At 30.4% G+C, this 83,235-nt stretch carries 81 protein-coding genes and 3 pseudogenes (1 of these 84 only partly in view); 35 read left to right on the forward strand and 49 right to left on the reverse strand.

Annotated elements, in window-relative coordinates; translation table 11 throughout:
* Positions 1–684, forward strand: the 3' portion of a protein-coding gene (locus FBF10_RS06220; RefSeq protein WP_002867484.1) for a hypothetical protein. 258 nt of this gene lie to the left of the window's left edge; only the last 684 of its 942 coding nucleotides appear in the window; the start codon falls outside the window, past its left edge; its stop codon occupies positions 682–684.
* On the opposite strand, the gene FBF10_RS06225 is transcribed toward FBF10_RS06220, so the two are convergent.
* A complete protein-coding gene (locus FBF10_RS06225) occupies positions 676–1,128 on the reverse strand; it encodes a methylated-DNA--[protein]-cysteine S-methyltransferase (RefSeq protein WP_002888637.1) in 453 nt (150 codons plus the stop codon). The two genes, FBF10_RS06220 and FBF10_RS06225, sit on opposite strands and share 9 nt — an antisense overlap.
* 54 nt (positions 1,129–1,182) lie before the next feature.
* Between FBF10_RS06225 and FBF10_RS06230 the strand changes: the two genes are divergently transcribed.
* The 5 genes from FBF10_RS06230 to trmA are packed head-to-tail and all read left to right on the forward strand — an operon-like array spanning position 1,183 to position 8,570.
* Entirely contained in the window at positions 1,183–3,729 is a 2,547-nt protein-coding gene (locus tag FBF10_RS06230) for a bifunctional aconitate hydratase 2/2-methylisocitrate dehydratase (protein ID WP_002888633.1), read from the forward strand.
* 59 nt (positions 3,730–3,788) lie between these two features.
* Complete coding sequence (locus FBF10_RS06235) at positions 3,789–5,027, forward strand: ankyrin repeat domain-containing protein (RefSeq protein WP_002888630.1); 1,239 nt, start codon at positions 3,789–3,791, stop codon at positions 5,025–5,027.
* Entirely contained in the window at positions 5,024–5,773 is a 750-nt protein-coding gene (locus FBF10_RS06240; RefSeq protein WP_002860500.1) for an SDR family NAD(P)-dependent oxidoreductase, read from the forward strand. Before FBF10_RS06235 ends, FBF10_RS06240 begins: the two co-directional genes overlap by 4 nt.
* Positions 5,770–7,503, forward strand: coding sequence for a Na+/H+ antiporter NhaC family protein (locus tag FBF10_RS06245; protein ID WP_002888626.1), 1,734 nt, complete (start codon positions 5,770–5,772; stop codon positions 7,501–7,503). Before FBF10_RS06240 ends, FBF10_RS06245 begins: the two co-directional genes overlap by 4 nt.
* Positions 7,500–8,570 carry a tRNA (uridine(54)-C5)-methyltransferase TrmA gene (gene trmA, locus FBF10_RS06250; RefSeq protein WP_002870017.1) on the forward strand — a complete coding sequence of 357 codons (1,071 nt, stop codon included), beginning with the start codon at positions 7,500–7,502 and terminating at the stop codon, positions 8,568–8,570. Before FBF10_RS06245 ends, trmA begins: the two co-directional genes overlap by 4 nt.
* On the opposite strand, the gene FBF10_RS06255 is transcribed toward trmA, so the two are convergent.
* Positions 8,557–8,973: a membrane protein gene (locus FBF10_RS06255; protein WP_002852650.1), complete on the reverse strand. Its 417-nt coding sequence runs from the start codon at positions 8,971–8,973 to the stop codon at positions 8,557–8,559. The two genes, trmA and FBF10_RS06255, sit on opposite strands and share 14 nt — an antisense overlap.
* Before the next feature lie 118 nt (positions 8,974–9,091).
* Between FBF10_RS06255 and FBF10_RS06260 the strand changes: the two genes are divergently transcribed.
* Both FBF10_RS06260 and ilvA read left to right on the forward strand, forming a co-directional pair.
* A complete protein-coding gene (locus FBF10_RS06260; protein ID WP_002859511.1) occupies positions 9,092–9,505 on the forward strand; it encodes a CoA-binding protein in 414 nt (137 codons plus the stop codon).
* The gene (gene ilvA, locus FBF10_RS06265; protein WP_002888616.1) at positions 9,505–10,716 is read left to right on the forward strand and encodes a threonine ammonia-lyase; all 1,212 of its coding nucleotides are present in this window, start codon (positions 9,505–9,507) and stop codon (positions 10,714–10,716) included. The genes FBF10_RS06260 and ilvA overlap by 1 nt, the downstream gene beginning before the upstream one ends.
* Here the strand turns inward: ilvA and truA are convergent.
* Genes truA through glmU form a run of 7 tightly spaced genes read right to left on the reverse strand, consistent with a single transcriptional unit; the run spans position 10,713 to position 16,959 of the window.
* Positions 10,713–11,438, reverse strand: a complete 726-nt coding sequence (truA, locus tag FBF10_RS06270; RefSeq protein ID WP_074471096.1) for a tRNA pseudouridine(38-40) synthase TruA — start codon at positions 11,436–11,438, stop codon at positions 10,713–10,715. The genes ilvA and truA overlap by 4 nt on opposite strands.
* Positions 11,435–12,460 carry an LptF/LptG family permease gene (locus FBF10_RS06275; RefSeq protein ID WP_002856798.1) on the reverse strand — a complete coding sequence of 342 codons (1,026 nt, stop codon included), beginning with the start codon at positions 12,458–12,460 and terminating at the stop codon, positions 11,435–11,437. The genes truA and FBF10_RS06275 overlap by 4 nt, the downstream gene beginning before the upstream one ends.
* Positions 12,460–13,236, reverse strand: coding sequence for an A24 family peptidase (locus FBF10_RS06280; RefSeq protein WP_165433905.1), 777 nt, complete (start codon positions 13,234–13,236; stop codon positions 12,460–12,462). Before FBF10_RS06280 ends, FBF10_RS06275 begins: the two co-directional genes overlap by 1 nt.
* Positions 13,233–13,901, reverse strand: a complete 669-nt coding sequence (gene uppS, locus FBF10_RS06285; RefSeq protein ID WP_002852565.1) for a polyprenyl diphosphate synthase — start codon at positions 13,899–13,901, stop codon at positions 13,233–13,235. The genes FBF10_RS06280 and uppS overlap by 4 nt, the downstream gene beginning before the upstream one ends.
* Before the next feature lie 3 nt (positions 13,902–13,904).
* On the reverse strand, positions 13,905–14,522 hold the full coding sequence (locus FBF10_RS06290; RefSeq protein WP_002888613.1) for a hypothetical protein: 618 nt from the start codon (positions 14,520–14,522) through the stop codon (positions 13,905–13,907).
* On the reverse strand, positions 14,519–15,673 hold the full coding sequence (gene coaBC, locus FBF10_RS06295) for a bifunctional phosphopantothenoylcysteine decarboxylase/phosphopantothenate--cysteine ligase CoaBC (protein ID WP_002888612.1): 1,155 nt from the start codon (positions 15,671–15,673) through the stop codon (positions 14,519–14,521). The genes FBF10_RS06290 and coaBC overlap by 4 nt, the downstream gene beginning before the upstream one ends.
* The gene (gene glmU / locus FBF10_RS06300) at positions 15,670–16,959 is read right to left on the reverse strand and encodes a bifunctional UDP-N-acetylglucosamine diphosphorylase/glucosamine-1-phosphate N-acetyltransferase GlmU (RefSeq protein WP_165433906.1); all 1,290 of its coding nucleotides are present in this window, start codon (positions 16,957–16,959) and stop codon (positions 15,670–15,672) included. The genes coaBC and glmU overlap by 4 nt, the downstream gene beginning before the upstream one ends.
* 142 nt (positions 16,960–17,101) lie before the next feature.
* Here glmU and fliP point away from each other — a divergent pair, with 142 nt between their 5' ends.
* Positions 17,102–17,836 carry a flagellar type III secretion system pore protein FliP gene (gene fliP / locus FBF10_RS06305; protein ID WP_002852529.1) on the forward strand — a complete coding sequence of 245 codons (735 nt, stop codon included), beginning with the start codon at positions 17,102–17,104 and terminating at the stop codon, positions 17,834–17,836.
* Between the two features lie 15 nt (positions 17,837–17,851).
* On the opposite strand, the gene FBF10_RS06310 is transcribed toward fliP, so the two are convergent.
* The 6 genes from FBF10_RS06310 to FBF10_RS06335 form a co-directional block, all read right to left on the reverse strand.
* Positions 17,852–18,622 (reverse strand): transporter substrate-binding domain-containing protein, encoded by a 771-nt coding sequence (locus tag FBF10_RS06310; RefSeq protein ID WP_002888610.1) that lies wholly within the window; start codon positions 18,620–18,622, stop codon positions 17,852–17,854.
* A 94-nt stretch (positions 18,623–18,716) separates the two neighbouring features.
* Positions 18,717–19,991: a hypothetical protein gene (locus FBF10_RS06315; protein WP_052789844.1), complete on the reverse strand. Its 1,275-nt coding sequence runs from the start codon at positions 19,989–19,991 to the stop codon at positions 18,717–18,719.
* An 86-nt stretch (positions 19,992–20,077) separates the two neighbouring features.
* Complete coding sequence (gene kdsB, locus FBF10_RS06320) at positions 20,078–20,797, reverse strand: 3-deoxy-manno-octulosonate cytidylyltransferase (RefSeq protein WP_002860776.1); 720 nt, start codon at positions 20,795–20,797, stop codon at positions 20,078–20,080.
* Complete coding sequence (gene thrC / locus FBF10_RS06325; protein ID WP_002889129.1) at positions 20,794–22,206, reverse strand: threonine synthase; 1,413 nt, start codon at positions 22,204–22,206, stop codon at positions 20,794–20,796. Before thrC ends, kdsB begins: the two co-directional genes overlap by 4 nt.
* On the reverse strand, positions 22,203–23,129 hold the full coding sequence (locus FBF10_RS06330) for a tetraacyldisaccharide 4'-kinase (protein WP_002860774.1): 927 nt from the start codon (positions 23,127–23,129) through the stop codon (positions 22,203–22,205). The genes thrC and FBF10_RS06330 overlap by 4 nt, the downstream gene beginning before the upstream one ends.
* Positions 23,130–23,132: 3 nt before the next feature.
* Entirely contained in the window at positions 23,133–23,873 is a 741-nt protein-coding gene (locus FBF10_RS06335) for an NAD+ synthase (RefSeq protein WP_002857155.1), read from the reverse strand.
* 73 nt (positions 23,874–23,946) lie between these two features.
* Between FBF10_RS06335 and FBF10_RS06340 the strand changes: the two genes are divergently transcribed.
* Positions 23,947–24,543: an MBL fold metallo-hydrolase gene (locus FBF10_RS06340; protein ID WP_002873848.1), complete on the forward strand. Its 597-nt coding sequence runs from the start codon at positions 23,947–23,949 to the stop codon at positions 24,541–24,543.
* An 11-nt stretch (positions 24,544–24,554) separates the two neighbouring features.
* Positions 24,555–24,860, forward strand: a complete 306-nt coding sequence (locus FBF10_RS06345) for a hypothetical protein (protein ID WP_002867958.1) — start codon at positions 24,555–24,557, stop codon at positions 24,858–24,860.
* Between the two features lie 40 nt (positions 24,861–24,900).
* On the opposite strand, the gene FBF10_RS06350 is transcribed toward FBF10_RS06345, so the two are convergent.
* From FBF10_RS06350 to murJ, 7 genes are read right to left on the reverse strand one after another with little or no spacing between them, the layout of a single operon-like run.
* On the reverse strand, positions 24,901–25,680 hold the full coding sequence (locus FBF10_RS06350; RefSeq protein ID WP_002852476.1) for an enoyl-ACP reductase: 780 nt from the start codon (positions 25,678–25,680) through the stop codon (positions 24,901–24,903).
* Positions 25,680–26,576: a 4-hydroxy-tetrahydrodipicolinate synthase gene (gene dapA / locus FBF10_RS06355; RefSeq protein WP_002852574.1), complete on the reverse strand. Its 897-nt coding sequence runs from the start codon at positions 26,574–26,576 to the stop codon at positions 25,680–25,682. Before dapA ends, FBF10_RS06350 begins: the two co-directional genes overlap by 1 nt.
* Positions 26,569–27,819: a pitrilysin family protein gene (locus FBF10_RS06360; RefSeq protein WP_002889128.1), complete on the reverse strand. Its 1,251-nt coding sequence runs from the start codon at positions 27,817–27,819 to the stop codon at positions 26,569–26,571. Before FBF10_RS06360 ends, dapA begins: the two co-directional genes overlap by 8 nt.
* Positions 27,816–28,874, reverse strand: a complete 1,059-nt coding sequence (locus FBF10_RS06365) for a quinone-dependent dihydroorotate dehydrogenase (protein WP_002889127.1) — start codon at positions 28,872–28,874, stop codon at positions 27,816–27,818. The genes FBF10_RS06360 and FBF10_RS06365 overlap by 4 nt, the downstream gene beginning before the upstream one ends.
* 31 nt (positions 28,875–28,905) lie before the next feature.
* Positions 28,906–30,648: an ABC transporter ATP-binding protein gene (locus FBF10_RS06370; RefSeq protein ID WP_002889121.1), complete on the reverse strand. Its 1,743-nt coding sequence runs from the start codon at positions 30,646–30,648 to the stop codon at positions 28,906–28,908.
* The gene (gene cysS, locus FBF10_RS06375) at positions 30,641–32,029 is read right to left on the reverse strand and encodes a cysteine--tRNA ligase (protein WP_052789846.1); all 1,389 of its coding nucleotides are present in this window, start codon (positions 32,027–32,029) and stop codon (positions 30,641–30,643) included. Before cysS ends, FBF10_RS06370 begins: the two co-directional genes overlap by 8 nt.
* Positions 32,029–33,480 carry a murein biosynthesis integral membrane protein MurJ gene (murJ, locus tag FBF10_RS06380; protein ID WP_002872969.1) on the reverse strand — a complete coding sequence of 484 codons (1,452 nt, stop codon included), beginning with the start codon at positions 33,478–33,480 and terminating at the stop codon, positions 32,029–32,031. The genes cysS and murJ overlap by 1 nt, the downstream gene beginning before the upstream one ends.
* 103 nt (positions 33,481–33,583) lie before the next feature.
* On the opposite strand from murJ, the gene FBF10_RS06385 reads away from it, so the two are divergent.
* Genes FBF10_RS06385 through murF form a run of 6 tightly spaced genes read left to right on the forward strand, consistent with a single transcriptional unit; the run spans position 33,584 to position 39,444 of the window.
* Positions 33,584–35,443 (forward strand): flagellar assembly protein A, encoded by a 1,860-nt coding sequence (locus FBF10_RS06385; RefSeq protein WP_002888191.1) that lies wholly within the window; start codon positions 33,584–33,586, stop codon positions 35,441–35,443.
* Positions 35,419–35,970, forward strand: coding sequence for a Holliday junction branch migration protein RuvA (gene ruvA / locus FBF10_RS06390; protein WP_002888193.1), 552 nt, complete (start codon positions 35,419–35,421; stop codon positions 35,968–35,970). Before FBF10_RS06385 ends, ruvA begins: the two co-directional genes overlap by 25 nt.
* Positions 35,971–35,979: 9 nt before the next feature.
* A complete protein-coding gene (locus tag FBF10_RS06395) occupies positions 35,980–37,020 on the forward strand; it encodes a D-alanine--D-alanine ligase (protein WP_002869413.1) in 1,041 nt (346 codons plus the stop codon).
* Positions 37,021–37,079: 59 nt separating this feature from the next.
* Positions 37,080–37,295 carry a type II toxin-antitoxin system Phd/YefM family antitoxin gene (locus tag FBF10_RS06400; RefSeq protein WP_002852622.1) on the forward strand — a complete coding sequence of 72 codons (216 nt, stop codon included), beginning with the start codon at positions 37,080–37,082 and terminating at the stop codon, positions 37,293–37,295.
* Between the two features lies 1 nt (position 37,296).
* Positions 37,297–38,016 carry an alpha/beta hydrolase gene (locus FBF10_RS06405; RefSeq protein ID WP_002867950.1) on the forward strand — a complete coding sequence of 240 codons (720 nt, stop codon included), beginning with the start codon at positions 37,297–37,299 and terminating at the stop codon, positions 38,014–38,016.
* Positions 38,017–39,444, forward strand: coding sequence for a UDP-N-acetylmuramoyl-tripeptide--D-alanyl-D-alanine ligase (gene murF / locus FBF10_RS06410; protein ID WP_002869923.1), 1,428 nt, complete (start codon positions 38,017–38,019; stop codon positions 39,442–39,444).
* A gap of 57 nt (positions 39,445–39,501) precedes the next feature.
* Here the strand turns inward: murF and FBF10_RS06415 are convergent, their stop codons facing one another.
* From FBF10_RS06415 to FBF10_RS06425, 4 genes and pseudogenes are all read right to left on the reverse strand, one after another.
* Positions 39,502–40,470: a hypothetical protein gene (locus tag FBF10_RS06415; RefSeq protein ID WP_240367364.1), complete on the reverse strand. Its 969-nt coding sequence runs from the start codon at positions 40,468–40,470 to the stop codon at positions 39,502–39,504.
* Positions 40,459–40,790, reverse strand: a pseudogene (locus FBF10_RS08820) (hypothetical protein); the annotation flags it as partial. The pseudogene FBF10_RS08820 and the gene FBF10_RS06415, both read right to left, overlap by 12 nt.
* A 140-nt stretch (positions 40,791–40,930) precedes the next feature.
* Entirely contained in the window at positions 40,931–41,950 is a 1,020-nt protein-coding gene (gene flgS, locus FBF10_RS06420; RefSeq protein ID WP_002852488.1) for a fla regulon two-component system sensor histidine kinase FlgS, read from the reverse strand.
* A gap of 3 nt (positions 41,951–41,953) precedes the next feature.
* Positions 41,954–42,832: a DUF234 domain-containing protein gene (locus FBF10_RS06425; RefSeq protein WP_079263633.1), complete on the reverse strand. Its 879-nt coding sequence runs from the start codon at positions 42,830–42,832 to the stop codon at positions 41,954–41,956.
* 35 nt (positions 42,833–42,867) lie between these two features.
* Between FBF10_RS06425 and FBF10_RS06430 the strand changes: the two genes are divergently transcribed.
* The gene (locus FBF10_RS06430; protein ID WP_002860760.1) at positions 42,868–44,142 is read left to right on the forward strand and encodes an aminotransferase class V-fold PLP-dependent enzyme; all 1,275 of its coding nucleotides are present in this window, start codon (positions 42,868–42,870) and stop codon (positions 44,140–44,142) included.
* Here FBF10_RS06430 and purU read toward each other — a convergent pair.
* From purU to FBF10_RS06500, 14 genes are all read right to left on the reverse strand, one after another.
* Positions 44,139–44,963 (reverse strand): formyltetrahydrofolate deformylase, encoded by an 825-nt coding sequence (gene purU / locus FBF10_RS06435; RefSeq protein ID WP_002859821.1) that lies wholly within the window; start codon positions 44,961–44,963, stop codon positions 44,139–44,141. The genes FBF10_RS06430 and purU overlap by 4 nt on opposite strands.
* On the reverse strand, positions 44,960–46,078 hold the full coding sequence (locus FBF10_RS06440; protein ID WP_020246962.1) for a CCA tRNA nucleotidyltransferase: 1,119 nt from the start codon (positions 46,076–46,078) through the stop codon (positions 44,960–44,962). Before FBF10_RS06440 ends, purU begins: the two co-directional genes overlap by 4 nt.
* Positions 46,047–46,538: a hypothetical protein gene (locus FBF10_RS06445; RefSeq protein ID WP_002867966.1), complete on the reverse strand. Its 492-nt coding sequence runs from the start codon at positions 46,536–46,538 to the stop codon at positions 46,047–46,049. The genes FBF10_RS06440 and FBF10_RS06445 overlap by 32 nt, the downstream gene beginning before the upstream one ends.
* Complete coding sequence (locus tag FBF10_RS06450; protein WP_002859818.1) at positions 46,535–46,783, reverse strand: tetratricopeptide repeat protein; 249 nt, start codon at positions 46,781–46,783, stop codon at positions 46,535–46,537. The genes FBF10_RS06445 and FBF10_RS06450 overlap by 4 nt, the downstream gene beginning before the upstream one ends.
* 78 nt (positions 46,784–46,861) lie before the next feature.
* Positions 46,862–47,035, reverse strand: a complete 174-nt coding sequence (tatA2, locus tag FBF10_RS06455; protein ID WP_002888942.1) for a Sec-independent protein translocase subunit TatA2 — start codon at positions 47,033–47,035, stop codon at positions 46,862–46,864.
* A gap of 12 nt (positions 47,036–47,047) precedes the next feature.
* Positions 47,048–47,386: a chaperone NapD gene (locus FBF10_RS06460; protein WP_002867967.1), complete on the reverse strand. Its 339-nt coding sequence runs from the start codon at positions 47,384–47,386 to the stop codon at positions 47,048–47,050.
* Positions 47,379–48,293, reverse strand: coding sequence for a WD40 repeat domain-containing protein (locus tag FBF10_RS06465; protein ID WP_002873491.1), 915 nt, complete (start codon positions 48,291–48,293; stop codon positions 47,379–47,381). The genes FBF10_RS06460 and FBF10_RS06465 overlap by 8 nt, the downstream gene beginning before the upstream one ends.
* Before the next feature lie 4 nt (positions 48,294–48,297).
* A complete protein-coding gene (locus tag FBF10_RS06470) occupies positions 48,298–48,822 on the reverse strand; it encodes a nitrate reductase cytochrome c-type subunit (RefSeq protein ID WP_010891887.1) in 525 nt (174 codons plus the stop codon).
* Positions 48,819–49,601 carry a quinol dehydrogenase ferredoxin subunit NapH gene (gene napH, locus FBF10_RS06475; RefSeq protein ID WP_010891886.1) on the reverse strand — a complete coding sequence of 261 codons (783 nt, stop codon included), beginning with the start codon at positions 49,599–49,601 and terminating at the stop codon, positions 48,819–48,821. The genes FBF10_RS06470 and napH overlap by 4 nt, the downstream gene beginning before the upstream one ends.
* Positions 49,598–50,338: a ferredoxin-type protein NapG gene (gene napG, locus FBF10_RS06480; protein WP_002888939.1), complete on the reverse strand. Its 741-nt coding sequence runs from the start codon at positions 50,336–50,338 to the stop codon at positions 49,598–49,600. The genes napH and napG overlap by 4 nt, the downstream gene beginning before the upstream one ends.
* A gap of 17 nt (positions 50,339–50,355) precedes the next feature.
* On the reverse strand, positions 50,356–53,130 hold the full coding sequence (napA, locus tag FBF10_RS06485) for a periplasmic nitrate reductase subunit alpha (RefSeq protein WP_002852404.1): 2,775 nt from the start codon (positions 53,128–53,130) through the stop codon (positions 50,356–50,358).
* 246 nt (positions 53,131–53,376) lie between these two features.
* Positions 53,377–53,904: a thiol peroxidase gene (gene tpx / locus FBF10_RS06490; protein WP_002856712.1), complete on the reverse strand. Its 528-nt coding sequence runs from the start codon at positions 53,902–53,904 to the stop codon at positions 53,377–53,379.
* 98 nt (positions 53,905–54,002) lie between these two features.
* Positions 54,003–54,743 (reverse strand): AcfC family adhesin PEB2, encoded by a 741-nt coding sequence (peb2, locus tag FBF10_RS06495; RefSeq protein WP_002856943.1) that lies wholly within the window; start codon positions 54,741–54,743, stop codon positions 54,003–54,005.
* A 40-nt stretch (positions 54,744–54,783) separates the two neighbouring features.
* On the reverse strand, positions 54,784–56,814 hold the full coding sequence (locus FBF10_RS06500; protein ID WP_002857005.1) for an ATP-dependent helicase: 2,031 nt from the start codon (positions 56,812–56,814) through the stop codon (positions 54,784–54,786).
* 128 nt (positions 56,815–56,942) lie between these two features.
* Between FBF10_RS06500 and FBF10_RS06505 the strand changes: the two genes are divergently transcribed.
* From FBF10_RS06505 to FBF10_RS06575, 15 genes and pseudogenes are all read left to right on the forward strand, one after another.
* Positions 56,943–57,962 carry a hypothetical protein gene (locus FBF10_RS06505; RefSeq protein WP_002888937.1) on the forward strand — a complete coding sequence of 340 codons (1,020 nt, stop codon included), beginning with the start codon at positions 56,943–56,945 and terminating at the stop codon, positions 57,960–57,962.
* A 22-nt stretch (positions 57,963–57,984) separates the two neighbouring features.
* Positions 57,985–60,597: a valine--tRNA ligase gene (locus FBF10_RS06510; protein WP_002888935.1), complete on the forward strand. Its 2,613-nt coding sequence runs from the start codon at positions 57,985–57,987 to the stop codon at positions 60,595–60,597.
* A gap of 4 nt (positions 60,598–60,601) precedes the next feature.
* The gene (locus FBF10_RS06515) at positions 60,602–61,612 is read left to right on the forward strand and encodes a methionine ABC transporter ATP-binding protein (protein ID WP_002852619.1); all 1,011 of its coding nucleotides are present in this window, start codon (positions 60,602–60,604) and stop codon (positions 61,610–61,612) included.
* Positions 61,609–62,520 (forward strand): methionine ABC transporter permease, encoded by a 912-nt coding sequence (locus tag FBF10_RS06520; RefSeq protein WP_002861419.1) that lies wholly within the window; start codon positions 61,609–61,611, stop codon positions 62,518–62,520. Before FBF10_RS06515 ends, FBF10_RS06520 begins: the two co-directional genes overlap by 4 nt.
* A 191-nt stretch (positions 62,521–62,711) precedes the next feature.
* Positions 62,712–63,485: a MetQ/NlpA family ABC transporter substrate-binding protein gene (locus FBF10_RS06525; protein ID WP_002859806.1), complete on the forward strand. Its 774-nt coding sequence runs from the start codon at positions 62,712–62,714 to the stop codon at positions 63,483–63,485.
* Positions 63,486–63,533: 48 nt separating this feature from the next.
* The gene (locus FBF10_RS06530) at positions 63,534–64,304 is read left to right on the forward strand and encodes a MetQ/NlpA family ABC transporter substrate-binding protein (RefSeq protein WP_020246959.1); all 771 of its coding nucleotides are present in this window, start codon (positions 63,534–63,536) and stop codon (positions 64,302–64,304) included.
* 9 nt (positions 64,305–64,313) lie between these two features.
* Positions 64,314–65,090 (forward strand): MetQ/NlpA family ABC transporter substrate-binding protein, encoded by a 777-nt coding sequence (locus FBF10_RS06535; protein ID WP_002852406.1) that lies wholly within the window; start codon positions 64,314–64,316, stop codon positions 65,088–65,090.
* 83 nt (positions 65,091–65,173) lie between these two features.
* Complete coding sequence (gene flgA / locus FBF10_RS06540; protein ID WP_002876101.1) at positions 65,174–65,836, forward strand: flagellar basal body P-ring formation chaperone FlgA; 663 nt, start codon at positions 65,174–65,176, stop codon at positions 65,834–65,836.
* Positions 65,833–66,396 (forward strand): UbiX family flavin prenyltransferase, encoded by a 564-nt coding sequence (locus FBF10_RS06545; protein ID WP_002860748.1) that lies wholly within the window; start codon positions 65,833–65,835, stop codon positions 66,394–66,396. The genes flgA and FBF10_RS06545 overlap by 4 nt, the downstream gene beginning before the upstream one ends.
* A gap of 39 nt (positions 66,397–66,435) precedes the next feature.
* Entirely contained in the window at positions 66,436–66,912 is a 477-nt protein-coding gene (gene coaD / locus FBF10_RS06550) for a pantetheine-phosphate adenylyltransferase (RefSeq protein WP_002852633.1), read from the forward strand.
* A complete protein-coding gene (gene tmk, locus FBF10_RS06555; RefSeq protein ID WP_002852526.1) occupies positions 66,903–67,481 on the forward strand; it encodes a dTMP kinase in 579 nt (192 codons plus the stop codon). The genes coaD and tmk overlap by 10 nt, the downstream gene beginning before the upstream one ends.
* Entirely contained in the window at positions 67,478–68,704 is a 1,227-nt protein-coding gene (hisS, locus tag FBF10_RS06560; RefSeq protein ID WP_020246958.1) for a histidine--tRNA ligase, read from the forward strand. Before tmk ends, hisS begins: the two co-directional genes overlap by 4 nt.
* Complete coding sequence (speA, locus tag FBF10_RS06565; RefSeq protein ID WP_010891885.1) at positions 68,701–70,536, forward strand: biosynthetic arginine decarboxylase; 1,836 nt, start codon at positions 68,701–68,703, stop codon at positions 70,534–70,536. Before hisS ends, speA begins: the two co-directional genes overlap by 4 nt.
* Positions 70,537–71,174 (forward strand): annotated as a pseudogene (cysE, locus tag FBF10_RS06570) (serine O-acetyltransferase).
* A 171-nt stretch (positions 71,175–71,345) separates the two neighbouring features.
* Positions 71,346–72,512: a pyridoxal phosphate-dependent aminotransferase gene (locus FBF10_RS06575; protein WP_002888781.1), complete on the forward strand. Its 1,167-nt coding sequence runs from the start codon at positions 71,346–71,348 to the stop codon at positions 72,510–72,512.
* A 22-nt stretch (positions 72,513–72,534) separates the two neighbouring features.
* Here the strand turns inward: FBF10_RS06575 and FBF10_RS06580 are convergent, their stop codons facing one another.
* Positions 72,535–72,876 (reverse strand): cupin domain-containing protein, encoded by a 342-nt coding sequence (locus FBF10_RS06580; RefSeq protein WP_002859799.1) that lies wholly within the window; start codon positions 72,874–72,876, stop codon positions 72,535–72,537.
* A 69-nt stretch (positions 72,877–72,945) separates the two neighbouring features.
* Entirely contained in the window at positions 72,946–73,968 is a 1,023-nt protein-coding gene (locus FBF10_RS06585) for an MBL fold metallo-hydrolase (protein ID WP_002888783.1), read from the reverse strand.
* Positions 73,969–74,072: 104 nt separating this feature from the next.
* On the opposite strand from FBF10_RS06585, the pseudogene FBF10_RS08970 reads away from it, so the two are divergent.
* Positions 74,073–74,182, forward strand: a pseudogene (locus FBF10_RS08970) (flagellar basal body protein FliL); the annotation flags it as partial.
* A gap of 45 nt (positions 74,183–74,227) precedes the next feature.
* On the opposite strand, the gene dnaK reads toward FBF10_RS08970, so the two are convergent.
* The 4 genes from dnaK to cfrA form a co-directional block, all read right to left on the reverse strand.
* Positions 74,228–76,099 carry a molecular chaperone DnaK gene (dnaK, locus tag FBF10_RS06595; protein WP_002826316.1) on the reverse strand — a complete coding sequence of 624 codons (1,872 nt, stop codon included), beginning with the start codon at positions 76,097–76,099 and terminating at the stop codon, positions 74,228–74,230.
* A gap of 21 nt (positions 76,100–76,120) precedes the next feature.
* Positions 76,121–76,648 carry a nucleotide exchange factor GrpE gene (grpE, locus tag FBF10_RS06600; protein ID WP_002867979.1) on the reverse strand — a complete coding sequence of 176 codons (528 nt, stop codon included), beginning with the start codon at positions 76,646–76,648 and terminating at the stop codon, positions 76,121–76,123.
* A complete protein-coding gene (locus FBF10_RS06605; protein WP_011049776.1) occupies positions 76,645–77,439 on the reverse strand; it encodes an HrcA family transcriptional regulator in 795 nt (264 codons plus the stop codon). Before FBF10_RS06605 ends, grpE begins: the two co-directional genes overlap by 4 nt.
* A gap of 300 nt (positions 77,440–77,739) precedes the next feature.
* Entirely contained in the window at positions 77,740–79,830 is a 2,091-nt protein-coding gene (gene cfrA / locus FBF10_RS06610) for a TonB-dependent ferric enterobactin receptor CfrA (RefSeq protein ID WP_002888786.1), read from the reverse strand.
* 324 nt (positions 79,831–80,154) lie between these two features.
* Between cfrA and FBF10_RS06615 the strand changes: the two genes are divergently transcribed.
* On the forward strand, positions 80,155–80,838 hold the full coding sequence (locus FBF10_RS06615; protein WP_002859789.1) for an energy transducer TonB: 684 nt from the start codon (positions 80,155–80,157) through the stop codon (positions 80,836–80,838).
* A gap of 91 nt (positions 80,839–80,929) precedes the next feature.
* Here FBF10_RS06615 and FBF10_RS06620 read toward each other — a convergent pair whose 3' ends face one another.
* From FBF10_RS06620 to FBF10_RS06630, 3 genes are all read right to left on the reverse strand, one after another.
* Positions 80,930–81,484: an RNA-guided endonuclease TnpB family protein gene (locus FBF10_RS06620; protein WP_002780048.1), complete on the reverse strand. Its 555-nt coding sequence runs from the start codon at positions 81,482–81,484 to the stop codon at positions 80,930–80,932.
* A gap of 4 nt (positions 81,485–81,488) precedes the next feature.
* On the reverse strand, positions 81,489–81,752 hold the full coding sequence (locus FBF10_RS08825; RefSeq protein ID WP_002780047.1) for a hypothetical protein: 264 nt from the start codon (positions 81,750–81,752) through the stop codon (positions 81,489–81,491).
* A 429-nt stretch (positions 81,753–82,181) separates the two neighbouring features.
* Positions 82,182–82,274, reverse strand: a complete 93-nt coding sequence (locus FBF10_RS06630; RefSeq protein ID WP_002776614.1) for a hypothetical protein — start codon at positions 82,272–82,274, stop codon at positions 82,182–82,184.
* Between the last annotated feature and the right edge of the window lie 961 nt (positions 82,275–83,235).

The following is an 83,235-nucleotide window of genomic DNA, read 5'->3' on the forward strand; positions in this document are numbered from 1 at the left end:
TTACGCTTTTTTTGCGAAGATAAAGAATGTGAATTTTTGCTTTTTAAATCTTACGAACTAAGTCTTTGCAAGGCTTTTTATTTTAACATTTTAAAAGGAAATATTTTTGCTGATTTTGAAAAACTAATCAAAGCAAAAAAGGGTGAAATTTTTTGCTACTGTGAAGAAAATTACTTAAATAAACTTTGTGCCTATTCTCATAGTCTAAAAGATGCTAATTTTACCTTATTATCGCGATCTAGCTTCTTTTTTACAACTTTGATTTGTGAAAATTTATATTTTAAAAATCTTAATTTGCCTTTTTTTTACGCAAATAGTTTTGCAAAAATTATTTCTTTTTTAAAAGAAAAAAATCAAAAAATAATATTTGACTTTAATAAGATTGATGATTTTAAAATTTATTTTATTGATGATAAATTTGAAATCACTCCTTTTGGTTCAAGCTCTCAAGCGTTTATTGTAAGCAACAACCAAAATACCTTTGAATTCTGGAAAGAAAAATTTAAAAACATAAAAGACTTTAAAATTGCTTCTAAAAATTCTTTATTTTGCGATTTTTCCTATAATCAGCTTTCAGATTTAAGAAAATTAAAAAATTTTAAATATTGTTTAATTCTTGAAAATTATGATATTTTTGAACAAGAATTTGAAAACAAAGAAAATCAAACCCCAAGCTTATTTTAAATTCACTCCTTCATTTTCAAGCAAAAATCTTTTTATTTCAAGCCCTCCATTATATCCTCCTATACCATTGCTTGCAATAACTCTATGACAAGGTATAAAAATAGGAATTTGATTTTTAGAATTTGCATTTCCAACAGCTCTAAAAGCTTTTGGATAATTAATTTTTTCTGCTATATCTTTATAAGTAGCTATTTTGCCATAAGGAATTTCCATTAAAGCCTTATAAACCTTTGATTCAAAATCCGTACCTTGTATCAAAACAGGAATGCTAAATTTTCTAAGCTTATGAGTAAAATATAAATCAAGTTCATATTTTGCTAAGTCAAGCAAACTACAATTTTTTTCTGATCTTTTATTATCACAAAAATCGACTCTAGTTAAAAATTTTCCATCACTATGTAAAGATAGGTAACATAAAGGCATTTTATAATAAACTTTAAACATTTTTTATCCTTCAAAGAGCTACAATTATAATAAAAAATATTTAAGGAGTAGAAAATGTCTTTTATACAAGAATACAATAAACTTGTTGAAGAAAGAGCCGCTTTGGGTATACCACCCCTTCCTTTAAATGCAAATCAAACTAGAGAACTTTGTAAATTACTTGAAAATGAAAATAATGAAGAGCTTGCAAATCTTTTAGAAAATAGAGTAAATCCTGGTGTTGATGATGCAGCTTTAGTAAAATGTGAATTTTTAGATTCCATACTTAAAGGCAAAATCAGTGCTCCAAATATAGACAAAAAAAGAGCCTTAAGAATGCTTGGAACTATGCTAGGCGGATATAATGTTAAAGTTTTAATCGATGCCTTAAAAGATGAAAACATAGCCAAAGATGCTGCAGAAGTGTTGAAAAATATTATTTTTGTACATGATAATTTCCATACCATAGCTGAACTTAGCAAAAACAATCCACACGCTAAGGAAGTTTTACAAAGCTGGGCAAATGCGGACTGGTTTAATAAAAAAGAAAAACTACCACAAGTGATTAAATGTATAGTTTTTAAAGTAGCAGGGGAAACAAATACCGATGATCTAAGCCCTGCAGGAGATGCTTTTACAAGAAGCGATATTCCTTTACATGCAAATGCCATGCTAAAGGTAAGACAAACAGGATCCTTAGAAAAAATCAAAGAGCTTAAAAAAAGCGGTCGCGAAGTGGTTTATGTAGGTGATGTTGTAGGAACAGGTTCAAGTAGAAAATCGGCAATAAATTCCATACAATGGCACTTAGGAAAAGAAATAGAAGGTGTGCCAAACAAGCACAGCGGTGGTATAGTAATGGGTTCAACCATAGCACCGATTTTCTTTAACACTGCTCAAGATAGCGGGGCTTTACCTATCATCTGTGATGTAACAAACTTAGAAATGGGCGATGAGTTTGAAATTCATCCTTATGATGGAAAAATCATAAAAAATGGCTCTGCAATCGCAGAATTTACACTCAGTCCAAACACTCTCTTAGATGAAGTTAGAGCAGGAGGAAGAATCCCACTTATCATAGGTCGTGGGCTTTGTACTAAGGCTAGAGAATTTTTAGGAATGGAAAGCGAAAATATCTTTACCAAACCTGAACAACCTAAATCTTCAAGCGGTGGTTATACCTTGGCTCAAAAAATGCTAGGTCGTGCCTGTGGAGTTGAAGGTGTGCGTCCAGGTATGTATATAGAACCTATAACTTTAACCGTAGGCTCTCAAGATACCACAGGTCCTATGACTAGAGATGAAATTAAAGAACTTGCAAGCCTAGGTTTTAATGCAGACTTTGTTATGCAAAGCTTTTGCCATACAGCTGCGTATCCAAAAGTAAGCGATTCAAATTTACATAAAACCTTGCCCAATTTCATGACAAGTCGTGGTGGGGTAAGTTTAAAACCAGGTGATGGAGTTATCCACTCTTGGCTTAATCGTTTTGTATTGCCAGATACCGTAGGAACGGGTGGGGATTCTCACACACGCTTTCCTATAGGAATTTCTTTCCCTGCAGGAAGCGGACTTGTAGCTTTTGCTGCAGTTACTGGTTCTATGCCTTTAAATGTCCCTGAAAGTGTTTTAGTACGTTTTAGTGGAGAATTACAAGCCGGAGTTACCCTAAGAGATTTGGTTAATGCTATACCTTATTATGCAATCAAACAAGGACAACTTACCGTTGAAAAGAAAAATAAGAAAAATATTTTTGCAGGAAAAATTTTAGAAATAGAAGGCTTGCCAAACTTAAAAGTCGAACAAGCTTTTGAACTTAGTGATGCAAGTGCTGAAAGATCTGCAGCTGCTTGTAGTGTAGATTTAAGCATAGAAAGTGTAAGCGAATATATCAAATCCAATATTTCTTTAATTGAAGCTATGATAGAAGCAGGATATGAGAATAAAGCTACCCTTGCTAGAAGGGCTGAAAAAATGAGAGAATGGCTTAAAAACCCTACTCTTTTAAGAGCAGATAAAGATGCAAAATACGCTTATATTATAGATATTAATCTTAATGACATTAAAGAGCCAATCCTAGCTTGTCCAAATGACCCTGATGATGTGGCAACCTTAAGCGAAATTTTAGCCGATAATAAGCGTCCAAAAAATATAGATGAAGTTTTTGTAGGTTCTTGTATGACAAACATAGGACATTATAGAGCTTTGGGAGAAATTTTAAAAGATAAAGGCATACTTAAAACCAGACTTTGGGTAGTGCCTCCAACAAAAATGGATAAAGCACAACTTATTAATGAAGGTTATTACAGCATCTTTGGCGCAGCAGGTGCTAGAATAGAAGTTCCTGGTTGTTCTTTGTGTATGGGTAATCAAGCTAGAGTAAATGATGGAGCTGTAGTTTTCTCAACTTCTACAAGAAATTTTGACAACCGTATGGGAATGGGTGCTAAAGTATATTTAGGCAGTGCAGAACTTGCGGCAGTTTGTGCGATTTTGGGTAAAATTCCAAGCAAGGAAGAATACTTACAAATTGTTAGCGAAAAACTAAGTGATGAGCATAAGGCAAATATCTATAGATATTTAAATTTTAATGAGATTGAAAATTTCAAACTTGAAAATTAATTCAAATTTAATACTTATTTGGATTAAATAACAAAATTAAAATTTTCAAAGGAAAAATATTGAAGTTATTATTCGCTTCCTTTTGTTGTTTTGCAAGTTTAATGGCTAGTGATGCCATTAACTGCGACAACATTAAAAATAATAAAACATTGCTAAATGAAAGTTCAAATTTAGATTATTTAAATATAGCTTCAAGCTGTAAAGAATCTTTAAAAAATCAAGATTTTACAAAAAAACTCTATGCAATTTCCAATGAAATTCGCGGAAGCAATAGCTCTTGTAATGGTGTGGCTTATTTGCCAAAATTACAACAATTTGATTTTTTATTATTAAAAATAGCTATCGATCCCATCGCTTATCAAAAAACTTTAGATACACCCGAAAATTTAGAAAAAAAATATGATATTTTAAAATCTTATTTTAGATATTGGGCATATCAAAGTATAGGAAATTTTAGACTTTACAAAGCTTTTTGGAAAGAATACAATAACGCTATAGAACCTTTAGAAAAGTATTTTGAAAGTAATTTTAATTTTGATAAAGGTAGTAATATTTACTATACTAGCAATGCCTTAAACGAATTTTTAAATTGGGCTGTTGGTGAAACAAAAATTTACAAAGACATTAGTCCTTTAGCAAAAATCATGTCAAATAAAAATTATTCGGTATCTTATATACAAGATTTTATTTTTTCAAATAATCCAAGCCAAGATGATCTTACTATAGCCTTGCAAGCAGCGCTTCTAAATCAAAGAGAAAAAGAAATTTTAGAACTTTTGATTCGTTTTGGTGCTAGGATTGACGAAGGTTATGAAAGTGCTATTTTTTACGCATTGGAAAATTATGAAAATACAAACTTTTTAATCCAAAATGGAGCAAATGTTAATCAAGCCAATGCCTTTGGTAAAACCCCGCTTTTTTATGCCATAGAGTTTAATCGTCTTGATATCATAAAACTACTTCTTGATAATGGAGCAAATGTTAATCAAAAATATATTAATAACAATGAAAAATTAGCATTAAGTGCGAACATAGGTTCAAATACGCCTTATTTTATTACATTTTGCGCTCTAGAGCACACTTCAAAAAATGTTTTAATGCATGCTGCAGCCTATGGAAATGTTGAAATTTTAAAACTTCTTATTTCAAAAGGAGCAAATTTTAACGCTGTTGATGATCTTGGTTTTAATGCACTTGACTTTGCGCTAGCAGCAGGTAAAAAAGAAAATGCTGATTATCTAAAAAGCTTGGGTTTAAAAGCAAACGAAAATCTATTTTACGAAGGTAGTTTAGAATGAAAACCGCATTTATTACAGGAGCTAGTTCAGGTTTTGGTAGAGCTTGCGTTGAAGCTTTTATACAAGAAGGCTACAAAGTAATCGCCCTTGCTAGACGCAAAGAGCGTCTAGAAGAGCTAAAAAATGCTTACAAAGATAAGATTTACACCCTTTGCATAGATGTAAGAAATCAAAAAGAAATCTTTGAAGCTATTGAAAATTTACCTAAAGAATTTCAAGAAATTGATGTGCTTTTTAATAATGCAGGCTTGGCTTTAGGAGTAGATGAATTTGATAAATTAAACCTTGAAGATATTAACACTATGGTAGATACAAACATCAAAGGATTTTTATATGTTGCAAAAGCTGTTATTCCTATACTTCGCAAACAAAAAAATGCTTATATTTTTAACTTAGGTTCGGTTGCGGGACGCAATCCTTATTTTGGAGGCAATGTGTATTGTGGAACCAAAGCCTTTGTAGGACAATTTTCATTGGCCTTAAGAAATGATCTTAGAGGAAGCAATATCAAAGTAACAAACATTGCTCCAGGACTTTGCAAAACTGAATTTAGTGAAGTGCGTTTTAAAGGAGATATCCAAAAAGCTGATGCAGTGTATGAAAATACGCAATTTATCAGTGCTAATGATATTGCCAAAGTGGTAATGTCTATCATTAACCTACCAAGCCATATTAATGTTAATGAAATCGAGCTTATGCCGGTAACACAAACTTGGAATGGATTTTATATAGAAAGAGATGAATGAATAAATTTTTAGTTTCATTGTTTTTACCTTTAGTTGCATTTGCAAACTCCTCAGAAGCAGCTGCAAATGCTAATTTATTTGGAGCTTTTACGCTTATACCACCTTTAGTTGCTATTGCTTTAGCCTTTATCACAAAAGATGTTATTTTATCGCTCTTTACTGGAGTTTTAAGTGGAACTTTTCTACTTAGCCTTTCTGCAAATATTTTTAAAGCACAACATTTAACTTTTGTAAATTATTACAATACTACAGTAGAATCTTTTTCAAAAATTATTTCCTATATCTTAGGTTCAACTTCAGATCCAGTAAATGCAGGAATCATTTTACAAATTCTTTGTATAGGTGGTCTTGTGGCACTTATCACAAAAATGGGAGGTGCAAAAGCTGTAGCATTAAAATTTGCCAAAAGAGCCAAATCAGCTGTATCAGCTCAAGTTAACACTTGGTTTTTAGGGCTTTTAATATTTTTTGATGACTATGCTAATTTACTAATCGTAGGTCCAATTATGCGTCCTTTGGCAGATAAATTTAAAATTTCTCGTGAAAAATTTGCCTTTATTATCGACTCTACCGCAGCTCCTGTGGCAGGAATAGCTGTAATTTCTACTTGGATAGGCTTAGAAGTTTCTTTAATTAAAACCGCTTATGAACACATAGGCATTAGCAATATTAGTGCTTTTGGAATTTTTGTTGAAACCATACCTTATCGTTTTTATAATATCTTCATGCTTTTTTTTGTAGTCATGACTGCAATCATGGGGCGTGAGTTTGGTTCTATGTACAAGGCTGAAGTGCGTGCAAGAACCACAGGACAAATTGCTCCTCTACCTAAATCAGGCACACTAGATACTACTGAATTAGAAGATCAGTTTTTAGCACCAAAAGAAGGTATTAAAATTCGTGCTTTTGATGCTATTGTTCCTATTTTTACTTTAATCATTTTAGCTATATTAGGATTTTATTTTAATGGACTTAGCACTTTAGAAGGCGAAGAACTTGCAAAAGCAAGTGCCAATCCTTTGTCTTTTGAAACTTTTAGGGCTGCTTTTGGAAATGCTGATTCTTCTGTGGTGTTATTCCAAGCTGCTTTGTTTGCTGCTATTGTAGCGATTTTTATCGGGGTGCGTCGTAAAATTTTCAATCTTAAAGAAGCGGTAGAAACTTGGATATATGGCTGGAAAACCATGATTTTTACCATAGTATTGCTTTTATTTGCTTGGTCGCTTTCAAGTATAGTAAAAGATCTAGGAACTTCTTTATTTATCACTAGTTTGCTTGCAGATAAATTGCCTGAGTTTATTTTGCCTGCTACTATTTTTGCTTTTGCTTCAGCCATTTCTTTTGCCATAGGAACAAGCTATGGAACTATGGGGATTTTAATGCCTTTGGCTGTGCCTTTAGCTCATGAAATCGCCAAAATCAATGGTATGGATGCAAATGCTATGCATCATTATATGGTTATTAATATAAGCTGCGTTTTAACAGGTGCGATTTTTGGAAACCATTGCTCACCAATTTCAGATAATGTAATCCTTTCATCTATGAGTGCAAAATGCGATCATATGGAGCATGTAAGAACACAAATTCCTTATGCTTTATTTATCTGTGGCATTTCTTTAATCGCTGGATATATTCCTGTATCTTTAGGACTTAGCGTTTGGTTTGTCTTGCCTTTAAATTTCATACTTATTGCACTTTTACTAAGACTCATCGGAAAGAAAGTTCCATGAGTCTTGAAAATTTTGGAAATTTTCTTACTTTAGATGAAAAGCATTCTTTCATAAAAAAATATTTTAAAGAATTTTATACAAAAGATTTTAAACTTTTTGCTTCAAAAGATAAGCATTATCGTACAAGAGCTGAACTTTCATTTTATCATGACGATACGCTTTTTTATGCGATGTTTGATCCAAAAAACAAAAAAAAGTACATTATAGAATATTTAGATTTTGCTGATGAAAAAATTTGTACTTTTATGCCAAAACTTCTAGAATACTTGCGTCAAGATAATAAATTAAAAGAAAAACTTTTTGGCGTGGAGTTTTTAACCACAAAGCAAGAACTTAGCGTAACTTTACTCTATCATAAAAATATAGAAGATATAAAGTCAAATTTAGAAAATTTAAGCAATATTCTTCATATCAACCTTATAGCAAGAAGTAAAGGCAAAAAGCTTATTTTTAAAACAGAAAATCTAAGACAAACTTTAAATATTCAAGGTAGAAAAATATTTTATGAATTTAACAACGATTGTTTTATTCAACCTAACACTACTATAAATGAAAAAATGATTACTTGGGTGTGTGAAATTTTAAACACTCAAAAAAGAATGGATTTACTTGAGCTTTACTGTGGATATGGAAATTTTACTTTAGCTTTAGCACCATTCTTTTTTAAAGTTTTAGCCACTGAAATTTCAAAAAGCAATATTAATTTTGCTTTAAAAAATTGCGAGCTTAACAATACAACAAATATCCACTTTGCAAGACTTTCAAGCGAAGAATTAAGTCTTGCTATCAAAAAAGAAAGAGAATTTTTTCGTTTAAAAGATATTCGATTAGATGATTTTAATTTCTCTCATGTTTTAGTTGATCCACCCCGTGCAGGACTTGATAAAAGCGTAATTGACTTAATAAAAAAATATGAAAATATTATTTATATTTCTTGCAATCCTATCACTTTAAAAGAAAATTTAAAAGAATTAAGCCTAACACATAGAGTGGAAGAGTTTGCTCTGTTTGATCAATTTGTCAATACTCCACATCTTGAATGTGGAGTATTTCTTAGCAAGGTATAAAAAAATAATTCATTAATTTAGCCAGTATTACTATCGCGATACAAAGCACAAATACAAAAGGGTGGATAAAAACACCGAGTGGATTTTTCTTCTTTAATATAAAATGACAAAATAAAGAAAAAACAACTAAAGATAAAATTCCAAAAGCCAAAATAATTTTTACAGCAAAAAGTAAATTTAAAGGTTTAAAATGAAAACCTGCCAAAGCACCTCCGCTTAAAAAAAGCAAAAGAACCACAAAAGGCATTATTTTAACCCCAGTAGCACTAAAAAGACTTTTGTCAAAATTAGGATTTTTCTTTTTAACTACACCCAAAACAAATACATCAACAAACAAATAACCTATAAACAAAATAGCACAAAGAAGATGGATTGTTAAAGTATATGGATAAAATTCTTCCATTTTTCCCTCCTTATTAAACTTCGGAATTTGCTATATTATAACACTTTTTTCATTTTTTAAATTCACTTTAGTTAATTTTTTAATCATTTAAGATAAAATACCAAAACAAAGGTTAACAATGAATGAAAAAGAAACTATCTCTTATATTATAAATACAAGTAAAAATATTGCCATATTTGCTTTAAGTCCAGATAAGACAAAAGCTTCTTATAGGGTAGCAGAATTTTTACAAAGAAAAAATTATAAAATTTTTCCTATTTATCCTAAAGAAGAGTTTATTTTAAATGAAAAAGTTTATAGAAATTTAGATCAAATAGAAGAAAAAATCGATACACTTATACTTTTTAGAAAAGGCGAAGTGGCACTAGAAATTCTTCCTAAGCTTGTTGAAAAAAATATTAAAAACCTATGGCTTCAACTTGGTATTAGTAATGAAACAGCCAAAGAAGAATGTAAAAAATTAGATATAAATTTTATACAAAATCGTTGCATTATGCTAGAATATCCGTATTTTAAAACAAAGGAAAAATAGTGTTAGAACTTAATAAAATTTACAAAGCAAAACAACAAATTTCAGAGTTTGTAAACAAAACTCCTTTCATATACTCTTCTTTTTTAAGTGATATTTGTCAAAGTGAGATTTATCTTAAAAATGAAAATTTACAAATTACAGGTGCTTATAAAATTCGTGGAGCTTATAATAAAATAGCCAATCTTAGCGCTGAACAAAAACAATACGGAGTCATTGCGGCAAGTGCAGGAAACCATGCTCAAGGCGTGGCCATTAGTGCAAAAAAATTTGGCATTAAAGCAGTTATTGTAATGCCAGAATCCACTCCGCTCTTAAAAGTTTCTGCTACAAAAGCCTTAGGAGCAGAGGTGATACTCAAAGGGGACAATTTTGATGAAGCTTATGTCTTTGCAACCTCTTATGCTAAAGAAAATAATCTTAGTTTTATCCATCCTTTTGAAGATGAATTTGTAATGGCAGGACAAGGAACTTTGATGCTTGAAATGCTTGATGAAATAAGCGATCTTGATATGATTATCGCACCTGTTGGAGGTGGAGGACTTATAAGTGGTATCGCAAGTGCAGCTAAACAAATCAATCCAAACATTAAAATCATCGGAGTTGGAGCCAAAGGAGCTCCTGCAATGTATGAAAGTTTTCATGCCAAAAAAATCAAAAATGCAAAAAGCGTACGCACTATAGCCGATGGTATTGCTGTGCGTGATGCAAATCCTATTAATTTTAATATTATTTTAGAATGCGTAGATGATTTTATCCAAGTTGATGATGAAGAAATCGCTAATGCGGTATTGTTTTTACTTGAAAAACATAAAATCATAGTTGAAGGTGCAGGAGCTGCGAGTGTAGCCACCCTACTTCATCAAAAAATAAATACACAAAATCATAAAAAAATTGGCGTAGTTTTAAGCGGAGGCAATATCGATGCACAAATGCTAAATATCATCATAGAAAAAGGTTTATTTAAATCCTACAGAAAAATGCAAATTCATGTTACTTTAATAGATAAACCTGGGGCATTATTACACCTTACAGACAGCTTAAAAATAGCCAATGCAAATATAGTAAAAATCGACTATGATAGATTTTCCACCAAGCTTGATTATGGCGATGCGATGATTTCAATTACCCTAGAAACCAAAGGTAAAGAACATCAAGAAGAAATAAGAAAAATTTTAACCCAAAAGGCCTTTAATTTCTATGAAAGTTTTTAATAACATATACGGCTTAAATAAAGCCCATTTGGCGGTGCTAAAAAGTGATTGTATTGCTTTTTGGCCTCAATCTGTTCTTTGAGTTCTTTTTCACTCATTTTTCCTTCTAAAACCTTTAAAACACTTGCTACACTTAATCTAATTTGCCCTCTTAAAAAACCATTAGCTTTAAAATGAAAAATGCTAAAATCTTTATAAGCATAAGCTCTAGCAATAAAAATTTCTCTTAAAGTCGTTTTATTATCTCCTCCACTTTTGCAAAAAAACTTTAAATCCTTTTTTCCCACAAAAAAACCCAAAAGCTCGTTAGCCTTATCTAAGTCAAATTTAGGATAAAAATGCACATAAGAAGCCATAAAAGGACTATAAGAAGAGTGAGAAAATATATAGCGGTATTCTCTACTTTTTACATCAAATCTTACTTCAAAATCATCTTTTACTTTTTCAATTTTTTTGATATGGATAAAAGGATGGGAAAATTTATTAAGCTGTTTTTGAAGATATTCTAAATTTGTAAAATAATCTCCACACTCCACACTAGCTACAGCATAGCTTGCATGTACTCCTTTATCTGTACGAGAAGCCATCAAAAGAGGTGAAAAAATACCCAAATGCGATAAGGCCCCACTTAAAGCATCTTGAACACCTTTTTTATGAGGCTGAGTAGCAGAACCTAAAAAAGCAGTGCCATCATAAGAAAATATAATTTTTATTTTCATCAATAACGACTCAAAATCATTTTCTTAAAACAATAAGCCGAAACAAATAAACTTAAAGAAAAAATTCCAAGGCAAGCCAAAATTGGAGGTTGAGAAAAAGAACTTAAAAGTCCAAAATATATAGCAATCACTCCAAACATACCTAAATACACATAGCCTTTTTCATAACGATAAGTAACCAAACCAAAACAAAGCGCAAAAAGCGTACTAGCAAGTGGAAACAAGGCTATAGTTGTATAAATCACAAATTCTCTTGCTCTTTGTGGATTTTCGTTTAAATCATTCCAGTATTCATAAAATTTCTTTGTTTGAAGATTGTCTGTATTAAACTGAGTATTTACTACTAAAGTGTCAAATTCTCCACTAAAAATACTTTGACCTTGCTCAAAATTATACATTTTGCCTTGATTCAAGCTAAAAGCAAAGCTATCATCTTTTCTTTGCACATGCGCTTCTTTGGCTATGATAAGTTGTTCTTTATCATCTGCTTTATGTTTAGGGCGATACATAATTATGTTTTCATACTTATCACTATCTTGTTTTTCTATAAAAATCATCCAGTCTAAAAATTTTTGTCCAAATTCTCCTGTTTTGTAGTTAAATTTCACTTGAGTGCTTTTATAGTTTACAAAGTTATCCTGAAGTTCAAATACTATAGGTATCATTACCAAAGCCACAACAAGCATAAAAGCACTAATCAAGCTTGCAATTTTAAGGAAAAATTTTGCCAAAATCATTGGTGAAAATCCCAAAGTAAAAAGTACTATGCTTTCATTTTCCTTAGAAAGCCTAAACAAAGCCAAAGTTAAAGAAATAAAAAAAGATATAGGCAAGGTAAAAATTAAAATTCTAGGCAACATAAACCCATAAAGCTTTAAAAGATCCAAAAAACTAATCTCTATGCTTGAAGTAAGTTTTGCAAGTTGAATAAAAAACACCATAGATACAATAGCAAAAAGTACGAAAAATATAGACAAATTCGTACTTAAAAATTGATTTAAAACATATCTTAAACTAAGCTTCATTAGAATAATCCTAAGTTTTTATAAAATAAAACTGCCACAAAAGCGATATTTAAAAAGGGTATCATAGCAAGTTCTTGCTCTTTTATTGCTTTAATTCTAAAAAAAATAAAAAAAGGCAAAGTCAAAATAGAAGCTATAAATAATACTAAAAATCCATACTCAAAACCTAAAATTCCACCTATACAAGACATAATAATAATATCAGCATCACCCAAATTTTCTAAAATTTCATCTTTTTTTTGGAAATTCATTAGAAAAAAAACCAAACTTTTTAATAAAAAAACAAATCCTCCAAAACTAAAAGCATTTAGTAAAAAACCTCCACTAAACTCTTTAAAAATCAAAAAATGTAAAATTTCACTCTCCCTAAAGGCGTAAAAAAAAGCAAATAAAAAAGCACTCCAAAGTAAAATTTGTGGTACGGCTTTGAGTTTAATATCAATTAAAGAAAGTAAGAAAAGATTAAATAAAAATAGAGATAAAAATAAAAAATCATAAAAATTTTGACTTAAAGAATAAACCAAAATAAGCAAAATTGCGCCTAAAATTTCATTGATTAACAAAGAAATAGACAAATGACATTTACAAGTTTGACATTTTGCCTTTAAAAAAATATAAGAAAAAATAGGAATAATTTCATAGTATTTTAATTTTGTATCACAAGAAAAACAAAAAGAGCGCGAGATAAAAAAGGGCTTTTTTTCAATTATCCTACTTGCCAAACTTGCGCAAAAAGAACCCAAACAAGCCCCTAGAATTATTATGAAAAATATCATTTTCCAAAAGTTCTTTCTCTATTTCTAAATTCTTTAATAATCCTTTTAAATTCTCTCTTGGTAAGAGATGGAAATAAAGTTTCACTAAAATAAATTTCAGCATATGAACACTGCCAAAGTAAGAAATTTGAAAGTCTTTTAGCATTTCCAACGCGAAGCATCAAATCCACATCTAAAGGTAAATCTAAATTTTGCGTTAAATTTTCTTCATTTAGCTCAAGTTTTTTTTCAATCACACGCTTAGCAGCTCTTATAATCTCATCTCTTGCACCATAACTTATAGCCAAATTAACACAAAGTGCGTCACAATGCTTTGTTTTTTCTTCAACTAAGGTAATTTTTTCTCTTACTTTATCTTCCAAGCGCGATAAATCACCTATAGCTCTTAAACGCACATTATTTTTTTCAAATTTTTCTAAAGCTTCATCTAAACAACGATCTAAAAGTTCAAAGATAAAATCAATTTCATCTTTAGGACGCTTCCAATTTTCCGTACTAAAAGCAAAAAGGCTTAAATTTGAAATATTTTCTTCCATGCAAACTTCCATCAATTTTTGCATAGTTTTGACTCCTTGGGAATATCCAAGCTTTGCCAAAAAACCCTTAGCTCTAGCCCAGCGCCTATTGCCATCCATAACAACAGCAAGATGTTTTAATTCATTCATTTTTCATCCTTTAAAATCAAAAAGCCTTTTGAAAACAAACAAAGGTTCAATCTTGTTTTCTTGCGATACATTAAAATCTAAATGTTCGTTTAAAAATTTTTGCACCTTGGCAAAAGGTGTAAAAACACTAATGCCTTGCGAGTCTATTAAAATTTTTAAAGCTCCAAAAACACTAAAATATAAGTAAATTTCTAAATATTTTGCTCTTTTACGCATTTGAAACAAGCAAGATTTATTTTCAAAGTTAAAAGGAATATGATAAATATTTTCAAAACTTGCAAAAAGCATTTCTTTTAATATCTGATAACGCTCTATATCTTTACAATCTAAAAGATTTTGTATAATGAATTTTTTATAAGAAATTTTATCCTCTAACATAGCGATTATCAAAGCCAATCCCTCTTCAAAAGGTTTAAAATTAGGACGCTTTGAAAGATGTTTAAATTGTATAACTCCACCATTTTGCATATAAAGTTCAGCTAAATATTCAGCACCAATTTCAAGCTCTATCATGCTTTTGGTTTGAATCTTTTTATGATTTAATAAAAGCGTATAATGTCCATAACCTGATTTAGCTAAAACTTTCATTTGTATAGGTAAGGTAGAATTAATCATACTCATAATTTTTCACACCATTTTACTAATTCAAATGCCAATTTTTCTTTGCTTTGCAAAGTGCTTTTATTTTCATTGTTTAAAGTGATAAAATAAAGCTCATTTTGATCGCTTCCAAAATAATTTTTTTGATCAATGATATTAAGACAAACCATATCAAGTTGCTTATCTTTTAAAGATTTTTTCGCATTTTCTAAGGCATTTTGAGAATCAAATTCCATCTTAAAACCTATCTTTTTGCCTTGAAATTTGCAAGTTTTAAGCAAATCTTCATTTAAAGATAGATGCAAATTTAAACCCTGCAAATGCTCATTTTTTTTAATTTTCCCTTTTACACTTTGAGGGATAAAATCACTCACCGCAGCCGTCATAATCAAAAAGTCATGATTTAAATTTTTATCCAAAAGCTCCTTTAGATCCTTAGAACTTTCAAATTTGCAAAGCTCATAAGGCGTATCAAATTCCACAGAGCTTAAAAGTTTTACCCTAGCTCCTAAAAAATAAAAAGCGTCAGCTATGGCCTTTGCCATTTTTCCACTTGAAAAATTACTCACACAACGCACATCATCGATCTTTTCTTTTGTGCCGCCACCTGTGATAACTACACTTTTATCGCACCAAAACTTTTCTTTTAAAAGCTCTCTTTTGGTGATATTAAAAATATCCTTAACTTCAGCTAAGGCTCCTACGCCTTCATCTTTACAAGCTAAAACTTTACAAATAGGCTCTATAATCAAAGCTTTATTTTCTTTAAGTATCTTTAAAGAATTTCGCGTGCTAAAATGATGAAACATATTTGTATTTGCCGCAGGAGCTATGATAAGAGGTTTATTTGCTGCGATTAAGGTTTGGATAAAAAGATTATCCGCTATACCAAAAGCAAGTTTATTGATAGAATTAACACTTGCAGGGGCAAACAAAACAAGGTCTACATCCTTGCTAAAAGCTATGTGATTGTTTGAATTTTGCCAACTTTCATTTTCCTCACATAAAACTTCATCAACCAAGGCTTCAAAACTCATTTTGCTAGCAAATTTTAACAAACCATTAGAAAGCAAAACTTTTGCCCTAAAGCCTTCTTTTTTAAACAAAGAAATAAGCTCATAAGATTTATAAAAAGCTATACTACCGCTAATGGCTAAAAGTATGGTTTTCATTTTTGAAATTTCTTATAATAATAATCTTTTATCATTTTATGCCCTGCTCTATTGATAAACAAAGCACCCTTTTCTACATTGACACTTACTGTGCTTCCTGCTGCTATGATCACTTCATCTTCGATTTTTACAGGTGCGATAAATTGCGTATCCGAACCTACAAAAACATTTTTTCCTATGATGGTTTTATGCTTTTTTACCCCATCATAATTACAAGTGATAGTCCCACAGCCTATATTGGTTCCACTATCTATCTCACAATCTCCTAAATAGCTCAAATGCCCTGCTTTTACGGTATTTAACTTTGCATTTTTGCATTCTACAAAATTTCCTATATGAGTGTTTTTTAACTCACAATTTCGACGCAAATGTGCCAAAGGCCCTACATCGCTATTTTCTACGATGGAATTTTCTATCACGCTTGAACTTTTAATGATAGAGTTTATAATCTTACTTTTGCCCTCTATCCTTACATTTTCATATACTTCACATTCACCTACAAATTCAACATCTGCACCTATAAAAGTGCTTTGCGGTAAATGAAAAATCACACCCTGTTGCATCCAGTATTTTTTAATTTTTTCTTGCATGAAATTTTCAGCTATACTGAGTTCAAATTTATCATTAATCCCCATAAATTCATCTTCATCTACAAAAACCGCTTTAATCATCACATCTTTTTCTTTTGCTAGTTTTACAATGTCGGTTAAATAATACTCTTTTGCCGCATTATTGTTATCAATCAAAGGTAAAAGCTCTTTTAAAAGCCTCGAGTCAATCACATAAACTCCAGCATTGCAAGTATTTATCTCTTTTTCTTGTGTATTTGCATCTTTAAATTCAACAATTTTTTCAACGCTATCGTTTTTTATCACCACTCTGCCATAACTTTTAGGATCTCTTGCTTTAAAAACTGCTAGATTTAATTTTGTATTATTACTCAACAAAGCTTCCAAACTTGTTTGCTCAACCAAAGGCATATCGCCATAAAGAATCAACACTCTTTCATTTTTAGGCTCAAACCCCCTTAAAGCTCCCGCAGTTCCTGGATAATTTTGCAAGTCTTGCTCTAAAATTTGTGTTTTTGGAAAATATTCTAAAATTTCTTTTTCAACGCGTTCTTTTTGATGCGATAAAACTACGCTTACATCATCACTTAAAGCAAAAGCCTTTTTTAAAATGTGTAAAATCATACTTTTTTGACAAAGCTCTTGCAAAACCTTTGGCTTTTGTGATTTCATTCTAGTGCCTAATCCTGCCGCTAAAATCAAAATAGAAGTTTTCATTTTTTACCTTTGTTATTAAGAAGTCTAAAAGACTATTTTAGCAGTTTAAAGTTAAAATCCTAATACCCTTAAACTAGTTTTTAGTCATCAAAAGATAAAATTTAAATTTCTTTAATAAAAAACAAAAAAAGGTTTTTAAATTTTGAAAAAAATATTATTATTTTTACTTTTAAGCATGAGCTTATTTGCTGCTGAAGCAACTATTCCTACAGTAAATTTAAGCTTAAGTGCACCCAATACACCTAATCAGCTTGTTACTACTTTAAATATAGTGATTGTTTTAACCATACTTGCGCTCGCTCCAAGTATAGTTTTTGTTATGACTTCTTTCTTGCGTCTTATTGTGGTATTTTCATTTTTGCGACAAGCTATGGGGACGCAAAGTATGCCACCTAACACTATTTTAGTAACCTTGGCTTTAATTTTAACTTTTTTTATCATGGAACCTGTAGCTACAAAATCCTATAATGAAGGTATAAAACCTTATTTAGCAGAAAAAATAGGCTATGAAGAGGCTTTTATAAAAGGAGCAAAGCCTTTTAAAGATTTTATGCTTAAAAATACTCGAGAAAAAGATTTAGCCCTTTTTTATCGCATACGCAATCTACCCAATCCCAAAACCATAGATGATGTTCCCCTTACGGTTTTAGTTCCTGCTTTTATGATTTCAGAGCTTAAAACCGCTTTTGAAATAGGGTTTTTAATCTACCTACCCTTTTTAGTCATAGATATGGTTGTAAGCTCAGTTTTAATGGCTATGGGTATGATGATGCTACCTCCTACTATGATCTCTTTACCTTTTAAACTCTTAATTTTTGTATTAGTGGATGGATGGAATTTGCTAGTGCAAAGGCTTGTGGAAAGCTTTGTAACCTAAGAAGGAAAATCCTTCTTAGAAAAAGAATTCTAAATTATTCTTTTTAAAAGTATCTTTAACATCTTTAAGATATTTCTCTCCTAAAGAATCAAAAAGCCCATCTTTTTTGCTTTCTGCAATAAATTCATCAAGCTCTTTTTTAAGTTCTGCATTGCCTTTTTGTACTGCTATACCCCAAAACTCAGGATTTTCTTGAAAAGGCGCTAAAATGGCTCTGGTTGTATCTTGATGTTTTTGCCAAGTCCGATAAATCGTAAGTTGATCATAAAAAAATCCATCAGCCTTGCCTTGAATCACTTCCAAAATAGCAGCATTTTCTTTATCAAATAAATTAATAGTTGCATTTTTTAAATTTTTAACCGCATATAAATGCCCTGTAGAACCACGCTTTAAAGCCAAAACTTTGCCCTTTTTATCTAAATCTTTGATATTTGTAATATCAGAGTTCGAAGGAGTTAAAATAGCCAAATTTGCCTTAGCATAAGGAATGCTAAAATCCACCACTTTCTTTCTCTCATCGGTAATTGTCATAGAGGACATAATAAGATCTATCTTGGCTGTTTTTAAAGCAGGTATTAAACCATCCCAAGCGATATTTTTTACTACAAGTTTATAGCCGTTTTTCTTTGCAAAAGCTTCTAAAAAATCCACGCTAATTCCACTTGCTTTGCCTGTTTTATCGCTCATTTCAAAAGGCGGATATCCAAGCTCCATTCCTACAACCAAATCTTTTGCACTCAAATTTAAAGCAAAAAAAGAGATAAAAATCAAAATAATTTTTTTCATAATTTCCTTTCAAAATTTTTTGTAAAAAAATTATACTAATTTTATCTTATTTTGTTATTAGCAATTTATTTCAAACTTAAAAAATTAATACTTCCTAAACCCTAGTTTGTCCTATAAGATTATTAAGTCTATCCATTATATTATTTACAAAAGAATTTATACTTTCATTACTTGCTTTCCAACCATTAGCTTTTGCTTGATGAAATTCTCTATCAAAAGAGATTCCACTGCCTACGTATACATTTTGCCATTTAACTCCTTTTTCCATTGCATAAATACCTGCATCAAGCCAGCCATCTTGTGCATAACCTTTTAACAAACTTGCAAAATCAACCTTACCTGTCATGATGTCATCTAGTGAAACATCGAAAGAAGGATTTGCTTTCATTTCTTGCTCAAGTTTTGCTTCACGAACTTTTGCTTCAGGACTAAAAACAACTTGATTTGGAGATGGAAAAGGCGGATAGGATTTTAAAAAACTCATAAATAAAGCTTCTTTAGAATAATTTCCATCTTCATTTTTTGGATAAACTGACATATCAGGATTGAAACCACCTTCTAGAGAAGTTTCTTCCATACTTTGAGGAGAAAAATCAAGTTTCATAAGGTTCATACCCAAATTCATAGTAGAATATTTAATCGCTTGTGCTTCGTGAAATTGTTCCGCATTAAATATATTTTTTACAATTTTTTCTTTGTTTTCATTACGACCATAATTTAGTCCTTTTGGTAATTGCTCTAAATCAGCTTCGCTAAAACTTGTTTTATCATTTGGAAATGCACTTATTACTTGATTAAAGCTATTATAATAGGATTTAACAATAGAAGCCATATCAAAACTATTATAATAATTACCACTAGTTTCATCAGCCATACCATGTTGATTAAATCTCTCTATCTCATCCAAAGTAGATTTATGTATCTTAAAATCTTCAGGTAATCCTGCGGCTTTGTTAAAATCACTTCCCATATAACCATCTTTATCTACACTATAACCATAGGCTGTATCAGTGCTTAAATCTGCTTGTTTATATTTTAGAGTATAAATAGAGTTTTTAAATTCACTTGATATATCATAATTAGGAGAACTTGTTTTAGTAGCATTATTAATACTAAGGTTAGTATTACTACTATTTAATATATTAGTAGAATTTGAATTATTGCTTAATGCATTGTTGTTACTTAATATTTCACTTCTTGCTAGAGTTTGTGAATTTTTACTTTCTATATCACTTAACTTGCTGGCATTTTGTTTTAAAAAAGCATTAGCAAAACTTATTTTAGAATTTTCTTTACTTTCTTTATTAGCTTTTGCTTGTGAAAGCATAGAACCATAGTTTGAGTTATCATTGATACTAAAGATACTCATATTAATTCCTTAATTTAGATTTTTCTGCCTTCAACCTAAATATATTAAAATAATATAAGCAAGATCTGTTCCGTTTTGGGGTGGAGTTATTTTTCTAAATAAATTTTTAAAGCCTTTTCATAGTCTTCTTTGGTATCAATCCCCATGCTTGTTGTTGAAATTTCAAGCATTTTGATTTTTTTACCATTTTCTATAGCTCTTAATTGCTCTAATTTTTCCGCTCTTTCAAGTGCAGAACTTAATAAAGAACAAAACTCTCTTAAAGCTTTTACACTATAAGCATAAATGCCTAAATGCCCTTTAAAACTTTCCTCGTAATTTTCTCTTTCATAAGGGATTTTAGCTCTTGAAAAATACAAAGCATATCCTTCTTTATCGCAAAGCACTTTAACCAAATTAGAATCCATAGCTTCTTCTTGAGTGATTTTTTTATAACAACTCGCCATAAAAGCTTTTTTATCCAAGCAAGAACTTGCAAATTCTTTAAATTTTAATAAATTTTCACATTCTATAAAAGGCTCATCAGCTTGGACATTGATAATAATCTCATCATCTTTTAAAGATAGTTTCTTACAAGCTTCATTAATCCTATCCGTACCGCTTTCATGATTTTTGCTTGTTAAAACTGCATTTAAACCATATTCTTTAGCGATACTTAAAACCTTTTCATCATCTAAAGCTATACAAACTTCATCCACACTACTTACCCTTCTTGCAGTAGCCACAAACATAGGCACTCCACCTACATCACATAAAATTTTCTCATGAAAACGACTTGATTTTAATCTTGCAGGGATAATAATCATTTTTGCATCCAATCTAAAATTTCTTTTTTTATATTTTTGGCTTCAAATACCTTTTCATCGCTATTTTTCAAGTCAAATAAAGCCAAAATTTCATCTTTAACTTGGACATTAAACTCTTTAGCTATAAATTTTAAATCTTCTTTTTCATTCTTAGAATCCCTATCGTATAAAGCTTTTATCATACTTGGAGTAAATTTTGTCCATTCTGCTGTAGAGGTAATAATGCTAGGTTTTAAAGGATCAAGCATTTTAAAACAAGTTGCGGTGTGCGGATCGATTAAAATCTTGCTTTGTTTGATAAATTGCATACATTCTTCATCGGTGCAAAAATCCGCCTCAAAATCTTCTTGTAAACTTTGCAATTCTTCTTTTTCAAGTTTAAAATATCTCTCATTTTTCAACAAATTCATCAGTTCTTTGGTTCTTTTATCTTTAAATTTCGCAAACAAAAGTCTTTCGATATTAGATGAAATAAGTATATCCATAGCTGGAGAAATAGTCTTCTTAAGACTTTTTTCACGCAAATCATAAACGCCATGATTAAAAAATTCACTCAAAATATTATTCACATTTGAAGCGATTTTGATTTTTGAAATTTTAGCTCCCATTTTTTTAGCATAAAAAGCTCCTAAAGCATTGCCAAAATTTCCACTTGGAACAATGATTTGTACTTCTTCTAAAAACTCATTAAAAAGTTTTAAACTCGCATAATAATGATAAATAATCTGAAATAAAATACGCCCAAAATTTACAGAATTCGCTGCGCAAAGCTCATAATTTAAAGCTTTAATTTTGTTTTGAAAATCTTTTGAAAAAAGCAATTCTTTTAAAGTGCGTTGCGCTGCGTCAAAATCCTCATCTATAGCAAAAACTTTCAAATTATCCTTATCTAAAGCTCGCATTTGCAACTCTTGAACTCCACTTGTGCCACCTTTTGGATACATACAAGCTACTTTAACATTTTTTGCATTTTCAAAGCTTTTTAGGGTTGCAGGTCCTGTATCGCCGCTCGTAGCACAAATAATTAAAATATTTTTATCCTTTGAAAATTCTCTTAAAAGCACGCCAAAAGGCTGTAAAGCCATATCTTTAAAAGCTCTTGTAGGCCCATGCCAAAGCTCGTTAATATAGGTTTTTTCAGAGATTTTTTGCAAAGAAATAGGTGTATTTTTATCATCAAAGCTTTCGTAACTTTTCAAAGCCTTTGTAAAAAGCTCTTCTTCGCCAAAACCAAAACTTTCTATAAGCTTTAAAGCAAAATCTTTATAAGACAAATTGGCATATTTTTCTCCTTCAAAAATAGGCAAATTTAAAGGCGAGTAAAGCCCTCCTTCTGGGGCGTTTGGGTTAATCAAAGCTTCCTTAAAACTTGATACATTATTTACATTTCTACTCTCGACTAATTTCATTGCTCAAACTCCTTGATATAAGTTTTTATTTTTTCCCTTAATGAATCTTTTAATTCTATATTTAATTCTATAATTTGACATTTAAAACCAAAATCTTTAACTTTAACAAAATCCTTAAAAGTAAGCATTAGTGTATCGCAATTATGTTTTTTTAGCAAATTTTCTAATTCTTCTTTTTTAAACTCATAATGATCTTTAAAAAAATAACAAGCCCTTGCTTTGATAAAATGCTCATACAATCTAAAAGGTTTAGCAATAGCAGTTGCCAAAACAGCCTTTGGATTTTCTTTTACAAAAGAATAACGCACAAAATCCCTGCCTTCTAATGCAATAAAATCAGCCCTTTTTTCATAAAATTTTGGCAAACGATAAGCTCCACTTGGTAAAGTAAAATCAAAATAAGGTTTGATTTTACTTTCAAGCAAAATATCAAATTTTTTAATATGAAATTTAGAAAAAGCATCATCGAGTACAACGATTTTAGCTCCCAATTCAAAGGCTTTTTCAATACCTTTTACTCTATCTTCACTCACAATCACACCTTTGATATTTTCTTCAAAAGCATACTCCATAGCTTCATCGCCACTTTGTGCTAAGGTGCATAAAATTTCATTTTGATTTTTAACAACAAACAAACCTTTAGACTTTCTTTTATAGCCCCTAAGTACTATAAAAACGCCATCAAATTCCCTTGCTATAGCTTTACAAAGCGGGGTTTTTCCATTACCTCCAAAACTTAAATTACCAACGCTAATAACAGGCTTTTTAAAAACTATTTTTTTACGAAAAAAAGTATTTAAAATCGCAAAAAAAGCATAAAGCACACTTAAAGGTAAAAGTATAAAAGCAAGGCATTTTTGCCAAAAATTGGGCTTAAAAAAATAATTATCAAGCCAAAGTTCATAATTTTTTTCTTCATTCATTGTTTAAATTTCCAAAATTTCAGGCATTTTTCCCTTAAAAGCATTTTTTTGCATGCGATTTTTTAACATAGCAATCAAAGAAGGATCAAGCGTTCTTAAAAGTTTTTCATCATTAGTTTCTAAAGCTTTTAAACCTTCATCGATTTTTGCATAAGAAAAACCTAAATCCGCCTCATCACTTTGATTTTCCCAAAGATCCGCACTTGGAGCTTTTTTGATGAAATTTTCATGCAAGTTAAGGTATTTTGCTAAGGCATAAATTTCACTTTTATAAAGCGATCCTATAGGATTAAAAGCACAAGCTAAATCCCCATAAATCGTACCATAACCTAAAAGCAATTCGCTTTTATTAGAAGTGCCTATGACTAAAGAATTTTTCAAAGCAGAATAATCATAAAGCAAACTCATTCTAATACGCGCTGCAAAATTTCCCAAAGATACTAGAGTGGTATTTTCACTTTGCTTTATAAAAGCATCTAAAATGCTTTGAATTTCTATGATTTTATATTCAAGATTTAAATCCGCACAAAGCCTTAAAGCATCTTCGAGATTGGCTTTGTTTGAAATTTGAGTTGGCATTAAAAGAGCAAAAACATTCTCTTTTAAAGCTCTTTTACAAAGCGTTGCTACCAAAGCAGAATCAATCCCGCCACTAAGCCCCAAAACCACACCTTGACTTTGAGAATTTTTCACTTTTTCTTGTATAAAATCACACATTTTTTCCGTAATCTTTTGCCAATCCATAAAGCTTGCCTTTTAAAAATTTAATGTATAATTATATTTATTTAAGGCAAATTTTTTATTAAAGAGGCAAAAAATGCAAATTATCAAACAAGCTTGTGGAGCTTATGAGACAAATTGTTATATTTTATTTGGTGAGCATGGAGAAATTATAATTGATCCTGGTTTTGATGCGCTAAATTTCATCAAAAAACATGTAAAAAATCCTTTAGCGATTTTAAACACTCACGGACATTACGATCATGTTTGGGATAATGAAAAAGTAAAACAAGCCTATCAAATCCCCATTTATATTCATAAAAATGATACTTTTATGCTTGAAGATCCTTTTAATCAAGGTTTTATGCCTAGCAAAGCGGATTATTTGATTGATGATGAAAATATCATTTCTATAGGCGGACTTGACTTTAAATTTCACTTTTTACCAGGACATACACCAGGTTGCACTATGATAGAAATTGTAGGTAAAAATATCATGTTTAGTGGAGATTTTTTATTTTATAGAAGCATAGGAAGATGGGATTTTCCTTATTCAGATGCAAATTTAATGAAACAAAGCTTAGAAAAAGTTATGACTTACAAAGAAGATTTTAAACTTTTGCCAGGACATGGACAAGAAACTACTTTAAAAGAAGAGCAAGTCCATCTACCCTCTTGGCTTAGATATTTTTAAGGTATATTAAAATGGAATTAGATCAAATTTTATTATATGCTTTTATTTTTTTAAATCTTTTTGCCCTTTTTGGTTTATTTTTGGGAAATAAAAAGAAAAATCAATTTAATGATAAAAAATTTTATAAAATCTGCCCATGTAAAAAAATGGCAGAAAATGGATCTTTAAGTACGATTTGTATTTATTCAGCTGTAGGAGGATTTTTTTACAGCGTATTATCTATAGGTTTTATAGGTTTTGGTAATTGGACTTTAAATTTTATTTTTTTACTTGCATTATTAAGTGTTTTTTTAGGGTGGAAATTAAAACTTGATTGAAAAATATTTTTAAGAAAAATCCATTGATTTTTCTTAATTTTTATTTAAAAGTTGTACCACCATCAACGATGAAAGTATGTCCTGTCACCCAACTTGCCTTACTTGAACAAAGAAAAAGACATGCTCCAGCCAAATCTTCAGGCTGCCCCATGCGATTTAAAGGGCTTAAATTTATAGTAGCCTGTTTTACTTCTTCATAATTTGTAAAAGCTCTTAAAGCATCAGTTTCAATAGGCCCACCACTTACGACATTTACACGGATATTTTTTTCTCCAAGTTCAGTAGCCGCATATCTTGCCATAGCTTCTACAGCGGCTTTTGCTGTACCATGACCTGAATAATTTTCTATATACACTAAATTTCCTGTAGATGAGATAGAAATAATGCTTCCACCCCCTACTTTTTCCATCCTTTTAGCTGCTTCTTGTGCGCCCACAACAAAAGCATTTACTGTGGCTGTAAAAATGTTATTAATTCCCTTTGGTTTTAACTTCATAAATTTAGTATAGCCACCTACAACCGCACGTCCTGAAATGATAGCATTTGAGATAAAATAATCCACTCTATCAAAATCCACATCAATTTTTTCAAAAAGTTCTTTATAGGTTTCAGGTTCTAAGATATTAAACTCATAAGCTCTAGCTTTGATTTTATAATTTTTCTCCAAATCTTGAACCATTTCATCAGCAATTTGCGCATTAGAATTATAAGTAAAAGCTATATTTGCACCCACTTTGGCAAATTCATAAACTATAGCTTTGCCTATCCCGCGAGTTCCACCGCTAATCACTAAAGTTTTTCCTTGAAATTCTGTATTCATTAAAATCCTTTGATCTTATATTTTTTCATCACTTCTTCAATTTTAGCAAAATTTTCCTTACTTGGAGAACAAAGAGGAAGTCTAAATTCCAAACTTTCTATCAATCCAGCTAAATACATAGCCGTTTTAATAGGAATAGGATTACTTTCGCAAAATAAAATTTTATTGATATTATAAAGCTCATCATTGATTTTTTTAGCTTCTTTATAATTTTCATCTAAAGCAAAATGAGTTAAAGCGCTAATCATATCGGGTAATAAATTTGAAGTTACTGAAATCACTCCCTTTCCACCATTTGAAAGTATAGGATAATTGATCGCATCTTCCCCTGAAATAAGCATCATTCTAGGTTCGTGTGCAAGCAAATCCACACACTTATCGATATTTCCACTCGCTTCTTTTACTCCATAAATATTTTCACAATCTCTAAAAAGCTTGATAATAGTATCCGTTGAAATTTCACAACCTGTTCTTCCTGGAACATTATATAAAAGCACAGGAATATCTACACTTTGCGCAATAGCCTTATAATGCTCGTAAAGTCCTTGTTGCGTAGGTTTATTATAATACGGTGCCACACTTAAAATCCCATCAGCACCATGCTCTTTAGCAAATTTAGCCAAACCCACTGCCTCATGAGTTGCATTACTTCCCGCACCTGCTAAAACCTTAACTTTAGTTCCTTTACAAGTCTCAACGGCTATTTCTATGCAAGTTCTATGTTCTTCATGGGTTAAAGTTGCACTTTCTCCTGTTGTTCCTACTGGAACTACTGCATCGATGCCATTTTCTATTTGCCTTTTAATCAATCTTGCATAACTTTGCTCATCAACTTTTCCATTTTTAAACGGTGTAATAAGGGCCGTCATTGCCCCAATAATAATATTTTTATCCATTTGAATCCTTTCTTAGAATTACCGTAGTTGAATTTTCTTGAATAAAATATTTTTTAGCACAAGAAATCAAATCTTTTAATTCCAAATTTTGTATATCTTTCTCATAATTTAACAAAGGATTGATATCTCCTCTTGCTAGATATGAACCATAAATATTTGCCACTGCACTAGCATTGTTAAGTGAGAAAATAAAATCGCTTTTGACATTATTTTTCACTCTTTGCAAATCTTTTTGAGAAATTTTACCCATTTTAAGCTTATCAATGATTTTTAAAAGCTCTTTTTCTACTTTTTCTGCATTAACATTGGGGTTACAATTACAAATAAAAATAAATAAATTTTCATCTATACAATCATTAACATAAGCATAATAATCATTGATTAAATTTAATTTATCAATCAAAATTTCACTCATTAAAGAACTTTTCCCACTTCCTAAAAGCTCGGATAAAGCATTTAAAGCAGGTATATCTTTGTGCTTGAAATTTGGAATTTTATAAGCAAGGGCTAATAGTTCAGTATCTGAGTTTTTATGCAAATATATTCTTTTTGCTCCATCTTGCTTAGGCTCTTTTGTGTGAATTTTAGGCATAGTCTTAGTATTTTTAATCTTTTCAAAATGTTTTTTTGAAAGCTCAAAAACTTCTTTACTTTCTATATCGCCACTTACAAGTAAAATCGCATTTTTAGGTTGATAGTAAATACTGTGAAATTCTTTAATATCTTCAATGCTCCAATTTTCTATATCCTTAAAAAAACCTATAGGAGTCCAATGATAAGGATGATACATAAATGCATGATTAAAAAGTCTAAAATAAAGATATCCCAAAGGATTATTATCTGTTCTCCATCTACGCTCTTCTAAAACCACTGCTCTTTCAGGCTGAAATTCTTCATCTTTTAAATTTAAATTCTCCATAAGTTCTGCAAAAAGTTCCAAAGCTTTATCTAAATTTTTCTTCGCACATTTAATATAATAATGAGTATAGTCAAAACCTGTGCTTGCATTATCCACACCACCAAAACCCTTAACAATCTCATCAAATTCGCCAGCTTTTAAATTTTTAGTACTTTTAAAATTTAAATGTTCTAGCATATGAGCTATGCCGCTTTTTCCCATGATCTCATTTCTTGAACCCACTTTATAAAAAATATCAACGCTAATCACATCGCTATTTTTATTTACAGGCAAAGCATAAACTTCAAGCTTGTTTTTTAATTGAATTTTTTCATAAGCAATCATTTTAAATTTACCCCAACAGCTTCGCTAATGTGTAAAAAACCATCTTTTCTTAAAAGCTCTATAAGATTTTGATTGATATTTTTTACCAAAGAAGGACCTTTAAAAATCAAAGCTGTATAAACTTGCACCAAATTAGCCCCATTTTTAATACGCTCATAAGCAATATCAGCACTATCAATCCCTCCGCTTGCAATAAGCAAGGTTTTGCCAAAAAGAATTTTAGCTACTTCTTTGAAAAAAATACCACTTTTTTCTGTAATCAACCTTCCACTAATACCACCAAAAGTACGATTATTATCTAGTAAGCTATAATCAACACTAGTATTGGCTAATATAAACCCATCTGCACCTTTTTTAATAGCATTTTCACATAAATTTAAAGCATCATCTATTTTCATATCAGGAGCAATTTTTATCAAAATAGGCTTAGAAGTAATTTTTTTGGCTTCTTCAAGCAAGGTATTTAAAAAATCATCATTTTGTAACTCTCTTAAATTTTTAGTATTAGGAGATGAGATATTAACGATAAAATAATCACATAAATCCTTAAAATCTCTAAACAAAGTAAAATAATCCTCCAAGGCTTTATCATTTGGAGTGATTTTATTTTTCCCTATATTTACTCCTAAGGGTAAAACAAAAGGATAAGTTTTTGCAAGCCTTAAAGCAATCTTTTCAGCACCTTCGTTGTTAAAACCCATAGCATTTTGTATACTTTCTTGTTTTACAAGTCTAAATAGGCGTGGCTTTTCATTGCCTTCTTGAGGTTTTGGAGTAAAAGTTCCCACTTCTAAAAAGCCAAATCCTAAAGCACTCAAAGGTCTTATCATAATAGCATTTTTATCAAAGCCTCCTGCTAAACCCACAGGGTTATTAAAATCAAGTCCAAGTAAATTTTGCCTTAAACTCTCATCATCAACTATATATTTATACGCTAAAAAACTTAAAGCCCCTGGAAAACTAGCACTTAAAGCCCTTAAGCTATATTCAACCAAAGCATGTGCATGCTCAGGGTTTAACTTAAAAAGTAAAGGTTTTATCATTTCATAAGCCATTTTTTAATCCTTTTTGAAATTCTAACTAAAATTAACTAAAGCTAGGCTTTGTTTTTTCTTTGCTTTTAAATTTTTGATACAAAGAACAAGTTTGCAAAAGCTCTTCATCTTTACCTATTGCCAATACCTTGCCCTTATCCAATACTACTATTTTATCTGCATTTTCTATAGTGCTTAAACGATGTGCAACCACTAAAATCAATCTATCTTGTTTTAAATTTTCTATAGTTTTAACTATTGCTTTTTCACTTTCATTATCCAAAGCTGAAGTTGCTTCATCAAAAATAAGCACATCAGGATTTTTATATAAAGCTCTAGCGATTGCTATTCTTTGTTTTTGTCCTCCACTTAAGTTTTTACCATGTTCTTTCACTTCAGCCCAAATCCCGCCCATTTCTTTAACAAATTCACAAGCATTGGCCAATTTTAAAGCTTGGATGACTTTTTCTTCTTCTAACTCTTCGCTATAAGCAATATTTGCAGCAAAACTATCATTAAAAAGATAAATATTTTGCGTTACAAGTCCTATTTTAGCATGTAAGCTTTCTATGGTAAAAGTGCTAATATCTTCTTGATTGAGTAAAATTTTACCTTTTTGCTTTTCATAAAAATACATCAAAAGATTAATAATAGAAGATTTGCCACCCCCACTTGTCCCTACAAGAGCAAGCATTTGCCCTTTAACAAAATCAAAATTTACGCCTTTTAAAACACTTTTATGCGGGTTTTCATAAGCAAATTCAACATTTTCAAAGCTAATTTTTTCAATGTTTTTTAATTCTTTGCTTCCACCTTTAATTTGAGGTTCTAAATCCAATAAATAAAAAGTTCTTTCACTTGCCGCAACAGCACCTTGAAGTTTTCCATATAAAGACGAAAGACGCTTTAAAGGAGTATATATCGCAAAAAGTGCTGAAACAAAACTGATAAAACTTCCCACACTCATAGAACCATTGATAACCTCTCTACCTCCTACAATAATCACCACAGCAACCCCAACAGAACCCATCATATCCATTAAAGGACTTGTAAGTGCATCAATACATGCGGATTTTAGGTTTAATTTACATAAAGTATCATTATGCTTAGCAAATTTATCACTTTCTTTTTTTTCATTATCATTAGCTTTGATCAATTCAATATTTGAAAAAATTTCACCCAAATAAGAAAGTAAATCCGAATTTGTTTCTTGTATATTTCTTGCATATTTTTTAAGTTTTTTAGCAAACCATACCAAAGGAAAAATAGCTAAAGGCAAAATCACTAAAGCAAAAAAAGCCAAAGTAGGACTTTGATACAAGACTACCGCAAGCAGTCCTATAGCAGTTAAAAGCTCTCTAAAAAAATCAGGAATAATGTTTGATACTATACTTTGAAGTGCATTAATATCATTAGTACAACGACTTACAAGCTCTCCGCTTCTATAGCGTTTAAAAAAATCCATATCCAAGCGTAAAACATTTTTTAAAACCCTAGCACGCAATACTCTTAACATATCTGTTCCTATAAAGGAAACATAAAAACTTTGTAGATAAGTTCCAAGATTTTTAAAAAAATACATCAATACTAGCAAAAAAGGCACTGTATAAAGTAAAGCTTCATTTTTTTCAACGAAAATATAATTTAAAATAGGCTCTAAAGCATAAAAACTTCCAGCAGTTCCTCCGCTTGCTAAAATCATACCAAAAATAGCTATAGCAAATTGCTTCCAATATCTTTTATAAAAGGGCTTAAAGCGTATTAAAACCTCTTTTAAATTCATCTCATTATGCATTTATTTTCTCCCAAATTGTTCCATTTGGAGTATCTAAAAGAGTGATTTTTTTACTACTTAGTTGCTCCCTTATTGTATCAGCTGTGTTAAAATCTTTGCTTTTCTTAGCCTCAGTTCTTTCTAAAATTAACTTTTCAATCTCTTCTCGTTCTTCTTTGCTTACACCCCATTGAAAATATAAAGTTGTATCCATAAAACCAAAGCCAAAAATTTTAGCTAGCTCACTTAAAGCTTCTTTGATATTTTGTTTTAAAATTTTATTTTTGCTTTCTTTATCCAACTCTAAATTTGCATTATTTATAAAATCATCTAAAAGAGCTAAGGCTTTAGAAACATTTAAATCATCATTTAAAATCTCTAAAATTTGCTTAGCAATTTCGCTTTTTATTTCAATATCATTTAAAACATCAAAATCAGAAATTTCACCTAAATCCAATCTTTTTTTAAGGCGATAAAATTTATCTAAACGTTTTTTAGCATTTTCTAAATCCAATAAAGAATAATTAAAATGAGATCTATAATGAGAACTCAAAAGATAAAATCTTAAAGCTTCGCCCATAAATTCTTTTAAAGCATCTTTTATGAAAAAACTATTATTTAAACTTTTACTCATTTTTTCGCCATCGATTTTTACAAAACCATTATGAAGCCAAATATTTGCTAATTTTCTCTTACATCCACAACGACATTGCGCAGCTTCATTTTCATGATGAGGAAAAAGCAAATCTATCCCTCCAGCATGTATATCAAGAGTATTTTCAAAAATAGAATCAATCATAGCAACACATTCAGTATGCCAACCTGGGCGCCCTTTGCCAAATTCATTTTCGTAAAAATTTTCATCAAATTTCCAAAGCACAAAATCGCTTTCATTTCTTTTTTGCACTTCATTACTTAGACGAGAAATATTTTCTTCTAAATTGCGATTTGATAGGCTTAAATATTTTTCATCTTTACTTGTATCAAAATAAATTCCATCTTCTAGAGTATAAACAAACCCATCCTTAGCAAGCTTTTTAATCAAATCAAGCATAGCTGTTATATAATGCGTTGCACGAGGCTTAAAATCAGGATCTAATACATTTAAAGCCCTCATATCCTCTTCATAACTTTTGATATAAAATTCCGTAATTTCCTCTAAAGTTTGACCACTTTGAGCCATTTTTTTCAAAATCTTATCATCAATATCTGTATAATTTCTAGCAAATTTTACCCTATTGCCCTGAACAAGTAAAACTCTACGCAAAAGATCAAAACAAACACTACTTCTTGCATGTCCTAAATGTGCATCATCATAAACCGTAGGCCCGCATAAGTAAATACTAATATCTTTTTTATCAAGTTTTATTTTCTCTTTTGTTACACTATCTAATAATCTCATTAAAAAACTCCTTTAAAACTTGTAAAAATTCCTATAAAAAAACTTAAAATATAAGGTTTAATCAAAATAAGTAAGATCGTAAAAACAATCAAAGCAACTATAACCAATAAGCAAATTTTAATAGATATTAAAGCAAAAAATTTCTTAAAACCAAATTCTTTGATATTAGCTCCAAGCAAATAAAAAGCACTAATAGAGCTTGAAAGTGCCACTGCAATAACCTTTAAACTTTCATCTTTAATCAAAAATATAAAAGCCATAGAACATAAAGCACTGATAATTAAAGATTTTACCGCGATCCAAGCTGCTGTTTTTTGTTTAAATTTTGCATAAAGCCACAAAGAAAAAAGCTTTTGCAAACCAAAAGGTAAAAGCCCTATAAGATAAGCAATCAAAACATAAGCTGTAATCACACTATCTTCGTGAGTGAAATTTCCTCTTTCAAATAAAAGCTTTGAAATTTCCAAAGCAAACACAGAACCTACAATACTAGAAGCAATAAGCAAAATGCTTAAAAGTGCTAATGCTCTTTGCATAAATTTTAAGGCTAAATTTTCTTGATCACTTTTTAAATGTTTTAAAATTTTTGGAAAAGAAACTTGAGTTAAAGCAATAGCAAAAAGTGCCAGGGGGAGTTGGAAGACACGATTTGCATAATAAAGATAAGAAATACTCCCGCTCATTAAAAAACTAGCTATAGTTGTATCAAGCAATGAGCTAAATTGAGTCGCAGAAGAACCTAAAACTCCATGAAAAAAATTGCCATAAAAACCTTGTAATTTCGCCTTGGCTTTTTTAAATTTTATACTTAAAGCCATAGCACGGATTACAGGATTGTTTTTTAAAACAAGCAAATGTAAAATAAGCTGTGCCACCCCACTTAAAACCGTTGCATAAGAAAAATAATAAAGTGTATTTTGCGGTGCATTTTTATCCACAAAAAAGGCAGCTATAACAATACTTAAGTTAAATAATGCCGCAGAAAAAGAGGTAATGAAAAATTTTTGTCTATAATTTAAAATAGCTCCTAAAAAAGTAACTAAAAAAATAAAAAACAAATACCAAAAATTAATCGCCACCAAAGGAGCCGCTAAAGCTATAGTATCTGCGTTAAACCCAAAAGCAAAAAGCTTGGTAAAAAAAGAGGAGAAAAAACTTACCAAAAGACAAAATAAAAAAACTATAAGGCTAAATTGCATCATTACACTAACGCAAAAAGCTCCTTTTTTTTTCGCTTTTACAAAATTAGGCAAAAAACTTTGTCCAAAAGCCCCTTCTGCAAAAATTCTTCTAAAAAAAGCAGGCATTTTTAAAGCCACAAAAAAAATATCACTATAAAGCCCTGCTCCTAAAAAAAGCGCTATTAAAACATCTCTAGCAAGCCCTAAAATTCTTGAAAATAAAATTCCTAAAGCATTGATAATAAAATTTTTAAATACTAAACTCTTCATTAAATTTTTTCATAAACTTCAAAATATAAAGAGAACTATTTTAACTAAAATTGATTAAAAATTGACTATAATTACATTCTTAATTTTTTACAAGGGGAAAGTTTTGGCTTTGGATGAAAAAATTATTGCCTATACAGAAAATCCAGCTCGAGAGCTTTTAAGCGTAGCTTCACGAACAAACCTTAGCTTAAATGAGCTTGATTTTAGTTTATTGGCGTTTTCTACACAATATCGTTTTGGAGATTTAGAATGGGAAAAAATCTCTGAAAAAGAATTAACTCTTTTTGATAAAGATGAAATTTTTTTAAAAAATGATCTTCAAATCAAGCAAGAATACAAAATAGAAATTTTCCACGGTATAAACCAAAGCAAAGCATCTCAAGCAGTCAAACTAGTTGCAAATAAAAATTTAACCAAAATAGTTGCTCAAATTGATTTTACAAATTTAGACTTTCATGAAAAACTAGCACTAGAACTTTTGCAAAATATTTATAAAAAGATGTTGAAACTTAAATTTTTAATAGGTATCCGCATTTTTGATTTTAAGAAAAATTTAATGTCTTTTTGCAACCAACATAAAAACATCCCTTTAAATAAAACTATACAAATCACCGTTGCACAAGGTATTGATCCTATAGAAAGTCAAGATGAATCCCTGATCTTGGCTTATAAAGAAAAAACCAAAAACTACACTATCGATGAAAAACGCTCAGGTATTATTGTTGTTGATGAAAACGAAGTTGTTTTAAAACACGCCAAATTTAAACAAGGTAAAGAAGGAAAAGACTTAAATTTACACACCTTAAAAGTTTTAGCCGCAAATGAAAATAAAGTTAAATTTTCTTGTTCTTCGGCTTTTAAACAAGTAGAGCAAGATGGATACACAGAATATATAGCTTTAAAAAAAGGTTATGTAGTACAAGATGGTGAAAAATTTGATATTGCCAATGAACTAGATTTTAATGGAGTAGATTTTAAAAATATAGGGATTATAAGAGCTGGACTAGACAAAAATGTCAAAATCAATATAAAATTTCTTTCAGAAGTAAAAGATGCTGTAAATTCTGGGGTTGGGATAGAATGTGAAGAATTAAATGTAGTCGGAAGCGTAGGAAGCAACACTCAACTTAATGCCGCTAAAATGAAAATTGAAGGCACTACACATTCTAAAGCCAAAATTCAAGCCAAACAAGCCTATATAAAAACTCATAGAGGATTTGTAGAAGCCGAAATTTTAAATATAGATTTGCTCGAAGGTGGAACAATCAAAGCTAAAGAAGTGAGAATTAAAAAAAGTTTAGGCGGAAATATACAAGCTGATAAAATCTATATAGAAAATTTAGAAAGTAATAATTCTTGTGTGTTTTTTGAAAACACCACAATAGAACGCATCAACGGGGATAACAATAAATTTCATGCTAAAATTAAAACTCTTGATAGTAATTATGATGAAGAATTTGCGATTTTAGGAGAGCAAATTTCTAAGTTAAATCATAAAATGAATAAAATAAGACAATACATTTTATCAAGTAAAAATGGAATTTTAAGCGTTGAAAAAAAGATAACAGAACTTAAAAATCAAGGTCAAAATGTTCCTATACAATACGAAAAAGCCCTAAAAGATTTCTCTTTACAAAATCTTGAATTAAATAAACTACAAAATGAAGAAAAAGAACTTCTTGAACGCAAAAAATCTTTACAATTAGAATTAATCAATTTGCAAAAAATGCTTTTTGAAGCAACTCTTATAAATAAAAGCGGCAAATGGACTGACATGAATGAGATCAAATTTTCACTTCTAGAACCTAAAGAAGATATTTTTTACTCTTCATTTGTTAATGAAAGTGCTAAATTTATAGGTATTAAAAAAGTCATACAAAACAACCAAGAAAGTATAGAAATACATAAAAAATTAGATTATGAAGAAAAGGATATAGCATGGTTGTCGGCATCGAAGGAATAATCACAAAAAAAGAACCTACTTTTATCATTGTTAAATGTGCTAGTGGTTTAAGCTATGGGATATTTATTTCGCTTTTTTGTTCTGCTAAAATTCAAACTCAAGAAAAGCATGAGTTTTTTATTACTCAAATCATCAAAGAAGATTCTAATAAATTTTATGGCTTCTTGGATAAAGATGAACAAAAAATGTTTGAAATGCTTTTAAAAGTCAATGGAGTGGGTGCAAATACTGCTATGGCGGTATGCTCTAGTCTTGATGTAAATTCTTTTTACAAAGCGTTAAGTTTAGGCGATGAAAGCGTGCTTAAAAAAGTACCTGGTATAGGTCCAAAAAGTGCGAAACGCATTATAGTAGAACTTTCAGATACAAAAACCAAACTTGAAAATGTAAGCGATGAAAAAAGTGAAGCCTTAGCCGCACTTCTTACTCTAGGCTTTAAACAAGAAAAAATCATAAGTGTTTTAGCAAGTGCTCAAGCAACAGGCACAAGCGAACTCATCAAAGAAGCTCTTAAAAAACTAGGATAAAGGAATAAAATGAAATTTGCAATACTTTTTGGCGGAAATTCTTATGAACATGAGATCAGTATAGTAAGTGCTGTAGTACTTAAAAAAGTTATTAATCAAAATTTAGAATTTATTTTTTGTGATGAAGAAAGAAGATTTTATCATATCCCAAGTGAAAAAATGAATTCTAAAACTTTTAGCACCAAAGCTTATAAAAAAGAAAAAGAACTTTTCATCAAACAAGGAGGTTTTTTTAGCAAAGGCTTTTTAAAAGAAAATAAACTAGAGTGCGAGTGCGTGATCAATCTTATCCATGGTAGAGATGGAGAAGATGGAAAAATTGCAGCTTTATTTGAGTTTTATTCTATTAAATTTATAGGACCTAGGCTTGAAGCCAGCGTATTATCTTTCAACAAAGAACTTACCAAACTTTATGCCAAAAGCGTTGGAGTAAAAACACTTGATTATACCATGGTAAGAAAAGGGCAAAACTCTAAAGAAAAGCTTAGTTTTCCTTGCATTATCAAACCTGCAAGACTTGGAAGTAGCATAGGTATTAGTATAGTAAAAGATGAAAAAGATTTAGAATACGCCAAAGATGTAGGTTTTGAATTTGATAATGATCTTGTAGTGGAAGAATTTAAAAACAATATCAAAGAATACAATCTTGCAGGATGTATGATCAATGATGAGTTTGTTTTTTCCATCATAGAAGAGCCAAAGAAAAAAGAATTTTTAGACTTTGAACAAAAATATCTTAGCTTTTCAGGACACAATGAGCTTATAGAAGCAAATTTAAGCGAAGAATTAAAAGAAAAACTCAAAGATAGTTTTAAAAAGATCTACAATCCTTTGTTTAAAGGTGCTTTAATACGCTGCGATTTTTTTATACTGGATAATGAAATATATTTAAATGAAATCAACCCAAATCCTGGTTCTTTGGCTAATTATCTTTTTAAAGATTTTAGTACTACTTTAAACGCTTTAGCTGATCAAATTTCACTTGAAAAAATGATAAAAATCAGCTACAACTTCCTTCACTCTATCAACGGACAAAAAGGAAAATTATAAGCTTTTAAGTCAAAATACGCTAAATTATACATAAAATTTAGCGTATTTTAGGAAGAAAAATGCTCTCTTTTAAACAAGATGAAATTTACACTGCCACCGAAGTGGTAAGAAATTTTAGCCCCATTATGGAAAAACTCAAAAAAAGCGAAAGTGGAAAAATAGTTATTTTAAAAAATAACAAATTTGAAGCTGTAATGCTTAGCATGAAGGAATTTGAACGCTTACAAAACGCCATGCAACTTTTAGAAAATATCTACAAAAATCAAAAGGCTTAAAATGGCTCAAACTCAACTTTCTTATAAAAACAAAACTTATCAAATTTCTTATGAAATTTTAGGTGATCTTACCTTACCGCAAATACTTATCTTACACGGCTGGGGAGCCAATAAAGAACTTATGAAGCAAAGTTTTTATCCTTTTTTGAAAGACTTTTGTCAAATTTATATGGATTTGGCGGGTTTTGGAAATTCAAGTGTGGAAGAAATTTTAAACACTCAAGATTATGCCAATATCACAGAACTTTTTTTAAAACAAAAAAAACTCAATGTCTGTTTTTTCATGGGGCATTCTTTTGGTGGAAAAGTAAGCACCCTACTCGCAAAAGAAAAAGACACCCTAATCTTACTTTCAAGTGCAGGAATTTTAGCTAAAAAATCCCTAAAAGTGCGTTTTAAAATCCGTATTTTTAAAATTTTAAAACTCTTTGGTTTGGGAAAATTTTATCGCTATTTTGCTAGTAAAGATGGAGCAAATCTTAGCCCTATGATGTATGAAACCTTTAAAAATGTTGTTGATGAGGATTTTGGTGAAATTTTTGCCAAGCAAAAGGCTAAAAGCTTGGTTTTTTGGGGAAAAAGCGATGAAGCCACGCCTTTGTATTGTGGTGAAAAAATGCATCAACTTTTAAAAAATAGCACTTTTTATCCTTTAGAGGGGGATCATTTTTTCTTTTTAAAATATTCTGCTTTCATAGCTCAAAAAATTAAGGAAATTTAAATGCTTATCAATACTCTTTATTTTATCAATTCTTTATTTTTTAATTTTTGTATAGCTTTTTATCTTATGAGTGCTTTACAATGGTATTCTTATAAATTTAAACGCGTGTTTTTTCATTATCATAAACCTTTATGGCATTTGTATTTTTTATTTATCCCTTATTTTTTATTCTTAGCTTTTCCTTTATACTCTTTGGCATATTTTGCATTGATCCATACTCCGATTTTGTATTTTTGGAATAAAGGCATAGATAAAAAGCTTGTTTTTACAAGTAAGGTTAAATGGTTTTTTGTTTTTGTTTTTGTTTATAATGCTATTTTTACCATCCTTGCTTTGCGTTTTTCTTTTCTTTTTAATCTTTTTAGTCTTCCTTTTGCTTTATTGAGTCTTAAAATTTATGAGTTTTTTACAAATTTATATTATAAAAAACAAGCCAAAGCCAAACTAAGAGCCAATGAAAATTTAAAAATCATACTCATTACCGCAAGTTTTGGAAAAACAAGTATTAAAAATTTTTTATACGAACTTTTAAAAGATGACTTTAAAAGCTACAAAACACCACGATCTGTCAATACCTTGCTAGGTATAGTTGCTGATATCAATAACAATTTAAGCCAAGATACTCAAATTTACATAGCTGAAGCAGGTGCTAGACTTAAAGGCGATATTGATGAAATCACTCGTTTTTTACAACCTCACATCAGCATAGTAGGAGAGATAGGCAATGCACATTTAGAGTATTTTAAAAGTGTTGAAAATATCCGCTCAACCAAACTTGAAGCCTTAAATTCCAAAAGACTAGAAAAGGCTTTTTTACACTCTAGCACCCAAAAAGAAGGAGATAAACTCATCAGCCTTTATGATGAGAAATTAAGTCTTATTCATTCAAGTCTTGAAGGTTTAGAATTTAAAGTCGATATAGAAAATAAATCCTATGATTTTAAAAGTCAAATTTTAGGGGATTTTAATGCGCAAAATCTTTGTGTTTGTATACTTTGTGCTCATTATCTTGGCATAAAACTAGAAAAAATTCAAAAGCAAGTTTTAAATATAAATTCCGTAGAACATCGCTTGCAAGTGCTTTCAAGAGAGCCTAAATTTATCATAGATGATGGTTTTAATGGAAATTTTAAAGGTATGAGCACAAGCTATAAACTTTGTAAAAGCTATAAAGGACGCAAAGTTTTAGTAAGTCCTGGTATAGTAGAAGTAAGCGAAGAAGAAAATATAAAACTTGCTAAAATCATCAATGAGTGTTTTGATCTTGCTATCATTAGTGCACAAATCAATGCTGAAATTTTCAAAAAAGAGTTAAAAATAAAAACCATTATACTTAAAGAAAAGAGTCAGCTAGTTCAAACTCTAGCTAAAGAAACAAAACATGGAGATTTGATACTCTTTTCAAACGATGCACCTAGCTTTATGTGATTTGCATAAGTATTTGCAAATGTCATCATTTTTAATTTGACTTCGTGCAAATACTTCCTAAACCCTAGTTTGTCCTATAAGATTATTAAGTCTATCCATTATAGATCCAACATAAGAATTTATACTTTCACTGCTTGCTTTCCAACCATTAGCTTTTGCTTGATTAAACTGATTATCAAACCAAGCTCCACCATAACCTATGCTTGTATTTTGCCAAGCAACTCCTTTTTCCATTGCATAAATACCTGCATCAAGCCAACCATCTTGCGCATAACCTTTTAACAAACTTGCAAAATCAACTTTGCCTGTCATAATGTCATTTAAAGCAATGCTATCACCATTAAAACTTTCTTTAGCCATAGCCCTATTGTAAGCTTCTACTTTTGGATTAAGTGTGGTTTTTGGACTCTCAACAGGTTGTCCGCTACCATATGATTTTAAAAAACTCATAAATAAAGCTTCTTTAGAATAGCTTCCATCTTCATTTTGTGGATAAACTGACATATCAGGATTAAATTGCCATTCTTCACCTTTAGAAACATTTTTGATTTCTTCCAAAGATAAACCAAAACTATGTCCATTTATGCCATCTATTAAAGATCCTGATTGTATATATAAACTTTCAGCTTCTTTCATTTGTTCAGGGGTTTGATAAATATTTGCAATAGAAGAATTTGAAAAATCTCTTAGGTGAGTGATATTCATTCTATTGCCTGGATCATTAAAATCCATCGATTTTATTCCATTTATAGCATACCCCTTAGGCATAGAATTTATATCTGCTTCACTAAAACTTGTTTTATCATTTGGAAAACTTTGACCTAAAGCATTAGAAAAAAGATTATAATATTGTTTTATGGTTTCAGCCATATCGATATTAGTATAATACTCGCTTACGCCTAAGTATTCTTTTGTACTTGAAACAACAGGATCATTTTCAGCAGCTTTTTTAATCTCATCCAAAGTAGATTTATGTATCTTAAAATCTTCAGGAAGTCCCGCAGCTTTGTTAAAATCACTTCCCATATAACCATTAGCATCTACTCCATAACCATAAGCTAAAGATACAATATTGCTTGTATCTGCTTGTTTATATTTTAGAGTATAAATAATTCACTTGATATATCATAATTAGGAGAACTTGTCTTACTACTTATACTAAAATTAGTATTATTGCTAGTATTTGTTGTATTAGTAGAATTTAATACTTCACTTCTTGCTAGAGTTTGTGAATTTGCATTTTGAATTTCATTTAATTTACTAGCATTTTGTTTTAAAAAAGCATTAGCAAAACTTATTTTAGAATTTTCTTTACTTTCTTTATTAGCTTTTGCTTGTGAAAGCATAGAACCATAGTTTGAGTTATCATTGATACTAAAGATACTCATATTAATTCCTTAATTTAGATTTTTCTGCCTTCAACCTAAATATATTAAAATAATATAAGCAAGATCTGTTCCGTTTTGGGGTGAAAAGAAAATATTTATCACACCAAAGGTAAGGTAAAATAAAAATTCTTAGGATCACTTTGAAAACTTAACTCTCCCTTATGAGCGTTTATGATTTCTTTAGAAAGAGACAAGCCAAGTCCATTGCCTTTAAGTTTTGTTGTTTTAAAAGCTTCAAAAACCAATTTCTCATCTTTTATTTCACAACCATTATCATACACTCTGATGCATATTTTTTCATTATCATAACTTGCTAAAATTTTAATCATAGGCTTTTCACATTCGCTTTCTTCTATCGCATCAATAGCATTATAAATCAAATTTTGCAAAACCAAACCAAGAAGAGCTTTATCAGCACAAATCTGCTTATCCAAAAAAGATATTTCAAAGTCTATTTGAGAAGTGAAATTATAAGAGTTAATGGCACTTTCACACTCTTCTTTTAACTCTAAAAGATTAAAATTTAAAGCATTGATGTGTACACCCTTAGTAAAAAGTAGAGTTGAATTTACGATACGCTCCACTCTAGCAATAGCCTTTTGGATTTCAAGAACTATATGCTTATTTTTAAGCTCACTACGAGCAAAAAGGGTTGAAGCAAGTAAAGATATAGATCCAATAGGATTTCTTATCTCATGTGCCAAATGAGCCGCTACACTACCCATGCTTGCAAGCCTTTCATTGCGTTTTTCATCGCTAATATCTGTAGCTGAAACTATAGTTTTTTCATTATGCGCTATGATTTTTACCGCATAAAACCTACCTTCAAATTCAAGCTCATCACGAATTTTATCAAGACTAATGATACTAAGTAATTTTGGATTTTTCAAGGCTTCTTGATTTTGTAAAATAATATTTTTTTCTTTATCTAAAATCCAAAGCGCACTAGGCAACACCTCTATAATCTCATCAACCATTGCGCGTAAGGAGTTATAGTTTTCATTTAAAGTTTTGTATTCATTTTCTATTACATAAGTTTGTTCTATAAGACTTTCTAAGCCTTTTTGTAGGGTTTCTTTTTCATTTGAGTCTAAACTTTTTAAAATACTTTCATTCATTTATCATTCCTCTAATAAAATCTTAAAATCATTCAAATCAAGTAAAAGCAAATTCTGTTCGCATATTTTATCAAATTCCTTGCTAAAACCATTTTTTGAGATTATAATGTAATAATTTGGAGTCAAATTTAAAGACTTTACTTTTGATTTTAAAAGATTTAAAATATTTTTACAAATTTTTTTATTTTTAAATTTAACTTCTCCGACAAAACACAAATTTTCATCTTGATAATAAAGATCAAGTTCTAAATTCTTATCCCAGTAGCTTTGCACTCCATTGATATTGAATTTTTTCTCAAGCAATTCTCTAGAAAGTTGTTCAAAACAAAAACTTTGATAAAGCTCAAATTTTTCCTTAATGCATTCTAAAACTTCTTTATAACGATTTTGCAAAATAAGCTTTTCATTGGGCTTTAAAAAATAAAAAAAGAAACGAGTAAAATGGTTGCTAAATATAATCTTATCTTGGACAACATAAGATCTTAGTTCTTTTTTGATTTTTTGTCTTTTATCTTTTATTTTTTTAGCTTCCTTACTATACTCAAGTTTTATTATACCTGTTTCTAAAAGATATTTAAGTGTAGATAAAGCTTTAAAATGCTGAATTTTTCTATTGATAGAAAAACGCTTGCGATTGTTTTTAGCTAGTAAAGTAAGAGCGTAAGAACTTGTTTCATCCAAGGCGAAATAACTTTTAATTTTTAGATAATCATCAAGCAAAATTCGCTCTATATTTGTAAATACATCGTCTTCAAAATTTAAAATGTTTAATTTTTCAAAACCTTCAAACACACTATAAAAATCAAAAAGCTTACTTAAAGACAAATTCTTATGCAAATCTACAAAGTTCTTAAATTTTATATTTTTCCTTTTATAAAGCATTTTTATAGTATAATTTTAGCAAATTTTTATAAGGATTGTATTTGCAAATTTCAGATTTAAAAAAAGAATTGATCTTAAAAAAAGGTATTTTGCATTTTGACTTCACAGCAAGTGCTTTAGCTCTAAAATGTGTAGAAAAAGAAATTTCAAAAATTCTCCCAACCTATGCAAACACACATTCTGATAGCTCTTTGAATTCTTTTAAAACTCAACAAATTTACGAACAAGCAAGAAAAGATATAAAAAAAAGTTTATCATTAGATGAAAATTTTGCCCTTATAGCCTGCGGAACAGGATCAAGCAGTGCTATTAAAAAATTTCAAGAATTGATCGGCATTTACATTCCCCCTCTTGTAAAAGAAAGATATTTTACGCAAATTGATAAAAATACCTTACCTTTAGTTATCGTAGGGCCTTATGAGCATCATTCTAATGAACTTTCATTTCGAGAAGGCTTGTGCGAATGTATTAGAATTCCCTTGGATAAAAATGGGGAAATTGATTTTGATTTTCTAGAAAAAACTTTACAAAAAAACAAAAAAAGAAAAATAATCGCTAGCTTTTCTTTAGCTTCAAATGTTACTGGGATATTAAGTGATTACAAACGCATTTCTGAAATGGTTCGTAAATTTAAAGGGATAGTTGCTTTTGATGCATCTAGTTTCATTCCCTATAAAAACATATCTTGTCAATACTATGATGCGTTGTTTATAAGTTCTCATAAATTAATCGGTGGTATTGGCGGTTCTGGACTTTTAGCTATCAAAAAAGATCTTTGTGGAAACAAGCCTAGCTTTGCAGCAGGTGGAACTGTGGGCTATGTTTCTCGCACTTCACAATGCTACCTTTGCAATGAAGAAGCTTTAGAAGAAGGAGGAACACCTGGAATTTTACAACTCATTCGCGCTAGCTTAGCTTTTAAAATCAAAGATTCTATAGGGATTAAAAATATAGAAAAAAAAGAAGAAATTCTAAAAGATTATTTTTTTGAAAAACTAAAAACTATACCTAATTTAATTTTATACGCAAAGAATTTAAAAACCCGATTGCCTATTTTTGCTTTCAATATCAAAGGAATTTCTCCTTTTGATATCGCTTACGAACTTAGTAAAAAATACCACATAGAAACACGCGCTGGATGTGCTTGTGCTGGGCCTTATGGTCATGATTTGCTAGGCTTAAAAGATAATCAAAAACTTAAAACAAAACCAGGTTGGTTAAGAATAAGCTTGCATTATACGCATGAAAAAGAGGATATTGATTATTTTTTTAATGCTTTAAATAAAACTATAATAAAATTATCACATTAAAATATTATAGTTTTATTATTATATATAAAAATTCTATCTTCAAAAGCCAAATCAAGTGCTTTTGAAAGAACATCTTTTTCTATATTTCTACCTGCTTGCTGCATATCTTGCCAAGTAAATTCATGGTTTACAGGCGAAACAGCTTGAGTGATAATAGGACCTTCATCAAGATTATTATTTACAAAATGTGCCGTAGCTCCAATTATTTTAACCCCTCTTTCAAAGGCTTGTTTATAAGGATTTGCTCCTATAAATGCAGGTAAAAAAGAATGGTGAATATTTATAATCTTGCCTTCAAAATGCCTAACAAAATCAGGAGATAAAATTCGCATATATTTTGCTAAAACCAAATAATCAAATTTATATTGTTCAAGACATTTTAAAATCTGATTTTCTTGCTCTTTACGATCTAAATTTTCAGCGCTGATAAAATGATAAGGAATTTCAAATTTCTCAACTAAATCCTTTAAAGAGTTGTGATTTGAAATCACAGCTTTGATATTTGCTTCAAGTTCGTTACTATAATGCTTTATTAGCAAATCTCCCAAACAATGACTTTCTTTAGTAGCAAAAACAACAATATCTTTTTTTCTCTTCTCGCAAAGCTCTATCAAGGCTTCTTGTCCAAGCATAGCCTCAAGCGTTCCTATAAAAGCTTCTTTATCAAACTCACCTTCTAAAAGAGCACGAAAAAAAAACATTCCTTCGCCTACAAATTCATCGTTTTTTACTATATTGATATGATATTTAAAAATAACATCAGAAATTCTATAGATTAAACCTTTTTGATCTTTGGTGCAAATTTTTAATACAGAAATCATTTAGCTAAACCTTTTATATATTCTTTTAATTCATTCTCTCTTGCTTCTTGAAGCTTTAGGCCAAGAATTTTACCACAAAATCCAGCATTTATGAAATCTTTTGCTAAAATTTTACTTTCAAACTTATTCTCATAAAGCCCTAATCTTTTAGCTTGCTCAATACGCTTTTTACTCCAAAGTCCAAGCCATTCCTTCAAAGGCATTTCAAAAGCAATTTTTGCTAGCTCAAAATCACTTATATCATCAAGATAAAAAGCTTGATTTGCGTATTTTAGGTATTCTTTTTGAAGTTTGGTTCTTTTAAAAAATATATCTTTTTCTAAATTAAAAAAATTCAAATACAAATACAAGAATAAAGCATCGCTTTTTACAAATTCTCTACTTTGTCTGAGCAAATTTTGAAATTCCAAACTCTTAAAAATACTCTCAAAGCCGAAAATCTGTTTTTCTAAGTCAAGTTCTTGCAAATATCTATAGCCGACATCAAGTCTAGGACTTTTAAAGAATTTATAAAGCTCCGCATTGATCCTATCTTTGCTAAGATCAGTTATATCCATACTTTGCATCAATTTCAAGCTTTCGCTAGTTATCTTAAAGTTAAACCTTGAAGCAAATACTACTGCTCTTAATACTCTTAAACTATCCTCTTGAAAGCTTTGTTTATCAATATGCCTTAAAAAGCCTGCTCCTAGATCTTTTAATCCTCCATAAAAATCTAAAAACTCATCGTTAAAAAGATTAATCATCATAGAATTTATGGTAAAATCGCGTCTTTTGGCGCCAAGTTTTTCATCATTACAAATTTGAACTTCAAAACCTTTATGTCCATAGCTTATTTTATTTTCGGTTCTAGCAAGAGCTAAATCATAATTTTTAAACTTATACACAAAAAAACTTTTTCCAAAGCCTTGTGCGCCCAATTTTTGCATAATCTTTTCAAAATCTTTAGGTTTTATATCATAAAGCTCTATATCATAGTCACAAATTTTTAAGCCTAAAAACAAATCCCTAACGCTACCTCCAACCAAATACGCTCGTTTGGTATAAGGCTTTAAAAACTCAGCAATAAACTGTAAATCGGGATTATTTTTTAAGCTTATCTTCGATATTTGCAAGTAAAAACTCTAAAAAATTTATGGTCAAGTTTAACCTATTTTCAAGATCATCTTTTTTTATACTATTTAAACCTTCAAAAAGAACTAAAATTCTCTCTCTAAGATGTTTTAAAAAAATATCCTCATTAAGCGTTTGAACCTCTGTCATAACACTAGGATTTAAAATTTCACTTTGTAAAAAAGGCTCTTCTTTTTTAAACTCTTCATTTTCCTGAGTAGAAATTTCAATATTATTTTGTATTTTTTGCTCTTCTTCAAATTTTGCCATAGAAATTTTATCTTCTAAGTCTTGCGGAGTATCAAGCTCTTCGCATACAAACTCCATAGGCGGTAATTCATCTTTTATTTCAGTTTTTCTATTTAATTCTTGTTCTTTTAAAATTTCATTTTGTCTTCTTTGCTCTTCCATGATAGAGCTAACTTCGCTAATGGTTTTTTTAGCTAAATCTTCCAAATTCATATTTTTATCAACCACCTTTTAAATTCATTAATTTCTTCATCGCTTTTCATATTAATAAAAAAATCCAACATTTGAGTGTTTAAATCTTTATGCTTGGATCTAAAACCACTAAGACGACGAACCGCATCGATAGCGTTTTGGTTATCTGGATCTTCTTTTAAGATATTTTTATAAATTTCTAAAGCTTCGTCTTTTAACCCTTGAGCCTCATAGATAGAAGCTTCAGTGACTGTATTTTTCATCACTGTTTCCTAAAATTTTTCTTTAATTCTAGCAAAAAGCTTTTTAATTTATCTTTAAGAAAATAAGATGATTTTTAATGTCTATTTTGTTTTAAACAATTTTTCTATATATTCTTTTTTTTCTTTCTCTAAGCTAGAATTTAATTCTTTTTGTTCTTTTTTAACTTGCACTTTTAAATCTTGATTTTTAAAATACACATAATCAATTCCAAAAATAACACCAATTATAACAAGCAATGGGATTAAAAATACCATATACTTTACACTTTAAGAAAATTGATTAAATACACTACCATAGTAGCGAATATTCTCAGCATTTTCATTTTTTTCTATCGTTTCTATTGCACCACTATTGATTGCTTTTTGGATATCATCATTTAAATCTTGATAAGAAAAAACCATATTAATGCTGATAATATTTGGCAATTTCTCAAGCATTTTATAAGAGTTTAATTCATCTTCTAAATTTTCACTTTCAATCACAACTATAATCTTTTCATTTTCACAAAGTTCTACAGAACAAAAAGGAATTTCAGATATAGCCTTTTTTAAATCATTTATATATTCTTCTTTTGCTAAAATCAAAACACTAGAAAGATTATTCATCAATACTCCTAAACATTATACTATCACCAAAGCCTGAAACGATAAAATCTTTATTGTTTAAAAAAATAATAAACTCACTCATCAAATTTTCATTATTAAAAGTTTTAACAGGCTTAAAATCACTTGTGCTAAAAACTTCACTAACTCCAGCTTCATTATCGCTATAAACAGCCAATTCTCCATTAGGACTTAAAGCACAAGTATATATCAAAAAATCTTTTTGTAAAAAATTTTGTTCTTCATTTTTTACAACTCCTATACGCCTATCCGTTCCACAACTTAAAATAACATTATTTTTAAAATCTACTTGATAGATATTATCTTTATGCATTTTATCATAGTTTTTCAACATCTTCCAATTTTTCAAATCAAAAAGTTCTACTTCGCCACTCTCAAAACCTGCAATTAGTCTACTCTTATCTTCATTTAAAACTGCATCATTAAGACTAGAATGGGAAAAATTAAATTTTTTTATATTTTTTAAACTTTTATCAATCAATTCTATTTCAGAACCAATAGAAATCAAAAGATAAGTATTTTCATTGATAAAAAATGCTTTTATTATGCTATTTTCTTCGAGCTTTTTGATTTGTAAATTTTCCTTATAAAAACTTAAATTTTTAGCACCAAAATCACCCTCGCTAAGTATTAAAAGTGTATGTTTAAAAATATCAATGTTGTAAATTTTAGCAAAATCATCACCATAATAATTTTTAATCTTTGGCAAAGATAAAAGTTCTTTTAAACTTTTATCTTTAATGTTATATTGCAAAATTTCACCTTTATCAGTGCCTATATATAAGTTTTGCTTATCAAGCTTTAAAGCTGTTATATTGGCATTTAATTTCAGCTCATAAGCATAAGACAAAACACAAAAAAGACTCAAAATAAAAAGAAATTTTTTCATTTATTTACTTTACACCCTCATTAATCACATCAATTAAATTTGAACGACTTTTTAATTGTTCATTTTTAAATTCAGGTTTAAAGCTATTTCCCACTAAAGGTTTTGCATCACTTTGTGGAACATGACACTGAGTGCAATTAAAACGACTATCACTAATCATATCTCCTGTGGTTTTATTGTGTCTAAAATCATAATAATGACTAGCAGGAAGTGGAGTTGCACCAGCATCTGCTGCTATAGCCTTATCATGGCAGCTTAAGCACATATTGTTATCTTTAGTTATAGGTAACAAATCTTCAATAGCATGCGGAATTAACGGTGGTGCATTTTCATAAGAACGCTCAAAACGAGTAGATTCCCCAGGCTGTAAAGTTGTGAAATTTGCCTCCACTAAATTTACTTTATTTTCATTTTCTAAACTTGCTTTTCTAAGTCCAATTTGTTCTGAACTTACCCCACTATTCATTGCACAAGCGGCAAAAAATACCACTGCAGCGCTTCCTAATAAAACCAATTTCTTCTTCATTATTTATTCCTTAAATCAAAAATATTAAAATTCAAAGCATCATCATTACAAACTTCTATACATCTTGCACACCTTATACACTCTCCTGATTTCACGCTAGTACTTTCTTTTCCAACCATCCACAAAACCTGTTTTTCAGGACAAATACGGATACATTCATAACATTTAGTGCATTTATCACTATCATGCTTTATTTTAAGCAAAGCAAAACGAGAAATAAAAGCATAAAAAGCTCCTAGTGGACAAAAATGTGAACAAATTGCCCTAGGACTTAAAAAAGTATCGATACAAAAAAGTATAAAGGCTACAAAAATCCAAGAACTTGTAGCAAAAATAATCCCTCTATGTATCATTCCTATATAAGAAAAACTTTCAAACACAGGCAATGAAAATACAAAAGAAAGGACTAAAACCAAGACCAATACAAAATAGCGTAAATTTTTAGGCAAAATTAAAAATTTATTATTAAGGGTTAATTTATTTCGCACAAAAGCAGCAAAATCTGTGATTAAATTAACAGGACAAACCCAAGAGCAAAAAACCCTTCCTAAAAGCAAACCATAGATAAAAAATATAATCAAAGCTCCTATTAAAGCCATTAAATCTATACTCCAGCTTGCTAGAATGATTTGCAAAACTGCAAAAGGATCGCTTAAAGGTATGGTATTAAAAAGTCTAGAAGAACTTAAATTTCCCTGCAAGATAAAATCTGTAGCTTTAAAACTAAAAAGCGCTAAAATTCCAAGCTGAACGATGCGTCTAGCAATTAAATACTTCATCACAGTTCTCCATCATTTAAATAATTGGTTGCTTTTTTAACATTAAAATGTTTTGAAGTATCTGCATTTTTTATACGACCTTCATCTTTTTCATCCCAGCCTTTTACATAATGAGATCCTGCTTTTCCCAATACATACTCCCTTGGCAAAACACGAATGGCCGGTTTTTCAGTAATACAAGCCAGTTCACAAAGCCCACAACCTACACACACTTCATGATCCACACTAGGTAGTAAAAAAGCATGTTTGGCGGTGCGTTCATTGCGTTTAAGCTCAAGTTTTAAAGCCCTATCTATCAAAGGACAAGCTCTATAACAAGCATCACATTGAATTCCCCAGTGTGCCACACAAGAAGCACTATCAACAATAGCAATACCCATTTTCAAAGATTCTATACCCTGCTCTAAATGCTTTTTATCTAAAGCATCAGTTGGACATTCTCTAATGCAAGGAATATCCTTACAAAGATAGCAAGGAATTTCTCTTGCCTTAAAAAAAGGCGTACCATTTTTTGGACTATCTAACAAGCTAGCAAGCTTTAAAGTATCATAAGGACAGGCTTTTACACAAAGCCCACAACGAACACATTTGCTTAAAAACCTAGCTTCATCTTCAGCCCCAGGAGGACGCAAAGCATAATTATCATCGGCTTTTAAAGCCAAATTAGCCAAAAATCCACCTCCTGTACATAAACATGCAGCCTTAAAGGCACTAACGAAAAATTCTCTTCTACCTTTCATTTAATCAAAACCCTAAATTAAGCCTTATAAATTTTTACAGCACATTTTTTAAAGTCAGTTTGTTTTGAAAGCGGACAAGTCGCATCCAAAGTAACTTTATTGATATATACATTCTCATCAAACCACGGCACATACACAAGTCCTACAGGCGGTTTGTTTCTTCCACGCATATCTACTCTTGCTTTTACTTTACCACGACGAGATTCCACCCAAACCAAATCACCTTGATTTAAGCCTAATTTCTCTCCATCTTTCTCACTCATATAGCAAAGTGCTTCAGGCACAGCACGGTAAAGCTCAGGCACACGCATAGTCATAGTTCCACTATGCCAATGCTCTAAAACCCTTCCTGTTGCAAGCCAGAACGGATACTCTTTACTTGGTCTTTCAGGTGCTTTCATAAATGGCCTAAAGAAAATTTTAGCCTTATTTTTAATACTGTGCTCTTTTTCATCTTTAGGAGCTATTAAATCCCCATTTGTAAGCATTTTGTTAAAATCACCATAAAAAGCAAAATCTGAATTTGGAGCCGCTTTTTTAGCATAATAATCAAATTTAGTATTAAATCTCCACTGTGTTTCCTTGCCATTAACCACAGGCCATCTTAAACCCCTTACTTTATGATAGGTATCAAAATCCGCTAAATCATGTCCGTGTCCTAAGCCAAATTTACGATATTCTTCCCAAAGATATTTTTGAACGAAAAAGCCATAGCCTGTAAATTCTTTTCCATCACTGCCTTGAATTTTTCTCTCATCACCTTTAACATCGGTATTATCAAAGCCTTTTGCGATGGCATCGTTTGGATTAAAGCTTTTTGCTTCTTTATTGGCAAATAGTACATCAAAAAGTGTATCATCTTCGCTATAACCCATAGCTTTTGCCTCTTCTAAAACGCTTGGCAAGGTAAGCTTATTATCCACTTTTTGCTCTTTCCAAACTTCTTTAAGCTTAAAGCGTTTTGCAAATTCTAAAATTTGCCAAGTATCACTCATGGCAGCACCCACAGGTAAGACTTGTTGTTTCCAATGTTGAGTTCTTCTTTCAGCATTACCATAAGCACCCCATTTTTCATAAATCATAGCACTTGGTAAAATAAGATCAGCTACTTTTGCTGAAATTCCAGGATAACAATCACTTACAACAATAAAATTATCCATTTCTCTTGCTGCTGCAATCCAGTGATTTGCATTTGCAGTGTTTTGCCATGGATTATTCACTTGCACCCATGCAAATTTAATTTTTCCATCTTCTAAATCTCTCATGATATTAAGATAAGGAGAACCTGGTTTTGGGTTGATAGTCTTTGCAGGAACTTTCCAAATTTTTTCAGAAATTTCTCTGTGTTTTGGATTGGCTACAACCATATCTGCAGGCAAACGATGTGAGAAAGTTCCTACTTCCCTAGCTGTTCCACAGGCACTTGGCTGTCCTGTTAAAGAAAAGGCTCCACTACCTGGTTTAGCTTGCTTTCCTAGCAAAAAATGTACCATATAAGCTTGTTCATTTACCCAAGAACCTCTTGTGTGTTGATTAAAGCCCATAGTCCAAAAACTTACGACTTTGCGATTTTTCTCTATGTAAAGATTAGCTAATTCTTGAAGTTTTTTCTTAAAATCTTCCAAAGACTCATTATCATCACCTTTGGCTACTCTTGCAGTGTATTCTAAAGTATAAGGGGCTAAACCTTTTTTAAATTCGTCAAAAGAAATTTCCCAGTTTTTATCAGCCACACCTTGATGTTTCATTTCAAATTTATCACCCGCTTTAACGCCAAGATAAGATAAAGAAGTAGCCTCTTCATCGTCTAAAGTGATTACATTTTCTTTTTCAACCGTATCTTTTTCACTTTCTTTAAATTTTGGATGATTTGGATTATTTCTCATACCATAACCAATATCAGCATAACCAGTTGCAAATACGCAGTGATCTTTGATAAATTTCATATCCATAGCCTCTGGATGATTATAAACAATCTCTCTTGCTATGTAGTTCCAAATAGCCAAATCTGTATTTGGTTTAAAAATAATTTCAATATCAGCAATATTTGAAGTACGGTTAGAAAAAGTGCTTAGATTAACAACTTTAACCTTATCAAGATTGCTTAGTTTTCTATCACTTACTCTTGACCAAAGGATTGGGTGCATTTCAGCCATATTAGCTCCCCAAGTGATAATAGTATCTGTAAGCTCTATATCATCATAACAGCCTGATGGCTCATCTACACCAAAAGTTTGCATAAAACCAACCACTGCAGAGGCCATACAATGTCTTGCATTTGGATCGATATTATTTGTTCTAAAACCCGCTTTTGCAAGCTTTAAAGCAGCATAACCTTCTTGGATAGTGTATTGCCCACTACCAAAAATCCCTATACCTGTAACGCCGAGTTCATTGTAGGCTTTTTTAAATTGTTTTTCCATTTCATCAAAGGCTCTTTGCCAAGAAACTTGTTGAAATTTGCCTTTTTTATCAAATTCGCCTTTTTCATTCATGCGAAGCAAAGGCATAACAAGACGATCTTCACCATACATGATCTTAGCATTAAAATAACCTTTGATACAATTAAGTCCGCGATTTACGGGTGCTGCAGGATCACCTTTTGTTGCTACGATTTTGCCATCTTTTCTAGCTATCATAATTCCACAGCCAGTTCCACAAAATCTACAAACAGCTTTATCCCATTTCCAATCTTCTTCTTGCGCGCCAAGCATAGAGCTTGGAACACTAAGCCCTGCAACACTAGCAGCACTTGCAATAGCGGTATTTTTAATAAAATCCCTTCTATTCATCCTTATTCCTCCAAAATAAAAAAATCATCTTATTATAAAAAATGAAGTATAAAAATCTCTTGAAATTTTAATAAAAATAATAATTTTAAAGCTCTATTTTATAGGAGTTTTATTGTCCTTTTTATATTATTATTACACAAAATAAATATTAAAAATAATCAACTTAACAATTAAAATATAATCAACTTAAAATAATAAAAAAATGAAGATATAAAAATTAAGCCCTAAGAATGGGCTTAATCAAAATTAATGGCAACCACAACCACCGCAGCAGCTAGAACCACCAAAAAATGCATCAAGTTTTGCAATATCTGGCATTTCTGTGATTTCATTTACAAGTTCTTTATATGCCACTTTACCCTCTTTAATCACAAATACGGCACGAGCTAAAAGCCCTTCTAAAGCACCTTCATTTATCAAAACACCATATTTTTCACCAAATTCTTTTGCCACAAAATCACTTGCAACACTTAAATTTTCAATACCTTCTGTACTGCAAAATCTTCCCATAGCAAAGGGTAAGTCCATACTTACTACAATCACTTCAGCACCATTGTAACTGGCTACTTTTTTATTAAATTCTCTAGCCTCTGTAGCACAAACTGGTGTATCTAAGCTTGGAACACTTAAAATGATTTGAGTTTTACCCGCTGCACCGATTTCAATCACGCTTAAATCTTTAGCTTTAAGATTTACCTTAGGAGCATCTGCTCCAACTTCTACTGAATTTCCTTTAAGTTTTACAGGATTTCCTTTAAAATTTACTGTACTCATTTAATTTCCTTTTTTGATATTTTAAACATTATTGCAATTAATGTTTTAGGAGTGATTATATCCTATAAATATTAATTATTTTTTAATTTCACTCAAAATTATTTTACTTCTTTCCAAGTATATTTTTTCCACACTTTTTGAGCTTCCTTACTCTTAATAAAATCTACAAATTCTAAAGCTTTTTTATTTTCTAAACCTTTTTTTGTAGGAGCAATTTCAGCTGCACGATAAATCACTGCATTTTTATCTTTGATAAATAAAGCTTTATCATCGCCTAAAGCCTTTGCCCAATGAGACCAAATGATTAAAGCATCAATATTTGGATTGTTATTCCACTCATCTACAGCAGCTTTGGAATTTTTAGCATAAATTTTTATATTTTTACGTAATTTTACCAAATTTTCTCTTTTTGCACTTTTTAAAGCCATATCTTCATAAAGTCCAACTTGTCCTGCACCATCAACCACCATAACATTTATGCCATCTTTTAAAATGTCTTCAAAATTTTTAATATTTTTTGGATTATTTGGACGCACGATAATACCTGATGGACGCACATTTAAAACGCTTAAATTTTCCAAACTTAAACTTGGAATTTTTTTAGCAAAATCATCCATCATTGAAGTATTGCCTGAAAAAATCAAATCTGCATTTTCTTTTGCTTTGTCTATCCAAGCTGGAGTTGGACCTGCGGTTACAATCACCTTTTCTTTTGTTTTTTCTTCAAATTTTAAAGCAAGCTCTTTTAGCACAGGAGCGGGACCACCTGGACCATAAACTAAAATTTCAGCATTTAAAAAACTTGCTGCTGCTAAACTTAAAATTAATATTTTTTTCATAAAATAAACCTTTCTTTATAATAATATAAAGGAAATTTTATCAATCTATAGTTAACTCTCCCTTGCAAAGCCCTGCTTCTATAAGAAAACGAGAAGGAGCGAAAGAAGTTTTTTTATTTTTATCATATTTAGCATAGCTTAAATAAAGTATATTTTTTGCCCTAGTTACTGCAACATAAAAAAGCCTTCTTTCCTCTTCTAAGCTTCCACCCATTCCCATAAGCTTTTGATTAGGAAAGCGACCTTGTGCAAGATCAATCACAAAAACAAGATCAAATTCCAAGCCCTTGCTTGCATGTACGCTAAGCAAATTAACTCCTTTGCCACTACTCATTTCACTTGCACCTAAAGTTAGAAAATTATAATACTTATAAATATCGCTATAATTTTTTGTAAGCTCTTTTAAGACATTGAATTTTGTTTCTATTTTTTCTAAATTTTCACTCTTTCTTAATAAATCCACCTGTCCTGCTTTATTTGTTGCTCTTTTGGTTGCAAGTTCTTCACAAATTTCTCTATAAAAAGAATTTTCACAAATTAAATTTACCAAAGTCAAAGAATGTTTTATTTCCATAGCTTTTTTTAAAAAAAGATAAATTTTTTCTAAATTTCTAGCACATAAATCATTGATTTTTGAAAGTTTTAAAATAGGATGTGCATCAAATTCACTCTCAAATTTAAAACGAGTTTCGCTGGCTAATTCTTCTAAATCCGCAAAAAGCCCAAGTTGATAATTTCTTTTTTGATGATTTTGCAAATTTACATTTTTATCAGGATCTAAAAAACCTTTTATTAAATTTCCATGCCCTAATTTTAAAAGTGCGTCAAAAATTTCTTTTGCTAAAACTCCACCCACACCTTTGGTATATTGAACCAAATGAATAAAAGCCATGATATCTTTAGGATTTACCACAAGAGCAAGCATAGAGCTAAAAGCTTTAACTTCTAAACTTTCAAAAAAACTTCCACTTCCCTTTCTCACACTTGCAATGCCCTGCTCCCTTAAAGCTACTTCAACCCCATCAGCACTTGAGTTGTTGCGAAAAATCACGGCAATTTCTTCCAAACTTACTCCGCTTGTAAGTATCATTTTGGCTATATTTTGATACTGATCAAATAATTCTTCAAAAGTAAGCAAAGATGGGGCTTTAAACTCATCATTTCTTGTAACAATAAGTTCTTTTGGATATAATCTTTCGTTATTTAAAATCACTTTATTAGCCAAAGCTAAAATACTTCTTGATGAACGGTAGTTTTTATTTAAAGAAAAAATTTTTGCATCTTTAAAACGATCTTTAAACCCACCTATGATATTAATATCCGCTCCATTAAAAGCATAAATACTTTGATCATAATCCCCTACGCAAAACAAACTTTTACTATGAAAAGCCTCTATTAAGGAACTTTGCAAAGTATTTGTGTCTTGATATTCATCTACTAAAATTTCATCAAATTCATATTTTTCTTCTTTTAAAAGATCTTTTAGATTGATAAGCAAGTCATTAAAATCTACATAATTAAAACGCTTTTTTTCATTATCATATTCTTTTAAAATATCTTCATAAATTTCAGCATAAATACTTTGATCTTCGTAGTTTTGGCAAAACCAAGTATAAAAATCTTGATTGTGCGCTTTGTTTTGAAACAAAGAATAAAGATCATATAAATAACTTGATTGATAAGGTTTTATATCACTTAAATGCCTAAAAGTTCTTTTTTCATAGACACTTTTAAGTAGAGTTTTTAACTCGCTTGCTTGCTTTAAGGCTATATTTTTATCCGCATTTCTAAGTAAGGTATAAGCCGTACTATGAAAAGTTCCTGCAAGTATTTTACTGGTAATATTTTTATCAAAAAATTTCCCTAAACGCCCTATCATTTCTTTACTGGCTTTATTTGTGAAAGTTAAAAGCATGATTTTTTGAGGTGCCACTCCCTTGCTTAAAAGATAAGAAATTCTTGCAACAATAGTAGAAGTTTTTCCCGTCCCTGCACTTGCAATAACAAGATTGTGTCCAAAATCAGCAGTAGCAGCAAGATATTGTTCATTATTTAATTTTGAAAGTGGCATTATTTTCCTTATAAAAGTTAAAATTATAAAAAAAAATTACTTAAAAATATAAAAATTTAAAATTACTTTATATTAGATTATAGTACAATGCTAAAATTATTTAACTTTCTGTTTTTAAGGGATAGCAAATGAATTTGAAAATTTTTTCTATTATTGTTGGCATATTAATTGCTGTTATTGTGATATTAGGTGGAACATATTATTATCTTTTTGAATATTCAAAACCAAAGAATTACACCTTAAATACCAACACTTACACCGAACAAAAATCGTATACCAATAACTACGATAATTCCTATTCACCCTCGATCCAAACCAACAATAGTTCATCAAATGTAAATACTAATAACAATACCATCCAAAAGCAAGAAACAAACCCATTAGATGAAAATCAAAGCTTAAATAACGATACATTTAATACATCAATAAGCGAAAACAATCAAAGCTTAAATAATGACACCAATACAAGTAATAATATTAATACAAATGAAAATAAGCAAATTTTAGATACGGATAAAGAAAAATTAAAACAAGAAAATAAACAAGCCAAAATAGAAGCTCTTAAAAAAGAAATCAGCAAACAACAAAAGATCTTAGAAAGAGAAAGAGCTGTAAAAAAAGAACTTCAATCAAACAAATCAAACAAAAATAAATATCTAAATACCGCTAGAGAGTATCTAAGCATAGGAAAAAACAGTCGTTTAGAACCTGAGCTTAGCACAGAAAATATGAAAGTTTACATTTTAGATGGAAAATTTTTAAGCCAATACAGAATCAATCTGTTAAAAGATATGCTAAGCGTTATACAAGATAATGCAAAAGATTATTATCTAAGTATTTTTGTTAAAATGCTACCAAAAGGGGAAATGAAATTAACTATCTATAACAAAGAAATTATCTTTTCAGATATGAAAAAAGCTTATAAATATATTAGTTTAGATAGATTAAGCCCATATTTAAACAATCCAAAAGAATTAAATGAACATGTAGCACGTGAAGAAATTTTAGAAAGACTTAAACTTCAAATTAAAAAAGACGGCAAAGGAAGTGATTTTTCTAAACATATCAAAAGTTTGAAAACTGGACTTAATACAGCACAATATTTCTTCCCGTTTTGTGAAATTATAGAAATTAGCTCTATTAAATAAGCTAAAACAATAAAGGCAAATAATGTATGATAAAAATTTAGAAAAAGAGTATTATCAAATTTGCGAAGAACGCGGATATTTTGAAATCGATGGCAATAAAACCATACAAGAAAAAGATAAAAATTTCTGCATTATGATGCCTCCTCCTAATGTCACTGGAGTTTTACACATAGGACATGCTTTAACTTTTACTCTACAAGATATTATGACGCGTTATAAAAGAATGGATGGCTATAAGGTTCTTTATCAACCAGGGCTTGATCACGCAGGTATTGCCACTCAAAATGTTGTAGAAAAACAACTCCTTGCTCAAGGCATTAAAAAAGAAGAACTAGGTAGAGAGAAATTTATAGAAAAAGTCTGGGAGTGGAAAGAGCAAAGCGGTGGAAAAATTTTAGACCAAATGAGAACTCTAGGCATCACTCCTGCATGGAGTCGCTTGCGTTTTACTATGGATGAAGGTTTGGTTAATGCCGTAAAAAAAGCCTTTGTAGAACTTTATGATAAAAGACTTATTGTACGTGGAAACTACATGATAAATTGGTGTACTCATGATGGCGCTTTAAGTGATATAGAAGTTGAATACAAAGAAAACAAAGGAAAACTTTATCATATTAAATACTTTTTAAAAGATAGCGATGAATTTTTAGTAGTAGCCACAACGCGTCCTGAAACTTTTTTTGGCGATACTGCAGTTATGGTGCATCCTGATGATGAACGCTATGCTAAATTTGTGGACAAAGAAGTGATTTTGCCTATAAGCAAAAAAGCCATTAAAATCATAGCCGATAAACATGTAGAAAAAGAATTTGGAACAGGAGTTGTAAAAGTTACTCCCGCTCATGACATGAACGATTATGAAGTAGGACTTAGACATAATTTAGATTTTATAAGTGTTTTTGATGAAAAAGGAATTTTAAACGAACATTGTTTAGAGTTTCAAGGTTTAGAACGCTTAGAAGCAAGAGAAAAAATCGTAGCCAAACTTGAAAGTCTTGGTTTTATAGAAAAAATAGAAGAGTATAACAATCAAATAGGATATTGTTATCGTTGCAACAATATAGTTGAACCTTATATCTCCAAACAATGGTTTGTAAAAAAAGAAATCGCCCAAGAAAGTATAGAAAAAGTTGCGCTTGGAGAAAGTAAATTTTACCCAAATCACTGGATAAATAGCTTTAATGCTTGGATGAAAGATTTAAGAGATTGGTGTATTTCAAGACAACTTTGGTGGGGGCATCAAATTCCTGTGTATTATTGCGAATGCTCTCATGAATGGGCAAGCCAACATACGCCTAAAACTTGTCCAAAATGTCAAAGTCAAAATTTCAAACAAGATGAAGATGTACTTGATACTTGGTTTTCTTCAGGACTTTGGGCTATGAGTACTCTAGGCTGGGGGAATGAAAATTGGGGTAAAGATAAAATTTGGTCTGAAAAGGATTTAAAAGATTTTTATCCCAATTCTTTACTCATTACAGGTTTTGATATTTTATTTTTCTGGGTGGCTAGAATGATGTTTCAAAGCACTAATGCCTTACATCAACTTCCTTTTAAAGATATTTATTTACATGCTCTTGTGAAAGATGAGCAAGGTAGAAAAATGAGCAAAAGCCTTGGAAATGTCATCGATCCAAATGAAAGCATTAAAGAATATAGTGCTGATATTTTACGCTTTACTTTAGCACTTCTTGCTATACAAGGACGCGATATTAAACTTAGCAATGATAAACTTTTACAAGTTAGAAATTTTACAAATAAAATTTATAATGCTACAAATTATCTGCTTTTAAATGAAAGTAAATTTGAAGATTTGGAAAATATCACACTTCATTCAGAATTAGCAAAATATATTTATGCCAAATTTCAAACTTGTGTTAAGGATGTAAGAGAAAATTTAGACAATTATCGCTTTAATGATGCAGCCAATACTCTATATAAATTCTTTTGGGATGATTTTTGCGATTGGGGTATAGAGCTTAGCAAAGCCGAAAAATCGAGCGTTGAAGAACTTGGTAGTATTTTCAAAGAAGCTTTAAAACTTTTAAATCCTTTCATGCCTTTTATCAGCGAGTATTTATACCACAAACTAAGCGATACAGAACTTAAAACAAGCCCTTCTATTATGATAAGCAAATATCCAAAATTTAAAGAACAAGATAAAAATATAGAAAAAATCTTTTCTTTGCTCATAGAAAGCATAGTTAGTATCCGCCGTGCTAAAAGTTTAATCGATCTTGGAAATTCTAAAATAGAAAAAGCTTATATCAAATTTAACGATAAAAAAATCAAAGATGAAATCAAAGCTTATATGAATTTTATCATAATGCTCGCAAAGTGCGAGCAAATAGAATTTAGTGAAGAAAAATTACCAAAGGCAATATGTGATGTTAGCGAGAATTTAGAAATTTTTATTACGCTTGAAAATGTTGATTTAAGTGGTATTTTAACAAGACTTGAAAATCAAAAAAATAAGCTTGAAAAAGAAAGTTTCAAGCTTAACTCCATGCTTTCAAATGAAAAATTCATCGCTAACGCACCTAAAGAGGTGGTGGAGCAAAATAAAGAAGCTCTAGAAAATTTAAAAATTCAACTTGAAAAAATATCAGTTGAACTTCAAAATCTAAGAGGTTAAAAATTTGATAAAAATAAAAAATTTAAAAAAATATTATGGCAAGGAACTCGTGATAAACGATGTTTCTTTGGAGATTAAAAAGGGTGAAATTTACGCCATAGTAGGTCATAGTGGAGCTGGAAAATCCACTCTTTTAAGATGTATTAATGGACTTGAGAATTATCAAGAAGGAAGTTTAAAAGTCTTTGATCAAGAAATTAAAGATTTAAGTCAAAAAAAATCAAAAGAGTTAAGAATGCTTAGAAAAGATATAGGGATGATTTTTCAAAATTTTGCCCTAATGGAGCGCAAAAATGTATTTGAAAATGTTGCTATGCCTTTAAGAACACACTATACTCAGTGTAAATTTCATGCCAAGCTTTTTAATAAAGAATACATGAGCGAAAAAGAAATTGCCCAAAAAGTCAATTCCTTACTTGAAATCGTAGGGCTTGATCATAAAAACAAATCCTACCCAAGAGAACTGAGCGGAGGGCAAAAACAACGCGTTGCTATTGCTAGAGCCTTAGCTTTAAACCCAAAAATTTTACTTAGTGACGAAGCTACTTCGGCTCTTGATCCAAACACTACAAAAAATATTTTAGAGCTTATATCTAAAATCAATGCTGAATTTGGGATTACTGTTGTTTTAGTAACTCACGAAATGGATGTGGTAAAAGACATAGCTCAAAAAGCTTTATTACTTGAACATGGACAAATCATAGGAAGTGGAGCAATTGATGAGCTTTTTTTAAGGCCTAATGCCAAAATGAAAGAATTTTTAGGAGAAAGCGACTTCTTGCCTGAGCACGGACTTAATATCAAACTTTACTTTCCAAAAGAAGTTGCCCAAAATAGCGTCATCACTCATATGGCAAGAACTCTAAATATAGACTTTAACATAGTTTGGGGTAAAATAGAAAAACTGAATGGAAAAGCCTTGGGAAATTTAGTTATAAATATAAATGAAAAGGATAAAGACAAGGTTCTTGATTACATAGAAAAAAGTGGAGTATTATGGGAGGTGGCATCATGAATGAAGAAAACATCTCTATCATCAGTGCTTTTTTTAGTAGAATTTCTCAATTTTTTAATGAATTTTCTTGGCAGGATATTAAAGAAGTGAGTTTAAGTTCTATTACAAGTTTCAGTGAAAATTATGAAAACATTTTAAAACCTGCGCTTAATGAAACAATTTATATGAGTTTAATGGCTGTACTATTTGGATTTTTATTGGCTATCATTCCTGGAATTTTACTTGCTATTTGGGATAAAAATGGAATTAAAGAAAATAAAATCGCTTATAGTATTTTAGATTTTATTACCAATATATTACGCGCCTTTCCATTTTTAATTCTTATAGTTGTTCTTTTACCACTTTCTAAAATCATAGTAGGCACAAGCATAGGTACAAATGCTGCCATAGTTCCTTTAGCTATCGGAATAGCTCCTTATTTGGCAAAGATGCTTGAAAGCGCTTTTAAAGAAATAGACAAAGGAATCATAGAAGCAGCAAAAAGTTATGGTGCTAGCAATATTCAAATTATCTTCAAGGTTATCTTTAGTGAGGCCCTTCCTGCTATAATTAGCGGAATTACCCTAACTTTGATCTTTACCATTGGTTTTTCTGCTCTTGCTGGAACTGTCGGTGGTGGAGGTTTGGGAGATGTCGCTATTCGCTATGGTTATGAAAGATTTAACAAAGAAGTTATGATTCAAACTGTAGTTATTTTACTTATATTAGTTCAGTTAGTTCAAATTCTAGGTAATTTATTTTATACTTGGGCTAAAAATAGTAAAACTACATATATCATTGCCACTCTATTGATTTTACTTGGAGTTAGTATAGTTATCAATATAAACAATGATGAAAATTTCTTTTGGCAAGTAATTGTTTTTATCTTATTTTTAGGAAGTTTGCTTTATAAAGGTTTCAAAAAATAAGGAGATTATATCTCCTTTTAAGATAAATATAAGTTTTTTTAAGTAAAATTTAAACAAAAAACTAAAGGAATTAAAATGATGTATCAGATGCGTTAATCTGACTATCAACAAGTTTTTATATACTTCTTCCTGATAGTCAGAGTGAATTTATTAAGATTAAAGCAAGCACAAAATGACTAAAAAGGAAAAAAATGAAAATCAAATCTTTATTTATAGCAAGTATTTTAACATTAAGTCTTAATGCAAATGCATTAGAAACCATCACAGTTGCAGCAACTCCCGTCCCTCATGCTGAAATCCTAGAACAAGTAAAACCTGATTTAGAAAAACAAGGCTATAAACTTGAAATCAAAGAATTTACGGATTATGTTTTACCTAATCTAGCTGTTGATAACGGAGAAGCCGATGCAAATTTTTTCCAACATACTCCTTATTTGGAAGAATTTAATAAAAACAAAGGCACCAAACTTATCAAAGTAGCTGCCATACACATAGAACCTATGGCTGTTTACTCCAAAAAATACAAAAGTCTAGATGATATTAAAGAAGGGATTAAAATCGCCATTCCAAATGATCCAACCAATGAAAGTAGAGCTTTAGATATTATTGCAAAAAAAGGTTTGGTAAAATTTAAAGATAAGGCTTTAAAAACACCTCTTGATATTATAGACAATCCTAAAAAAATTAAATTTGTAGAATTAAAGCCCGCACAACTTCCAAGAGCTTTGGATGATGTTGATTTTGCTGTAATTAATTCCAACTACGCTCTCTCTGCAAATCTAAATCCTGCAAAAGATAGCGTATTTATCGAAGATAAAGAAAGCCCGTATGCAAACATTCTTGTTGTAAGAGTGGGACATGAAAACGATCCAAAAATCAAAGCCTTAATCCAAGCTCTACAAAGTGATAAAATCAAACAATTTATCATAGAAAAATACAACGGATCTGTTTTACCTGCTTTTTAATTTTGTCCCTTACCTAGGGACTTTTTTCTTAAATACAAAGGAGTTTTTATGAATTTATTTAAAATTATTATACTCGCTTGCATTCTAAATTTATCTAGCCTATTTGCACAAAACATTACTATAGGAGCCACTCCAAATCCTTTTGGTAGCTTACTAGAACTAATGAAAGATGATTTTAAAAACAAAGGGTATGAGCTTAAAATAGTAGAATTTTCAGACTATATTTTGCCCAATCGTGCATTAGAGGAAAAAGAACTTGATGCAAATTTATATCAACACAAACCTTTTTTAGAAGAATACAACCTAAAAAAAGGTTCAAATTTAATTGCAACAACGCCTGTACTTATAGCTCCAGTAGGAGTTTATAGTAAAAAAATCAAAAATTTAGAAAATCTTAAAGAAGGTGCTAGAGTTGCTATACCTAATGATGCGACCAATGAAAGCAGAGCTTTAGAGCTTTTAGAGAAAGCAAAATTAATAGAGCTTAACAAAAATACTCTAAAAACCCCATTGGACATAAACAAAAATCCAAAAAAACTTAAATTTATAGAACTTAAAGCCGCACAACTTCCAAGAGCTTTAGATGATGTTGATATTGCTATAATTAATTCTAATTTCGCACTTGGGGCCGGTCTGAATCCAAGTAAAGATACTATTTTTAGGGAAGATAAAAATAGCCCTTATGTAAATTATGTTGTGGTACACTCAGAAGATAAAAATAGCGAAAAAACCAAAGTAATTGATGAAATTTTAAGAAGCGATAAATTTAAAGCCATCATTAATGAACATTATAAAGATATATTAATCCCAGCTTTTTAGGAGTATAATATGAATATTAAAAAAATATTTTTAAGTGTTTTATTTACAATTAGCCTTAGTTTTGGGGCGGATAAAACCATAATCATAGGTGCAACACCAACGCCTTATGCTGAAATTTTAAATTTCTCTAAACCCTTATTTCAAGAAAAAGGTTGGAAGTTAATAGTTAAGGAATTTAATGACTATAATATACCTAACATCGCTTTAAATGAAAAAGATTTAGATGCAAATTTATATCAGCATAAACCTTTTTTAGATGATTTTAATACCCACAAAGGAACAAAATTAAGTTCTTTAGGTGCTATTGTTTTAGTTCCTATGGCTATATATTCTAACTCCATAAAAGATATAAAAGACATTCCTAATGGTGCTAAAATCGCTATACCTAATGATGCTACCAATGAAAGCAGAGCTCTTGATTTACTAGCTAAAGCAAATTTAATAGAGTTTAAAAGTCAAAGCACCCTTAAAACCCCTATTGACATAAGTAAAAATCCAAAAAAACTTAAATTTATAGAGCTTAAAGCCGCACAACTTCCAAGAGCCCTAAATGATACTGATTTGGCTATTATTACCACAAACTATGCTCTTGGAGCAGGCTTAAACCCTTTAAAAGATGGTATTTTTATGGAAGATAAAGATAGTTTATATGCTATTGTTTTAGCTACAAGAAAAGGTGAAGAAACAAGTCAAAAAAGTCTTGTTATTAAAGAAATTTTAACAAGCGATAAAATTAAAAATTTTATCATAGAAAAATACAAAGGCTCTGTTATCCCTACTTTTTAACTCTATACAAAGCCTTCTAAAGGCTTTGTTAAACTTATAAAAGCTAAAATACTATTTATTGCATTATAATTCTTAGGATAAAAATGAAAATTATTTTTTTAACTTTTTTTATTGTGATAAATTATATCCAAGCAGCTAGTTTAGAAGAAATCAAAACAGCACTAGCTAAAGAATTTAGAAATAATTTTCCTAAAATTATAATTTCTCAAATTGATTTAAAAATAACATCATTGCCTAAAGATTTTGATCAATATGAATTTCTAAGAATCGCTAATGGGCGTTTTAATCAAGCACAAGGCTTTTTAAGGGCTGAATTTAAAACTCCGCAAAATATACAAAAAAATGTATTTTTTAGATATTTCATTCAAGCAAATTTAGAAGTTTTAAAAAGCGAACGCGCTATAAAAAGAGGAGATAAACTTGGAGCTTTTGACTATAAAAGCGTATTGATTGATTTTGATAAAGTTCCTTTAAATGCCTTAACCTTAGATGATGTAGATAATCTTGTAGCTAAAAGCAATATTAACAAAAACGCCATTTTAAGAGCAAATATGTTTAAAACCACAGCTTTAATACGCCGAAATGATCCTATAATCGGGATTTTAAGCGAAGCAAATGTTGATGTTTTAATCGAACTTGTGGCTTTGCAAAGTGCAAATATGGGCGAAAGGATTCGTGCAAAAAACAAAGAAGGTAAAGTTATGCAAGGCATCGTAGTGGGTAAAAATAGGATGATTATACAATGAAGGTTTTATTAGGAATTTCTGGTTCAAGCAGTGTCAATTTAGGCTTAAAATTATTAAAAAATCTAGAAAACCAATGCGAACTTTATTGCATTTTAACCCAAGGTGCAAAACTTAGCTTCAAAACTGAAAATCAAGCAAATTTAGAAGAAATTTGTCAAGAAAATTTTAAATACACTTATTTTTTAGATGATAAAAATTTAAGTCTAAGTGTAGCAAGTGGATCTTTTGGAATAGAAAAAACCATCATTGCTCCTTGTTCAATTTCAAGTTTAGCAAAAATTCACGCTGGTTTTGCAGACACTCTTTTAATGCGTGCTGCAGCAGTGGCCTTAAAAGAAAGAAAAAAACTTATCTTAGGCGTACGCGAAATGCCTTTTTCTACTTTAAATTTAGAACATATGTTAAAACTTAGCCAAATGGGAGTTATTATCGCCCCTCCTATTATCGCAAGCTATTCTAAAGCAAACAATCTAGAGCAAATGGAAAATTTTATCGCAGGTAAATGGTTAGATCTTTTAGAAATAAAACACAATTTATATGAAAAATGGCAAAATTTTTAGTTTAAATTTGTTATATTTTTAAAAAAAATTGGAGCAAAAATGACTTGTTTATATCCTGGGACTTTTGATCCTATTACCAACGGGCATTTAGATGTTATAAAACGGGCTTTAAAAATTTTTGATGAAGTCATCGTTGCCATAGCAAAAAGTGAACATAAAAAACCTTGCTATGATTTAGAAAAACGCAAAGAACTAGCCCTGCTCGCAACACAAAATTTAAAAAATGTTAAAATCATTGCTTTTGATAATTTACTTGTAGATTTAGCCAAAGAATTAAAAGTTAATACTATAATCCGTGGACTTAGAGCAGTGAGTGATTTTGAATACGAATTGCAAATTGGCTATGCAAATCACGCACTTTGGGAAGATATGGAAACCATTTATCTTATGCCAAGTCTAAAACATGCTTTTATTTCAAGTTCTATTGTGCGTTCTATAGTAGCACATGGGGGTGATGTAAGTTCTCTTGTTCCAAAAGAAATTCTACCTTTTTTAAAGGATCAATCTTGTATGTAGTTTTTGAAGGTATTGACTGCGTAGGAAAAAGTACGCAAATTTCACTTTTAAAAGAAATTTACAAAGATGCCATTTTCACACTCGAACCTGGCGGAACAGAACTTGGAAAACATTTAAGAGAAATTTTACTTAATAAAACTCATCCTATTAACAAAAGAGCTGAACTCTTGCTTTTTTTAGCTGATCGTGCTCAACATTTTGAAGAAATCTTAAAAACCAATCAAAACAAACTCATTATTAGCGATAGAAGTTTTATTTCAGGCATGGCTTATGCCAAAGATTTTGAAAACGATTTGCTTTTTGCTTTAAATAGTTTTGCTTTAGAAAATTTTTTTCCACAAAAAATTATCTTTTTAAAAGGAGATGCAAACCTTATCCAAGAACGCCTCAGTCAAAAAGAACTAGATAGTATAGAAAAACGTGGCATTGAGTATTTTTTAAGTGTACAGGACAAACTCGAAAAAGTGCTTCATTTTTTAAAAGAAAAAATTTCTGTAGAAATTTTAACACTTGACGCAAAAGAAAGTAAAGAAAAATTACACCAACAAATAAAGGAATTTTTACAATGATTAACGCTTTAAAAGGAATGAAAGATTTATTAGATAAAGATGCATATTATTATGAAAAAGTGATTAAAACCTGCGAAGAAGTAGCTAAAAACTATGGCTTTACTTTTATCAATATACCGCATTTAGAACTTTGCACCCTTTTTAAAAGAAGCGTAGGAGAAAGTTCTGATATAGTAGGTAAAGAAATGTATGAATTTATCGATAAAGGCGAAAATCATGTTTGCATGCGTCCTGAAGGAACTGCTGGGGTGGTGCGTGCCTATATAGAAAAAAAACTCGATAAAAACACTAGTGTGAAAAGATGGTTTTATCATGGTTCTATGTTTCGTTATGAAAGACCTCAAAAGGGTCGCTTAAGAGAATTTCATCAATTTGGAGTTGAAAGCCTTGGCATACCTAATGTTTATGAAGATGCAAGCATTATTTTAATGCTAGTAGAAATTTTCTCACGCCTTGGTATTGATTTTAAACTTCAACTTAATTCTTTAGGCTGCTTACAATGCTTGCCAAAATACCGCGATAGGCTCGTTGAATTCTTAGATTCCAAAGAAGGTTTTTGTGAAGATTGTTTGCGTAGAAAAAATTTAAATCCTATTCGTGTCTTAGATTGTAAAAATGAGCATTGTCAAAATTTGCTTGAAAATGCTCCGCTTTTGATCAATAATTTATGCACCTCTTGCCAAAAAGACTTTGAAACACTGCAACAAATTTTAAAGGATAATGGAGTTAAATTTGAGTTAGATTCAAAACTTGTGAGGGGTTTGGATTATTATTCTAAAACGGCTTTTGAATTTATAAGCGATGAAATAGGAGCAAAGGCTGCTATCGCAGGTGGAGGACGCTACGATAGACTTATAGAGTATTTAGGTGGAAAAAGTGGCTATGGTATAGGTTTTGCCATGGGTATAGAAAGAATTATAACTATTTTAGAACAAAAAGAAGAAAAGATTCAAAGAGAAGGAATTTATCTTTGTGCTATGGATGAAATTTATATCCAAAAACTTTTGCATATCGCTACAAATTTAAGAAAAGAATATAAAGTACTTTTAAGCTATGAAGCAAGAAAACTAGCCAAACATCTTGAAAACGCGGATAAAAATAATACTGAAATTTTTCTTTGCATGGGAGAAAATGAAGCACAAAATGAAAGTTTGTTTTATAAAAATTTAGCAAAAAAAGAAGAAAAAATGATTAAAATTTCAGACTTAAAGAAGGTTTTATGATGGATTATGGTATTGATATTTGGGGAAATGAAAATTTCATTATCAAAAATGGTAAAGTTTGTATCAATTACGAGAAAAAACCTGCTATTATTGATATAGTTAAAGAATTAAGAGATGATGGATACAAGGGGCCTTTACTTTTAAGATTTCCTCATCTTATCCAAAAACAAATTGAAAATATTTACGGAAATTTCAATAAAGCAAGAAAGGAATTTGGCTATAAAGGAGGATTTAACGCTGTTTATCCTTTAAAGGTCAATCAATACCCTGGTTTTGTAAAAAATCTTGTAAAACTTGGAAAAGACTATAACTATGGACTTGAAGCAGGTTCTAAGGCAGAGCTTTTACTCGCTATGGCTTATAATAACGAAGGCGCACCTATTACCGTAAATGGCTTTAAAGATAGAGAACTTATCAACATAGGCTTTATCGCAGCTGAAATGGGACATAATATCACTTTAACCATAGAAGGACTTAATGAACTTGAAGCTATCATAGACATAGCTAAAGAACGCTTTAAACCTAAACCAAATATAGGCTTACGTGTACGTTTGCATTCTGCTGGAGTTGGAATTTGGGCAAAAAGCGGTGGGATTAATTCTAAATTTGGACTTACATCCACTGAACTCATAGAAGCGGTAAATTTACTCAAAGAAAACAAACTTTTAGAACAATTTACCATGATTCACTTTCATCTAGGCTCACAAATTACCGAAATTCACCCCTTGAAAAAAGCCTTAAATGAAGCAGGAAATATCTATACAGAACTTAGAAAAATGGGAGCTAAAAATCTAAAAGCTATCAATCTTGGCGGTGGTTTAGCTGTGGAATACTCACAATTTAAAAATGAAAAAAGTAGAAATTACACCCTAAGAGAATACGCTAACGATGTAGTTTTTATCCTAAAAAACATAGCCGAACAAAAAAAAGATTTAGAGCCTGATATTTTCATAGAAAGTGGGCGTTTTGTAGCAGCTAATCACGCTGTTTTAATCGCTCCTGTATTAGAACTTTTTTCTCAAGAATACGCAGAAAACAAACTCATACTTAAAAAACAAAATCCAAAACTTATCGATGAGCTTTATGATCTTTATAAAAGTATAAAACCTTCCAATGCTTTAGAATACTTGCACGATAGCATAGATCATTTAGAGAGTATTTTAACTCTTTTTGATTTGGGCTATGTGGATTTACAAGATCGTTCCAATGCTGAAATTTTAACTCATTTGATTACAAAAAAAGCCATCTTGCTTTTAGGCGATAAGCAAAATCCTGCGGATTTACTTGCCATACAAGATGAAGTGCAAGAAAGGTATTTGGTAAATTTTTCGCTCTTTCAAAGCATGCCTGATTTTTGGGGTTTAGAACAGAATTTCCCCATCATGCCACTTGATCGCTTAGATGAAGAACCGACACGAAGTGCAAGTATTTGGGATATAACCTGCGATAGCGATGGAGAAATTTCATACTCTAAAGATAAACCTTTATTTTTGCACGATGTAGATGTAGAAAAAGAAAATTATTTTCTAGGGTTTTTTCTTGTAGGTGCCTATCAAGAAGTACTTGGAATGAAACACAATCTTTTTACTCATCCTACTGAAGCTATTATAAGCATCAATGAAAAAGGCTATGAAGTCGAGGGGATTATAGAAGCGCAATCCATACTTGATACCTTAGAAGATTTAGACTATGATATACACGCTATCATGGATATACTTAATGAACGCATAAGTAATTCTAAGCTTGTAAATGATAAGCAAAAAAAGCATATTTTAGGCGAACTTTATCTTTTCTTAAATGATAATGGTTATTTAAAAAGCATAGGAGTTTAGATGAATTTTTGGGGTATTATAAAAGAAGATTTTTCTCAGCCAAAGGCACAAGATCCAGCTTTTAATTCTTGTATAGAACTTTTTTTTAATTACCCTGGAGTATGGGCTGTAGTAAATTACCGCTTTGCACATTTTTTTTACATAAGAAATTTTAAACGCATTGCTAGAATGATTAGCGGAATTTCACAATTCTTAACTGGGGTAGATTTGCACCCTGGAGCAGAACTTGGAAGGCGTATTTTTATAGATCATGCCAATGGAGTGGTTATAGGTCAAACAGCAATTATAGAAGATGATGTTTTAATTTATCAAGGCGTTACTTTAGGTGGAACAAGCCTTGAAAAAGGTACTAAACGCCATCCAACCATAAAAAAAGGAGTGATCATAGGCTCAGGCGCAAAAGTGCTTGGCAATACACCATAGGAGAAAATGCCAAAATAGGCTCAAATGCTGTAGTGGTTAAAGATGTAGGTGCAAATTTAACTGCCGTTGGAATTCCTGCTTATATTATCGAAGAGCGTAAAAATAAAAACATTAGAGCCATAGATGCAAATTGCGATGACAAACTAGAAAAGCTAGAAAAGAAAATTTTAGAACTTGAAAATCTTATATTAAAACAACCTGAATCACAAAAATAATAATTTTTTATAATACATAAAATTATATGTATTATTATGCGTATTAATTTTTCCTAAAAATTAATACAAATTTTCACATTTATTGAAATTTACAACTCATTTTTAAATTAAATTTATTGTAAAAATGCAATTTTCTGCTAAAATTAAACAAAAATTATCAAGGATTGAAAAATGCTTACAAAAAGATCTCAAGTTTTAGAAGAATCTATCACTTTAGCTATCACTACACTTGCCAATGAACTTAAAGCCAAAGGCGAGGATATCATTAGTTTTTCAGCGGGTGAACCTGATTTTGACACACCACAAACCATCAAAAATGCCGCTATAAGTGCTATTGAAAAAGGATGTGGAAAATACACTGCTGTTGCAGGAATTCCTGAAGTATTAAAAGCTATTCAAACCAAATTTAAAAAAGATAATAATCTTGATTATGAAACAAATGAAATCATCACCAATGTAGGCGCAAAACACTCTCTTTTTGAATGTATAGAATGCTTAGTAGAAAAAGATGATGAAGTGATTATCCCTAGTCCTTACTGGGTAAGCTATCCTGAAATGGTAAAATTTGCAGGTGGAAAACCTGTATTTATAGAAGGCTTAGAAGAAAATGGCTTTAAAATTACCGTTGAACAATTAAAAAAAGCTATCACAGCCAAAACCAAGGTTTTAATGTTAAATTCTCCTTCAAATCCTGTGGGATCGATTTATTCTAAAGAAGAATTAACTCAAATTGCTAAAGTTTTAGAAGGAACGCAAATCACTGTTTTAAGTGATGAAATGTATGAAAAACTTCGCTATGATGGTTTTGATTTTGTAGCTTTTGCAAGTGTAAGCAAAGATGCTTTAAAACGCACTGTGACCATTAACGGACTTAGCAAATGTGGAGCTATGCCAGGATGGCGTTTTGGCTATATGGCAAGCAAAAATAAAGCCCTAATTTCAGCCGTTAAAAGACTTCAAGGACAAAGTACTTCAAATATTTGCTCCATCACTCAACATGCAGCCATTCCTGCTTTAAATGGAGAATGTGATAAAGATATAGAAAAAATGCGTCAAGCCTTTGAAAAACGCCGTAACTTAGCCTTAGACATACTTAAACAAATCCCAAATATCAGTGTTTATAAACCAGAAGGTGCTTTTTATCTTTTTGTAAATATACAAAAAATAGAAAAAGATTCTATGAAATTTTGCCAAAAATTGCTTGAACAAGAAAAAGTTGCCGTTGTTCCAGGTATAGGTTTTGGAATGGATGGATATTTTAGGCTTTCTTATGCCACAAGCGATGAGCTTATCAAAAAAGGTTTAGAAAGAATAGCAAACTTCATTGCTTCTTATTAAGCCCTAAAGCCTTAAAATTACTTTAAGGCTTTTTAAGCACAGCATTTACCCTTTGAACACTATCTGATTTATTTAAACTCAATCTTATTATAGAATTTTCCAATCCACCTAAAGAATGCGCTACATTTGCCTCTAGGCTTATCATATCTAAAACATTTAATTCAAATTTTTCCTTTTCCACTTCAAACCAAATTTTACCGCTTAAAACTTGAACATGTATAGCAAAAGGAGCTTTATGCTCTTTCATCACGCTATCTTTAGCTAATAAAATTTGAATTTCTTTACCTTTTTCATTGTCAATTAAAACATTGATTTTCACTTCTTTTGGGCTAAATTCTGCTCCATTCCATTGAATGATTTTCACAAAATCTCCTTTTTTAGTTTTATAAAACTATAGCAAAAGCCAAAATATAAATTATAAACTTGTGTTAATTTATTCTTCTTTCCACCAAAAATCCTGTTTAAATTTAGCTCCTACTTCATAAGCCTCGCCCATTTTTGGTGTGATAAGGGGTAAATCTAAATTTTCATAAAGAAATTTTACCACCTCATTCCACGCATGAGTTCCTGCTAAAAATCTCCCCCAATGTATAGGCATGACAGCTTTTGCATTAAGATCTTTTGCTTCTTTTAAAATTTGCTCAGGAAAAGAGTGTGAATATGGCCAGGCGATATTAAATTGTCCGCTTTCAAGACAAGCTAAGTCAAAATCTCCAAAATACTCACCTATTTTTTTAAAATGTGTAAAATACCCTCCATCTGCGCTAAAAAACACTCTCTTATCTACACTTAAAAATTCCATCACAAAAGAAGCCCAAAGGGTTTTGTTTTTACCATCTCCCCTACTTGAACTGTGCTGTGCAGGTGTTGCAATGATTTTTAAATCACCAAATTCTATGCCACTCCACCAATCAAGCTCTATGATTTTTTTCTCACTCACCCCATAGCTTTTTAGATAATTTCCCACTTTTAAAGGTGTGATAAAAAATCGTGCTTTTTCTTTTAAAGCTTTTATACTCTTAGCATCTAAATGATCAAAATGCGAATGCGTGATAATCACAGCAAAAATTTCATTAAAATCATTTACATTATAAACAGGAGCATTTTTAAAAGCCTTGTTGATAAAAGAAATAGGCGAAGCATGAGTGTTAAAAATAGGATCAATCAAAATTTTATATTCTTTAAAACTTATAAAAAGCGAAGAATGTCCAAGCCAAATAATATGCGGAGTGCTAAAACCACTCAAATCAGGCTTGAAAAAAGGTAATTTAAAAGAAGGAATGGCATTTTTTGGATAAAGATAATAATACCTCAAAATTTCTTTAAAAGACACTTTAGGAGTTATAAGACTGTGCTCATTTTCATTAAGAAAAATTTCATATTTTTTACCCTGCACTTTTTTAGCTTTTGATCGTTGTGTATTGGAAATATCAAAGGTTTTAAATGATAAATTCAAATTTTTCCTTTTATGTTTATTAAGATTATATCTAAAAAGTTTTTAGATTAATTTTATTTTATTGCTAATTTTTTAGTTTGCTTACACTAAAATGAATTGTCTGATTTAAATTAGAACTTCAAAAAGAATTGGTTAAAAAATCAATGAAAAATTAGGTAGCAAGCTAATAAAAGAATTATATTTTACAGATTTTGTCATTTCTTTAAAATTTTAAAAAATTTTCAAGCCTTTTAAAAAGGCTTGAATAGAGATTTTAAGATTACTCAACTTCAGCGTCGATTACATCGTCATCTTTTTTCTTTTTATCATTTGCTGTGTTTGGCTCATCTTTTTTATACATATTTTCAGCTAGTTTGTGAGAAACTTCACTTAAAGCTTTCATTTTGCTTTCAATCTCTTCTTTGCTTGCATTTTGATTTTTCAAAGTCTCACGCAAATCATCAAGAGCTTTTTGAATATTTTCTTTATCAGCAGCGGCAACTTTTTCACCTAACTCACTTAAAGATTTTTCTACTTGATGCGCCAAGCTATCAGCTGCATTTCTAGCATCTACAGCTTCTTTGCGTTTTTTGTCTTCTTCTTTGTGAAGTTCAGCATCTTTTACCATGTTATTAATCTCTTCCTCGCTAAGTCCGCTTGAACCTGTGATTTTGATCTCTTGAGCCTTACCTGTTGCTTTATCTTTTGCACTAACAGTTAAAATACCATTTGCATCGATATCAAAAGTAACTTCGATTTGTGGCATACCGCGTGGTGCTGGTGGAATTCCTTCAAGATTAAAATTTCCTAAAGATTTATTATCACGACTAAATTCTCTTTCCCCTTGTAAAACATTGATAGTTACAGCACTTTGATTATCTTCAGCGGTTGAGAAAACTTGCTCTTTTTTAGTTGGAATAGTTGTACCTTTTTCGATAATCTTAGTCATTACCCCGCCTAGAGTTTCTATACCCAAAGAGAGCGGAGTAACATCAAGTAAAAGCACATCTTTTACATCACCTTTTATAACCGCACCTTGAATCGCCGCACCGATAGCCACAACTTCATCAGGATTTACAGACTTATTAAGATCTTTATTAAAGGCTTTTTTCACTTCTTCTTGCACTAAAGGAACACGAGTAGAGCCCCCTACCATAACGATTTCTTTGATCTCATCTTTTTTAAGCCCTGCATCGCTTACTACTTCATTGATTTTAGTGATGGTTTCAGCCACTAAAGAATCAATCATACCTTCAAATTTAGCTCTAGTAAGTTTTTTAACCAAATGTTTTGGCCCACTTGCATCTGCTGTGATAAATGGTAAATTAATTTCAGTTTCATTAGCTGAGCTTAATTCTTTTTTAGCATTTTCTGCTGCTTCTTTCAAGCGTTGCAAAGCCATAACATCATTTTTAAGATCTATGCCTGTTTCATCTTTAAATTCATTAGCTAGAAAATCTATAAGTTTATTATCAAAATCATCACCACCTAAGAAAGCGTTACCACCTGTTGCTAAAACTTCTACTACATTATCGCCAGTTTCAAGCACAGTAACGTCAAAAGTTCCCCCACCTAGATCATAAACCACAATTTTTTCACTATCTTTTTTATCAAGTCCGTAAGCTAGAGCTGCTGAAGTAGGTTCATTGATAATTCTTAATACATTAAGTCCTGCTATCGTTCCCGCTTCTTTTGTCGCTTTTCTTTGTGCATCGTTAAAATAAGCAGGCACAGTAATAACCGCATCAGTAACACTTTCACCCAAAAAAGCTTCTGCATCTTCTTTTAATTTCATCAAAACTTTTGCTGAAATTTCTTGTGGGGTGTAAATTTTACCTGCGATTTCTATTGCGCACGCACCATTTCTTTCGGTGATGTGGTAAGGAAGTCTATTTTTAGCTTCTTTGGCCGCATCTTCATTGATCATTAAACCCATAATTCTTTTGATAGAATAAATGGTTTTTTCAGGGTTGGTTACCGCTTGGCGTTTTGCACTATCGCCTACTAAAACTTCGCCTTTATCTGTAAAAGCTACCACTGAAGGAGTTGTGTTTTTTCCTTCTTTGTTTGGGATTACTTTGCTCTCGCCGCGTTCATACACAGCAACACAAGAATTGGTTGTTCCTAAATCTATACCTATAACTTTACTCATTTTTTATCCTTTTATTAAAATTTATTTTGCTACACTAACTTTGGTTGGGCGGATCACGCGATCGGCTATTTTATAACCTTTTTGAAGCACTTGAACCACTTCACCACTTTGATGGTTTTCACTATCTACATGAAACATTGCTTCGTGTAAATTAGGATCAAACTCTTTTTCATCTTTGATAAGAGCCACCCCATGTTTTTCAAGTTTCTTAAGAAATAAATCTAAAGTATTTTGCACTCCTTCTTTGATTTTTAAGCTAATTTCATCTTGGCATTCGACATTAACAGCAGCTTCTAAAGCATCTAAAACATCGAGCAAATCCTTAGCAAAGCTTTCATTTGCATAAGCCATAGCGCTTAACTTTTCTTTTTCCATTCTTTTTTTAATATTTTCAAATTCAGCGTTTGCACGCATATATTTATCTTTTAATTCCTCTAATTCTTTTTGTAATTCATTTGTTTCGTTTTTTTCATTATCTTGCAAATCATCCTGCAAATTTTCAGAATTTTGTGCATTTTCATTTTCAATTTCTTGCTTTTGTTCGCTCATGCCGCCTCCTTTATGTATTGTAATATCTTTTTATAATCCGTATAAACACTACCTGCTAAGATAATATTTACATCTTCGCCCAAAAACTGCGCATCTACCTTAAGCCCCATAAAACCTTCTTTAAATAAAGGTTCAAATTCAAGACTTTCTTTAAAATGACGGTGAATTTGACAATCTAAGAGCTTAACAAATTCATCATTTTGATAAATTTGATAAGCTCTTTCTTCATTGCTTCTATAGCAAATCAAATTTTGTCTTAAGCTAGCTATTTTTTCTACAAGATCTATAAAATGAACTCTCAAAGCTATTTTTTCTATACTAGAAAGATCAAGCCCTATAAGACTTTGTAAAAAATTCCACGCTTCTTTTTCGTATTTTAAAACCAGCTCTTCATCTTCAAAATCAAGCACTATAAATTTGGTATTAAGATCTAGTACTTCTTTAAGTACTAAACTTCTACCTCCATAAACAAGACAATAAATTTCAAATTCTTTACTTAACTCTTTCAAAAAGCTTTCGTTTTTGATATGGATATTTTTATCTTGTTCTTTTTCCCAAAAACTTTGCCAATAATTTTGCATCGTTAAAATAGTAGGAATTCTACCACTACTTATATGAAGCTGAGTGATCAAACCCTCATCGCTAAGTCTTTTAAGATAAACGCGTATAGTCGAAGCAGGTATACAAAGGTTTGAATTTAATTCATTAGAACCAATAGGTGCATTATCCAAAAGATAAGTTTGGATAATAGACTCTAAAATCAAATCCTTTTTATCTCGACTTTTCATCATGTTTTCCTTTATATCTAGCACTCTATTTTTTGATTGCTAGATATATTATACAACATTGAGTGTTATTTTGTCAAGTATAAATATAAAAAAATATACTTAATTTTATTTAGTCTATATAACTAAAGTTTTATTAGTTACTTTTTTATAAGGATAGGATATATTTCAATATTGGTAAACAGGGTGATAATTAGATAAGAAATTTTAAATAGATTCGATAATTTAACTTTTTTAAAAGCACAAGATGCTATAAACAAAAAACCAAAGAAGCCTTTACAAGCTCTTTGGCTTTTCTATCAAAGCTTAAAAACTACCATTAATGGAAATATATATTCTTCTTCCTTCTTCTATGCGATTGTAAGTATTGACCCAAGTAGTAGTACCGCTATTTCGATAAGATTCCCAACCATCTGTAAAACTTTTGTTAAAAAGATTATAAATAGCTGCGTTGATACTCCATTGCTTATTGATATCATAACGCACACCCATAGAAGCTAAAAAGATATCCTTATAATATTCCCTATTTATATTAGTATCACCCATATAGCGATCTATTTGCCATTCGCCTTTTATCCAAGGGGTAATTTTATTATAGAAGCTGTATTCAGTTTTCAACATAATATTATGTTTTAAACTATCCTGCTCAGGTTTACCTATCACACTTTTATCTTGTGCTTCTTTAACCTCACTATCAAGATAAGTATAAGCAAAATTTACATTTAAATTATCAAGAGGGCTTATCCCTGTTCCAAGCTCTATACCTTTATATTCAACCTTGCCATGGTTGATTGCCTTAAAACATCTACCAGCATCGCAAGTACCAATTCCTGGAATCATATTGCCTTTATCATATCTTTGGGTTGAAATTTTATCTTTAAAATTTGTTAAAAAACCTGTCGCAGAAACATAAAACAAATCATTATTGTAAATAGCTGCTATTTCATAATTTAAAGATGTCTCTTCTTTTAAATCAGGATTTCCATATATAGGGAATCTACCTTGACCACTATAATTATAAGCTCCATTTATCAAACGATTTGCATAAGGAGTCCTAAAACCCGTAGATACACCGCCTTTTAAAGTAAGTTCATCAGTAGGATTATAAACCAGATAAGCTCTTGGCGAAATATTATTTCCAAAAATTTCATGATGATTGTATCTTGCTCCAAAAGTCAATCTTAAGTTATCTTTTATGCTGTACTCATCCTCTGCAAATATTGCCAATAAATACTGATCAAAATTGGTCGGATTAGCTATTTTATCTTGCATTTTTTCAAGCCTATATTCACCACCTGCGCTCAAAATATGACTTTGTCCCAAAGGAATGACAGACTTAGTATCTAAGATAATATCTTCTGCGACTATATCTCTATTTTCTCCCAAAAATGGCTGCGTTGCTTGTCCTACAACTTCGCGACCATTATTGCTTACTCTATTGTATTGCAAAGTCGAGGTAATAGAAAAATTTTCATAAATACCCTCATGACTTAAGTAAGTCACAAATTTATCAACTTCCATAATATCCGCATAGCCACCCGTTAAGCTACCTTGTGTACTACCTGGACTTGTGATGGTTCCTAATTGACCTTGTTTATTATCATAATGATTTCTTGAAAAATCTATATCAAATATAAAGGTATTATAATCATTAGCCAAATAACTAATTCTTGTTCCTATGTTAAAATTATTTGCCTTTGTAGGACTTTGAGCTTGATCTCCTTGAACTCTTTGTCCACTTCCATTTGTAAATTCAACATTAGATTGCTGTCTGTAAAATTCTCTAAATCGAAGTGTTAGACCCAATTTGTCATTCATCAAAGGACCACTAGAATAAATACTTGTTCCATAAGTATTACCCCAATCTTTATTTTCATTTAAAAGAGCATCCAAACTTACAGAAGTTTCCCATTTATCACTTACTTTTTTGGTAATGATATTTACCACCCCGCCTAAAGCTTCAGAGCCATATAAAGTACTCATAGGACCTTTTATAACTTCTATCCTTTCTATACTAGAAATCGGAGGTAAGAAAGAATTTGAAATTTCATTAAAACCATTAGGGCCCACCTCTCCGCCAATACCCTGACGACGCCCATCAATCAAAACCAAAGTATATCCAGTAATACCCCTCATAGTGATATTATAAGAACCTGTTTTTCCCTTGCTAGCATATAAATCAACGCCTGGGATATCTGCGATAGCCTCTGCAACATCTCTATAAGGCTTACTTTGTAATTCTTTTTTAGTGATAACATTGATAGTAGCAGGAGCTTCTTTAATATCTTGGGTAAAGCCAGAAGCACTAACGATTGAGCTATCTAGTTCTACATTTTGCGATATGGCATTGGAGCTTAAGAGACCAATGGCGCAAACTGATAGACATATTTTTTTCATTTTTCTCCTTTTGTTAAATATTGATTTAGAAATCAAAATATTATGATAATAATTATTAATTTAAGATAAATTTTGTATCAATTGTGATAATTAGTATTAATTAAAAATTTATTTTTTCTTGCTATAATTCTTAAAAATATAAGTTTTTTTAGAGAAGTAAATAGCAAAAATTAAATATCTTTTAGATACAAGCTTGATTATTTGATTGTTATTTTTCTCTGTGAAATTTGTTTCAAAATTTATCTTTTTAAACAATTTATCATAGAATGTGTTTAAGAAATAAAGATATTTAAATCAAAAAATAAAATCATAACGGAGTAAAAGATGAAAACATTTATAAGCAATCATAAAAACCAATCTTCTTTTATCACTTTATTTGTTTTTACACCTTTATTTTTTGTTTTTCTTTATTCTAAAGATTTTTTACACATACAACCCAATGAAACTATTAAAGAAAATAAATTTAATATGGCAATCAAACATTTTGTACAAAATTCCTCCGATATGAAACCGACACAACCTACACAAACTATACAAGAGCCTTCGAATGTGCAACCCAAAGAACCTGTGCAAGAAATAAAAAAAATAAAACCGAGAAAAGAAAAACCTATCGCTAAACCTAAAAAAATAATCCCTCCAGCAAATGCAAAGGCAATAAGTCAACCCAAAAAAGATACAAACATGCAGCAACAAACTCCACAAGCCAGCTCTTACCAAAGCGTATCTTTAACTAGTAATAGTGAGCTTTTAAAAGAAATAAAATCAGCAATCGATGAAGCCCTAATCTACCCTAGACAAGCTAGAAAAATGCGTATGAGTGGGGAGGTTCTTGTAGAATTTACCTGGACAAAAGAAAAGAAATTAGAAAATTTAAAAATACTTAAGCCTTCAAAATATGATTTTCTAAATAAAAGTGCTTTAGAAACTATACGCATAGCTTCTAAAAAATTTCCACAATATGAAAAAACTTTTCATATAAAAATACCATTGGTATATAAATTAAGCTAAATCTTTCACAATATACTCTATTTTTAATACAAATCACTCCAGCTTTGCTAACGCTTAGAAGTAGAAGCTTCCTAGCTAAAGCTAACTAGTATTAGCTAATTCGAAAGGCTTTGAGTTTATAGTCCTCAAGGCTAATTCCTAACCCAAACGACTTTAATCCACGCTTTAAGATATTATTTGCAGCATTAATATCTCTATGTAAAGTATTGCCACATTTTTCACAAAGATACACTCTATCTTTAAACATAAGATTTTTTTTGATATTTCCACATACACTACAAGTTTTGCTTGTATATTGTGGATTGACTTTTATAAAGAATTTGCCATTATGCTTTGCTTTATACTCTAGATATTGAGAGAATTGATAGAATGAAGTATTAAGAATAGATTTATTTAAACCACTTTTAGCTTTTATATTCTTTAATTTAGCTCTTTTACACATATTCTTAATTTGCAAATCTTCAACTGCTAGCAAGTCAAATTCTTGTATGAGTTTTGAAGTTATCTTGTGATAACTATCCTTTTTGATATTTGAACTTTTTTCATAGATTTTATTTAATTTTAATTGTGTTTTTTTGAAATTATGGCTTAACTTTGTTTTCTCCTTTTTTGTTTTTAATATTCTCCTGCTTTGTTTTCTTTGCAATCTTTTAATATTCAGCTCTACTAAGTAGCTTTGAGTTAGTAGCTATTAACTCTCCACTGCTTAAGGTAATCTCATTGATATTTAAATCAATGTCAACTGCTTTTTTAATATCAAAATCTTTGCTAGATATTAAAGAAACATTTGATTCATCATAAATGATACTAAAAGCTAAATAGTATTTATTGTGATTTTTGATAATAGTGATTTGATTAAACTTATAAGTATTTGGTAAATCTCTGTGATAACGCATTTTAAAAAATGTATTCATAAGTCTAAATATCTTAAACTTAGTAGTATCACTATCTTTGATTTTGTAGGCTTGATTATTCCAATTAAAGCTTTGCTTTGCAAATTTAGAGTTTTTAAATTTGGGAAAGCCTTTGTTTTTATCTCTAATTACTTGCTCTAAGGCACGAGAAGATTAATCCTTGCTTGTTGGGTTACAACACTTTTATAGCTTAATTCTCTTGCTTTTATAAGGCTAGTTTTATTGATTATCTATCTTACTTGCCTTTAAATAACTCCTATCTTTTTTATCTAAATTCTTATTTTTATCCCACTGCTCTTGCTGTAAATTTAAACAAATATTATAGGCTTGATATAGATGAAACATTGATGATTAATAAGCTTTTGTTGTTCTTTGTTTAGGTAGAATTCTATATTTAAAACCTTTGGTTATTTGCATTGCTTTGTTCCATTAGGGCTTTTTTTCTTTTTGGTTATATATTTTTTTAGGGTAATTATCTTCTATGCCTTGATTTTCTGCATATTTTTTAAGAGTTTCTAGCATTATTCCGCATAGGTATTCTATAAAAAATTACTGATTATGTCAAATACCTAACTAGAGCCGTACAACTAACACTGTAAGCAATTCATCTCCCACTTAAGAAGTGAGAGTTTTATTGAATAAAAAAAGATAAATTTAAAGCAAGTAATCTTTTTTTAGACAACACTAAACCCTTGCATGTATTTACAGCAATATTTATTTCATCATAAACAACCCCCAACCCATAAAACCTCAATAAACACTATAAAATAAAAGTATTGGTAAAGAACAAGCAAACAATAAATCTCAATCACCCAGACAAAAACAATCTCAACCGACCCATAAAGCAATAAATCAAGCAAGCATAATTAATTTAATTGATTAAACCAATAAATTTAATTTATAAGATTAACAATAAAAAACCATAAATTAACCAAGCTAATCCCACCCAAACCCAAACAAGCCATAAATTACACACACTCTTTTACAAACATCAATTAAATAGCAAGACTATCGATGATAAAAATTTATCTCAAGTATAACATTCATTCTCGCCAACAAGAATAGACAATCATAGTCTATCCACCCTAACCCAACATTAACCCCTAACCCAACCAAGAAGTGTATAACAACCCCAACCCATAAACCTCAATAAACACTATAAAATAAACTTGAGTGATTAAAAATCCAACCCAATTATTGAATAAACCCAACCTACATAATAAAATATAAACTAGACATATAAAGAACAATTGACACATAAAAATAGATTGAATAAATAAACCTATACAAGTAAACATAAAAGAATAATTGAGATATAAAAACATATAAACTAAACAACTCAAACAACCATTAAATCAACCCAAGCTAATTAAACCTATAAACATAAAAAAAATAATTAAATATAAAAACAACGATTGACATATAAAAACTAAGATTTTAAATCTATAAGAATAAGATAAAGTAGAATTAACAAGTCCGCAAT

This window comes from Campylobacter sp. CFSAN093249, from assembly GCF_011067895.1.
In the GTDB taxonomy this organism is placed as follows: Bacteria; Campylobacterota; Campylobacteria; order Campylobacterales; family Campylobacteraceae; genus Campylobacter_D; species Campylobacter_D jejuni.

Coding starts and splice junctions, on each gene's coding strand:
- FBF10_RS06225 (WP_002888637.1), bottom strand. CDS start 1,128: ATGTTTAAAGTTTATTATAAAATGCCTTTATGTTACCTATCTTTACAT.
- FBF10_RS06230 (WP_002888633.1), top strand. CDS start 1,183: ATGTCTTTTATACAAGAATACAATAAACTTGTTGAAGAAAGAGCCGCT.
- FBF10_RS06240 (WP_002860500.1), top strand. CDS start 5,024: ATGAAAACCGCATTTATTACAGGAGCTAGTTCAGGTTTTGGTAGAGCT.
- FBF10_RS06245 (WP_002888626.1), top strand. CDS start 5,770: ATGAATAAATTTTTAGTTTCATTGTTTTTACCTTTAGTTGCATTTGCA.
- trmA (WP_002870017.1), top strand. CDS start 7,500: ATGAGTCTTGAAAATTTTGGAAATTTTCTTACTTTAGATGAAAAGCAT.
- FBF10_RS06255 (WP_002852650.1), bottom strand. CDS start 8,973: ATGGAAGAATTTTATCCATATACTTTAACAATCCATCTTCTTTGTGCT.
- FBF10_RS06260 (WP_002859511.1), top strand. CDS start 9,092: ATGAATGAAAAAGAAACTATCTCTTATATTATAAATACAAGTAAAAAT.
- FBF10_RS06275 (WP_002856798.1), bottom strand. CDS start 12,460: ATGAAGCTTAGTTTAAGATATGTTTTAAATCAATTTTTAAGTACGAAT.
- FBF10_RS06280 (WP_165433905.1), bottom strand. CDS start 13,236: ATGATATTTTTCATAATAATTCTAGGGGCTTGTTTGGGTTCTTTTTGC.
- uppS (WP_002852565.1), bottom strand. CDS start 13,901: ATGAATGAATTAAAACATCTTGCTGTTGTTATGGATGGCAATAGGCGC.
- FBF10_RS06290 (WP_002888613.1), bottom strand. CDS start 14,522: ATGAGTATGATTAATTCTACCTTACCTATACAAATGAAAGTTTTAGCT.
- coaBC (WP_002888612.1), bottom strand. CDS start 15,673: ATGAAAACCATACTTTTAGCCATTAGCGGTAGTATAGCTTTTTATAAA.
- glmU (WP_165433906.1), bottom strand. CDS start 16,959: ATGAAAACTTCTATTTTGATTTTAGCGGCAGGATTAGGCACTAGAATG.
- FBF10_RS06310 (WP_002888610.1), bottom strand. CDS start 18,622: ATGAAAAAAATTATTTTGATTTTTATCTCTTTTTTTGCTTTAAATTTG.
- FBF10_RS06315 (WP_052789844.1), bottom strand. CDS start 19,991: ATGAGTATCTTTAGTATCAATGATAACTCAAACTATGGTTCTATGCTT.
- kdsB (WP_002860776.1), bottom strand. CDS start 20,797: ATGATTATTATCCCTGCAAGATTAAAATCAAGTCGTTTTCATGAGAAA.
- thrC (WP_002889129.1), bottom strand. CDS start 22,206: ATGAAATTAGTCGAGAGTAGAAATGTAAATAATGTATCAAGTTTTAAG.
- FBF10_RS06330 (WP_002860774.1), bottom strand. CDS start 23,129: ATGAATGAAGAAAAAAATTATGAACTTTGGCTTGATAATTATTTTTTT.
- FBF10_RS06335 (WP_002857155.1), bottom strand. CDS start 23,873: ATGGATTGGCAAAAGATTACGGAAAAAATGTGTGATTTTATACAAGAA.
- FBF10_RS06340 (WP_002873848.1), top strand. CDS start 23,947: ATGCAAATTATCAAACAAGCTTGTGGAGCTTATGAGACAAATTGTTAT.
- FBF10_RS06345 (WP_002867958.1), top strand. CDS start 24,555: ATGGAATTAGATCAAATTTTATTATATGCTTTTATTTTTTTAAATCTT.
- FBF10_RS06350 (WP_002852476.1), bottom strand. CDS start 25,680: ATGAATACAGAATTTCAAGGAAAAACTTTAGTGATTAGCGGTGGAACT.
- dapA (WP_002852574.1), bottom strand. CDS start 26,576: ATGGATAAAAATATTATTATTGGGGCAATGACGGCCCTTATTACACCG.
- FBF10_RS06360 (WP_002889128.1), bottom strand. CDS start 27,819: ATGATTGCTTATGAAAAAATTCAATTAAAAAACAAGCTTGAAGTTTAT.
- FBF10_RS06365 (WP_002889127.1), bottom strand. CDS start 28,874: ATGGCTTATGAAATGATAAAACCTTTACTTTTTAAGTTAAACCCTGAG.
- FBF10_RS06370 (WP_002889121.1), bottom strand. CDS start 30,648: ATGCATAATGAGATGAATTTAAAAGAGGTTTTAATACGCTTTAAGCCC.
- cysS (WP_052789846.1), bottom strand. CDS start 32,029: ATGAGATTATTAGATAGTGTAACAAAAGAGAAAATAAAACTTGATAAA.
- murJ (WP_002872969.1), bottom strand. CDS start 33,480: ATGAAGAGTTTAGTATTTAAAAATTTTATTATCAATGCTTTAGGAATT.
- ruvA (WP_002888193.1), top strand. CDS start 35,419: ATGGTTGTCGGCATCGAAGGAATAATCACAAAAAAAGAACCTACTTTT.
- FBF10_RS06395 (WP_002869413.1), top strand. CDS start 35,980: ATGAAATTTGCAATACTTTTTGGCGGAAATTCTTATGAACATGAGATC.
- FBF10_RS06400 (WP_002852622.1), top strand. CDS start 37,080: ATGCTCTCTTTTAAACAAGATGAAATTTACACTGCCACCGAAGTGGTA.
- FBF10_RS06405 (WP_002867950.1), top strand. CDS start 37,297: ATGGCTCAAACTCAACTTTCTTATAAAAACAAAACTTATCAAATTTCT.
- murF (WP_002869923.1), top strand. CDS start 38,017: ATGCTTATCAATACTCTTTATTTTATCAATTCTTTATTTTTTAATTTT.
- FBF10_RS06415 (WP_240367364.1), bottom strand. CDS start 40,470: ATGGGAAGTGATTTTAACAAAGCTGCGGGACTTCCTGAAGATTTTAAG.
- flgS (WP_002852488.1), bottom strand. CDS start 41,950: ATGAATGAAAGTATTTTAAAAAGTTTAGACTCAAATGAAAAAGAAACC.
- FBF10_RS06425 (WP_079263633.1), bottom strand. CDS start 42,832: ATGCTTTATAAAAGGAAAAATATAAAATTTAAGAACTTTGTAGATTTG.
- purU (WP_002859821.1), bottom strand. CDS start 44,963: ATGATTTCTGTATTAAAAATTTGCACCAAAGATCAAAAAGGTTTAATC.
- FBF10_RS06445 (WP_002867966.1), bottom strand. CDS start 46,538: ATGAATTTGGAAGATTTAGCTAAAAAAACCATTAGCGAAGTTAGCTCT.
- tatA2 (WP_002888942.1), bottom strand. CDS start 47,035: ATGGTATTTTTAATCCCATTGCTTGTTATAATTGGTGTTATTTTTGGA.
- FBF10_RS06460 (WP_002867967.1), bottom strand. CDS start 47,386: ATGAATAATCTTTCTAGTGTTTTGATTTTAGCAAAAGAAGAATATATA.
- FBF10_RS06465 (WP_002873491.1), bottom strand. CDS start 48,293: ATGAAAAAATTTCTTTTTATTTTGAGTCTTTTTTGTGTTTTGTCTTAT.
- napG (WP_002888939.1), bottom strand. CDS start 50,338: ATGAAAGGTAGAAGAGAATTTTTCGTTAGTGCCTTTAAGGCTGCATGT.
- napA (WP_002852404.1), bottom strand. CDS start 53,130: ATGAATAGAAGGGATTTTATTAAAAATACCGCTATTGCAAGTGCTGCT.
- tpx (WP_002856712.1), bottom strand. CDS start 53,904: ATGAGTACAGTAAATTTTAAAGGAAATCCTGTAAAACTTAAAGGAAAT.
- peb2 (WP_002856943.1), bottom strand. CDS start 54,743: ATGAAAAAAATATTAATTTTAAGTTTAGCAGCAGCAAGTTTTTTAAAT.
- FBF10_RS06500 (WP_002857005.1), bottom strand. CDS start 56,814: ATGCCACTTTCAAAATTAAATAATGAACAATATCTTGCTGCTACTGCT.
- FBF10_RS06505 (WP_002888937.1), top strand. CDS start 56,943: ATGAATTTGAAAATTTTTTCTATTATTGTTGGCATATTAATTGCTGTT.
- FBF10_RS06510 (WP_002888935.1), top strand. CDS start 57,985: ATGTATGATAAAAATTTAGAAAAAGAGTATTATCAAATTTGCGAAGAA.
- FBF10_RS06520 (WP_002861419.1), top strand. CDS start 61,609: ATGAATGAAGAAAACATCTCTATCATCAGTGCTTTTTTTAGTAGAATT.
- FBF10_RS06525 (WP_002859806.1), top strand. CDS start 62,712: ATGAAAATCAAATCTTTATTTATAGCAAGTATTTTAACATTAAGTCTT.
- FBF10_RS06530 (WP_020246959.1), top strand. CDS start 63,534: ATGAATTTATTTAAAATTATTATACTCGCTTGCATTCTAAATTTATCT.
- FBF10_RS06535 (WP_002852406.1), top strand. CDS start 64,314: ATGAATATTAAAAAAATATTTTTAAGTGTTTTATTTACAATTAGCCTT.
- flgA (WP_002876101.1), top strand. CDS start 65,174: ATGAAAATTATTTTTTTAACTTTTTTTATTGTGATAAATTATATCCAA.
- FBF10_RS06545 (WP_002860748.1), top strand. CDS start 65,833: ATGAAGGTTTTATTAGGAATTTCTGGTTCAAGCAGTGTCAATTTAGGC.
- coaD (WP_002852633.1), top strand. CDS start 66,436: ATGACTTGTTTATATCCTGGGACTTTTGATCCTATTACCAACGGGCAT.
- hisS (WP_020246958.1), top strand. CDS start 67,478: ATGATTAACGCTTTAAAAGGAATGAAAGATTTATTAGATAAAGATGCA.
- speA (WP_010891885.1), top strand. CDS start 68,701: ATGATGGATTATGGTATTGATATTTGGGGAAATGAAAATTTCATTATC.
- FBF10_RS06575 (WP_002888781.1), top strand. CDS start 71,346: ATGCTTACAAAAAGATCTCAAGTTTTAGAAGAATCTATCACTTTAGCT.
- dnaK (WP_002826316.1), bottom strand. CDS start 76,099: ATGAGTAAAGTTATAGGTATAGATTTAGGAACAACCAATTCTTGTGTT.
- grpE (WP_002867979.1), bottom strand. CDS start 76,648: ATGAGCGAACAAAAGCAAGAAATTGAAAATGAAAATGCACAAAATTCT.
- FBF10_RS06605 (WP_011049776.1), bottom strand. CDS start 77,439: ATGATGAAAAGTCGAGATAAAAAGGATTTGATTTTAGAGTCTATTATC.
- cfrA (WP_002888786.1), bottom strand. CDS start 79,830: ATGAAAAAAATATGTCTATCAGTTTGCGCCATTGGTCTCTTAAGCTCC.
- FBF10_RS06615 (WP_002859789.1), top strand. CDS start 80,155: ATGAAAACATTTATAAGCAATCATAAAAACCAATCTTCTTTTATCACT.
- FBF10_RS08825 (WP_002780047.1), bottom strand. CDS start 81,752: ATGAATACATTTTTTAAAATGCGTTATCACAGAGATTTACCAAATACT.
- FBF10_RS06630 (WP_002776614.1), bottom strand. CDS start 82,274: ATGCTAGAAACTCTTAAAAAATATGCAGAAAATCAAGGCATAGAAGAT.